General features: G+C 35.7%; 113 protein-coding genes and 5 tRNA genes (2 of these 118 cut by a window edge). 37 read left to right on the plus strand and 81 right to left on the minus strand.

Translation table 11 applies throughout. From position 1 onward, the window contains the following. The 5 genes from alaS to PHV22_RS05650 form a co-directional block, all read right to left on the minus strand. A protein-coding gene (gene alaS, locus PHV22_RS05630; RefSeq protein ID WP_299946300.1) for an alanine--tRNA ligase crosses the window boundary here: on the minus strand, positions 1 to 1,315 show its 5' portion. Its footprint begins 1,238 nt before the window's first position; the window shows 1,315 of its 2,553 coding nt (coding positions 1–1,315); its start codon is at positions 1,313 to 1,315; its stop codon lies beyond the left edge, outside the window. A 216-nt stretch (positions 1,316 to 1,531) separates the two neighbouring features. Continuing rightward, positions 1,532 to 2,227 (minus strand): phosphatase PAP2 family protein, encoded by a 696-nt coding sequence (locus PHV22_RS05635; protein ID WP_299946303.1) that lies wholly within the window; start codon positions 2,225 to 2,227, stop codon positions 1,532 to 1,534. After that, a complete protein-coding gene (locus tag PHV22_RS05640) occupies positions 2,214 to 3,815 on the minus strand; it encodes a phosphoethanolamine transferase (protein WP_299946306.1) in 1,602 nt (533 codons plus the stop codon). Before PHV22_RS05640 ends, PHV22_RS05635 begins: the two co-directional genes overlap by 14 nt. Before the next feature lie 104 nt (positions 3,816 to 3,919). Continuing rightward, positions 3,920 to 6,850, minus strand: coding sequence for an EAL domain-containing protein (locus tag PHV22_RS05645; protein ID WP_299946309.1), 2,931 nt, complete (start codon positions 6,848 to 6,850; stop codon positions 3,920 to 3,922). A 76-nt stretch (positions 6,851 to 6,926) separates the two neighbouring features. After that, positions 6,927 to 8,342, minus strand: a complete 1,416-nt coding sequence (locus tag PHV22_RS05650; protein WP_299946311.1) for an aldehyde dehydrogenase family protein — start codon at positions 8,340 to 8,342, stop codon at positions 6,927 to 6,929. A 105-nt stretch (positions 8,343 to 8,447) separates the two neighbouring features. Here PHV22_RS05650 and PHV22_RS05655 point away from each other — a divergent pair, with 105 nt between their 5' ends. The 3 genes from PHV22_RS05655 to PHV22_RS05665 are packed head-to-tail and all read left to right on the plus strand — an operon-like array spanning position 8,448 to position 13,126. Beyond that, positions 8,448 to 8,837, plus strand: coding sequence for a thioredoxin family protein (locus PHV22_RS05655; protein WP_295021817.1), 390 nt, complete (start codon positions 8,448 to 8,450; stop codon positions 8,835 to 8,837). 54 nt (positions 8,838 to 8,891) lie between these two features. Beyond that, positions 8,892 to 10,016, plus strand: a complete 1,125-nt coding sequence (locus PHV22_RS05660; RefSeq protein ID WP_299946315.1) for an efflux RND transporter periplasmic adaptor subunit — start codon at positions 8,892 to 8,894, stop codon at positions 10,014 to 10,016. After that, on the plus strand, positions 10,016 to 13,126 hold the full coding sequence (locus tag PHV22_RS05665) for an efflux RND transporter permease subunit (RefSeq protein WP_299946318.1): 3,111 nt from the start codon (positions 10,016 to 10,018) through the stop codon (positions 13,124 to 13,126). The genes PHV22_RS05660 and PHV22_RS05665 overlap by 1 nt, the downstream gene beginning before the upstream one ends. 54 nt (positions 13,127 to 13,180) lie before the next feature. Here PHV22_RS05665 and PHV22_RS05670 read toward each other — a convergent pair whose 3' ends face one another. Beyond that, positions 13,181 to 13,885: a lytic transglycosylase domain-containing protein gene (locus PHV22_RS05670; RefSeq protein ID WP_299946321.1), complete on the minus strand. Its 705-nt coding sequence runs from the start codon at positions 13,883 to 13,885 to the stop codon at positions 13,181 to 13,183. A gap of 132 nt (positions 13,886 to 14,017) precedes the next feature. On the opposite strand from PHV22_RS05670, the gene PHV22_RS05675 reads away from it, so the two are divergent. Then, positions 14,018 to 15,394 carry an efflux transporter outer membrane subunit gene (locus PHV22_RS05675; RefSeq protein ID WP_299946325.1) on the plus strand — a complete coding sequence of 459 codons (1,377 nt, stop codon included), beginning with the start codon at positions 14,018 to 14,020 and terminating at the stop codon, positions 15,392 to 15,394. Positions 15,395 to 15,426: 32 nt separating this feature from the next. Here the strand turns inward: PHV22_RS05675 and prfB are convergent, their stop codons facing one another. Then, positions 15,427 to 16,524: a peptide chain release factor 2 gene (gene prfB / locus PHV22_RS05680; protein WP_295021808.1), complete on the minus strand. Its 1,098-nt coding sequence runs from the start codon at positions 16,522 to 16,524 to the stop codon at positions 15,427 to 15,429. Between the two features lie 53 nt (positions 16,525 to 16,577). Between prfB and panC the strand changes: the two genes are divergently transcribed. Continuing rightward, a complete protein-coding gene (gene panC, locus PHV22_RS05685) occupies positions 16,578 to 17,399 on the plus strand; it encodes a pantoate--beta-alanine ligase (protein ID WP_299946328.1) in 822 nt (273 codons plus the stop codon). Here the strand turns inward: panC and PHV22_RS05690 are convergent. The 5 genes from PHV22_RS05690 to PHV22_RS05710 all read right to left on the minus strand — a co-directional run bounded on the left by PHV22_RS05690 (position 17,346) and on the right by PHV22_RS05710 (position 21,006). After that, entirely contained in the window at positions 17,346 to 19,136 is a 1,791-nt protein-coding gene (locus PHV22_RS05690; RefSeq protein WP_295021806.1) for a penicillin-binding protein 2, read from the minus strand. The two genes, panC and PHV22_RS05690, sit on opposite strands and share 54 nt — an antisense overlap. A gap of 60 nt (positions 19,137 to 19,196) precedes the next feature. Beyond that, the gene (fliE, locus tag PHV22_RS05695; RefSeq protein WP_295021805.1) at positions 19,197 to 19,511 is read right to left on the minus strand and encodes a flagellar hook-basal body complex protein FliE; all 315 of its coding nucleotides are present in this window, start codon (positions 19,509 to 19,511) and stop codon (positions 19,197 to 19,199) included. 16 nt (positions 19,512 to 19,527) lie between these two features. Then, complete coding sequence (gene flgC / locus PHV22_RS05700; protein WP_295021804.1) at positions 19,528 to 20,022, minus strand: flagellar basal body rod protein FlgC; 495 nt, start codon at positions 20,020 to 20,022, stop codon at positions 19,528 to 19,530. Positions 20,023 to 20,031: 9 nt separating this feature from the next. Continuing rightward, positions 20,032 to 20,463: a flagellar basal body rod protein FlgB gene (gene flgB, locus PHV22_RS05705; protein ID WP_295021802.1), complete on the minus strand. Its 432-nt coding sequence runs from the start codon at positions 20,461 to 20,463 to the stop codon at positions 20,032 to 20,034. Positions 20,464 to 20,541: 78 nt separating this feature from the next. Next, positions 20,542 to 21,006 (minus strand): RDD family protein, encoded by a 465-nt coding sequence (locus PHV22_RS05710; protein WP_299946333.1) that lies wholly within the window; start codon positions 21,004 to 21,006, stop codon positions 20,542 to 20,544. Between the two features lie 286 nt (positions 21,007 to 21,292). Here PHV22_RS05710 and PHV22_RS05715 point away from each other — a divergent pair, with 286 nt between their 5' ends. The 4 genes from PHV22_RS05715 (at position 21,293) to PHV22_RS05730 (ending at position 25,079) form a co-directional block, all read left to right on the plus strand. Further along, positions 21,293 to 22,618 (plus strand): OprD family outer membrane porin, encoded by a 1,326-nt coding sequence (locus tag PHV22_RS05715; protein ID WP_299946336.1) that lies wholly within the window; start codon positions 21,293 to 21,295, stop codon positions 22,616 to 22,618. Positions 22,619 to 22,769: 151 nt separating this feature from the next. After that, positions 22,770 to 23,735 (plus strand): GTP 3',8-cyclase MoaA, encoded by a 966-nt coding sequence (gene moaA, locus PHV22_RS05720; RefSeq protein ID WP_295021796.1) that lies wholly within the window; start codon positions 22,770 to 22,772, stop codon positions 23,733 to 23,735. Positions 23,736 to 23,738: 3 nt separating this feature from the next. Then, on the plus strand, positions 23,739 to 24,497 hold the full coding sequence (locus tag PHV22_RS05725; RefSeq protein WP_295021794.1) for a 7-carboxy-7-deazaguanine synthase QueE: 759 nt from the start codon (positions 23,739 to 23,741) through the stop codon (positions 24,495 to 24,497). Then, positions 24,498 to 25,079: a 6-carboxytetrahydropterin synthase gene (locus tag PHV22_RS05730; RefSeq protein ID WP_299946340.1), complete on the plus strand. Its 582-nt coding sequence runs from the start codon at positions 24,498 to 24,500 to the stop codon at positions 25,077 to 25,079. 2 nt (positions 25,080 to 25,081) lie between these two features. Here the strand turns inward: PHV22_RS05730 and PHV22_RS05735 are convergent, their stop codons facing one another. Then, positions 25,082 to 25,786 carry a hypothetical protein gene (locus PHV22_RS05735; protein ID WP_299946343.1) on the minus strand — a complete coding sequence of 235 codons (705 nt, stop codon included), beginning with the start codon at positions 25,784 to 25,786 and terminating at the stop codon, positions 25,082 to 25,084. A 52-nt stretch (positions 25,787 to 25,838) separates the two neighbouring features. On the opposite strand from PHV22_RS05735, the gene PHV22_RS05740 reads away from it, so the two are divergent. Beyond that, positions 25,839 to 26,075 carry a hypothetical protein gene (locus PHV22_RS05740; protein WP_295021790.1) on the plus strand — a complete coding sequence of 79 codons (237 nt, stop codon included), beginning with the start codon at positions 25,839 to 25,841 and terminating at the stop codon, positions 26,073 to 26,075. A gap of 76 nt (positions 26,076 to 26,151) precedes the next feature. Here PHV22_RS05740 and fusA read toward each other — a convergent pair whose 3' ends face one another. The 21 genes from fusA to PHV22_RS05845 form a co-directional block, all read right to left on the minus strand. Further along, entirely contained in the window at positions 26,152 to 28,242 is a 2,091-nt protein-coding gene (fusA, locus tag PHV22_RS05745) for an elongation factor G (RefSeq protein WP_295021789.1), read from the minus strand. Between the two features lie 11 nt (positions 28,243 to 28,253). Continuing rightward, positions 28,254 to 28,721 (minus strand): 30S ribosomal protein S7, encoded by a 468-nt coding sequence (gene rpsG / locus PHV22_RS05750; RefSeq protein WP_295021788.1) that lies wholly within the window; start codon positions 28,719 to 28,721, stop codon positions 28,254 to 28,256. A gap of 125 nt (positions 28,722 to 28,846) precedes the next feature. After that, positions 28,847 to 29,227, minus strand: coding sequence for a 30S ribosomal protein S12 (gene rpsL / locus PHV22_RS05755; protein ID WP_295021786.1), 381 nt, complete (start codon positions 29,225 to 29,227; stop codon positions 28,847 to 28,849). 199 nt (positions 29,228 to 29,426) lie between these two features. After that, positions 29,427 to 33,944 (minus strand): DNA-directed RNA polymerase subunit beta', encoded by a 4,518-nt coding sequence (gene rpoC, locus PHV22_RS05760; protein ID WP_299946348.1) that lies wholly within the window; start codon positions 33,942 to 33,944, stop codon positions 29,427 to 29,429. Beyond that, positions 33,937 to 38,082: a DNA-directed RNA polymerase subunit beta gene (gene rpoB / locus PHV22_RS05765; protein ID WP_295021783.1), complete on the minus strand. Its 4,146-nt coding sequence runs from the start codon at positions 38,080 to 38,082 to the stop codon at positions 33,937 to 33,939. Before rpoB ends, rpoC begins: the two co-directional genes overlap by 8 nt. Before the next feature lie 215 nt (positions 38,083 to 38,297). Further along, a complete protein-coding gene (rplL, locus tag PHV22_RS05770) occupies positions 38,298 to 38,666 on the minus strand; it encodes a 50S ribosomal protein L7/L12 (RefSeq protein WP_295021782.1) in 369 nt (122 codons plus the stop codon). Positions 38,667 to 38,725: 59 nt separating this feature from the next. Then, positions 38,726 to 39,202 carry a 50S ribosomal protein L10 gene (rplJ, locus tag PHV22_RS05775; protein ID WP_295021780.1) on the minus strand — a complete coding sequence of 159 codons (477 nt, stop codon included), beginning with the start codon at positions 39,200 to 39,202 and terminating at the stop codon, positions 38,726 to 38,728. 138 nt (positions 39,203 to 39,340) lie between these two features. Then, positions 39,341 to 40,033 (minus strand): 50S ribosomal protein L1, encoded by a 693-nt coding sequence (gene rplA / locus PHV22_RS05780; protein WP_295021778.1) that lies wholly within the window; start codon positions 40,031 to 40,033, stop codon positions 39,341 to 39,343. 87 nt (positions 40,034 to 40,120) lie between these two features. After that, positions 40,121 to 40,546, minus strand: a complete 426-nt coding sequence (rplK, locus tag PHV22_RS05785) for a 50S ribosomal protein L11 (protein WP_295021776.1) — start codon at positions 40,544 to 40,546, stop codon at positions 40,121 to 40,123. Positions 40,547 to 40,565: 19 nt separating this feature from the next. Continuing rightward, positions 40,566 to 41,093 carry a transcription termination/antitermination protein NusG gene (gene nusG, locus PHV22_RS05790; RefSeq protein WP_295021774.1) on the minus strand — a complete coding sequence of 176 codons (528 nt, stop codon included), beginning with the start codon at positions 41,091 to 41,093 and terminating at the stop codon, positions 40,566 to 40,568. Between the two features lie 10 nt (positions 41,094 to 41,103). Continuing rightward, positions 41,104 to 41,283: a preprotein translocase subunit SecE gene (gene secE, locus PHV22_RS05795; RefSeq protein WP_295021772.1), complete on the minus strand. Its 180-nt coding sequence runs from the start codon at positions 41,281 to 41,283 to the stop codon at positions 41,104 to 41,106. A gap of 63 nt (positions 41,284 to 41,346) precedes the next feature. Further along, positions 41,347 to 41,423, minus strand: a tRNA-Trp gene (locus PHV22_RS05800). Between the two features lie 80 nt (positions 41,424 to 41,503). Next, a complete protein-coding gene (gene rpmG / locus PHV22_RS05805; RefSeq protein WP_295021770.1) occupies positions 41,504 to 41,656 on the minus strand; it encodes a 50S ribosomal protein L33 in 153 nt (50 codons plus the stop codon). A 46-nt stretch (positions 41,657 to 41,702) separates the two neighbouring features. Further along, positions 41,703 to 42,902: an elongation factor Tu gene (tuf, locus tag PHV22_RS05810; RefSeq protein WP_295021768.1), complete on the minus strand. Its 1,200-nt coding sequence runs from the start codon at positions 42,900 to 42,902 to the stop codon at positions 41,703 to 41,705. Positions 42,903 to 42,995: 93 nt separating this feature from the next. Next, positions 42,996 to 43,070: transfer RNA gene (locus PHV22_RS05815), tRNA-Thr, on the minus strand. Between the two features lie 154 nt (positions 43,071 to 43,224). Then, positions 43,225 to 43,301 (minus strand) — tRNA-Gly (locus PHV22_RS05820). 12 nt (positions 43,302 to 43,313) lie between these two features. Next, positions 43,314 to 43,398, minus strand: a tRNA-Tyr gene (locus PHV22_RS05825). Positions 43,399 to 43,462: 64 nt separating this feature from the next. Continuing rightward, a tRNA-Thr gene (locus tag PHV22_RS05830) sits at positions 43,463 to 43,539 on the minus strand. A gap of 56 nt (positions 43,540 to 43,595) precedes the next feature. Next, positions 43,596 to 45,518 (minus strand): HD domain-containing phosphohydrolase, encoded by a 1,923-nt coding sequence (locus tag PHV22_RS05835; RefSeq protein ID WP_295021766.1) that lies wholly within the window; start codon positions 45,516 to 45,518, stop codon positions 43,596 to 43,598. A gap of 8 nt (positions 45,519 to 45,526) precedes the next feature. Then, positions 45,527 to 47,572 (minus strand): adenylate/guanylate cyclase domain-containing protein, encoded by a 2,046-nt coding sequence (locus PHV22_RS05840; protein WP_295021764.1) that lies wholly within the window; start codon positions 47,570 to 47,572, stop codon positions 45,527 to 45,529. A 33-nt stretch (positions 47,573 to 47,605) separates the two neighbouring features. Beyond that, on the minus strand, positions 47,606 to 48,307 hold the full coding sequence (locus tag PHV22_RS05845; protein WP_295021763.1) for a FecR family protein: 702 nt from the start codon (positions 48,305 to 48,307) through the stop codon (positions 47,606 to 47,608). 76 nt (positions 48,308 to 48,383) lie between these two features. On the opposite strand from PHV22_RS05845, the gene PHV22_RS05850 reads away from it, so the two are divergent. The 3 genes from PHV22_RS05850 to PHV22_RS05860 all read left to right on the plus strand — a co-directional run bounded on the left by PHV22_RS05850 (position 48,384) and on the right by PHV22_RS05860 (position 50,458). Then, complete coding sequence (locus PHV22_RS05850) at positions 48,384 to 49,109, plus strand: YaaA family protein (RefSeq protein WP_295021762.1); 726 nt, start codon at positions 48,384 to 48,386, stop codon at positions 49,107 to 49,109. A 49-nt stretch (positions 49,110 to 49,158) separates the two neighbouring features. Beyond that, on the plus strand, positions 49,159 to 49,911 hold the full coding sequence (locus tag PHV22_RS05855) for an RNA methyltransferase (protein WP_295021760.1): 753 nt from the start codon (positions 49,159 to 49,161) through the stop codon (positions 49,909 to 49,911). Between the two features lie 172 nt (positions 49,912 to 50,083). Beyond that, a complete protein-coding gene (locus tag PHV22_RS05860; protein ID WP_295021759.1) occupies positions 50,084 to 50,458 on the plus strand; it encodes a chemotaxis protein CheB in 375 nt (124 codons plus the stop codon). Positions 50,459 to 50,636: 178 nt separating this feature from the next. Here PHV22_RS05860 and PHV22_RS05865 read toward each other — a convergent pair whose 3' ends face one another. The 24 genes from PHV22_RS05865 to PHV22_RS05980 all read right to left on the minus strand — a co-directional run bounded on the left by PHV22_RS05865 (position 50,637) and on the right by PHV22_RS05980 (position 73,619). Next, positions 50,637 to 51,593 carry a thiamine pyrophosphate-dependent enzyme gene (locus PHV22_RS05865; RefSeq protein WP_295021758.1) on the minus strand — a complete coding sequence of 319 codons (957 nt, stop codon included), beginning with the start codon at positions 51,591 to 51,593 and terminating at the stop codon, positions 50,637 to 50,639. Positions 51,594 to 51,602: 9 nt separating this feature from the next. After that, on the minus strand, positions 51,603 to 52,826 hold the full coding sequence (locus PHV22_RS05870) for a 2-oxoacid:ferredoxin oxidoreductase subunit alpha (protein WP_295021756.1): 1,224 nt from the start codon (positions 52,824 to 52,826) through the stop codon (positions 51,603 to 51,605). Beyond that, positions 52,826 to 53,221: a 4Fe-4S dicluster-binding protein gene (locus tag PHV22_RS05875; protein ID WP_295021754.1), complete on the minus strand. Its 396-nt coding sequence runs from the start codon at positions 53,219 to 53,221 to the stop codon at positions 52,826 to 52,828. Before PHV22_RS05875 ends, PHV22_RS05870 begins: the two co-directional genes overlap by 1 nt. Before the next feature lie 10 nt (positions 53,222 to 53,231). After that, complete coding sequence (locus PHV22_RS05880) at positions 53,232 to 53,789, minus strand: pyruvate flavodoxin oxidoreductase subunit gamma (protein WP_295021752.1); 558 nt, start codon at positions 53,787 to 53,789, stop codon at positions 53,232 to 53,234. Positions 53,790 to 53,910: 121 nt separating this feature from the next. Further along, positions 53,911 to 54,549, minus strand: coding sequence for an HAD family hydrolase (locus PHV22_RS05885; protein ID WP_295021751.1), 639 nt, complete (start codon positions 54,547 to 54,549; stop codon positions 53,911 to 53,913). Position 54,550: 1 nt separating this feature from the next. Continuing rightward, a complete protein-coding gene (locus PHV22_RS05890) occupies positions 54,551 to 56,047 on the minus strand; it encodes a peptide-binding protein (protein ID WP_295021750.1) in 1,497 nt (498 codons plus the stop codon). A gap of 177 nt (positions 56,048 to 56,224) precedes the next feature. After that, positions 56,225 to 56,614 (minus strand): 30S ribosomal protein S9, encoded by a 390-nt coding sequence (gene rpsI, locus PHV22_RS05895; protein WP_295021748.1) that lies wholly within the window; start codon positions 56,612 to 56,614, stop codon positions 56,225 to 56,227. 10 nt (positions 56,615 to 56,624) lie between these two features. After that, entirely contained in the window at positions 56,625 to 57,047 is a 423-nt protein-coding gene (rplM, locus tag PHV22_RS05900; protein WP_295021745.1) for a 50S ribosomal protein L13, read from the minus strand. Positions 57,048 to 57,171: 124 nt separating this feature from the next. Next, positions 57,172 to 59,898: a RecB-like helicase gene (locus PHV22_RS05905; RefSeq protein WP_295021743.1), complete on the minus strand. Its 2,727-nt coding sequence runs from the start codon at positions 59,896 to 59,898 to the stop codon at positions 57,172 to 57,174. Continuing rightward, a complete protein-coding gene (locus PHV22_RS05910) occupies positions 59,898 to 62,243 on the minus strand; it encodes a PD-(D/E)XK nuclease family protein (protein ID WP_295021741.1) in 2,346 nt (781 codons plus the stop codon). The genes PHV22_RS05905 and PHV22_RS05910 overlap by 1 nt, the downstream gene beginning before the upstream one ends. Positions 62,244 to 62,288: 45 nt before the next feature. Further along, a complete protein-coding gene (locus PHV22_RS05915; RefSeq protein WP_295021740.1) occupies positions 62,289 to 62,795 on the minus strand; it encodes a FixH family protein in 507 nt (168 codons plus the stop codon). Then, a complete protein-coding gene (locus PHV22_RS05920) occupies positions 62,782 to 63,486 on the minus strand; it encodes a 3-dehydroquinate dehydratase (protein WP_295021739.1) in 705 nt (234 codons plus the stop codon). The genes PHV22_RS05915 and PHV22_RS05920 overlap by 14 nt, the downstream gene beginning before the upstream one ends. Positions 63,487 to 63,584: 98 nt before the next feature. Continuing rightward, positions 63,585 to 63,806, minus strand: a complete 222-nt coding sequence (locus PHV22_RS05925) for a DUF4006 family protein (RefSeq protein WP_295021738.1) — start codon at positions 63,804 to 63,806, stop codon at positions 63,585 to 63,587. A gap of 10 nt (positions 63,807 to 63,816) precedes the next feature. Beyond that, positions 63,817 to 64,743, minus strand: a complete 927-nt coding sequence (locus tag PHV22_RS05930; protein WP_295021736.1) for a c-type cytochrome — start codon at positions 64,741 to 64,743, stop codon at positions 63,817 to 63,819. A 9-nt stretch (positions 64,744 to 64,752) separates the two neighbouring features. Next, positions 64,753 to 64,977 carry a cytochrome c oxidase, cbb3-type, CcoQ subunit gene (locus PHV22_RS05935; protein WP_295021735.1) on the minus strand — a complete coding sequence of 75 codons (225 nt, stop codon included), beginning with the start codon at positions 64,975 to 64,977 and terminating at the stop codon, positions 64,753 to 64,755. A 9-nt stretch (positions 64,978 to 64,986) separates the two neighbouring features. Then, positions 64,987 to 65,679: a cytochrome-c oxidase, cbb3-type subunit II gene (ccoO, locus tag PHV22_RS05940; RefSeq protein WP_295021734.1), complete on the minus strand. Its 693-nt coding sequence runs from the start codon at positions 65,677 to 65,679 to the stop codon at positions 64,987 to 64,989. Between the two features lie 15 nt (positions 65,680 to 65,694). Beyond that, positions 65,695 to 67,188, minus strand: coding sequence for a cytochrome-c oxidase, cbb3-type subunit I (gene ccoN / locus PHV22_RS05945; protein ID WP_295021732.1), 1,494 nt, complete (start codon positions 67,186 to 67,188; stop codon positions 65,695 to 65,697). A 397-nt stretch (positions 67,189 to 67,585) separates the two neighbouring features. Further along, positions 67,586 to 68,725, minus strand: a complete 1,140-nt coding sequence (gene carA / locus PHV22_RS05950) for a glutamine-hydrolyzing carbamoyl-phosphate synthase small subunit (RefSeq protein ID WP_295021731.1) — start codon at positions 68,723 to 68,725, stop codon at positions 67,586 to 67,588. Between the two features lie 3 nt (positions 68,726 to 68,728). Further along, positions 68,729 to 69,280, minus strand: a complete 552-nt coding sequence (locus tag PHV22_RS05955; RefSeq protein WP_295021729.1) for a DUF507 family protein — start codon at positions 69,278 to 69,280, stop codon at positions 68,729 to 68,731. Positions 69,281 to 69,429: 149 nt separating this feature from the next. After that, positions 69,430 to 69,954: a PDP protein gene (locus PHV22_RS05960; RefSeq protein WP_295021727.1), complete on the minus strand. Its 525-nt coding sequence runs from the start codon at positions 69,952 to 69,954 to the stop codon at positions 69,430 to 69,432. Further along, positions 69,954 to 70,373, minus strand: coding sequence for a flagellar export protein FliJ (locus PHV22_RS05965; RefSeq protein WP_295021725.1), 420 nt, complete (start codon positions 70,371 to 70,373; stop codon positions 69,954 to 69,956). Before PHV22_RS05965 ends, PHV22_RS05960 begins: the two co-directional genes overlap by 1 nt. 20 nt (positions 70,374 to 70,393) lie before the next feature. Further along, positions 70,394 to 71,647, minus strand: a complete 1,254-nt coding sequence (locus PHV22_RS05970) for an adenylosuccinate synthase (protein ID WP_295022339.1) — start codon at positions 71,645 to 71,647, stop codon at positions 70,394 to 70,396. Positions 71,648 to 71,657: 10 nt separating this feature from the next. Next, positions 71,658 to 72,506 carry an ATP phosphoribosyltransferase regulatory subunit gene (locus PHV22_RS05975; protein ID WP_295021723.1) on the minus strand — a complete coding sequence of 283 codons (849 nt, stop codon included), beginning with the start codon at positions 72,504 to 72,506 and terminating at the stop codon, positions 71,658 to 71,660. Further along, positions 72,507 to 73,619: an alanine--glyoxylate aminotransferase family protein gene (locus PHV22_RS05980; RefSeq protein ID WP_295021722.1), complete on the minus strand. Its 1,113-nt coding sequence runs from the start codon at positions 73,617 to 73,619 to the stop codon at positions 72,507 to 72,509. It abuts the gene before it with no gap. Positions 73,620 to 73,764: 145 nt separating this feature from the next. Between PHV22_RS05980 and PHV22_RS05985 the strand changes: the two genes are divergently transcribed. Beyond that, positions 73,765 to 74,424 (plus strand): MqnA/MqnD/SBP family protein, encoded by a 660-nt coding sequence (locus PHV22_RS05985; protein ID WP_295021721.1) that lies wholly within the window; start codon positions 73,765 to 73,767, stop codon positions 74,422 to 74,424. 2 nt (positions 74,425 to 74,426) lie between these two features. Here PHV22_RS05985 and PHV22_RS05990 read toward each other — a convergent pair whose 3' ends face one another. Further along, a complete protein-coding gene (locus PHV22_RS05990; RefSeq protein WP_295021720.1) occupies positions 74,427 to 76,334 on the minus strand; it encodes a GGDEF domain-containing protein in 1,908 nt (635 codons plus the stop codon). Positions 76,335 to 76,555: 221 nt separating this feature from the next. On the opposite strand from PHV22_RS05990, the gene PHV22_RS05995 reads away from it, so the two are divergent. Beyond that, complete coding sequence (locus tag PHV22_RS05995) at positions 76,556 to 77,002, plus strand: hypothetical protein (RefSeq protein WP_295021718.1); 447 nt, start codon at positions 76,556 to 76,558, stop codon at positions 77,000 to 77,002. Here the strand turns inward: PHV22_RS05995 and PHV22_RS06000 are convergent. Continuing rightward, positions 76,994 to 78,502, minus strand: a complete 1,509-nt coding sequence (locus tag PHV22_RS06000) for a class II aldolase/adducin family protein (protein ID WP_295021716.1) — start codon at positions 78,500 to 78,502, stop codon at positions 76,994 to 76,996. The two genes, PHV22_RS05995 and PHV22_RS06000, sit on opposite strands and share 9 nt — an antisense overlap. A gap of 87 nt (positions 78,503 to 78,589) precedes the next feature. On the opposite strand from PHV22_RS06000, the gene PHV22_RS06005 reads away from it, so the two are divergent. Then, positions 78,590 to 78,805: a hypothetical protein gene (locus tag PHV22_RS06005; protein ID WP_295021714.1), complete on the plus strand. Its 216-nt coding sequence runs from the start codon at positions 78,590 to 78,592 to the stop codon at positions 78,803 to 78,805. 12 nt (positions 78,806 to 78,817) lie between these two features. Here PHV22_RS06005 and PHV22_RS06010 read toward each other — a convergent pair whose 3' ends face one another. Genes PHV22_RS06010 through PHV22_RS06030 form a run of 5 tightly spaced genes read right to left on the minus strand, consistent with a single transcriptional unit; the run spans position 78,818 to position 81,513 of the window. After that, positions 78,818 to 79,510 carry a hypothetical protein gene (locus PHV22_RS06010; protein WP_295021712.1) on the minus strand — a complete coding sequence of 231 codons (693 nt, stop codon included), beginning with the start codon at positions 79,508 to 79,510 and terminating at the stop codon, positions 78,818 to 78,820. Beyond that, positions 79,511 to 79,804: a hypothetical protein gene (locus PHV22_RS06015; protein ID WP_295021710.1), complete on the minus strand. Its 294-nt coding sequence runs from the start codon at positions 79,802 to 79,804 to the stop codon at positions 79,511 to 79,513. Then, complete coding sequence (locus tag PHV22_RS06020; RefSeq protein ID WP_295021708.1) at positions 79,801 to 79,977, minus strand: hypothetical protein; 177 nt, start codon at positions 79,975 to 79,977, stop codon at positions 79,801 to 79,803. The genes PHV22_RS06015 and PHV22_RS06020 overlap by 4 nt, the downstream gene beginning before the upstream one ends. A 29-nt stretch (positions 79,978 to 80,006) precedes the next feature. Next, positions 80,007 to 80,438, minus strand: a complete 432-nt coding sequence (locus PHV22_RS06025; RefSeq protein WP_295021706.1) for a hypothetical protein — start codon at positions 80,436 to 80,438, stop codon at positions 80,007 to 80,009. A gap of 55 nt (positions 80,439 to 80,493) precedes the next feature. Then, positions 80,494 to 81,513: an Lrp/AsnC family transcriptional regulator gene (locus tag PHV22_RS06030; RefSeq protein ID WP_295021704.1), complete on the minus strand. Its 1,020-nt coding sequence runs from the start codon at positions 81,511 to 81,513 to the stop codon at positions 80,494 to 80,496. 117 nt (positions 81,514 to 81,630) lie between these two features. Here PHV22_RS06030 and PHV22_RS06035 point away from each other — a divergent pair, with 117 nt between their 5' ends. Together PHV22_RS06035 and PHV22_RS06040 are read left to right on the plus strand one after the other, a co-directional pair. Next, positions 81,631 to 82,200: a bifunctional precorrin-2 dehydrogenase/sirohydrochlorin ferrochelatase gene (locus PHV22_RS06035; protein WP_295021702.1), complete on the plus strand. Its 570-nt coding sequence runs from the start codon at positions 81,631 to 81,633 to the stop codon at positions 82,198 to 82,200. Beyond that, positions 82,197 to 82,574, plus strand: a complete 378-nt coding sequence (locus tag PHV22_RS06040) for a hypothetical protein (protein WP_295021700.1) — start codon at positions 82,197 to 82,199, stop codon at positions 82,572 to 82,574. Before PHV22_RS06035 ends, PHV22_RS06040 begins: the two co-directional genes overlap by 4 nt. A gap of 49 nt (positions 82,575 to 82,623) precedes the next feature. Here PHV22_RS06040 and PHV22_RS06045 read toward each other — a convergent pair whose 3' ends face one another. Together PHV22_RS06045 and PHV22_RS06050 are read right to left on the minus strand one after the other, a co-directional pair. Further along, the gene (locus tag PHV22_RS06045) at positions 82,624 to 83,853 is read right to left on the minus strand and encodes an MFS transporter (protein WP_295021698.1); all 1,230 of its coding nucleotides are present in this window, start codon (positions 83,851 to 83,853) and stop codon (positions 82,624 to 82,626) included. Further along, positions 83,846 to 84,742, minus strand: coding sequence for a glycosyl transferase (locus tag PHV22_RS06050; protein ID WP_299946384.1), 897 nt, complete (start codon positions 84,740 to 84,742; stop codon positions 83,846 to 83,848). Before PHV22_RS06050 ends, PHV22_RS06045 begins: the two co-directional genes overlap by 8 nt. Before the next feature lie 127 nt (positions 84,743 to 84,869). Here PHV22_RS06050 and PHV22_RS06055 point away from each other — a divergent pair, with 127 nt between their 5' ends. The 13 genes from PHV22_RS06055 to PHV22_RS06115 all read left to right on the plus strand — a co-directional run bounded on the left by PHV22_RS06055 (position 84,870) and on the right by PHV22_RS06115 (position 96,236). Beyond that, positions 84,870 to 85,682: an SDR family oxidoreductase gene (locus tag PHV22_RS06055; RefSeq protein WP_295021694.1), complete on the plus strand. Its 813-nt coding sequence runs from the start codon at positions 84,870 to 84,872 to the stop codon at positions 85,680 to 85,682. Positions 85,683 to 85,852: 170 nt separating this feature from the next. Continuing rightward, positions 85,853 to 86,044 carry a hypothetical protein gene (locus PHV22_RS06060; protein ID WP_295021692.1) on the plus strand — a complete coding sequence of 64 codons (192 nt, stop codon included), beginning with the start codon at positions 85,853 to 85,855 and terminating at the stop codon, positions 86,042 to 86,044. Between the two features lie 174 nt (positions 86,045 to 86,218). After that, positions 86,219 to 86,545, plus strand: coding sequence for a hypothetical protein (locus tag PHV22_RS06065; RefSeq protein ID WP_295021690.1), 327 nt, complete (start codon positions 86,219 to 86,221; stop codon positions 86,543 to 86,545). Positions 86,546 to 86,708: 163 nt separating this feature from the next. Continuing rightward, positions 86,709 to 87,275, plus strand: coding sequence for a c-type cytochrome (locus PHV22_RS06070; protein ID WP_295021688.1), 567 nt, complete (start codon positions 86,709 to 86,711; stop codon positions 87,273 to 87,275). Then, positions 87,265 to 88,689, plus strand: a complete 1,425-nt coding sequence (locus PHV22_RS06075) for a cbb3-type cytochrome c oxidase subunit I (RefSeq protein WP_295021686.1) — start codon at positions 87,265 to 87,267, stop codon at positions 88,687 to 88,689. Before PHV22_RS06070 ends, PHV22_RS06075 begins: the two co-directional genes overlap by 11 nt. Before the next feature lie 10 nt (positions 88,690 to 88,699). Continuing rightward, positions 88,700 to 88,855: a hypothetical protein gene (locus PHV22_RS06080; RefSeq protein ID WP_295021684.1), complete on the plus strand. Its 156-nt coding sequence runs from the start codon at positions 88,700 to 88,702 to the stop codon at positions 88,853 to 88,855. 66 nt (positions 88,856 to 88,921) lie between these two features. Then, on the plus strand, positions 88,922 to 90,562 hold the full coding sequence (locus PHV22_RS06085; RefSeq protein ID WP_295021682.1) for a nitrite reductase: 1,641 nt from the start codon (positions 88,922 to 88,924) through the stop codon (positions 90,560 to 90,562). A 177-nt stretch (positions 90,563 to 90,739) separates the two neighbouring features. Then, on the plus strand, positions 90,740 to 91,045 hold the full coding sequence (locus PHV22_RS06090) for a cytochrome c (protein WP_295021680.1): 306 nt from the start codon (positions 90,740 to 90,742) through the stop codon (positions 91,043 to 91,045). After that, positions 91,045 to 92,172: a radical SAM protein gene (locus tag PHV22_RS06095; protein ID WP_295021678.1), complete on the plus strand. Its 1,128-nt coding sequence runs from the start codon at positions 91,045 to 91,047 to the stop codon at positions 92,170 to 92,172. The genes PHV22_RS06090 and PHV22_RS06095 overlap by 1 nt, the downstream gene beginning before the upstream one ends. Next, the gene (locus PHV22_RS06100; protein WP_295021677.1) at positions 92,165 to 93,316 is read left to right on the plus strand and encodes a cytochrome D1 domain-containing protein; all 1,152 of its coding nucleotides are present in this window, start codon (positions 92,165 to 92,167) and stop codon (positions 93,314 to 93,316) included. Before PHV22_RS06095 ends, PHV22_RS06100 begins: the two co-directional genes overlap by 8 nt. Next, entirely contained in the window at positions 93,316 to 94,047 is a 732-nt protein-coding gene (cobA, locus tag PHV22_RS06105; protein ID WP_295021675.1) for a uroporphyrinogen-III C-methyltransferase, read from the plus strand. Before PHV22_RS06100 ends, cobA begins: the two co-directional genes overlap by 1 nt. 1 nt (position 94,048) lies before the next feature. Beyond that, on the plus strand, positions 94,049 to 95,560 hold the full coding sequence (locus PHV22_RS06110; RefSeq protein WP_295022337.1) for an MBL fold metallo-hydrolase: 1,512 nt from the start codon (positions 94,049 to 94,051) through the stop codon (positions 95,558 to 95,560). After that, positions 95,547 to 96,236, plus strand: coding sequence for a response regulator transcription factor (locus tag PHV22_RS06115; protein ID WP_295021674.1), 690 nt, complete (start codon positions 95,547 to 95,549; stop codon positions 96,234 to 96,236). Before PHV22_RS06110 ends, PHV22_RS06115 begins: the two co-directional genes overlap by 14 nt. Before the next feature lie 23 nt (positions 96,237 to 96,259). Here PHV22_RS06115 and PHV22_RS06120 read toward each other — a convergent pair whose 3' ends face one another. From PHV22_RS06120 to PHV22_RS06150, 7 genes are all read right to left on the minus strand, one after another. Continuing rightward, positions 96,260 to 96,961 carry a tetratricopeptide repeat protein gene (locus PHV22_RS06120; RefSeq protein ID WP_295021672.1) on the minus strand — a complete coding sequence of 234 codons (702 nt, stop codon included), beginning with the start codon at positions 96,959 to 96,961 and terminating at the stop codon, positions 96,260 to 96,262. 37 nt (positions 96,962 to 96,998) lie between these two features. Beyond that, positions 96,999 to 97,952 carry a magnesium/cobalt transporter CorA gene (corA, locus tag PHV22_RS06125; RefSeq protein WP_295021670.1) on the minus strand — a complete coding sequence of 318 codons (954 nt, stop codon included), beginning with the start codon at positions 97,950 to 97,952 and terminating at the stop codon, positions 96,999 to 97,001. Between the two features lie 138 nt (positions 97,953 to 98,090). After that, positions 98,091 to 98,582 carry a C40 family peptidase gene (locus PHV22_RS06130; RefSeq protein WP_295021669.1) on the minus strand — a complete coding sequence of 164 codons (492 nt, stop codon included), beginning with the start codon at positions 98,580 to 98,582 and terminating at the stop codon, positions 98,091 to 98,093. 63 nt (positions 98,583 to 98,645) lie between these two features. Continuing rightward, positions 98,646 to 101,693 carry an efflux RND transporter permease subunit gene (locus tag PHV22_RS06135; RefSeq protein ID WP_295021667.1) on the minus strand — a complete coding sequence of 1,016 codons (3,048 nt, stop codon included), beginning with the start codon at positions 101,691 to 101,693 and terminating at the stop codon, positions 98,646 to 98,648. A 6-nt stretch (positions 101,694 to 101,699) separates the two neighbouring features. Then, positions 101,700 to 102,452 carry an efflux RND transporter periplasmic adaptor subunit gene (locus PHV22_RS06140; RefSeq protein WP_295021665.1) on the minus strand — a complete coding sequence of 251 codons (753 nt, stop codon included), beginning with the start codon at positions 102,450 to 102,452 and terminating at the stop codon, positions 101,700 to 101,702. After that, entirely contained in the window at positions 102,449 to 103,678 is a 1,230-nt protein-coding gene (locus PHV22_RS06145; protein ID WP_295021663.1) for a TolC family protein, read from the minus strand. Before PHV22_RS06145 ends, PHV22_RS06140 begins: the two co-directional genes overlap by 4 nt. After that, the gene (locus tag PHV22_RS06150; RefSeq protein WP_295021661.1) at positions 103,675 to 104,271 is read right to left on the minus strand and encodes a TetR/AcrR family transcriptional regulator; all 597 of its coding nucleotides are present in this window, start codon (positions 104,269 to 104,271) and stop codon (positions 103,675 to 103,677) included. The genes PHV22_RS06145 and PHV22_RS06150 overlap by 4 nt, the downstream gene beginning before the upstream one ends. 143 nt (positions 104,272 to 104,414) lie before the next feature. Here PHV22_RS06150 and PHV22_RS06155 point away from each other — a divergent pair, with 143 nt between their 5' ends. The 3 genes from PHV22_RS06155 (at position 104,415) to PHV22_RS06165 (ending at position 107,423) form a co-directional block, all read left to right on the plus strand. Continuing rightward, a complete protein-coding gene (locus tag PHV22_RS06155) occupies positions 104,415 to 104,999 on the plus strand; it encodes a hypothetical protein (protein ID WP_295021659.1) in 585 nt (194 codons plus the stop codon). 76 nt (positions 105,000 to 105,075) lie between these two features. Next, a complete protein-coding gene (locus PHV22_RS06160; RefSeq protein WP_295021656.1) occupies positions 105,076 to 105,522 on the plus strand; it encodes a DUF3015 family protein in 447 nt (148 codons plus the stop codon). 386 nt (positions 105,523 to 105,908) lie between these two features. Beyond that, a complete protein-coding gene (locus PHV22_RS06165; protein WP_295021654.1) occupies positions 105,909 to 107,423 on the plus strand; it encodes a DUF4105 domain-containing protein in 1,515 nt (504 codons plus the stop codon). Between the two features lie 52 nt (positions 107,424 to 107,475). Here PHV22_RS06165 and PHV22_RS06170 read toward each other — a convergent pair whose 3' ends face one another. The 5 genes from PHV22_RS06170 to recA form a co-directional block, all read right to left on the minus strand. Beyond that, complete coding sequence (locus tag PHV22_RS06170; protein ID WP_295021652.1) at positions 107,476 to 107,790, minus strand: TRL domain-containing protein; 315 nt, start codon at positions 107,788 to 107,790, stop codon at positions 107,476 to 107,478. A gap of 57 nt (positions 107,791 to 107,847) precedes the next feature. After that, positions 107,848 to 108,564, minus strand: a complete 717-nt coding sequence (locus tag PHV22_RS06175) for an AMIN domain-containing protein (RefSeq protein WP_295021650.1) — start codon at positions 108,562 to 108,564, stop codon at positions 107,848 to 107,850. Positions 108,565 to 108,699: 135 nt separating this feature from the next. Beyond that, complete coding sequence (locus PHV22_RS06180) at positions 108,700 to 108,978, minus strand: hypothetical protein (RefSeq protein WP_295021648.1); 279 nt, start codon at positions 108,976 to 108,978, stop codon at positions 108,700 to 108,702. A gap of 8 nt (positions 108,979 to 108,986) precedes the next feature. Further along, on the minus strand, positions 108,987 to 110,255 hold the full coding sequence (gene eno / locus PHV22_RS06185; RefSeq protein WP_295021646.1) for a phosphopyruvate hydratase: 1,269 nt from the start codon (positions 110,253 to 110,255) through the stop codon (positions 108,987 to 108,989). A 22-nt stretch (positions 110,256 to 110,277) separates the two neighbouring features. After that, complete coding sequence (gene recA, locus PHV22_RS06190) at positions 110,278 to 111,318, minus strand: recombinase RecA (protein ID WP_295021644.1); 1,041 nt, start codon at positions 111,316 to 111,318, stop codon at positions 110,278 to 110,280. Between the two features lie 165 nt (positions 111,319 to 111,483). Between recA and PHV22_RS06195 the strand changes: the two genes are divergently transcribed. Genes PHV22_RS06195 through PHV22_RS06205 form a run of 3 tightly spaced genes read left to right on the plus strand, consistent with a single transcriptional unit; the run spans position 111,484 to position 113,455 of the window. Continuing rightward, entirely contained in the window at positions 111,484 to 112,356 is an 873-nt protein-coding gene (locus PHV22_RS06195) for an MqnA/MqnD/SBP family protein (RefSeq protein ID WP_295021642.1), read from the plus strand. Beyond that, positions 112,356 to 112,622, plus strand: a complete 267-nt coding sequence (gene fliQ, locus PHV22_RS06200; RefSeq protein WP_295021641.1) for a flagellar biosynthesis protein FliQ — start codon at positions 112,356 to 112,358, stop codon at positions 112,620 to 112,622. Before PHV22_RS06195 ends, fliQ begins: the two co-directional genes overlap by 1 nt. Beyond that, positions 112,622 to 113,455 carry a UDP-N-acetylmuramate dehydrogenase gene (locus tag PHV22_RS06205; protein WP_295021639.1) on the plus strand — a complete coding sequence of 278 codons (834 nt, stop codon included), beginning with the start codon at positions 112,622 to 112,624 and terminating at the stop codon, positions 113,453 to 113,455. Before fliQ ends, PHV22_RS06205 begins: the two co-directional genes overlap by 1 nt. On the opposite strand, the gene PHV22_RS06210 is transcribed toward PHV22_RS06205, so the two are convergent. Both PHV22_RS06210 and PHV22_RS06215 read right to left on the minus strand, forming a co-directional pair. Beyond that, a complete protein-coding gene (locus PHV22_RS06210) occupies positions 113,452 to 114,426 on the minus strand; it encodes an iron-sulfur cluster assembly scaffold protein (RefSeq protein ID WP_295021637.1) in 975 nt (324 codons plus the stop codon). The genes PHV22_RS06205 and PHV22_RS06210 overlap by 4 nt on opposite strands. Positions 114,427 to 114,574: 148 nt before the next feature. Further along, positions 114,575 to 115,343: the 3' portion of a NifS family cysteine desulfurase gene (locus PHV22_RS06215; RefSeq protein WP_295021635.1), read on the minus strand. The gene runs 446 nt beyond the window's last position; 769 of the gene's 1,215 nt are visible here — the last part of the coding sequence; its start codon lies beyond the right edge, outside the window — the gene reads right to left on this strand; the stop codon is at positions 114,575 to 114,577.

The raw sequence follows: 115,343 nt of genomic DNA on the forward strand, positions 1-115,343 counted from the left end.
CTTTAAAGTCTCCATGAACAGCGTCATCTCCACTACCTTTCCAAGCAGCTTTTGCGCGAGTTCTCTGCTCTAACATCAGCTCCTCAAACTTTGCAGTATCAAGCGCTAAGTTTTTCTCTCTGAGCATATCTTCGGTTAAATCAAGTGGAAAACCAAAAGTATCATAAAGTTTAAACGCTACTTCGCCACTAAAAATATCTTTTGTATCTTTTAGCTCTTCGTTAAAAAGCTCAATCCCAGACGCGATAGTTTTGAAAAATCTAGCCTCTTCAAGTTCAATCTGCTCTTTTACTACATTTGATTTTTGCGCCAAATACTCATATTCACTCCCCATAATAGAGATAACCGTATCTACAAGTTTATACATAAACGGCGCACTAAATCCTAACAAATAGCCATGTCTTACTGCACGGCGAAGAATACGGCGAAGGACATAACCCCGCCCCTCGTTTGAGAAGTTTGTACCTTGTGCAAGAAGAAAAAGAACAGTTCTTATATGGTCAGCTATAACGCGATAAGATGCGCCAGTCGTGTAAACATACTCTTTACCGATAAGCTCCTCTACTTTGTTGATGATTGGCATAAAAAGAGATGAACTGTAGTTACTTGTTGCACCCTCACTGATGGCTACTACTCTTTCTAGTCCCATACCTGTGTCGATTGAAGGCTTTGGAAGCGGAGTTAGCGTACCATCTGCACTTCTCTCAAACTGCATAAACACCAAGTTCCAAATCTCTAAAAATCTATCTCCGTCGCCACCCATATAATCCTCAGGGCCAGAAAAATTCTCCGCACCTTGGTCATAAAAAATTTCGCTACAAGGGCCACATGGTCCCGTGTCGCCCATTTGCCAAAAATTATCTTTATCGCCGAGTCTCATGATTTTCTCTAAAGGCATATATTTTTGCCAAAGAAGTTCAGCTTCATCATCACTTTCATGAACCGTTACCCAAAGTTTCTCTTTTGGAAGTTTTATGACCTCTGTTATAAACTCCCACGCATAATCGATTGCATCTTCTTTAAAGTAGTTGCCAAAACTAAAATTTCCAAGCATCTCAAAAAATGTGTGGTGTCTTGCCGTATAGCCGACATTTTCAAGGTCGTTATGTTTTCCACCTGCACGAATACATGTTTGGCATGAAGTCGCGCGAGGATTTGATGGAATTGGGATTTCGCCTGTAAAAATTGACTTAAACGGCACCATACCCGCATTATTAAAAAGCAGTGTTGCATCATCTGGAACAAGTGGCGCAGAAGCCACTCTGTTGTGGTTCTTTGACTCAAAAAATCTTAAAAATTCTTCTCTAATATCCATTGTTACTTCTCTTATTTTATAAAATTGTGCGATTATATCTAAAATAGTTTATGCGATAGTTTAACCACCGTGCCAATAAACTATTTTCATACTCTATATGGAATGACCCCAATTTTGTAGACACTTGTTAATATCCTTGAGAATACTTTTTTAATAAAACAAAGTATTCCATCTAAAAGGGATGAAAATAAAAAAATAGTCAAAGTAGTGGCTTAGCTACCGCGCTAAAAAACCTTTTTTACTATCTATATAATCAACCAAGCGAACAATACACAAAATTATCAACCATGCCATAATCATAGTGATAATTGTATGACTTAAGAAATGATCTCCTATTAGCATTTTGTAGATTCCCATGCTCCATCCGATGCTCATGGCAACTGTTGCTGCTATGGCTCTTCTTTTAAAAGAACCAAAGAGAAAAACTAGAGATAAAAGAGCAAATCCGCCGCTTGCGTGTCCTGCTGGCCAGCATTTTATTTTATTTTTTTTACAAAGCTCAATGCTGTATCTCTTCCACACGCAGGTATCTGGATGGTCTCCGCCGAATCTTACTAGATTTTTAGGGCATGGCATATTTGTAACATCTTTTAGACTTCCAACTAAAAGCGGAACAAAGATTACTGATGCTACAATGATTATAAGCGCTCTACGATACTGCTTTATAAGTGGCTTTTTGTAGCCAAAAATAAGCACAAAAAGCAGTAGCACATTGAAGATAATGATGGCAAATTTTATCCCATCATAAAAGAGAAACTTTAAAACAGTCTCATCTTTAGTTACTATCCATAAGTTAGTGCTTGGGTTGTAGAAATGGCTCTGCACCCAGACATCAATACCGCTTAATCCAAAAAATATAATAGCTCCAGTTAAAAAAAGGAGCGTAATAAATATAGATTTAATGGATACCATTTAAGATACTTAACTCCGGTTTATATACTGTTGTGTTTACATCCAAAAGATTCAGTGCTGTATGAAAATATGCGTCGTGACTCAAAGACTCTTTGGCTTTTTTTGCTAACTTATCTTTGTTAACTTTAAACTGTTTTCCAAACCACATAACAGCGGGTACATGCTTTTGTGTGTCTGGCGCAATAGCGTATGGGAAGCCGTGCAAGTAAAGCCCATTTTCTCCCAGAGATTCACCATGATCACTCACATAAAACATCGCTGTACCAAAAGAGTTATCATTTTGTTTCAATAGTCCAATAACTTTAGATAGAAAGTAGTCCGTATAAAGTATGACATTGTCATAAGCGTTAGTGATTTCGGCTTGTGTACACTGCTCAAGCTGGTTGGTTTTACAAACTGGGGTGAACTTTTCAAACTCTTTAGGATAACGCTTATAGTAAGCCGGTCCATGATTTCCCATCTGATGAAGAACTATAACAATATCTCCTTTTGGATGAGCGTCTATATATTTTTGAAGTCCTACAAGCATTCCCTCGTCACGGCACTCTCCATCACTGCACATTGTATTATTTTTTGGTAATTTAAAATCCTCATATGGAACTCTAAGTGCCACTCCTTTTGAGTCGGAGTTGTTATCACGCCATAAAACATTTGCTCCAGCGTGGGTAAAAACATCTAAAACATTCTCAGTATATAGAGCTTTTTTTCCTTCATACTCTTTTCGTCCAAATGAAGAGAACATACATGGCACAGATACCGCCGTTTCAGTTCCACATGAGGTAAAGTCAGAAAAATTTATAATATCCTCTTTTTTTAGAAGTGGATTTGTCTCTCGCGAATAGCCATTTAGTGAAAAATGGTCAGCTCTAGCCGACTCTCCGACAACTAAAATAATCAATTTTCTATTTTTATCATTTGAAGAAATCTTGGCATCTTGTCCGATTAGTTTTAGCTCCTTGCTCTCATAAGAACAAGCATCAGAGACCGATTTTCCGACTGAGTAGAGACAAAAAGATGGGTTTGCATAGTAACGAAGTGGTTTATGTTCTCTAAAAAATGAGGTGTAAAACTTGCTAAAAGTAAGTATTGTTGCAGCCACAATTACCACAATCAGAGCAACTGTCTTGATGTCAGAGATTATCTGTTTTTTATATGGAAGATGTGTGATTTGTAGTTTATATACAATCCAAGATGGCAGAACTCCAAGAAATAAAATATAAGCAACCATCTTCAAGCTAAACAAATCAGCCGATTCGTTAAAGTTCGTCTGCATAATATTTGTTATCATATGAGTGTCTACGACGATGTCATAACTATCCATAAAATAGGCAACAGAGGCTGTAACCATCAACAAGATAATCATAAATGGTTTAAAAATCCATCGATTAACGATTAGCGTTAAAATTAAAATAGTTGTGGATAAAAGTACAATTGTTAATGAAAAAATCGAGATACTATTTAACAATGATGGTGGATAGATTTTTAAAACATGGTTGAAAAATGTAAAGTTAGTGAAAAAAATCCAAAAAAATGAGACAGCAATAATTACAGTTCTACTACTGTGTGTGCGGTTGAAAAGGTTTAACATATACTCTCCGTATAGAAATAAAAAAGCTATGCAATAATATCACCTAATTAAAAACGATTAAGCCGACATAGCTGTTAGTTAAATCTATAAAGGCAAAAATATATTTAGATTATAAAGTCTATTTCACAATTCTTTTGTGTATTTAGAAGTATTTCAAACTCTTTTGCTGGGATTGGTTCGCTTTTGAAATACCCTTGATACATCGTACACCTTTTTTCTTTTAAAAACTCAAGTTGTTCAGCATACTCAACACCCTCGGCAAGAACTTGGAAATTTAACGCTTTCCCCATAGCAATAATTGCCGTTACAATTGCCATATCATCGCTCTCATAAGGGATATCATCTATAAAACTTTTGTCTATTTTAAGAACATCAATTGGGAATCGTTTTAGATAACTCAAAGATGAGTAGCCAGTGCCAAAATCATCAATCGCAAGCCTAATACCCTTTGCTCTAAGGGTATGGAGCATCTGTACTGTCTCCTCTTCTCTTTGCATCAAAGCGCTCTCTGTTAGTTCAAGCTCTAGCTTATCTGCATGATAGCCACTCTTTTTAAGTGCTTTTTCCACAATCAGAGGAACATTTGTATAGCGCACTTGATGTGCCGAGAGATTAACTGCTAAAACAAGACGATAACCAAGGTCAAGCCAAATCTTCCCCTGTCTGCATGTCTCATTTAATATCCACTCACCAATCTCGTTAATTAAACCAGTATCTTCAGCAATTGGGATAAATTCCGCCGGAGACACCATGCCTTGTTCTGGATGGTTCCATCTTATAAGTGCTTCTGCGCCTAAAATTCGCCCCGATTTAATGTGCACTTGAGGCTGATAATAGACCTCAAATTCACTATTGACTACTGCCTTGCGAAGATGCTCCTCACACTTGAGCCTTTTTTTCGCAAGGTCCGTAAGCTCATCTGTGTAGTAACAATATATTCCACGCCCCTCTGCTTTGGCTTTATAAAGAGCAGCATCGGCATATTGCAGAAGAGTAAAGGCATCTTTTGCATTATCTGGAAACAGAACAATCCCAACGCTTGAACCTATATGCCCCGAAATACCTCCTGAGAGTTTATACTCCGCCGACAAACTCTCTATCATCTCCTGTGCAATTCGCCCAGCATCTTCGGTGTTGGTAATATCTTTAAGTATAATAGCAAACTCATCACCACCCAAACGGCTGACAATATCTCCTCCTCTAAGACGCATGGAAAATCTATCCGCTACCTGTTTTAAAAGCTCATCCCCAGCGTTGTGTCCATAACTGTCATTGATATCTTTAAAGCGATCCAAGTCAAAAATAAGAAGTGCTATTTGTTTGTTCGTGCGATCTGCCTGCTTAATGCTTTTTTGAAGATGTGAGACCAAATATGAACGATTAACCAAACCAGTTAGTGTGTCGTAATTTGCCAGTGTTTCAAGGCGATTTTCATACAATTTTCTTTGTGTTATCTCTTGGGTTGTTCCAATTACATTAGTAACATTTCCATGTTTATCTGCTTCAAATTTTGCAAACTCTCGTACCCATCTTATCTCTCCATCAACAATAATTCTATGTTCCATATCATAGTATCTTGTTGACATCGCCTCTTCCCACGCTCTTATAGCCATTTCAAGATCTTCATGATATATATGTTCAAAAAGTATTTTATAAGAGATTGGCAAACCTATCTCTATTCCAAATATTCTATATGTCTCATCAGAAAATTCTAAAACTTCTGTTCGTATATTAAACTTCCAACTACCTACATGCGCCAGAGCTTGTGCAGTGTTAAAATCATTATCTTTTTGATAGAGCTCTTTCTCTTTTGCTTTTTGCTCACTAATATCACGATAAATGGCCATCATGTAATTCGTACCAGAGATATTTATAACTGAAACAACAATGAATGTATCTATAAGTCTTCCATCTTTTGCATGATGAACCGTTTCAAAACTATCCGACCCACTCTGTTTGATTTTATCAATATGGCTATTAATTTCTTCAGGTGACTCATTTTTTTGATAATCTGAAATAGTAAGATTAGCGAACTCCTCTGCTGTATAACCAAGACAATGATGTGCCGCATAATTAAACTCCACCGCTTTTAGCGTTACTGTATCAATAAGTAAAATACCGTCATGAATTGACTCAAACAACTTTTGGTATTTCAGTTTGCTTGTATTGATAATCTCTTTTTCATTCTTTAACTCTTTTTTATTTTTCTCAAGCTTTGAAATAACACTATTTTTATTATCAATAAGCCAAATTAAAAAATCAAAATAGTTTCCATGTACAGCGCGTAAAATATCATGACGGCTCAAGGAGCCAACAAGTTCATGATTTTCATCTAAAACAATGAGCTGATGTACACCGTGTCTAGTCATTAACGCCGTGGCTTCATAGAGAGACAAATCTTTTGTAATGGTTTCAAGCTTAGAATTTGCCAGATTTAAAATAGATTTATTATAGGGCTTTTTTGCATGACCACAATAGTGTAAAATATCCCGTTCAGAAACTATGCCGACAGGTTTTGCACCACTCATCAAAACAACATAATCAGACTTTTGATTTTTCATCAACAGTACTATTTCTTCAACGGACGCATTATCGGATACTGTAAATGGTGTTTTGCTCATAACATCTGCAACAACATTGATTTTATTGAGCTCTTCAAAACCGATATGACGAAGAAAATCACCCTCCGTGATGATTCCGACAAATATTCCATTTTTATCAACAACAACCAAGTGACGATAACCTTTCTCTTCCATAATCATATAAGCATCATGAAGATGAGTAGATTGATCTATACAAAAAGGGCTTGGAGTCATCACATCACCCAAGCTTTTATCTGTGTCTATGTTTTCTGAAACTATACGAAGAGTGTCATGCTCTGTGAAAATTCCAACAGGTTTGCTATGCTCATCAACCACAACAACAGAGCTTATCTTATGCTCTTGCATTGCTTTTAACGCTTCATAAAGGGGTTCAGTTACATAAAAACTTATACTTAGAGAAGATAAAATAGACTCAAGAATTATAAATTCCATTATGAAACCTTAATATTTTTTATTAAATGGTAATTATTGTAGCAAATTTTTCTAAAAACAGTCCGCCATAGCTAGATTAGCAAATCACAACACTCTTTATCTCGCTCATCTCTTCAATGGCAAATCGTGGACCTTCTCGCCCAACTCCGCTTAGTTTTACTCCGCCGTATGGTTGGATGTCAAAGCGCAATGTTGGCATATCGTTTATAATAATTCCGCCAGCATCTAGCTCGTCAATAGCTCTTTTTGTCAGAGTTAAATCATCTGTAAAGATGGAAAATTGCAGACCGTATGGCGAGTTATTTATCCGAGGAAGTGCGTCATCAAAATCATCTACTTTTATGAGTGAGACTATCGGTGCGAACACCTCTTCACAGACGATTTTCATATCATCTTGTACATTTATCATAACGCATGGATGAAAAATTCTGCCGTCTCTATAGAGCGGAAGTAGTGAGGACGCTCCTTCACTTGTGGCACTCTCAATCCAGTTCATGGCACGAACTGCGGCATCATCATCAATAAGTGGTCCCATAAAAGTATCATCTTCATAAGGCGAGCCAACTTTTAGTTTTTTTGTCTCTTGTGCCATCAAAGAGGCGAACTCATCATAAATCTTGCTATGCACATAAATGCGCTGAAGTGAGATACAGACCTGTCCTGAGTTTACAAAAGCACCAAGTGCACATCTTGCGGCAGCATGGCCTAAATCGGCACTTTTGTCAATGAAAGTCGCCGCATTTCCACCAAGTTCTAATGAGACTTTTTTTATCCCTGCACTCTTTGCAATAATCTCTCCAACCGGCACACTTCCCGTAAAGCTTATCACTCGCGGAATATCACTGGCAACCAAAGCACTTCCAACCTCAGCATCGCCGTAAACAACACTTAGAGCATCTTTTATGGCGTACTTGCTCTGGATGAAAAGTTTTACGAACTTATACGCAGTTAGTGGAGCCTCTGGGGTCGGCTTTAACACAACTGCATTGCCAGCTACAAGAGCAGGAGCCAGTTTATGAGCCACAAGATTTAACGGAAAATTAAACGGCGTGATTGCCACAACAACGCCTGCAGGTTCTCGTCTAAAAAAAGCAAGAGTTTTTTTACCGCTGTTTGTCGCGTCCGTATTTATAGTCTCGCCGTGCATCGTTCGCATCGTCTCAGCACTTAGAGTTATGGTCTCGATACATCTCTCAACTTCAATTCGAGAAAACGAGATAGGCTTACCAACCTCATCAGTTATAGTTTTTGCCATATCCTCTTTCTGCTCTCTTAACATCTGGACTACATCCAAAAGCCAATCACATCGTTGCGAGAGTGTAGTTTTTTTCGCCTCTTTAGATGCAGCTTTAGCGATTAAAAGAGCTTTTTTTGCATCCTCCACATGACAGATTGGAGCACGAGAAACAACCTCTCCGCTATATGGACTTCTCCTCTGGCTAAAACTCTCTCCGACTGTTTCGTTTGAACCAAAAAATATCTTTGCATCCATAAAAACTCTCCAAATTAAACTTTTTTATCAAAGATTATATCATTATTGTTAAAATCAACTATTGACAATGTAAAATACTGATTTAAAAAACAAAACGGAAAATCCATGAAACTTCTTATCTTCATCACTCTTCTTTTATCAACGCTTTATAGTTCAGATTTAAATTGGCTACATAATTATGATGCCGCGCTCAAACAAGCGAAAAAAGAGAAAAAGGGCGTTTACCTTTTTATTGGTGCGGATGTTTGTGTTTGGTGTGACAAGTTTAAAGATATGACACTCTCCGACAAGTCTGTTATGAAGAGACTAAAAGAGGAGTATGTTCTTCTATATATGTCAAGAGATAGACATAAAATACCTGCTAATTTCACGGTAAAAGGCGTACCAAGGCACTACTTTTTAACAAGCAGTGGTAAAATCATCCATGAAGATAGAGGAAGTCGTGAAGTTGATGGCTTTTTTGCTCTTCTTGATGAAGTTAGTCTAAAAAAGTAGAAATAAGCACCTTAGCAGTATCATATCAAAAAAATTTAATACGAAAAAGAAACCATGATTAAAACAATAATCACGCTCTCATTAATCTTATCCATGCAGTTGTTTTTAGGATGTTCTCACGACGATGATTCAAAAGACAAAAATAAGCCTCCAGCAAAAGTTAGTTTGATGAGTGTTAAAAAAGAGATTGTTGAAGCACCGTTTGAGTTTACTGCCACGACGGTTGCGAGCAAAAGTGTTCAGATTCATGCTCGAGTGAATGGTTATCTGCAGAATATAAATTACCGTGATGGTAGCTTTGTAAAAGTTGGGCAGACTCTCTTTAAACTTGATCAAAAACCTTTTAATATTGCCGTTTTATCAGCCAAAGCATCACTTGAAGCAGAGAGTGCAAAAAAAGAGTACACCACACAAAACCTAAAGCGTATTGAGATACTTTTTGAGAGAAAAATTTCTGGGAAACAGGAGCTTGACGCAGCATTGGCGGCAGATAAAACACAAACCGCTCTAGTAAATGGAGCCAAAGCAGCTCTTGAGAAAGCAAAGCTTGACCTTAGCTACACAAACATAACCGCACCGATGTCGGGATGGGTCGATAAAGCACTGCAGTATGAGGGTAGCTATATCTCTGAATCACAAAATGGACTCCTTACAACAACCCATCAAACTTCTCCAATTTTTGTGGATTTTTCAATTCCAAAAGAGGCGATGGCTAGAATCAACAGCTTAATGAACAGCGAGCAAAAAAATGAACTTTTTGTAGAGTTGATTCTCGCAGATGGAACCACATTTAAAAACAGAGGGAAGATACTGTTTTTTAGTCCTACTGTAGATGTTTCCATGGGGTCTCGCCAAGCTAGAGCTGAGTTTTCAAACCCAAAAGGAGAAATTCTTCCAGGGGAGTTTGTAAAAGTACGACTTAAAGGGCTGAAATACAGCTCAATCACCATTCCACATAAAGCCCTGATGCAGGGAGCTAAAGGCTCTTTTGTTTTTATGGTTGATGAAAATCAAACCGCACAAATTCGAGTTGTTAAAGTTGGAGAGTGGATTGGTGAGAATATCGTTATCCAAGATGGCATAAAAGAGGGTGAGAAAATTATCGCTCAAGGCAATGCCAGAGTCGATGTTGGAAAAGTTGTAAAAGTCGTCCCACCAAAACAGATAAAAGAGCATTAATGTTCTCTCGTTTTTTTATAGATAGACCCATATTTTCCGGCGTTATAGCCATCTTGATTGTGGTATTTGGAACCATTTCACTACTAAATCTTCCAGTATCACAGTTTCCAAAAGTTACTCCTCCAACGGTGAGCATAAGCATCAGCTACCCAGGAGCCGAAGCAAAAACCATAGCAGATACAGTACTCGCACCCATAGAAGAGCAGATAGCTGGAACCGATCATCTCATGTATATGACCTCTTCAGCATCTGGTATGTCTGGTAGCGGAAGTATAAACTGTACATTTGAAGTTGGAACCGACATAGACAAAGCCCTTGTGGATATCCAAAACCGAGCAAATCTAGCCCTTCCGCAACTCCCAAGCGTTGTAAGAATGTTTGGAATCAATGTTAAAAAAGGTACTCAAGATATCTTGATGATTACGGCATTTTACTCGCCAGATAATTCAATGAGCGATATTGACATAAGCAACTATGTCGATACGCATATAGTCAATGAAATAAAGAGAATCCCTGGTGCTGGCGATGCTTCTATCTCGGGTCGAAGAGATTATGCGATGCGTATCTGGCTAAACCCTGACAAGATGGCTTCTATGGGGATTACATCTTCTGATGTTGACAGTGCAATAAACGAACAAAATCTTCAAACATATCCAGGGCGATTAGGGCAAAGTCCCATAAAAACACAAGAGATGACTGTGATGCTCACCTCAAAAGGAAGATTATCAACCGTTGAGGAATTTGAGCAGATTATTGTTCGTGCAAAGAGTGACGGAACAATTGTTCATCTGCGCGACATAGCTAGAGTTGAGTTAGGTACTAGTAACTACGAGTATTACGGAAGATTCAAAGGTAAACCTGCGGCACTTTTAGCTGTTTTTTCCAGATCAGATGCCAACGCTATCCAAACTTGTGATGCCGTAAGTAAAGAGATAGAGCGACTCTCCAAAACATTTCCAAGTGGTCTAAAATACGAAGTTGCTCACAACTCAACCAATTTTATAAAAATCTCCATCAAAGAGGTAATTAAAACACTAGCTGAAGCACTTCTACTGGTTATCGTGGTTATCTATCTATTTTTACAGAGCGCTAGAGCTAGTCTTATAGCACTTATTGCCGTTCCTGTCTCTCTTATGGGAGCGTTTATTGGGATGTATCTTTTAGGTTACTCAATCAACACTTTAACACTCTTTGGAGTGGTTTTAGCGATTGGAATTGTTGTTGATGACGCAATTGTGGTCGTGGAAAATATGGAGAGGATTATGCAGAGCGAGCATATAACTCCAAAAGAGGCAGCCATCAAAGCGATGGAGCAAGTCACTAGCCCAATCATTGCTATCGTTTTGGTTTTGTGTGCAGTTTTTATACCAGCGACTTTTGTCGGCGGAATGACTGGAGAGTTATACAAACAGTTCGCTATGACAATCGCTGTATCGGTAATCTTCTCAGGTTTTGTAGCACTTACTCTATCACCATCTTTAGGAGCACTACTTTTACGCCAACACGAAAATGCTCCTCCTGCCCTATTCGTGCGCTTTAACACGATGTTCTCAAACATGACAGAACGATATATCCATCTCTCTGTATCAATGATTAAGCGAAGTTTTATAACGCTATTTTTATATCTTGGTGTCTTTGGAATTATCTATCATCTCTCAACAACAACACCAAAATCATTTCTGCCAACAGAAGACCAAGGCTACTTTTTTACAGTTCTCTCACTTCCAGAGGGTGCAACAATAGAGCGAACTCAGGCTGCGGTTGAAAAAGCGGAAAAAGTGGTAAAAGATATAGATGGCGTAAAAGGTATGATTGCCATCGTCGGAAGCAACTTCCTAGGAGGCGGACAAGAGCCAAACTCGGCCACACTTATTGCTAGACTTATACCGTGGGATCAGAGAGAAACTGTAGAGTTAAGCGTCAAAGAGATTATCAAAACATTTAAAAAAGCAATCCAACCAATAAGTGAAGCAAGTTTCAATATATTCTCCCCACCGCCAATCAGAGGGCTAAGTAAAACTGGCGGTGTTCAGCTATGGCTTCAAAGCCCTGATGGAGATATGAAAGCCCTTGCACAAAATGCACAAAAGTTTATAAGCAGAGCCAAAGAGCTTCCACAATTTGCAAATATCACAAGCACAATGCGTCCATCATCTCCAACACTTTTTGTGGATGTAAATAGAGAAAGAGCTAAAACCCTTGGTGTTTCACTAAATGATCTGTTTTCAACAATTCAGCATACAGTTGGTGTCTCAAATATAACTCAATTTGAAAAAGATGGGCACAACTACTGGGTGAAAGTTCAAGCTGATGCGGCTTTTAGACAGACACCAACCGACATAAGCAGAGGGTTTGTAAAGTCATCATCTGGCACTATGATACCGCTAAGTGCCATTGTATCAGTGCGTCAAGAGTCTGCTGCTGTTAGGATTGAGCATTTTAACACTGTACTCTCAGTTCCAGTCACCGCTTCGCTTAAACCAGGAGTTAGCACAGGAGAGGCGATTGACATTATTGAAGCTCTAGCAAAAGAGACGCTCTCACCAGGGATTGTGACTAGTTGGGATGGTGTTGCTTATCAACAAATCCTTATACAAAATCAAGCAAAATATATCTTAATCTTTGCTCTAATAATCGTTTTCCTAATTCTATCAGCCCAATATGAAGCGTGGATTTTACCACTAGCCGTTATGCTCTCAGTACCATTTGGAATAGCTGGCGCATACATAGCATTATGGGCAACAGGGCAAAGCAACGACATCTATTTCCAGATTGGTTTGCTCACGCTAGTTGCACTCGCCGCAAAAAATTCTATCCTAGTTGTTCAGTTTGCAGAACAAGAGCGAAAAAGTGGTAAAAGCATCTACGAAGCAACCATATCAGCCGCAAGACTCCGTTATCGTCCGATGATGATGACATCGTTAGCTTTTGTATTTGGAGTATTGCCACTAGCACTAAGTACAGGGGCAGGAGCAGAGAGCCGCCACTCTATTGGAATTGGGATACTAGGAGGAATGATTGCAGCAACATTCGTGGAACGATATTTTATCCCATACTTGTACTATCAAGTCTCTACACTACAAGAGAAAATGAAGAGAAAGTTTAGGTAACAAAGAGTAACAGGTTTATACAACCCTGCTACTAAAAAATCAAATCTTTAAAATTTACTCTGCTTTCTCATCTTTTATCTGCTCTTCATCCTTGACAACAACAACCTCTTCCTCCACCTCATCGGCTTTATAGTAGTTAATTCTTGCATCCAAAAGAACTGTTTTTGCAAAATGAGCCTTTGTTCCTTTTGGAAATTCTGGGTCTTTTAGTAGAACTGATATCTCATCACTTGAGTTCTTTTTAATTATCTTCTTAAGTTTACCCTCACCCATAGCATAGGCAAAATCAGCCAGATACCAACTTCCAAACTCTCTTTTTAAGTATTTTATATACCGAATTGCCGCGTCAGTTGAACGACTTGCGTTTAGTCTCTCATCCTTTTTCTTTTTTACAATTAGTCCAAAATTGCAAGCGGTTTGCTTTCCAAACTGCCATAGTCCAGCGGAACCACATCCTCTTGAAGATGCGTTAAATTTAGATTCGGCGTATGGAACAAGAGAAAAGTAAGGAGGTATTCCAGCTTTTTCAAACTTAGCTTCTATTGGTGCCAAAGCCACTCTAGTTGCTTGGTGGCGTTTGTAAAGCACAGAGATGGTTCCCTTGTAGTGATTGAGAGTTTTTTCAATTATTGGGTCATCAGCGAGCGTTTCGTTGCTCTCCAAGGAAGTCAAAGATGCGTTGATGGAGCGAGTGTTGTCCGCCGCAAATAAGGAGAGTCCAGCAAAGAAAAATAGGGTTATAAGCAGATATTTAAGCATTAACTTCCTTGATTTTTATTAGTTTTCTAACTTCTATCGTAGCGTAAAAGGCTTAATAGGTCAAATTTCATGTCTGTTTGATTGGCTCTTTTTTGGTACAATTTGCCTTCCAAATAGGGGAAAACAGAGAAAATGAAAAAAATAGCATTTTTGATAATCACACTTTTTTTAGTAAGCGGATGCACTGTGGTAGGTCCTGACTTTTCCCCTCCTCACACAGATACACCGATTGATTGGCAAACAGATGAAGATATTTTTGTTGAAAATATGGATAGATGGTGGGAAAAATTAGGCGATAAAAATTTAAATCTTCTAGTAGAAAAAGCGATTAAACAGAACAAAAACATCATGATTGCCGCTGCACAAAACGAGGGCTTTATGGCAAAACTTGGAGTTGCGAATGCAAGTTTTTTCCCTCAGATAAACGCAGAAGGCACTACAACAAAAGAAAAATCATCAAACGCAATTAGTACGACTTATGGTGTTGGTCTTGGAATGAGTCAGTTTGAGATTGACTTCTGGGGAAAATACAAAAGAGCAAGTGAGTCAGCAAAAGCAATGCTTCTTGCAAGCAGATATAACAGAGAGTTAGTTCGCTCCTCGACCATCACAAATATAGTAAGCACTTACAACACGATTCTAACAGCGCAAAAGCTCCTAAAAAATGCCAAAGATAATTACCTGCTTTTAGAAGAGATAACTTCCATATTTAAAACAAAACTCGAGCAAGGAGTAGGTTCAAATAGCGATGTTTTACAATCAGAAGCACTATTAGAGCAGACATACAGCGATATTCCAGCGAGAGAAGCAAAAATATCAACGCTGGAAAATGCTCTAGCTTTTCTAGTTGGAGAGGCTCCAGGTAGCGTTAAAGTAACCGAATCAACTCAGTGGAGCAAAGATATTGAAGTTCCAGCAGGAATTCCATCTGAACTTCTAGAGCGTCGCCCAGATATTTTATCAGCAGAAGCATCTTGGCGCGCAACAAATGCAACCATAGGCATAGCGGAGAGTGGCTATTTCCCATCTTTTTCACTAACAGGATTATTAGGATTTCAAAGCACAGAGCTCTCTTCACTACTAAATGGTTCTTCACAGATATGGCAAGTAACCCCTGCTGTCTCACTTCCAATTTTTACAGCAGGAAGAACAAAAAGCGAGATTAATCTAGCAAAAGCGCAAACAAAAGAGGCAAAAACACAATATGAGCAGACGCTACTAAGAGCTTTTGGAGAAGTTGACAATGCCTTAAGAGATCGCAAAAGTATAAAAATGAGCCGAAAGTATCTTGAGAATGCACAAGAAAAATATAAACTAGCAGAAAAAATGAGCTTATTCGAATATGATAATGGAAAAACAGGGTATCTCTCAGTGCTTCTTGTCAGACAATCACTAGTTTCAAACGAGAGTCACATGATAGTAAACGACGATTCAAAATACCTAAACTTTATAGCGCTATGCAAGGCTCTTGGTGGAGGATGGGAGAGATTTAAAACAGATTCAAAGTAGATTCAAGTGAAGTAAAAATCTACTTTTTGAACTTAAGCTCTACTTTGAGAGATTAAAACATCTTCCAACATTTTTCCTATATCTCCATCCAATATAGTAGCAACATTAGAGTAAGCAATATTGCTTCTTGTATCTTTTATCTGCTGATACGGCTGCATGACATAAGAGCGAATCTGGTGTCCCCAACCAATCTCGCTCTTTGCAATACCAGCAACTTCCGCCTTTTGCGCTTCAAGCTCTAACTCATATAGTCTTGATTTTAGCATTTTCATAGCAGTAGCTTTGTTTTTGTGCTGGCTTCTGTCGTTTTGACATTGAACCACTACATTTGTTTTTATATGAGTGATTCTTATGGCGGACTCAGTTTTATTTACATGCTGTCCGCCAGCGCCACTAGAGCGGTAAGTGTCTATGCGAATATCTCTATCTTCTATCACAATATTTATATCATCATCAACCTCAGGAGATACCATAACCGAACTAAATGATGTATGTCTTTTTGCATTTGAGTCAAAAGGCGAGATGCGAACAAGTCTATGAATCCCATTTTCTACCTTTAAATAGCCATAGGCATTTTCACCTTTTATAAGAATAGAAACATCTTTTATCCCGGCTTCATCACCTGCTTGATAATCAAGCACCTCAATCGTATATCCGTTTCTCTCAGCAAATCTTTTGTACATCCTAAGAAGCATCGATGCCCAATCTTGTGACTCTGTTCCGCCAGCTCCAGGATGAATGGACAAAATTGCATTGTTTGCGTCCATCTCTTCGCTTAACAGAACCTCAACTTCCATATTTAGTATAAGATTCTCTAAGTTCTGGGCATCATCAAAACATTCAGCAATCGCTTCATCATCATTTTCATCTTTTGCCATCTCATAAAGTTCAACTGCATCATCAACCTTGTCTTTGGCAATGAAATATTTTTTAAGTTTTCTCTCAAGCTGTGTCTTCTCTTTTTGAATCACTGCAGCACTATCAGCGTCACTCCAAAAGTCTTGCTCGTTTTCCATCTCTTCTATTGCATCCAGTCTATCTTGCAATTTTTGAGGCTCCACAACACCAGTTATGTTGCTCATTTTGATTGTAATATTTTTTAAAAGTTCACTGTATTCGTAGTTATCCATAAATAAATTCCATTGTTGTATAATTGCGATTATAACACACTAAGGCGCAATTTATGAAGATATTCTCCAACCCACAAGAGTTAAAAATTTATTTAAAAGAGATAGATAAAACCGTTGGTTTTGTGCCAACAATGGGAGCTCTGCACGAGGGACATATCTCGCTTGTAAAAAAAGCAAAAGAGCAAAATGAGGTTGTTGTTGTCTCTATTTTCGTAAATCCAACACAATTTTTAAAGGGCGAAGATTTTGAGAAGTATCCGAGAAAAGATGAGGCAGATAAGCAGATTTGTAAACTGAGCGGTGTTGATGTTCTCTTTTTTCCACAAGCAGAAGATATTTACACAGATGACGAAGTTAGCTTAAATGCCCCTAGAATAAGGGGTTTTGTTCTTGAAGGAAACAGTAGACCGTCACATTTTGATGGAGTATTAACGGTTGTCATGAAACTCTTAAATATAGTAAATCCGACAAGGGCGTATTTTGGCAAAAAAGATGCACAGCAACTAAATCTTATCTCTTTGATGGTAAAACAACTCTTCATGAGCGTTGAGATTGTTCCAGTTGATACAGTAAGAGAAAAAGATGGTTTAGCGCTTAGTAGTCGAAATGTTTATCTCTCATCTCCACAGAGAAAAGAGGCTCTAAAAATAGTATCCTCGCTCCATAGTGCCGGCATAATGGTTAGTAAAAATATTTTAAATTCAGAGCTTATTACAAATGAGATGCGTAAAATTCTAGCTCCACTAGAGATTTCTTATGTTGAAATTTTAAATCGTGATTTTCAAAAGATAGAAATACTAGAGATTGGAAATAGCGTTATTTTAGTGGAGGCTAAGGTTGGCGTCACTAGGTTGCTTGATAATATCTGGCTTTAAGTAACTATCTTCAACCAAAATGTCTACCGCCTTCTTAAAGATTGGCACGGAAGTTTGAGCAGCAAATTGACTCTTCTTCGGTTGCATTACAACTACGCCAATCATATACTTGTTATTTTTATCATTTGCAAAACCGGCAAATGTAGTGTTGTATTTACTAACATAAACACTTTTTTCAACCATATGAGCGGTTCCAGTTTTTCCACCAATCTCTAAACCTTCTGTTTTGGCAAGTACACCAGTTCCCTCATTTACAGTTTTTATAAGAATTCCCTTTATCTTCTCAGCGGTAGTGTTTTTTATAACCTGAACTTGTGGCTCCACCTCGATAGGTATCTCTCGATTATAGGCGTCCACAAAGCAGTTTACGATTCTTGATTTAACTATTTTACCGCCATTATTAAAAGCGCTGTATGCCTGAATAATCTGCATCAAATTTGCTCTCATTCCATATCCATAGGCACATGTTGCTTTATATATCTCATTGTTTAGTCTTTGGGCGTCTGGGATTGAGCCAGCTTTTTCGTATATAAGGTCATTTGTTGAATCTTGCGCAAATCCAAATTTCATCAATCCATCATGAAACTCCGCTCCTGAAAGCTTTTGGGCAATCTGAGCTATACCGATGTTTGATGAATGTATGATTATATCCTCAACACTGAGCCAGTCAAATGTGTGTTCATCAGTTATTACTTTTGAACCAATTGCATAACGACCATTATGACCATTTACCATATCATATGGATTTACGGCTCCTTTGTCTAAAAGAAGCGACAAAATAACACTTTTTATAACACTTCCAGGCTCAAAACTATACTCAATCATACCGCTGTTTAAAGATGAGTAATCACTTCTTTGGATAGCCTTTGGTATAAATCTATTTGAGCTAGCCATTGCAATTACTTTGCCATCCTTAGCGCTCATAATAACACACATTGCCTCTTCTGCCATCAAATCTATCTTCATCTTATCGAGCATTCTCTCGACTTTTACCTGAAGCGATATAGGAATATTGAGCTTAACATCAAGACCATTGATTGCCTGTTTTGTAAAGCTATCTTTATTTAAGATGATGTAACTATTTACATCTCTATAGCCCTTAGTTGATGCGTCTTGCTTTGCAGTAAGCTCCGTCTCAAACATCTTTTCTAGACCTTTGACGCCATTAATGTTCGTATAACCATCATCCTCTGATTTATGTGTATAGCCTAAAATTGGTGTTAAGATGTTTCCGTAACTATACTCTCTGCTCTCTCCACTCTCAATAACACTAAGCCCCTGAAGTGAAGTTTTACCAGTTCTTGGATTTTTTAACTCCATAAAAACATTGTATTTTCGAAGCTCGTATGTCAAACTCTTCAAATTCTGAGCAATTTTTTCAGGTATATCATAGCTGAGGACAACTACACCATTTTTACCTTGAATTTTTTTAATAATTTCATTTTTGGGAATTTCTGAATATATGCTAAATAGCTCAACGAAAAGCTCTTTTTTCTGAGGATCTATATAGTTTGTATTTACGACAGCTTTGTAGAGTTTTTTTGTTGTGGCAATATGAAAGCCATCAGCGCTGATAATGCTTCCTCTTTTGGCTTTTGAGCCATCATCCGAGTAAAGAGATGGTAAGTCACGAGATTTTACTACAGTTAGAAGCATTACCGCCAAAAATATAATAAAACCAAACGAAATTAGTGAAAAAAGAAGAAATATTTTTTTGCTTTTGTTTTGATTTATCATACTTGTACCAAATTCCATTAACCATGCAGACTTAAGAGCAAAAAAGAGTCTCTTATTAGATTACAGTTGTGTTCTTCCTAACTCTTTATAGGCATTGAGCGCTTTATTTCTTATCTCAAGCATTAGCTTCATGCTTGTCTCTGCTTTAGAAATTGCGAGTGCTGCTTGATGAAGGTCTTTTACCTGTCCAGTTGCCATATCTCCAAGAGCTTTTTCATTATCTACTTGAAGTTCATTTACTTCATTTAGAGCAGATTTTAGATGTTTTGAAAATGAGTCACCACCATCTTCAAGCCCATCAACCCCACTTATCTTACTCTTTTGCTTTAGCAGTTCAGCAGTAGATGAACCAGCAACGCCACTTATATTATTCATAATCTAACCTTTTTTATTACTGTAGTAGCGAAATAGCACTATTTGCTATATTTTTTGCGCTCTCAAATGCAGCCACATTTGCCTGATAAGAACGAGTTGCTTCAACCAAATCGGCCATTTCTATAACAGGATTAATATTTGGATATGCAACATAACCTTTTGCGTCTGCATCTGGATGCGATGGATCATATTTCATCTTTGGCTCTCTGTCATCTCTTGAAATCTTATCAACAACCACACTCATAATTGCGGGATTTACTTTTCTGCCAAATTGACCTTCGTTTAGTGGGTCTTGATAGCTGGCACTCTGTGTCATTGAGTCTAACGCCTTATTAAACTGCTGGTTAAAGTCAATAGCTTTAAAAACAACCTCTTTTCTTCTATAGGGTCCGCCCTCTGTCGTTCTTGTCGTTTGAGCATTTGCAATATTTTCAGAAATAACATTTACACGAACTCTCTGCGCGGAAAGGCCATAGCCACTTATATCAAAACTGTTCAAAAAGTTACTCATCCTCTACTCCTAGTTCGCTTTACTTGATGTATCTATTACATTTCTAAAGTTCGCCTGATCTTTCTTCATAGCGCTTATTAATGCAGTAAACATTATTGAGTTTTTACTCATCTCTGTTGTCTCAACATCCAAGTCAACGCTATTTCCGTCATTTCTAGCCATGTGTCCATCTCTAAAGAAAGTTTTTGGCTTTAGTGAACTACTCTCTTCGCTCAAAGGCAGATGAGCTGGATTTGTTTGAGCCATCTGCAGTTTTGTGTTGTTTTGGTTGTATATCTTCGCCTTCTCATCAGCCAAAACACCCTCAAAACTAACATCCCTTGGTCTATAAAAAGGAGTATCAACATTTGCAATATTTGAAGCAATCATATCCTGACGAGCAGCTCTATAATCAAGCGCTTTTGCCATTAAATCATTTGTTGCTGATATTTTTATACTCATATTAACTCCTTTAGTAAATCTCAAGGGAACGAAAGAACACCAATTTTAGAACAACAAGCAAATTCGGTTCCAAAACCGTTATTTTTTCTCAACCACAACTATAGTTCTACAAACCAAATCATGCAGAGCTTTTTTATCTTTTCTATAAAAGGGAACGATTAATCCCAAGAGCGTGGTTGCAGTAAATAAAAATGCAACAAATCTAAACAAAGCCCTTGCAAAGCTTATATTTTTACCACTCTTATCATCCACAACCTTCATATCATAAGCTTTTTTCCCCGGAGTTTGACCAAATCTGCTTAAAAGTAGTGCATACACAAATGCGTAAGTCGTTACTCCTGCAAGAGGTGCAAGCTGTGATGACTGAAAATCATCTTTGCCGTTCATAATCACATAAGTTATAGTATAGAGGATAGGAGCATATATCATAAACAAATCGACAATAAAAGACTTTACCCTAAAGCTATATGGAGCATAAATATATTTTGGAAGAACGGTCTCTTTTTTGGTTTTACTCTTTTTTTTAAGTTCTCTAAATTTCATAATGCTATTATAACAAAGAAAGCTATTCAATCTATTGTATACATTCTAAAATTTAAATCATGGAGTAGCAAACTTTATCAATTAAAAAAACTTCTTATTAATATAAGCTTAAAATATACAATCAGCTACAGCATATTATTAAATAACAAGCAAATCAAATGGTTTAAACTAAATTTAAAAATTGGATGAGTAGAATATGTGATGTCGTTATAAATCAAATAACATAAAGTGATATTTATATCACATCTTTGTTATTATGACAAAAGACAAAAACAGGAGAAATTAAATGAGAAAAATGTTAAAAATGTCTATAGCATGTGCTGTAATGATGGGTGCTGGTGCAGTTTCTGCTCAAGCTGATAATGTTGATATTCTTTCAAATGTAAAAGTAAATGGTCAAATCAGAGCTCGTTACGAGATGGTAGATGCTTCTGATGCTGCAAACAAACCAAACGCAAATGCTCTTACAAACCGTTTAGTTCTTGGTGTTGGTGCTGATATGTTTGGAACTGATTGGCTATCTGCTTATGCCGAGATGACAGATGTTCGTGCACTAAACAACAACTATGATGATAAATTTGCTGGAAATGGTACAGAAACTAATGATGTAGTTGCTGATTCTGAGCAAACTCGTCTTACTCAATCATACATCGATTTAAAATATGGGAAAACAAAGTTAAGAGTTGGTCGTCAAATCATCAACCTTGATAACCAAAGATTTGTTGGTGCAGTTGACTGGAGACAAATGCCTCAAACTTTTGACGCATATACACTTACAGACAACACAATAGAAAACCTTAATTTAACTGCCTCTTATATAACTCAAGTAAATAGAGTTTTCAATCAGGACAACACAGTATCTGCTAATGCTGCTACTGCTGGAAAGTATGATACAAGATCTATTCTTTTAAATGCTTCATATAAAGTTATGGATGAGCTTAAAGTTACTGCCTATGACTATATGATAGGTCAAGGAACAGCTACAACTAACGGGACAGGTGGAAGTGATACTTACGGTATAGCACTTACTGGTGATGTTGCAGTTGCTAATGGCATAAAAGTAAATTATCGTGCAGAGTATGCAAAGCAAACTGATCCAACAATGGAAAACAAAAGCGCTACTGGAAATGTTAATGTTGATGCAAGCTACTATGATCTTGAACTTGGTGCAAATATTTCAGGTATCTTAGTTGGTGCTCAGTATGAAGTATTAAGTGGTGATGGTGACGCAGCTGGTAAAGAAACAGCATTCGCAACTCCTTTAGCTACACTACATGCACACAACGGTTGGGCTGATATGTTCTTAGCTACACCAACAGCAGGTCTTGTGGATATGAACTTAATGGTTGGTTATACTTCAAAAGAGATAGGTACTGCTAAAGTTATCTATCATGACTATACAAGTGATGTAGGAAGTAAAGATTGGGGAACTGAACTTGATGTAGTTTATACAAGAGCTATCCCAGGTGTTAACAACCTTACTGGCATGCTAAAGTATGCTAATTACAGTGCAGATTCATCAACAAAAAATACAGCGTTCGTAGGTACCAATATGAATATTGACACTTCAAAATTCATAGCGATGCTAGATTATAAATTTGCTACAAAATAGTTAGTTCTTCTTCGTCTCTCTAGGCCTTCGACCAAAGGTATCTCCTTTGGTCTCGCCTAGAACTACCTATACTTAACCTACAATTTAACTCCAAAAGATATAATACAATCATAATTAAACCAAATCATAAAAATAAGAAACAGGATATACAATGCTAATAGATAGCTACGATAGAGTAGTTGACTATCTTCGCATCTCTGTAACAGAGAGATGTAACTTTAGATGTCAATACTGTATGCCAGAGAAGCCTTTTTCATGGGTTCCAAAAGAGAACCTGCTTACATTTGAAGAGCTATTTTTATTTGTAAAAGTAGCGATTGATGAGGGTGTAAAAAAGATTCGTATTACTGGTGGGGAACCACTTTTACGGGAAGATCTGGATAAATTTATAAAGATGATTTATGATTATGCACCAGATATTGACTTAGCAATGACAACAAATGCCTTTTTACTAAAATCAACAGCTCAAAAATTAAAAGATGCAGGGCTAAAGCGCCTAAATGTTAGCATCGACACTCTAAAACCAGAAGTTGCACAAAAAATAGCACAAAAAGATGTTTTAGCGAATGTTTTAGAGGGCGTTGAAGAAGCCATATCGGTAGGCCTTAAAGTAAAAGCAAACATGGTCCCTATGAAAAACATGAATGCAGACGAGATAGTAGATGTGCTTGAGTACTGTAAAAAACGAGATATGTCCATAAGATTTATAGAGTATATGGAAAACAGCTTTGCAGCAAAAGAGATAAGTGGATTAAAATCATCAGAACTTCTTGAGATCTTAAGAGAACAGTATGAGTTTGAAGATGAGGGATTTGACGGCTCTTCCCCTTCTCACTACTACCGCATGAGCGATGGTTATAGATTTGGCATCATCGAACCATATGCCGATGATTTTTGTAAACAGTGTAACCGTATCCGACTAACTGCTGAGGGGCAACTAATCCCATGTCTCTATTTTGATGAAGCCCTCAGTATCGCAAAATCCATAAAAGCTGGGGATGTGGCGGCTGCCGCGGAAGTCTTACGGGAAGTTGTAAAAAACAAACCTGAAAAAAACCGTTGGGGCGGCGAAGATGGTGAAATCTCATCTCGAGCTTTTTATGAAACAGGTGGTTGAAAATTGCTATATTTAGTTGAACACTTCTACTCAATTCAAGGCGAAGGTCGCTACACTGGAACACCTTCTCTATTTTTTCGCTTTGGTGGATGCAATATGAAGTGTGAAGGATTTGCGTGCGAAGAGATAGCTAGCGATGGCACAAAAGTTATTGGTTGCGATACAGTCTATGCAGTAAATAGGGAACATTTTTTACAAAACTGGACAGAGATAAATAGCGCGAACGAACTACTTAAGATTTTAAATAATTATAATCTACCACACAAAGTTGATATTGTTTTAACCGGTGGAGAGCCCCTTATTTACGCAAATGAGCCAGTTTTTATAGAATTTCTAGAAGCTCTTCATGCAAATGGACATAAAATTACATTTGAAACAAATGGTTCTCTTTTTGTGGATTTTTTAAAATATCCAATTTATAAAGAGTTCATTTTCGCCCTCTCCATAAAGCTATCAAATTCAAAAGAGTTATTTAGCAAAAGAGTAAGAGGCGATGTAATAAACTCAATTACCACAAATGCGAAAGAGGCTTTTTTTAAATTTTCCATAGATTCCAAATCAATTACGCCAGAACTTCAAAACGAGATTTCTGAGATAACAAAATTTGCACCAAACACTCTAGTTTACTGCATGCCACTTGGAGCAACCAAAAAAGAAGTTGAAGAGAACAGCGAGCCACTTATTGAGTTTTGTAAAGAAAAAGGATATTGTTTTAGTGATAGACTTCATATAAGAGTATGGAATCAAAACAAAGGCGTATAGATGATAATTAGAAAACTTTTTAAATTTGAAAATGCTCATGTTGTCAGGGGCTGCTCAACTGTTAAATGTAGAAGCTCGATTCATGGTCACTCCTACAAAGTAGAGCTTCTCTTTGAGTCAAACTTTTTAGACAATGGTCAAATGGTATATGATTTTGGACTTATGAAGCAGAATATGAAGGATTTGATAGATAGCTTTGACCACTCAATCACTCTCTGGAGTCAAGATGACAAAGAGTATATAAAAGATATGAAAAAACACTCACAAAGATGGATAGAGTTGCCAGTCTCACCATCAGCAGAGCAGTTTAGCAGAGTTTTTTTTATAATGATTGACAAACTATTATCTCTAACAAGTTCGGTTAATGGAGAGAGGGAAGTTAAGCTTCACAGCGTAATTGTCCATGAGACAGAATCTGGATATGCACAAACATTCGTAGATGATGCCTACTCAAAAGATATGGGCATAATTTATTTTTCCGACATTATTTTCAGCGATGCCATTACGGATGACTATAAAGATAAAAAACTTTTAGAAAAAATTAATAACAACGAGAGTTTTATTAACCTAGATAGTGTTTAGAATTATGGATTTTGATTAAGTTCATTTTTTTGAACTTGACGAATTGCCTCTTTTTTTTGCTTAACATCATCATTTAGTAGTTTTTCCATTCTCTGCTCTTTTCTTTTGTCATCTTCTCTTATCTGCCTTATTCTATCTTGTTTATAGTCATGTTTAGAAGTTGATCTCCTATCTTTCGTTTGACCTTTTCTCTCTATCTCAACCCTCTCTTGCTCCCCTTTGGCAACCTCTTCTTTATCTAGATACTCTTTTATCACTCCAGTTGGGTCAATTTCATCCATGTGCTGCTTATAATAAGCCAAAATTTCACTTTTATATATTTCGTTGTTTATAACACCCGAATTTACTACAGCTATAAAAAGTTTACTGTTTTTATCCTCTATAGACTTCTCAAAACTACCCTCTATTTTATTTTTTACATTAAATGAACTATATATTTTTGATAGCTCCCTTAATTTGGCAAGATAAAGCACCTTATTGACGCTTTTATCCCCAGCCTCAACAGCAAAACCTATGTTTTTACTTTTTTTTACTTCATCGACATAATTATCAACAATGTCTTGATTGTTTGAAAATTCAATATTTTCTTTTAACTTTTCTATCATTTCTACACTATCATAAAGCTCATCACCAAGTGATGCATAAACAGCTGGATTTTTAGCAAAAAGAGCAACTATGCAGATTAATAGCAGTAAAATAAATTTCATTTTGTCACCTTTTAGTTTTTATTTTTATAATTATTACTGATATAATCATCAAATGATTAAAAAAATAAAAAAAGAACTTATATATTTTGTATTGGTGTTAGTTATGCTAGCTTTGTTGCAACACTCAGACCTGCTAATCAATCCACTAAGTAGATTTAGTCTAATGATAGAAAAGGGCAGCTACTGCCATCCAGTAATCTGGGCATTTGGGGTGTATCTTATCATTGTTATACTGAGATTAGCTATTAAATTTGTGTTGTTTTTAAAAAATCGTAGAGTTAATCAGTAAAGACAGCTAGTTGGTTCTTTACTTTTTTTGAAGCGAAAAGCTTTAATGCCCCCAAAGGAAAGCATTAAAATTTTGTCTAGCCGTTTCTCTTTTTAATAATCTCTTCAGATACATTTTTAGGAACTTCTTCATAATGATCGAATTCCATAGAGTAAGTTGCTCTACCTTGAGTTGCTGAACGAAGGTCAGTTGAGTAACCAAACATCTCTGCAAGTGGAACAAATGCGTCAACGATTTTGTTTCCACTTCTATCTCCCATATTTGTAACTTGTCCACGACGACGGTTAAGGTCACCGATAACATCACCCATATAGTTTTCAGGAACTTCAACTTCAACTTTCATAAGTGGCTCTAAGATTGCAGGTTTTGCTTTTCTACAAGCCTCTTTAAAGCCCATTGAAGCAGCAAGTTTAAATGCCATCTCATTTGAGTCCACCTCATGGTATGAACCATCGTAAAGTGTTACTTCAATATCTTCCATTGGATAACCAGCAAGAACACCGGCATTCATAGTTTCAGCGCAACCTTTTTCAACAGCAGGAATATACTCTTTTGGAATAACTCCACCTTTGATTTCATTATGGAATACAAAACCAGCACCAGCTTCACCTGGCTTAACTCTTAAGTAAACATGACCGAACGCACCACGACCACCAGATTGTTTAGCGTATTTGTACTCTTGAGAAACTTCATTTCTAATTGTCTCACGGTATGAAACTTGTGGAGCACCAACTTCTGCTTCTACCTTAAACTCTCTTTTCATACGATCAACAAGGATTTCAAGGTGTAATTCACCCATTCCTGAGATGATTGTTTGTCCAGTCTCTTCATCAGTTTTCACTCTAAAAGATGGATCTTCAGCTGCAAGTTTTCCTAAAGCAAGACCCATTTTTTCTTGATCAGCTTTAGTTTTTGGCTCAACTGCAACAGAGATAACAGGCTCTGGGAAAACCATTCTCTCTAAAACAACAGTATCATCTGGATCACATAAAGTATCACCAGTAGTTGTGTACTTAAGACCAACAACTGCACCAATTTCACCAGCATAAATCTCTTTTACTTCTTCGCGTTTGATTGCATGCATTTTCACTATACGACCAATACGCTCTCTTTTGTCTTTAGTAGAGTTGTGTACAAATGAACCCGCTTCTAGTGAACCACGATAAACACGAATAAAAGTTAATGTTCCAACAAATGGATCGGTCATAATCTTAAATGCCAAAGAAGCAAATTTACCATCATCTGTTGAAGGAACGATAACTTCTACCTCTTCATCATCCATCATAGTACCTCTAATAGGAGCACACTCCATTGGTGATGGAAGATAAGCAACAACAGCATCTAAAAGAGTTTGAACACCCTTGTTTTTAAATGCTGTACCAGCAGTCATTGGAACGATATGCATACCAATAGTTGCTGCTTTGATACCTGCAATAATTTCATCTTCATTTAAAGCTACACCATCTAGGTATTTTTCTGCAAGCTCTTCGTTACCATCTACTTCAGAGATAGATTCAATCATTTTTTCGCGATACTCTTTAGATTTTTCTACCATATCAGCAGGAATCTCTTCCACATGATAGTTAGAACCCATCTCAGCATCTTTATCCCAAATAATTGCTTTCATTTTTACTAAATCTACGATTCCAGCAAAACTATCTTCTTGTCCGATTGGCAACTGAATAGGAACCGGATTACCTTTTAAACGATCACGGATTTGAGTCTCAACTTGATAAAAATCAGCACCCGTTCTATCCATTTTATTTACAAAAACGATAGATGGTACACCATAACGATTTCTTTGTCTCCATACTGTCTCTGATTGTGGTTGAACACCGCCAACAGCACAAAATACAGAAACTGCACCATCAAGAACACGCATAGATCTCTCAACTTCAATAGTGAAGTCAACGTGACCTGGAGTATCGATAATATTTATCTGTTTTCCAGCCCATTCACAAGTTGTAGCAGCAGAAGTAATAGTAATACCTCTCTCTTGCTCTTGCTCCATCCAGTCCATAGTAGCAGCACCGTCATGAACCTCGCCGATCTTGTGTTCACGACCTGTGTAGAATAAAATTCTTTCAGTTGTTGTTGTTTTTCCTGCATCAATATGAGCAGCAATACCTATGTTTCTTACATCATTTAAAATATGTGATCTTGCCATAATTTATCCGATTACCAACGATAGTGAGCAAATGCTTTATTTGCTTCAGCCATACGGTAAGTATCCTCTTTTTTCTTGAACGCATTACCTTTATCAGATGAAGCATCCATTAATTCATTTGCTAATCTCTCAGCCATAGTTCTCTCATTTCTCTTGCGAGATGAGTCAATTAACCATCTAATCGCTAATGATAGTTGGCGTACAGGGCGCACTTCTACTGGAACTTGATAAGTAGCACCACCAACACGGCGACTTCTAACTTCTATAATAGGCATAACATTTTCAATAGCTCTATTAAATGTATCTATGCCTGTTTTTTCACCGCGAGAACCTATAATGTCTAATGCACTATAAATAATTTTTTCAGCTGTACTTTTTTTACCATCGTACATTACTTTATTAATAAACTTCGTTAAAATCTTGCTTCCATAAACTGGATCTGGCATAACTTCACGAACGGGAGCTTTTCTTCTTCTCATTTGTAATTTTCCTTATCTTCAATTTTTTCAAATTTACTCAAAACTTTTCCGTAAGTTTCTTTAAAAACTCTCAAGATCAAAGTCCTGTGTTAGCTTGAATATTAATATTTAGCTATTATCTAAAATTATTTTTTAATTTTAGGTTTTTTTGTTCCGTATTTAGAACGAGCAACTTTACGATCTTTAACACCAGCTGTATCCAAAGCACCACGAACGATATGATACTTAACACCAGGTAAATCTTTGATACGACCACCACGAACAAGAACGATTGAGTGCTCTTGAAGGTTATGACCCTCACCACCGATATATGAAATAACTTCAAAACCAGAAGTTAATCTAACTTTTGCAACTTTTCTTAAAGCTGAGTTAGGTTTTTTTGGTGTTGTTGTGTAAACACGAGTACAAACACCACGACGCTGTGGGCACGATTCAAGAGCAGGTGATTTAGATTTCTTAACCACTTTTTGACGCTCTTTACGAATCAATTGATTGATTGTTGGCATACAATTCCTTTACTTTTTTTTCCAGTAGAATTTAACCCGCTATTTTTATGGGGTTATAGACGCGTAATAATATAAAAAAAGTGATTAAAGTTAGCTTATTTTAAGTTATATTTAATAATTAAAGTTTTGTATGGGTAATTTTAACTGTTATGAGGATTTGAAATAGAAATTAAATCTCTATTTCAAATAATAATTGTTGTTACTCTTCGTTACTAGATAATATAATTTCTCTATTTTTGTATATACCTGTTCCAACTGGAATAGTGCGACCAATAATAACATTCTCTTTAAGATCATTTAGATAATCAATTTTTGCACTAACCGCAGCTTCAGTTAATACTTTTGTTGTATCTTGGAATGATGCAGCAGAGATAATACTATCAGCAGAAACTGCTGCACGAGTAATACCTACCAAATAAGGCTCTGCGATTGCAGGACGACCGCCAAGACGAGTGATTTTATTGTTCTCTTGTTCAAATTTAGCTTTAGAAACTAAATCCCCTTCAATAAACTTAGTATCACCTGATTTAACGATTTTAATCTGTCTTAACATTTGTGTAAAGATAACCTCAATATGCTTATCTGCAATATTTACCCCTTGAGAGCGATAAACTTGTTGAACTTCACTTACTAAATAGTTATAAAGTGTTTTAACACCCATAATTCTTAACAACTCATGCGAAGATATAATACCAGTTGTTAATCTCTCGCCAGCATGTACAAAATCACCATTATTTACAACTGCAGAGTGTGATTTATCAACAAAATATTCTTTAACGATACCATTGTCAGAACTTACGATGATTCTTGTTTTCCCTCTTAAAGCTTTACCAAATGTAACAACGCCATCTATTTCAGAAATAAGCGCTGTTGCTTTTGGGCGACGACCCTCAAAAAGCTCACTTACGCGAGGAAGACCTCCGGTAATATCGCTTGATTTTTGAAGTGCTTTTGGTGTTTTAGCAATGATATCTGCAATTTTTACAGTTGCACCATCTTGAACATAAATAGATGATTTTGCTGCAATTTGATATCTTATAGGCTCACCGCTATCGCCAACCAAAACAATTGTTGGTTTATAGTCACTTGATATATGATCATTAATCATTAAACGAGTTTTACCAGTCAATTCATCATACTGCTCTATTGCAGTTGTTCCAATAATAATATCCTCATACTTTACGATACCACTAGTTTCTGAAATAACTGGATTTGAGTATGGATCCCACTCGGCTATTATAGTTGACTCATCAATTTTAGGCTTAGCAATAACTGTTTTAGCATCTACACTAATATCATCATCTGCAACAATTACTGAGCCTCTAGCTATATAGTGTCTTACTGCTTCACGATTATTTGAATCAACAACAGTTGCAAAAAGACCTTTTTCTACAACTTCATAGCCAGCTTTTAGTCCTTCAAATCTCTCTAAGTAATCACCTTTTAAAAGGAAATACTTAACAACACCCTCTTCTTTAGCAAATATTTTTTGCGTAACAGGAGCACCATCTTTTACTAAAAGCTCAGACGCATAAGGGATACGACTTGGTACATTCCAACCATCTTTAATGGTTTCAACAATTGACTCAGCTTCATTTACTAAAGAGCCATTTTCGTATGGGAAGTAGTATTTACCCTCAATTTGTCCACCAACACCTGCTAATTCATTTGGTTTTGCTATCTCATTTTTACGAAGAGAATATCTTATTGTCTCTTTATCGGAAACAATACTGATAATAACTTCATCATGAACTGTATTTACTTCAAATCTACCACTAAATGGAGCTTTAATTTTTGGCTCAACCAAAAGCACTGCTGCATTTCTACGATTTGCAACAATATTTTTATTCTCTTTAGAAGCATATGTTTTAAGGTTATAGTAACGGATAAAGCCCTCTTTTTCTGCTACAACCTGTCTCTCTTGTGCGGTTGAACTAGCAGTTCCACCGACATGGAAAGTTCTAAGAGTAAGCTGAGTTCCTGGCTCACCGATTGATTGCGCAGCAATAATGCCAACCGCTTCACCTTTACGAACAATATGACCAGTCGCAAGGTTTACACCATAACACAGTGCACAAATACCTTCTTCACTTTTACATGTAGTAGGAGTTCTGATATATGCTGTTTTTATTCCGGCTTCTGCTATTACTTTAGCACTTACTTCATCAAGAAGAGTTCCTTCGGTAAATAGAATCTCGTTACTGATTGGATCAATAACATCATCAGCTAAAACTCTACCATTTAATCTATCTTCTAAAGACTCAATAAGAGTATTTTGGTCAGAAATATCTGAAATTTCGATGCCCTCATGAGTATGACAATCATGCTCTACGATTTTAACATTTTGCGCAACATCAACAAGCTTACGAGTTAAATATCCAGCATTTGCTGTTTTAAGTGCTGTATCGGCAAGACCTTTTCTAGCTCCGTGAGTAGAAATAAAGTACTCAATAACATTTAGCCCCTCTTTAAAGTTAGAGATAATTGGTGTTTCGATAATCTCACCACTTGGCTTAGCCATAAGTCCCCTCATACCAGCTAACTGACGGATTTGAGCAGCCGAACCCCTAGCACCTGAGTCTGCCATCATATGGATTGAGTTAAATCCGCTCTTGTCTGTTTGAACAAGATCCATCATCTGAGTAGCTAGAGTGTTGTTTGTATCTGTCCAAACATCAATAATCTTATTGTATCTCTCTTGCTCTGTTAAAAGTCCTGCTTCAAACTGCTTTTGAATCTCAATTACTCTATTTTTAGAGTCAGCAATTTTGGCTTTTTTTGTCTCAGGAACGATAACATCTGCAATAGAGATAGAGATACCTGATTCCGTAGCATGTTTAAATCCTAGATTTTTAAGTCTATCTAAGAATCCAGCAGTAATGCCGATACCACCATGTTTTTGAACATAATCAACCATCTCATTAATAGCTTTTTTCTTCATAGTTTTATTCCAAAGTTCTGCTGGAACAAAATCAGGAAGGATTGCTTTAAGTAGCATACGGCCCGCTGTTGTATGAATGATTCTACCATCATCACGAGTTCTTACTTTTGCGTGAATATCAAGTGCATCATGCTCAATCGCAATTCTTACTTCATCAACATTCGCAAAAAGTTTGTTCGAACCTTTAACTCCATTTTTTTCCAATGAAAGATAGTAAAGTCCTAAAACCATATCTTGTGATGGTGTCGCAATCGCTTTTCCAGATGCAGGAAGCAAGATATTCATAGATGCAAGCATAAGTACTTTAGCTTCTGCAATTGCAGCAGAACTTAAAGGTACATGCACTGCCATCTGATCCCCATCAAAGTCGGCATTAAATGCAGCACAAACTAATGGATGAAGCTGAATCGCTTTTCCATCAATTAGCTTTGGATGAAACGCTTGGATAGATAGCTTGTGAAGTGTTGGTGCACGATTAAGAAGCACTGGATACCCATCAACAATTTCAGCTAAACATTCCCAAACTTCATTAGTTTTTGCTTCAATCATATTTTTTGCAGCTTTAACTGTTGTTGCATAACCTTTATCTTCAAGCTTTGCAATCAAGTGTGGTTTAAATAACTCTAGCGCCATTTTTTTAGGTAATCCGCACTCATCCATCGCTAAAGATGGTCCAACAACAATTACAGAACGCCCAGAGAAGTCAACGCGTTTTCCAAGTAGATTTTGACGGAAACGACCCTGCTTACCTTTAATAATTTCGCTTAAAGATTTTAGTGGTCGCTTGTTTGCACCTTTAACTGCATTTGCACGACGACCGTTGTCAAACAATGCATCTACTGACTCTTGAAGCATTCTTTTTTCATTTCTTACGATGATTTCAGGTGCTTCTAGCTCAACCAAACGCTTAAGTCTTTGGTTACGGTTAATTACACGACGATATAGGTCATTTACATCAGAAACTGCAAACTTTCCACCATCTAAAGAAACAAGCGGTCTTAAATCTGGTGGTAAAACTGGAAGAATTGTTAACATCATCCATGCAGGATTATTTCCTGAATTTAAGAATGACTCAATAACTTTAAGTCTTTTTGCAATAATTTTTCTTCTTGCATCACTCTTTGTAAGTTCAATATCCTCTTTAAGCTGAGTAAATGACTCAACTAAATCAATTGAATCAAGTAGATCACGAATAACCTCTCCACCCATACGAGCTTTGAAGCCAAGTTCACCAAATCTTTGGATTAAAACTCGATACTGCTCCTCATTTAAAACATCATATTTTAAAACTGGGGTTTTTGCTTCAGCATCATAATATGCCTCTCCACCACTCTCAACAATATATGCTTCATAGTAAAGCACGCGCTCTAAATCTTTCATCTTGATACCAAGAAGAGTGCCTATTCTTGAAGGAAGAGAACTAACATACCAGATATGAGCAACTGGAGTTACAAGCTCTATATGCCCCATGCGGATACGGCGAACTTTTGTACTTGTTACTTCAACACCACACTTCTCGCAGACAACGCCTTTGTAGCGCATTTTTTTGTATTTTCCACAAAGACACTCATAGTCGCGCACAGGACCAAAAATCTTTGCACAAAAAAGACCATCTCGCTCAGGCTTAAGTGTACGATAGTTGATTGTTTCGGGCTTCTTAACCTCACCATGACTCCATGAGAGAACTTTCTCAGGAGATGCAAGACGAAATTGCAGCTGTTTTATATCTTTTGGTCTGTTATCTTCAGTAACTTCAATGCCTACTAGTTTACTCATTGTCTTCTACCTCGTCAAATATTTCTACATCAAGAGCTAACGCTTGAAGCTCTTTTGTTAATACAAATAGTGTCTCTGGGATACCAGATGCTGGTATCAATTCACCTTTAGTAATTGCTTTATATGCTCTAACGCGTCCTTCGACATCATCAGACTTGATAGTTAACATCTCTTTTAAAACAGCAGATGCACCATAAGCCTCTAGTGCCCAAACTTCCATCTCTCCAAATCTCTGTCCACCAAATAGTGCTTTACCACCAACTGGCTGTTGTGTAACTAAAGAGTATGGTCCAGTTGAACGAGCATGAATTTTCTCATCAACCAAGTGATGAAGTTTTAGGATATACATATAACCAACATTCACACGCTCTTTTATCTTTTCGCCTGTCTTACCGTTGTAAACAACAGTTTTGCCGTCACTATCCATTTTTGCAAGTTCAAAAAGTTTATCAAACTCCGTACTGTTTACACCCTCAAAAATTGGAGTTGCAAACTTAACGCCATTTGACCAATCACGAGCATAGCCCAAGAAGATATCATCACTCATTGCGCCAATTACTTTTTTTGCATTCATTAAGCCTGCGACATCGGCAATTGTTATCATTTTTTCTCTTAGATTTTTAATAAAATCTTTTTGTTTTGTATCAAACTGCTCTAGTATCTGGTTGCCAAGCTCACGACCTGCCATACCTAAGTGCATCTCTAAAATCTGACCAATATTCATACGGGATGGAACACCTAGAGGATTCAGACATATGTCAACACTTCTTCCATCTTCCATATATGGCATATCAACTTCAGGAACAATTATAGAAACGATACCCTTGTTTCCGTGTCTTCCTGCCATTTTATCACCGACTTTTAATTGGCGTTTTGTTGCAATATAGATTTTTACATATTTAACAACACCGTTTGGAAGGATGTCATCTTTTTCTAAAATTGTAAGTTTCTCTTCATGTTCATCACGGAAAAGTCTTTTCTCTTTTTGGAAATAATTTTTAGTTTTGTTGTACTCATTTTGTATCTCTTCACTAAATGATTTAATAATCGCATTCATAGCAAAACGATTCACTTCAAGCAAATCTTTTCCATTGATTAAATCACCAGCTTTGTAGCTAGTCTCACCAATTTTAATATCAGCTATTAAAGGATCTCTTGTTAAAAGTTTAGTAACTCTCAACATCTCCTCTTTGTCAATCATTAAAAGTCTGTCGTAGTGCTCTCTCTCAAGATAATCTCTCTCCTCTTTTTCAAGCTCTAACGCACTATGATCTTTGTCGTAGCCTTTTTTAGTAAAGATTTTTATATCTACAACGACACCCTCCATGCTTGGTGGGCAATAGAGTGATTTGTTTACAACATGTCCAGCTTTTTCACCAAAAATAGCGCGAAGAAGTCTCTCTTCTGGAGTTGGCTTTACTTCGCCTTTTGGAGAAACCTTACCAACTAAAATCATTCCACCTTTAACATTGGTACCGATTTTAACAATACCGCCATCATCAAGGTGAGCCAACTCATCATCCCTAACATTAGGAATGTCACGGGTAATCTCTTCAACACCATGCTTTAACTCTCTAGCCTCTATCTCTTTCTCGTATATATGAACAGATGTAAATGCATCTTTACGAATCATTCTCTCGGAAATAACGATAGCATCCTCGAAGTTGTAACCATACCACGGCATAAACGCAACCATTGCATTAACTCCAAGAGCAAGTTCGCCCTGATCCATATTTGGACCATCGGCGATAACCTGACCTTTAATAACTTGTTGTCCAATATTAACAATCGGTTTTTGAACAAAAGATGTGTTTTGATTTGTACGAAGATTTTTTTGTAATGGATAGTAATCTATATAAATCTCTCCATCTTCTTCGCCCATAACATATATATGTTTTGCATCAACTTTTTCTACAATTCCAGCTCTCTTAGCTTTAACACACTCCCAAGAATCTCTTGCAACAAGTTTTTCAACACCTGTTCCAACTATTGGAGCATAAGACTTTATAAGCGGTACTGCTTGTCGTTGCATGTTTGAGCCCATAAGTGCACGGTTAGCATCATCATGCTCTAAAAATGGAATAAGCGAAGCAGCAACACCAACAACCATATGTGAAGATAAATCAGCATATTCACATTCGCTTGATGAACGAAGAAGTATTTCGCCATCCATCCTTGTAATTACCAAATTATCTACAAACTGACCACTCTCATCAAGGGCATTAGATGCAGCAGCAATTTTTTTGCCCTCTTCCTGAGTTGCAGTAAGATAAACAATCTCGTTAAGAATTTTTCCATCTTTCATTACTTTATATGGGGCTTCAATAAATCCATGCTCATTAACTTTTGAGTAGGTAGCTAAAGTGTTGATAAGACCAATATTTTGACCCTCTGGAGTCTCAACTGGACATATTCTACCATAGTGAGTAGGATGAACGTCACGAACTTCAAATCCAGCTCTCTCTTTTACTAAACCACCCTCTCCAAGGGCCGATAAACGACGCTTGTGAGTAACTTCCGATAGTGGATTTGTCTGATCCATAAATTGTGAAAGTTGTCCACCTGAAAAGAACTCCATAATTGTTGAAGTTATCATCTTAGAGTTAATCAAATCATGAGGCATAAGCTCACTCATTGGTCCACTCATAGTTGATAGTTTATCACGGATTGCTTTTTGCATTTTTACAAGACCATTATGCAGCTCATTTCCTAAAAGCTCACCAATTGAGCGAATACGACGATTGCCTAAGTGATCTCTATCGTCGATATGACCTTGACCATTTTTAACTTTAATAACATATTTTACAGATTCAATAATATCTTCTTTAGTCAAAACAGTTACATATTCAGGAATATCAAGACCCAATTTATGATTCATTTTCATACGACCAACTCTCGTTAAGTCATATCTCTCAGGGTCAAAAAATAGTTGATTTACGAAAATTTTTGCAGCCTCTTTTGTTACTGGCTCACCTGGTCTCATTACTTTATAGATACGAATTGCAGATAAATCATTCTCATCTTCAATATCTTCAATTTGTTTAAGAAGTTTAAGCGAATCAGCGTCAGCAATAAATGCATTAATGATAGAACTATCAACACCCTCAGCTAAATCGTTTGCAATTTTAAAATTTGTAATACCAATTTCAGACAGTTTTTTTAGTTTTGTCTCATCAATACGACTCATTGCATCAAAAAGAATTTCGCCTGTTTGAGGATCAACAATAGCTTGTGCAAGATAGCGATCAAGTAAAATCTCTAATGGATATTCAACTTCAGTTAGTCCATCTTCAAGGAACTTTTGCGCTTTTTTTAGTGAAAGTCTTTTTCCTGCCGCTAGCAACACCGTTCCATCAATGCTAGAAAGGTCATAGTTTAGTCTTGAAGCATAATTAGCTGGGACAAATTTCATAGAGTATTTATTGTCTTTGATATTTATTGTCTCAATTGGATAGAATAGTTTTAAAACATCTTGTTTAGAGTAACCAAGTGCACGAAACATAATAGTTACTGGAACTTTACGACGCTTATTGATTCTCATATATAAAATATCTTTAGGATCATATTCAAAGTATAACCATGAACCACGATCTGGAATAATTTGACCAGTAAAGATTAACTTATTTCCAGAAGTAGTTGACTCTTCTTCTTTGAAGATAACACCTGGTGAGCGGTGAAGCTGGTTAACAACAACTCTCTCAACACCATTAATAATAAAAGAAGTTCTCTCTGTCATTAGTGGGATATCACGAACAAAAATACTTTGTTCTTTTATATCTTTTACACCTAACTTCTCTTTTGTATTCTCATCTCTATCCCAAAGTATAAGGCGAGTTTTCATTCTTAGAGATACAGCATAGGTTAAACCACGCTCCATACACTCTCTTACAGTATATTTTGGTCTGCCTACTTCGCTACCGATATACTCAATTGTGAGTCTATTTTGTGTGTCATGAATTGGGAAAACAGATTGAAATACTTTTTCAATACCACTATTTGTTCTATCTTTATCGTCCAACATTAAAAAACCATTATATGAACTTTGTTGGAGTTGTAGTAGATTTGGCACTTCAATTTGTTGGGGAGTTTTAGAGAAGTCAACACGAAGACGATTTCCGGAATATAAAGTATTTAACATAGGCTACCTCGGTGAGTTGTATTGGTACTTAATTATAAAAATTAAGTTTATCGTATCTTGGCGTCCCAAAGATATGATTTTTGCTCTTTAAAGAGCTCTATTAGTAGTGCGTATAACGACATAAGGGCACTTTTACCAAGGGATTAAATCTCTTCGTAAAAGCACCCAAAATTGTACTTCAGGAGATAATTCTCCTGAAGTACAGAAAGTAAAAATTATTTAACTGTTACTTTTGCGCCAGCTTCTTCAAGCTCTTTTTTAGCATTCATTGCAGTCTCTTTATCAACACCCTCTTTGATTGTTGAAGGTAAGTTTTCTGATGCATCTTTAGCTTCTTTTAATCCTAAGCCAGTTAAAGCACGAATTGCTTTAATAACATTAATTTTCTTATCACCAGAGTCAGTAATAATAACTGTAAATTCAGTTTGTTCTTCTTCAGCAGCAGCAGCAACAGCACCACCAGCAACAGCAACAGGCTGAGCTGAAACTCCGAATTTTTCTTCAAATTCTTTTACAAGAACAGACAGTTCAAGAACAGAAAGTCCTGAAATAAACTCTAATACATCTTCTTTAGTTATAGCCATAATATTTCTCCATTACGAAATTTTATAATGATTGTCATCATCTTTATTGTTAAAAGCTATTAAGCTTCTTTTTTTTGTCTTAGTGCATCCAAACCGATAGTAAAGTTTGCAACTGGCGCCATCCAAGTAGCAGCAAGCATACCAAGAAGCTCATTACGACCAGGAAGTTTAGCAAATGCTTCAACTTTAGCAGCATCAGAAGGTTCACGGTCAATATACGCGCTTTTGATTACAAATTTATCATTGCTTTTTGCAAAATCTGCTACTATTTTAGAAGTAGTGATTGAATCAGCACCCCATACTAAAATGTTAGTATCTTTTACTACTATACCGTTTAATTCGGCATTAGCAAGAGCAATAGTTGCCAAAGTATTTTTAACAACTTGAACTTTCGTATCTTTTAAACGAGCAACATTTCTTAAGCTCTCAAGTGAAGAAACAGTCAGCCCTTTGTAATCACATAAGATTACAGATTGCGCCACTTTAAATTCATTTGAAAGTACTTCAATAATTTCAGCTTTTTGTGTTTTTGTCATAGAATATCTCCTTTCCAGACAACACCTCAAATAGGAAATATTAAGCTTTCGCTCCTATTATCTTAAGTCCATAAAATGCAGTTACCGAAGAAGTAACTTAATAGTGCCTTACGAATAAGACACTAAAAATCACTAACTTTATTTCAATTCTAAAAGTTCCATATTGTCTAGCTTGATTGCTGGACTCATTGTTAAAGAGAGTGCCGCATGCTTAATATAGCGACCTTTTGCTGATGATGGTTTATGCTTATTGATAGCTCTTACAAAAGAGATTAAGTTTTCAGCAATTTTTTTAGTATCAAAACTAGCTTTACCTATACCTGCGTGAATATTTCCTTTTTTATCAACACGGAAACTCACTTGACCACCCTTAACATTCTTAACAGCAGTTGCAACATCTGGAGTCACAGTTCCTGTTTTAGGGTTAGGCATCATACCTTTTGGTCCTAAAATACGACCAATTTGTCCAACAAGACCCATACAATCTGGTGCAGCAACAACTACATCAAAATTAAATATACCATCTTTAATCTGTTGAACTAAATCATCAGTGCCAACGATATCAGCACCAGCTGCTTTAGCTTCATCAGCTTTAGCACCTTTAGCAAAAACCGCAACACGAACAGTTTTGCCTGTTCCGTGAGGAAGAACTATTGCACCACGAATCATCTGATCGGCATGTCTTGGATCTACATTTAAGTTAAGTGCTATTTCAACAGTTTCGTCAAACTTTGCACTAATTAAATCTTTCAACAATAGAGATGCTTCTTCAACTTTATATGCTTTGTTTGCATCAATTTTTTCTACTAATTGTTTATATCTTTTACTCATTTTCAAATTCTCCTATCAAATTCTGCCACAAAATTTTATATCAGTGTGGTCGATGATATTTAGTAACTGTAGAAATTATGCAGTTACTTAGTCTACTATTTGAATGCCGATTGAACGAGCTGAACCAGATATTGTATTTACAGCCATCTCAACATTTGTTGTATTTAAATCTTCCATTTTTTGCTTAACAACTTCCATTAATTGATCACGAGTGATTTTTCCAATAATGTTTTTCAAAGGATTATCTGTACCCTTCTTAAGACCTGCTGCTCTCATTAAAAGTGCAGAAGCTGGTGGTTGTTTAGTTATAAAAGTAAAACTTTTATCAGTGTAAACAGTGATAACAACAGGAACTTTGAATCCCATTTTATCTTTTGTTTTTTCATTAAACGCTTTAGTAAACTCCATTATATTAACGCCTCTTTGTCCAAGCGCCGGTCCTACTGGTGGTGCTGGTGTTGCTTTTCCAGCTTCAATGTGTAACTTGATGTAAGTTAAAATCTTTTTTGCCATTTTTATTCCTTTTTTTGATTTAAATTATTTTTTCAACTTGAGTATAAGAGATATCAACCGGAGTCGCTCTTCCAAAAATTGAAACATTTAGTTTTAGAGTACCATGCTCTAAATCATACTCATCTACAGTTGCAGTAAAGTTTGCGAATGGTCCTTCAACAATGCGAACAGTCTCACCATTATCAAAAAATACTTTTGGTTTTGGAGCCGCACGATTGTTTATGCGATCAAGTATTACATTAATATCATGATTACTTAATGGTGTTGGAATATTTGCTTCACCAATAAATCCAGAAACCTTAGGAATACTTTGAATTAAGTGTTGAATTTGTGTTGTTAAGTCAATTCTTGCAAAGACATATCCAGAATATAGTGAACGCTCAGAGATTTTTTTCTTGCCATCTTTAACTTCTATAACATCTTCAGTAGGCACTATTACATCTGTAATTTTATCTTGAAGTCTCATCTCTTCTATCATATTTAGTATTGCTAAACGAACAGTTCTTTCATTTCCATAGGTTTGAATAGAGTACCATTGATGTGCCATGACTTTTTCCTTAACCTAAAATTGCTGATACAATAGATGACATAGCTAAATCAACTAAAGCTAGAAATATTGCTATTGCTGTTACTACTATTAAAACTGAAATATACGCCTGTTTAACCTGACCTCTTGTCGGAAAGATTACTTTAGTTAGTTCTAATTTCGCATTTTTAAAATGTGTGCCTAAATTCATTAAACTTTCCTACAATTACATTAATTACAGATAAAGCTCTAAAGCTTTACATATAATTAATGGTGGCAGGCGTGGAGAGACTCGAACTCCCATCACCCGGATTTGGAATCCGGTGCTCTAACCATTGGAGCTACACGCCTATTTATTATGATCTATTATAATCATAAAAACTATCTATTAAAAAAAATTAAATTGCCACTAATTTTTAGTGGCAAAAATATTATAGTTTCATCTCTTTATGAACAGTGTGTTCACGGCAAAATTTACAATATTTTTTTGCTGAAAATTTTTCAGTATGTGTTTTTTTATTTCTAGTCGTGTGATAGTTACGACGAGTACACTTCTCACATCCTAAATGTATTGCTTCTCTCATGTTATTAACCTTATTAAAGCATTAATGCAAAATTCGCGAAAGCGAATTAAGCAAGAATCTCAGCTACAACACCAGCACCAACAGTTCTTCCACCCTCACGAATAGCGAACTTAGTACCTTTTTCCATAGCAATTGGATGAATTAAATCAACAACAATACTTACATTGTCACCAGGCATAACCATCTCAACACCTTCTGGTAGTGAAATTGCACCTGTAACATCTGTTGTACGAACATAGAATTGTGGTCTATAGTTAGAGAAGAATGGAGTATGACGACCACCCTCTTCTTTACTTAGTACATAAATCTCAGCTGTAAATTTAGTGTGAGGTTTAATACTTTTCGGCTTACAAAGAACTTGTCCACGCTCAACAGCTTCTTTTGAGATACCGCGTAATAGAAGACCACAATTATCACCAGCAACACCCTCAGTCATCTCTTTACGGAACATTTCGATTCCAGTTACAGTAGATACTTGAGTGTCACGAATTCCAACGATTTCAATAGACTCACCGATTTTAACTGTACCACGCTCAATACGACCTGTTACAACAGTTCCACGACCAGAGATTGAGAAAACATCCTCAACTGGCATTAGGAAATCTTTATCTGTTTCACGAATAGGTTGAGGAATATATCTATCAACTTCAGCCATTAATTTTTGTACTTTAGCAGACCATGGCCCAAGAGTACCACTTTTTGCTTCTTCAAGTGCTTTTGTTGCAGAACCAGCAACGATAGGAGTATCATCGCCTGGGAATTCATACATATCCAAAAGTTCACGAATTTCCATCTCTACTAACTCTAATAACTCTTCATCATCAACCATATCTTCTTTATTCATGAAAACAACGATATATGGAACACCTACTTGCTTTGAAAGAAGAATATGCTCACGAGTTTGTGGCATCGGACCATCAGCTGCAGAAACAACTAAAATAGCACCATCCATTTGAGCAGCACCAGTAATCATGTTCTTAACATAATCCGCGTGACCTGGACAGTCAACATGCGCATAATGGCGATTATCAGTTTCATACTCAACATGTGAAGTAGATATAGTGATACCGCGCTCTCTCTCTTCTGGAGCATTATCAATAGCATCATAATCCATCATTTTAGCACCGTTAGTTACTGCTAAAACTGCTGTAATTGCTGCAGTTAGTGTTGTTTTACCATGGTCAACGTGACCAATCGTACCGATGTTACAATGAGGCTTATTGCGCTCAAACTTTTCTTTTGCCATTGTGTCCTCCGACTTTATTTGTGAATAGAAATGGAATTGTACCAAAAAATTATTCAATTATTGCTTAAACTTTTTGCTTTTATTTCACTTTAATGGAGCTCACGAGCGGATTTGAACCGCCGACCTCTTCCTTACCAAGGAAGTGCTCTACCCCTGAGCCACGAGAGCATAGTTTAATAGCAATATGACAAGCAATAATTGTATAATTTTTATATTAGTTATTATGTGTAGATTAGTAGATATACAGTATTTATTTAAAAATAAAATATATTTTATGAAGTAGGTTGAAATTGTACTTCAGCTTCCAGAATGTATGTTTCAATGGAGCGGGTGAAGGGACTCGAACCCTCGACCCTCAGCTTGGAAGGCTGACGCTCTAGCCAACTGAGCTACGCCCGCATGTGCCATTGATGGTGGTGAGAAGAGGAGTCGAACCTCTGAACCCATAGGGAACGGATTTACAGTCCATCGTCGTTGGCCACTTGACTATCTCACCATATAATACATTTAAATCTTTTTTTGTTTCTGGTCTAACACTGTTTCTAATATTCGAAATTCAATGGTGCCGACACGAGGATTTGAACCCCGGGCCTGCTGATTACAAATCAGCTGCTCTAGCCAACTGAGCTATGTCGGCATCGAATTTGAGCCAGAATTATAGTGCAATAAATATTCAATGTCAAGCTTTTGTCACTAGAATTCTATAATATCTGAATCTTTAAGGATAATTGGTTCTGTTTTACCCTTATACAGTTGGATTTCATCAATAATTGTCTTAAGATACATTGGCTTTATGTGATTTATGTAGAGTTTTATACCGCTTTTTTTTAATTTTTTTAATGATGAAAATAGTAATTTTGGAGTGAGGTGCTTACTCTCTTTTGCTAAAGCGTCTAGATATGATGGAAATGAACACTCTATTACCATGGCAGTTATATTGTCTCTACTATCTATAATTTCAATTAAGTTATCTAGGGAATATGTGTCTGCAGTTATTATAACTGCATCACTATTTTTTTTATAAATATAGCCGGAACTTGGGACTGTATGATCTGTCTTAAAAGGCTCTATGCTCTCATTTTCTCCAATATCATACTCCTTATTAAGCTCTATCTCACTATATTTTATGGCCATTTCGTCAGAATTTATTAACTTTATTTTTGAGAAGTCTGGCCATATCAGATCATTAAAGAAGTGCTTTTTGAGTATTTTGATAGTTTCAGGGAGAGCATTTATCGTAAGTGATTGCTTTCTAATAGCAAAATAATTATCTAGTATATATGCTATGTCACTTATGTGGTCCAAATGTGAGTGTGTTAGCCAAATATTTTCGATGATAGCGCACTTCTCTTCAAGTGGCGAGATAAGATTTCCTGCATCTATAACATTTGTTTCATTTAGTAAAAACGAGGTAGTTCCAAAACCTTTCAATCTTGTTCCGTATGCACCAAGAATTTTTATATGATTTTTTAGTGATTTTTCTCGGCTTTTACCATCTTTGTATACATCCTTGAATTTTTCCCTAACGCTAAGCATCTCATCTAGGTTATCAAAAAATATATCAATTAAATTTGGGTCAAAATGCTTACCTCTCTCCTCTTTAAAGTGATTAAAAATTTTCTCATCATCCCAAGCTTTTTTATAAACTCTATCACTTCCAAGAGCGTCAAAAACATCGGCAATCGCGGTTATACGCCCATAAATATGAATATCTTCACCGCTTAAACCTCTTGGATATCCACTCCCGTTCCACTTTTCATGATGCTCATGAGCAACAATAGAAGCGGCCTTTAAAAGTGGTCTATCTGAATTTTTTATCATTGAGTGTCCAAGCTCTGCGTGCTTCTTCATTATTTCAAATTCACTTGAAGTAAATATTCCTGGTTTGTTTAAGATAGAATCAGCTATAGCGATTTTTCCTATATCGTGCATTGGGCTAGCTTGCTTTAGCAGCTCCGCTTCTTTTTCATTCATACCACTAGCTAGTGCCAATATTTTTGAATACTCAGCAACTCTTTTTACATGGTTTCCTGTCTCTTTGCTTCTGCTCTCGGCGACTGCGCCCATAGTAAAAACGACTTCTTTTTGAGTATCTTCTACCTCTTTGGCAAGCATAGCAGATATAATGCTCTCAGCAGCGTATGTGCTTGCTAGCATTAGCCGCTCCATATCTCTTTGATCAAAAGTGCCTTTCTCTCCTCTATTATTTATAACCTGAAAAGCGCCAATAATCTCATCATTATTGTCAAACATTGGAATAACCATCATACTCTTTGTGTTATAGCCGGTTATCTTATCTACATCTGGGTTAAATCTCTCATCCGTATAAGCATCATCAACTATAATTTTTTTACCACTCGCGATAGAGTAGCCAACCAATCCAGAGCCCATTGGCAACTCTATTGGATTCATTCCATGCGCTACCTTAGTCCAGATTCTCTGCTTCTCATAATCTGCAATCCAGACACTACATCTATCCGAACTCGTAAGAGCTCTTCCCATATTTGCTAAAATAACAATAACATCATCATGATCTCTAAGAGAGGATATCTCCGTAAGATAGATAAAAACGAGCTCTAAAATCTCATTTGCATTCAGACTTCTTGCGTGTTTCATATAATTTCCTATTTGGTTGTCATCTTGTTGACACCCCATGGATGCTTTTCTTGCACTAATTGTAAAAAATATTTTGATGGATTATCACTGTAGCTATCTATTAGTTGGTTGAAAAGTCTCTCTGCTTTTTCAAAATCACCACTCTTATAGACACGAAGTGCCTCATCATGAAGTTTTTTTATCTCTTTTGATTTCTCTGTCGTTGGCATAAGCTCATAAAGAAGAACCGCCCTGTCTTTGCCTTTTACTTTAACTGGCTCAATTTCTCTATAGATAAAATTATCATTGATTTTTTGTGCTGTAAACTCTGTTATTAAAATATTTACTCCATAGTTTTTTGTGATGCCTTCTACTCTCGAGGCTAAATTAACACCATCTCCAATTACAGTATAGTTAAATCTTGTATCAGAGCCCATATTCCCAACAACTACTTCAGCCGTATTTATACCGATTCCAATATGAATTGCAGGTATGTTCTGAAGGACAAGCTCTTTGTTTAGTTTTTCCAACTCTTCTATCATTTCTAGTGCTGTTTTACAAGATGCATCTGCATGATCTTTAACATCAACAGGCGCGTTAAAAAATGCCATAACTGCATCGCCGATGTATTTATCTAACATTCCACCATTATTAAGCACAACATTCGTCATTGGTGTAAAATACCTATTTAATAGCTTAATTAGGCTAACCGGGTCCATTGACTCAGAGATAGTTGTAAATCCTCGAATATCACTAAAGAGTATACTAAGCTCTTTAGCTTCTCCACCAAGAGCAAGAGCTTCTGGGTTGGCTATTAACTTATCAAGGAGATCTGCTGAGAGGTAGCTAGAAAAAGCTCCACGCAAAAATTTACCACTTTTTTCTTGAATATTAAACGCTATTGCCTCTGCGGCAATTAAGCTTAAAATCAAAGAAACAAGAGGATAAAAAAGGTCAATGTAAATCATATCCGCCACAAAAAGATATCTCACATAAGCATATAAAAGTAGATAAAGAGTTACATTTGCAACTACTCTATAAACAATTTTTTTAGAGATAAAAATAAGCAAAAATGGCAAAATACTCATAAACACAATCAGTATCTGTGGAATATTTTTTGGCTCAACTATCAGATGATTCTCTAAAAAATTGGATAAAAATGTATAGTGAAGTAGTGGTCCCGGTATGGAGCCAATTGGCGTACTTGCGACATCGCCAGCTCCTACTTCAGTAATTCCAACTATTACAATTTTACCTTTAAAATAATCTGGTTTAATTTTTCCAGTTGCCACATCCAAAAAAGAGATTATATTGTACTGCTCTTGCTTGTAAAAATTCAGCCTTATAAATCCATTTTTATTTAGCTCTATAACTCTATTGCTTAGCACAACATGACTATCGTCCGCCCTGCTTATATCTTTATTATATTTTAATCTCAACCCCTGTATCGCAAGAGATGGATAGAGTATATCTTGAAAATATACAGCGACTGGATAAGAACGAAGAAGATGATCACTCTCACTAATTGTGGAAAAACTCCCACTAAGCGTGCAGGCTTGAAGTATTGGCAAGATATTCATCTCAGCAAAAGGTGCATATAAAAATTTAGGTTTTTTTGACTCAGAAATTTGAGTCTGTAGAAGGTCTAGTGATGAGCTACTTAGTGCCTCAAGTTCTTGATTATCAATATTTTGCGTTGCTTTTTCTCTAAGAAAAAAGCCACAAACGCTGTTGTTTAAGCTAGAAATAGAATCTGCTAAAGCGGTATCTTTCTTGGGAGATGTAGATTCCGAGAAAATCATATCCAACAAAACTACATCAGCTTCAGATAGCTTTTCTACTCCTTTTGCCAATATCTCTCTATCCCATGGCCATCTTCCGTAGAGATTTACGCTTGGCTCATCAACCGCAACAAAAACAATATCTCTGTTTATCTTTTTGTCTTGAAGTTCAAAATTTATGTCATTGTAACGAAGAGAAAAGCTCTCAAATGGCTCTATTTTATTTATCTGCAAAAACAGAACAGTTGTTAAAATAAATATTAATGCACCAAGATAAATTAATTTCTCTCTCATGGCAGTATGATTATCCCTAAAATCAGATTTACTCTATTTTTTAATAGAGTTGATTATTTGCTCAAAATATGCGAGTTCCTCATCATTCTCTTTGCTTATAGCTTTCTCGTTTACTACATTTTTAGAAAATGAGATACTGTTTCCAGCCTGAAGGTCGAACTCTTTTGTAATCTCTGCAACACCCTTTGTCTGCTCATCTTTAAACTTTTTAAAATCAGCCTCTTTTTGATTAACAAAGTCATCAAATTGCTTTTGAACCCCCTTTCTGTACAGCTCAAACTCCTCTTTTATACTCGTAACTCCAATTAGTCCCTCTTTTAAAACGACCGAAGCATTTTCAGTAGCATCAACCATAAAGGTTGTTCCTTTGATTCCTATAATTGCAAATGGTGTTTTAACTTTAATTGAATTTCCAGCATCTCTTGATGTGATTTTATAATATATTTTTCCAGATTTTTGCTCTACACTTGAGTCTGTTGCAAATAAAATAGCAGAATTCACGCCCAAGACCAACATAGAGCCATCAACAAGCTTAAGAACAGCATTGGAGCTTTTAAAGCTCGTTAAAAGATCACCTTTTTTGATTTCCGCGCCCAACTTTATATTACCACTCTTAATGGAATTCTCACCCTTTACTTTTACCACTCCCTCTACTTTTACAACCGTGCCAACCACGGATGAGGCGCTTAGCGTAGTAAAAACAACCATTAAAACAGAGATAAAAAATCGTCTCATATCAAACTCCTGTATAAAATATAAATTATTATATCATTAAACCTGATAAAATTTTACAAAAAAGGCTCCCTACGATATGCTTAAAATACTATTTTCTCCATCCGAAAACAAAAGAGCTGAAGGCAAATATGACAAAAAAGAGATTTTTGGTTCAAACAGTGCCAGAGAAGAGATACTAAAGAGTTATAACGAAATAGTTTGTAGTGGCAATGAAGAGAAAATAAAAAATCTTTTTGGTTTAAAAAAAATTAGTGATGCTGCACCATATATAAGTGATATATTTAACTCAAAACAGATGTGTGCTATTGAGAGATACTGTGGTGTTGCTTATAAATATCTTGATTTTAATTCTTTAGAAGATAGTCAAAAAGAGTTTGTAAAAGCAAACACTGTGATTTTCTCAAATCTATATGGTCCGATTTTAGGTGGCGACCTAATTGCGAACTATAAAGTAAAGCAGGGAAGCAGTATCGGAGAAATTGCTCCAGAGAAATTTTATAGCGATAGATTTTCCTACCAACTGGATTTATACCTTGCAAATTGTGATATTTTGGATCTTCGCGCAGGCTATTATGATAAGTTTTACAAAATCAAAAAACCGTGCATAACTCTTAAATTTTTAAAAGATAGTAAGGTTGTAAGTCACTGGGCAAAAGCTTACAGAGGCTTAGTTTTAAGAGCTATTGCACAAAATAATATAACCTCAACAGCTGACTTTATGAGGCTAGAGATAGAAAATCTTGCGATTAAAGAGATTGTTAAAAAAACAAATATCACAGAGATAGTGTATGATATAAGATAATTAATTAGATTTTGTATAAAATTCCATTCACACAAACAAAAGGCTTACTTTGCAGGATTCACAAGAGTATAAAAATAAAAAAGCTCACTTTGAAAAAGTCATCACTCTTTATGGAAGAAATGTTGCTATAGAAGTTTTACAAGATAACACTATTGAGATTGAAAAAGTTCATCTTGCAAGCAGCAACAAGATAGATGGTGCAGTTGATACTATCTTAAAACTTGCTAAAAAAAGAGGTACTGAAATAGTGTATCATGATAAAAGTGCACTGAGTCGCATAAGTAAAAACGCTAAACAAGACCAAGGCGTAGCGATTGACATTATTGCAAACTCTTACCAAAATGCAAACGAGATAAAAAATCTTAAAAGTTTTAGACTTCTTGCTCTTGATGGCATCCAAAATCCGCAAAATCTTGGAATGATTGTCCGCTCATGCGCCGCTGGAAACATTGATGGAGTCATACTTCCTAAAAAAAATAGCGCAAAAATCTCTCCACTTGTTATAAAAGCAAGTGCTGGAACACTGTTTAAGCTTCCAATATTTTATTGCAATACACTCGATGAAATCTTAAAAGATTTAACCGATAGCAAGATTTACCTACTCTCTTCTCATGCTAAACACAACATTTATGATTTAGTTCTTGAATCAAAAACTATTTTTGTTTTAGGCAATGAGAGCGATGGGGTAAGTAAAGAGGTTGAAAAACTCTGTAATGATTCTATCTCTATTCCAATGCAAAGAGGCGTTGAATCTCTGAATGTTGCTGTTACTGCGTCAATCATTGCTTTTATTAAGCAATAGATAAAATCGCGTGAATATAACTAAAAAGCACATATGTGTTAGATAAGATTATTCTAATTGGTGCCTCTTGGTGGACCAGGTCAGATACAAAAAATTATCTCAGCTCTGCCTCTTCTTAAAAATAGCACTATTATTATTGCTCAACATATGGCAGTAGAATTTCTACTAAGTTTTGCAAAAACGACTTCAAGAACTCAACAAAAATAGCCTATCGATTGCCAGTGATAATGAAATTATTAAAAGTTGGCATATATTTTTTTGTGATGTAGATACCAGAGTTGAGAAAAGAGATTTATATCTATATTTTATCTGCAAACCTTCCTCATTATTAAATAGCTACAACCCCAATATAAACACTATTTTCAAATCTCTTATTCCATATACAAAGAATTTTAAAATTTTAGCTCTTACCCTAACTGGCATCGGCGATGATGGTGTTGATGGCTGCTGTGAGCTTAATCTAAATGGTGCTAGAACTATAACAGAAAGCAAAGTGTTGATAACATGCCCTTTCATTCACGAGAACGCATTAGAGACACAGAAATAAAAGCATGAGTGATATTATATATAATGTAAAGGAATTTTGTTTATAGAGTTGGTTTTGGCTATAAAAGAAAGAGATTTATTTTAATCATGCAGATTTTTTGTAAAAATATTTGAGCCTGAAGTCAATTTTAACTTATTGCTCTTCCAAAAAAAGCAATAAGATTATCAAGGAAAAAAGTTTAAACTTTTGCTTCTTCACGGCGTTGTAGATATGCCCATTGTGCATCTACTCTCTCTTGCCACTCTTTAATAAGGTACTTATATTCATCTTTAAATAGATGTTTAAAACGACCCTGAGCAGCTAAATACTCTTCAACTGGAACAACATTCTTAGGTCTGTAAGTTATGTTAAACTCTCTACCATCTATTACTTCATAAAGAGGAAAAACTAATGAATCAGTTGCCAAGTCTGTAATCATCATAGTATCTTTAGGATCAAATTTCCACTCAGTTGTACATGGAGATACTGCATTTATAAAAACAGCGCCCTCAGTTGCAAAACCTCTTTGAATCTTTTTAACCATGTCTTTCCACTTGTTTGGAGCAACTTGCGCTGCGTATGGAATATGATGAGCAGCCATAATTCCCATCATATCTTTTTTATTTTGTTTCTCGCCATACGAGATGGAACCAGCAGGCGATGTTGTAGCAGATGAGCCAATAGGAGTTGAACTTGAACGCTGTCCCCCAGTATTTGCATAAACTTCATTATCTAAAACAACATACATCATATCGTGATTTCTCTCCATACAGCCAGAGATCCACTGAAAACCGATATCATAAGATGCACCATCTCCGCCAAAAGCAACGAATTTAGGGTTTCTATCTGGTTGTTTTAGACGACCCTTTGTTTTAAGTGCCTTATACATAGTCTCTGCTCCTGCTATTGCAGTAGAGCTATTTTCAAAACCAATATGAATCCATGAAGCATCCCACGAAGTATATGGATATACTGCTGTACAAACCTCTAAACATCCAGTTGAAGCGGCTAAAACTAAATCATTATTAGTAGCGTTTAACACCTCTCTAACAATGATTGAATGGGCACAACCAGGGCACAAGAGATTTGCACCCTCAAAACGGTCGGCAGATGTCGAAAAATCTTTTAAGTTTTTAATTTGTTTAATTTCACTCATTATAACTTCCTATAAATATGATAGTTTCGGTCCGCGAACACCGATAAACTGTTGTAATTGAGTAGTAATTTTACCTGCATTCACATTTGCTTGAAGCTCATTGAAAAGTGCTACTAGATGTGCTTTTGTTAAGTCGCGTCCACCTAAACCATAGATATAACCAGAAAGCAGTGTTCTTATGCCTGTGTTATAAAGTGCACCGGCGACTTCATTAAACATAGCTCCTGCTGCTCCATTTGGAGATGATCTATCAAGAATGGCAACAGCTTTAGTGTTTTTAAGTGCTTCTGCTACTTGCACAAAAGGGAATGGACGAACAACGCGGAGTCCAACAACCCCAGCTTTAATGCCCTTTTCTCTCATTTCACTAGCTACCTCTCTTGCTGTCTCAACTGAAGTTCCCATACAAAAAACACAAACTTCTGCATCTTCCATATCATAAGATTCCACTTGATTGTATTTTCGTCCAGTTAATTTTTCAAATGCTGTAAAAACTTCTTCAATTTTTGGAGGAGCTTTTAGCATCAAATCATTATGTTGACGAGCTTTATGTTCAAAGTGCCAATCTTCTTCTGTTTGAACGCCGTGAGTTACTGGATGCTCAAAATCCAACATATCGTTCATCGGCTTATATTCACCAACAAAATTGTAAGCCGCATCATCACTTAGAGTATGAACACCTTGTGCAGTATGAGATGTCATAAAGCCATCTTGATGAACCATAACAGGAAGTCTAATATCATGATCTTCAGAAATTCTAAATGCCATAAGATTTAAGTCATACGCCTCTTGTGGGGAGTAAGCATCTACTTGAATCCAACCACTATCACGACCAAGATACATATCCGAGTGATCACCATTTACATTGAGTGGAGCAGCCAATGCACGGTTTACTACATTTAGAACAACTGGTAAACGCATACCTGATGCTTGATAAAGTGTTTCAACCATAAGGGCAAAACCCTGAGAAGATGTTGCAGTAGCAACGCGTCCGCCAGCGGCAGCAGCACCAATACAGCCACTCATTGCAGCATGCTCAGATTCAACCATAACGAACTCACCCTCAACATAGTTGTTTGCTTTAAACTTAGCATAACCCTCAACTATCGGGGTTGATGGAGTAATCGGATATGCTGCAACAACATCAACTTGAGCTTGTCTTAAAGCTTGCGCGGCAGCATGATTTCCATCCCATACTTCAATATCTTTTAAATTCATTTTGTTAAATGCCATTATGCTTCCTTCTCATCTTTTTTAGGCCAAGAAGCAATCTCAACCTCTTCATCTGCTTGTTCTGGGAACATTAAAAGTGACTTTGGATTCGTTGGGCATACTTCAACACATATTCCGCATCCCTTGCAGTGATCCATATCTATACCAATTAATTTTTTATCTCTTGAAATAATTGAAACATCTGGACAATATATCCAACAAAATTGACAATCTATACAATAGTCTTTATTGAATATTGGTTTAATCAATCTCCAATCGGCAACACTAGCAGTATAAGAGCTGTTTTCCGTGTAAGAGCGATCTTCTTGTCTCGTTCCTGCAATATTTTCTATCTCTCCGTTAAAAGTCCGAAGCATTGCCCCGATTTCAAATTCATCCCAGCCTTTTTTTGCCATCACAAACCCCCTATTTCACTTCATCATAAGCGCGTTGAATCGCACTCATATTTGCATCAATAATCTTTTGAGGCAATTTACCAAGAACTCTTTTCATACTCTCTTTAAAAAACTCTATATCATACATACCAGAAATTTTCATGAATGCACCAAGCATTGGAGTGTTTGGAATAGGTTTGCCAATAGTCTCTCTGGAGATTTTAATACAATCAACAGTATAAACCTCTTTGCCATCGAGTTTTGGCTGAGCTTTAGCTAGTTCTTCTTTTGTTAAGTGAGTTGTAATTATATACTTTGTTGTAGCTTTACCATTTATAGTTACATCACTTGTAAAAACAAGTGCTGGATCTATAACAAATACAAAATCTGGCTCCATATATTTTTCATGGTTCATAACCACTTTATCATCCACACGATTGTAAGCCGTCATCGCAGCTCCGCGTTTAGCAGAGCCATAAAATGCGAATGCTTGTACATGCTTACCAGTTGTAGAAATAACATCTGCCAAACCTTTAGCACCAGTAACAGCACCTTGTCCAGCACGACTATGCCATCTAATTTCCAGCATAACTCCCCCTTTTTTTTATCTTATATAAGAATATCTATTGTTTTTAAGCGCTTATTCTAGACAAGTCGCTCTTAAAAGTAGCTTGATATTCGAGTATTTTTAAATAAGTGAAAAAAGTGTGTTATTTTTTCCTATTTTCTAGATAGATAACCGCCTCCAATGCGTTATCAAATATGTGTCTAGTAAACTCTTTTAGCGTCTCAAAAGTGTCATAGCCACTCAATACTCCTATTGAATTAACTTTTGCATTTTCTGCTGAAATCATATCTAGTTTTGTATCACCAATCATCCAAATTTCTCTATTTTTTACATCTAAATTTTGCAGTGCTTTTAAGATTGGCTCGGCATCTGGTTTGGGATTTTGAACATCCTCCCTACCTATAAGAACATCAAAATATCTCATCAAATCAAAGTGTTCCATTAAAATCTTCGAGTACTCTCCTGTTTTGGTTGTGACAATTCCAAGTGTAGCAAATCTGCTAGCAATCTCTATAGCCTCTCTTGCATTCGATAAAAGTTCAGTTTTTTCTCTTGAAATTTCACGATAGTGTGCTTTATATGTTGCAATCAAATCAACTATTTTCTCATCTTTAACACCCAAATTTGCATACATAATATCCAAAGGATAGCCAATCAATGCCTTTATCTCATCATCTTTGGAGTGTGGAATATCATGTATATCAAAGGAGTGCTTAAAGCTCTCCAAAATAGCTTCCGTGGAGTCTATAAGAGTTCCATCTAAATCAAAAAGTATAATCACTTTATTTCTCCCATTTTATATAATTATGCCAAATCCCACTTGGTGATGGTTCAATATTTTTTATCTCTTTGCTTACAACTGTTAAAGAGTCTGGAATATATAAAAAAAGATATGGATTGTCTTCGACTATAATCTTAAACATTGCTCTCCACATAGAAGCTAGTTTTTGTTCGTCAATAACACTTTGAGACTCTTCAATCATCTTATTTATTTTTTCATTTTTGTATCCGACAAGGTTAAACCCACCTTTTGTATCACTATCTGTATGCCAGAACATGTATGGGTCTGGTGTTGGCGAAAGTCCCCATCCAAGCAAAACTGTATCAAACTTGTGAGGCATTACAATTGTATTCAAAAAAGCTTGCCACTCCATAACCCTCAGATTTACAATCACCCCAGCATTTTTAAGTTGATGCTGTAAAATCTGAGCGGCATATGGACGAATTGAGTTTGAATTTGATGTAGCTATCTCAAATGTAAACGGATTTTTCTCATCATAACCTGCCTCTCTTAAAAGCTCTTTCGCTCTTTTTATATTTTGTTTTGGAGCTTTTACATCTTTATTGAAAGCTTTTGTTCCTGGAAGAAACGGTCCTGTACAAACTTTAGCATGATTAAAAAAGAGGATAGAGACTATCTCGTCTCTGTTAATTGCCAAAGATATGGCTTCTCTTACCTTTGGATTTTTAAACTTCTCGGATTTTAGATTAAAACCTAAATATGTATATGAGTGTGAAATCTCCTCATGAACATCAAATTTCTTAAAAAACTCGGTATCTAGCTGCCTTTCAAACTGCATAGGCTCAATGCTGCCGACATCAACAACAGATGATTTTAACATCAAAAAACGCGTCATTGTGTCTGGAACAACATGAAAAGATATTGAATCAATTTTGGCACGACCTTCAAAATAATCATCAAATGCGCTCAAGACTATATTTTTAGAGTGTTCAAGCTGCTGAAGTTTGTAAGCTCCCGTTCCTATGGGATTTTTGTTAAAAGATGAGCTCATTAAATTTTTTTCATCTCTTAGAATATGTTCTGGTAAAATCCCCATCATCCAAGTCTCCAAAGCCTTAAAGTATGGCTTTTTATATTTCACTTTTATAATGTAATCTCCACTAGCCTCAACGCTCTCTACAAACCTAAATTCCGTGCTGTATGGTGAACTTATATTTGGCGATATTAGCGTCTTGTATGTAAATACGACATCTTTTGCGCTGAACTTTTTACCATCATGCCATTTTACATTTTCACGAAGTTTAAAGACAAGGGTTTTGTTGTCTTCAAAGTAGAATCTCTCGGCCAAATCACCGATGATTTTTGATAAATTTTTATCATACTTAACAAGTCCATTAAATAAAAAGCCTGTTATCTCAGATGAACTAGAATCTGTTGCTAAAATTGGATTAAGTCTTGATGGATTTGATGATGTCACCAGATGAAGCGTTGAAGAAAAAAGATTTATAGATAAAAGCAGGAACAAAATATAGCGCAAAGTTACTCTTTTTTGAAGAATTATATCTAAGTAGTTGTTAGATTTTATGGATTTTAGAGAAAGAATTGTTTTGATGATTTAACGAAATTAATTTTTTAAATTGATTGAAAAGATTTAAAAAGGAGAATTTTCCAAAGAAGCCAATAGCTTCTAAAGAAACGATAATTTTATAAAAAATTATCGTTTTGAGAACTGGCGAGAACGACGAGCTTTACGCTTGCCTGGTTTCTTTCTCTCAACTGTACGAGAGTCACGAGTCATCATACCTTCTGGTTTTAGTATAGCTTTTAACTCTGGGTTAAATCTTACTAAAGCACGAGAAATACCATGACGAAGAGCATCAGCTTGACCACCGAAACCACCACCTGTAGTGTTAGCAACGATATCAACTGATGTATCTTGTTTTGTTAAAGCAAGAGGTTGCTTAACACGAAGTTTTTTAGCCTCTAATCCGCCTAACCAAGCATCTAATGAAAGATTGTTGATTGTGATTGTACCTGTACCTGGAGTTAACCATACTTTTGCTATTGAAGCTTTACGACGACCTGTTGCGTATATTTTTGCCATATGTCAATCCTTACTTAGCAAATTGTGCAGAGTGAGGATGCTCAGCAGCTGCATATATTTTTAATTTTTTAAGCATTTTAGCGCCAAGCTTAGTTTTTGGAAGCATGCCGCGAGTTGCTAATTTGTATAATTTTTCTGGATTTTTTTCTAATAATTCAGTCATTTTAACACTTTTTGTGCTACCGAAGTAACCTGAGTGAGAAAAATACTCTTTACCAGCAATCTTTCCAAGACCATTGAACTTTGCTTTAGAAGCATTAACGATAACAACAAAGTCACCGCAGTCGATATTTGGAGTAAAACATGGTTTGTTTTTACCACGAAGTATAGTTGCTACTTCTGTAATAATACGACCAAAAGTTTTATCTTCAGCATCAATCAAAACCCATTTTTGATCGATTTGTTCAGGAGTTGCAATTTGTGTAAATTTCATTCTTGAACCTTTCATTTGATTTTCTAAAGAAGCGCTTAGCAAAAGCGAAACGATTCTCTTGTTTTGTGGTGGAAGTATAACCGAACTAACTTATAAGACGCTTAAATTATGGTTATTTTAAGGTTTAAACTTTTACTATTTTTATCTCGTCTTGCAACAGATAGCAGACATAGCCACTTACCTCAGCACTTGTAATCTCTTTAATGGCATCTACATAATATGCCACTTGTTTTAGATGTTCATCTGCAAAAAGCATGGAACTTTTATAGTCAATTACACTCCAGCTCTCAAAAAGTGAACTACTGTTCTTTACCAAAAGGTCAATATAACGAAGGCTTTTTTTGTATCTAAGTGCCTTTTCTCTAAAACACTCTCCCCTAACTAGATTGCAAAACTCACTATTTTTTAAAAGCTTTTTCACTCTCTTTGTTATCTCGTTCACCTCGCTATCTTCTAGCATAAATCCATATTTGTTTATCATCATATCTTTAGCGTTTTGTATATTTTGCTCTTTAAAATCACCGAGCATCTCTAACATATAGTGCATCGCCAACCCAAAGTTTATTGACTTTAAATCTTCTTCTTTCTCTTTCTCAACCGCCAAAATATCACTCTGTGTTCCATAGTAGATATTTTTATACTCAAATGAGTTAATTAAATCGTCATTATTATGTAAGTCTGGCTTTTTCTTGCAACTAAACACTCCGCTTTTTCCAACTTTTAACTCAAGTGCCTCAAACATAGAATTTTTTGATTTCGAGATAACAAAGAGGCTCTCTTTAGCTCTTGTAAATGCAACATACATGGCATTTAAATTATCCTCTGCAACAAGTTTTCTCTCTTTAGCAATAGCATTTGCGTATGCTTCATCTATTGCTTCTCGTCCTTTAATCCTTAAGTATAAGTTTTTAAGAATTACTCCATCGTACTCATAAATAATCGAATTTTTTGCCAACGGTGGTTTGCCTAGCCTATCCACTACTATCACATGCTCGAACTCTAGCCCTTTTGATTTATGAACTGTTAGAATTCTCACACCATTCAACTCTGATGCAAAGGCACTAACATCAAGTCTTTCATACTCAAACAACAGCGCTTCAATGTCACTATATTTAGATATTACACTTAAAAATCTAATAAGATTAAAATCATCAGAGAAAAGCCCATACTCCTCAATTGCATTTTTTACTATATCTAAGATTTTTTGTTCGTTAAAATCAACTTTCTTTATTGGTCTAGTCTCTTGCAATATTAGAGCAAAAAAATTGTATGCGTAGATATTTTCACTAAAATATTGATATTTTAAATACTCTAAAAGAGCTTTGATGCTTTTTTGGTTAATGAGTTTTGTTGTTGTTTCAGTTATGGTCTCTATTTTATTTGCATTTAAAATCTCTTTTATTGCCTCGCCATCGCCGTTTGTGGCACACAATATAGCTATGTCATTTACATCTGCCCCAGCTTCTAAGAGTTTTTCTACTCTCTCTAACATCTCCTTAAGAAGCTCATCGCTCTCTATGACTTCAACAAAACCGCCACTCTTTTCATCTTTTACCAGTTGAGCAGAATAATTTTCTATCTTGTTTTCAAAAATAGAATTTACAAACTCAACTATCTCTTTTTGCGAGCGATAGTTCGTTAGCAACTTCTCTAAATGAGTGCCATTTTCCTCTTTTACGGTTGCAAAAAGCGCACTGACTCCGCCTCTAAATCGGTATATTGACTGCTTTACATCCCCAACAAAAAAGAAACTCCCGTTTTCAAAAATCCCATCGCCTGATGTTATCTCACCAATAAGAGGCTTTATGATTTTGTACTGCAAAATGCTCGTGTCTTGAAACTCATCCAAAAGCAGGTGTTCTATCTGCGAATCCAACCTAAAATATAAAAATTCACTATCGTCAATTAGATTTAAAATATGGTAAACAAGATGTGTAACATCACTAAAACTAAGCTCGCTATCGTCCATGTATAGGGCTTTTTTGGATTTGATATATATGTTAAGCAACTCCACTATCGCAAAAAAGAAATTTTGCTCTCTGGCACGATAATGATTTGTTATATTTTCTTGAATTTTAAAAAGATACTCATCCATTTGCGGAGTAAAACATTTTTTAAATGTAGAGTAGTTTAGAGTATCTCTCTCAAGCCAAGCTTTACTGCATAAATCACCAAAACTCTTAAACGCTACACCATTTAAAGCCGTTGCTGATGCACTTTCGCAAGCTTCTACAACCTCTTTTAGCTTGTTTGCATACACCAAAGCCTCTTGCTCAAAGTGCCAATACTCCACTTTTTTAAACTCAATATCTCCAAGCTCTCCAAATTTATCATAAAGCTCATCCAATAACTCAAAAATATCATTAAGTCGTTTTTTTGACTCAAGCCACAAAGAGATTAGGGTCTCTTTTTTTCCAGCTGCACTAACCTCTTTTAAAAAACGAGAGAGAAGTTTTAGCTCATGCTGAGAGCTTGAAGTTGAGAAATCTGGCATCAGAGATGCATAGAGAGAAAATTTTCTAAGTATCGATGCAAAGAAACTATCTATCGTTAAAATTTTCGTATGTGAGTTTAAAAACTCTTCTAAAATTCTATGTTGATTCTCTAGCAGATACTCTCTTGAAAGCCCAGTAACTTTTACTATCTCATCAAGTTCACTTCTATTTTGCAGCTCCTCCAGCGTGGCTACAATCCTCTCCTGCATCTCAAAAGCAGCTTTGTTTGTAAAAGTCAGCGCCAAGATTTTAGAAGCGGAAGCGCCCTGAAACAGCAGACTCAAATAACGAACAACAAGCATAAAAGTCTTCCCACTTCCAGCGCTTGCCTCATAAGCTAGGTTTTTTATAAACATCACTTTCGCCTACACATTATGGCGTATTCACAAAAAATACAATTTTTCACATCTTCACACTTGCTAAAATTGACATCTTCAATGTTTAACAAATCACTCACATGAGACTTTAATAGTTCAAGTTTCTCTCTCAAAAAAACTTCATTTACAATCTTTGACTCTTTTAGGTCGTAGTATCCGCATCCTGTAACATCACCAAATCCGTTGGCTAAAAGGTAGTAAAATTCCAGCTGAAAATCAGTTGCTTCTGTGAAGTTTTTTTCATTGTAGAGCGGATACGAGCCAGTTTTGTAATCTAATACAAATATCTCATTGCCTCTTGTATCTATTCTATCGATTTGTCCTTCCAGTGTGATGCCCATGAAGTCACACTCCACTCTTTTTTCGCAAAACTCCACTTGCCAACCTTCGGCAAATCTTCTTATCTCTGCCTCACAAAAACTCTCCAACACTCTTTTTTGTAGTGCTATCTGATACGACTCAAGTTCACTCTCGCCACAAACAGCGTCAAGCTCCCTGTAAAGGTCTCGCTTTAGTTCATCAGCGCTCTCATAGCTACTCTTTTGAAGATAGAGTCTCTTTAGTGCATCATGAACACTTAAGCCAATCTCATACTCTTGCGGCATATCTTTTGGTATGTTGTGCGAGGCTACCTGCTTCACATATTTGTAGTAAAATTTTCTTTTGCATGTTAGATAAGTTTTTAGCTTGGTGGCTGAGAGTTTTTTATCTTTGAAACTATACTCCATCACAATATCTTGCTCTTCATAAACAAGTGGTTCTTTTTGCGAAAAAAGCATCTTCGCATACTCACTCTCATTTTTTGAGCTTTGCTCTTTGATTCCTAGCTGTTTTAAAAATCTAGAGCCGCTACTTTGTGTGGATTTTACAAAAGATATGGCTACTTCTTTGCTTCTGTTTATGAGCATCTCATAGTAATGTTTTTGGAGGTTTTCTCTATCGCTCATAGTTGGCAGAGATGCTCTCTCTCTTAGGGCTGTATTTAAAAACATATCCCTATCGCTTCTTTTTGGAACATTTGAATCGCTAAAATCAACTATAACAACAGCGTCAAACAAAACTAAACGAGTCTCTAAAACTCCCATTACCGTTATTTTTCCACCTCTTACATCATCTAGCGTTCTACCTGAGAGCCTCTGCAAAAAGAGTGATAAAACTGACTTAATGTTCATATCTTTCATATATGGTAAGATATTTTTAAATCTAAAAAGCTCCTCTTCAACTATTGCCATACTTACCTTATCCGCAAAGCTCTCTTTATATCTTTTCAAAAATTCTAAAATATCAATTTTTCTACAACTCTCATAATAGATGCTTTGAAGTTCTGTGTAAAACTCATCACCGACTCTTCTTAATCTTGCTTCATTTTCTTTAGATTTTTGCTCTATAAACTTGGTTGTTGCACTTATTTTTTCATAAATTTTAGTTCTGCTAAATTGCTCGCCCATTGCAAAATTAAAATTTGATTTTTGATCAAAACTCTCTATTAGCTCTATAATTTTCTCATCTGGCACAATAACAGCTATGTTTTCTGGTAAATATCCCTTTTGGACAAACTCCTGCACTTTTTTTTGAATATAAGCTATTTGCAAAATTGGCTCACTAAATGATTCGCAAACAACATTTCTGTTTTTTATAATCTTTTTAAAACTTAGGACTTTTTTTTCATTTAGAGAAATTTTATATTCAAAATATGGTTCTAGTTCTATGCCTAATTCCAAAAATTTACTCTGCATTTTTTTGTTAAATTTTGTAGCAGAAAAGATAATAGTAACCGAGCTAAATTCGCAACACTTCTCAAGCAGTTCAAACTCAAAATTTGTTAGATGTCCATCTAGATGCAGTTCAATCTCTTTATGCTGTTTTATATACTCTTGGTTAAATTTATATAAAGATGGTAGAAATATTTTATCGAGCAGTTTTTTATCTTCACATAACTGCTTGTATCTTTTGTAAAGCTCTATAAGTATGGCTATATGCTCTTCGTACTCACCGTAAATATCGGTTGTGATTAGCTTTTTTATATCATAAAGTTCAGCACTTAGCTCTTCAAAAAAGTTAAAGATATATGATGAGTTTTTGGTAAATGTAAAAAAATTTCGCTCTATTTGAAGGTTTGAGAAGGCTTTAAAATCGGAGGCCTCAAGAAGCAGTAAAACTCTGCTATCACTATCAAGTGCCCTAAATCCTTCGACTACGCAGAGCCTAGATATAAAGTCGCCCATCATAATAAAGTCTGGTAAAAAAATTGTTTTACCGCTTATTTCTAGTTGTTTATGTCTGATTGCACGAGCCGATGGAAGTACTACTATGGTTTTATTCATATGGGAGTTTAGTGTAGAGTTGCTTAAAAGCCAAGTAGAGTATTTTTAGTACTCCACCACTTCACTATTTCTAGTATCTGCTTTTAAGTTATAAAATTTTTGTATGCCATCTATATTTATTTTTGCCATGATATCCCATCTTCCGGCTTCTTCAAGTGAAATTGGTTTAAAAGTATAAACTCCATTTTCAACTGTTGGCTCTGCCATCTTATGGTCTTGCTTAGTTGTTGTCGGCCTTGTTATAATTACTTTAAATTTTGCGTTATTAACTGGATTTGAATCCATATCAACCACTCTATATTTTATAACCGCCGAATCTTTTTTCAGCCCATCGCTAATATACTCTACTCTATATTTTTTGTTAAAAGTGATGGTGTCTTCTATGATTTCATTTGCTTTGTCGTCAGCTTCATGATAATCCATCATATAGATGTCACTCTTTTCAACTGGTGCTTCAACTGCTATGACTACTGTTGCAATACCAGCGCAAACTATTAGCGCAATTGAAGCGCTGATTGCATATGGCCATATTTTACCGCTACTTAGATTCATTTTTTTGCCTTCTTCTGTAAAGCTGTCTTTTGATATACATAAAAATTGCATAAAATACAAAACCATAAAATATAACTTTTATAACAAATATACTGTTTTTATTTGCATCACCAACAGCACTATCTAAAACTATATTTTTATTTTTTGCTATCTGCTCTGCAATATCTGCATAACCATTGAACATGGCACCAGAGTATTTACCTAAGACTTCTTCTGGCTTTGATTTTTGAGCAAGAAGAGGGATGATTGTTCCACCATAATTTGTTACAATCTCTTTAAATGATGATAATCCACTACTGTAAAACAGCGCAACAATAAAAGCCTGAAGTGGTGAAGCAACTGGACTTAAAACCTGTTTTTTGTCAAAATATTGATATAAAGAATCACTGCTTGCAAGGATATCTACCTTAGAGTCTAACTCACTAAACAGAAGTAAAATAGTTGGCTCATTGAAGCTTTTGATAGACTCTTTTTCATAATCAACTATATTTGTGCCTTTTGGTAGCTCTTTAAGCATTACAAGTTTTAATGAGATTCCTGTTTTTTGGTGTAGTTCTGAACCTATTTTGTCAATGCTGGCATTAAAATCTGGATTAAAAATTAGCTCATCTTTATATAAATATTCTGCTTGAAGTGTTGAGTGCAGAAATAGTGTGAGGGTGAGGGCGAAAAGCCCCCTTAAAAAATTCAATTGGATTCCCTAGCCGACAAATAAGTGATTTGGCGTTACAACTGCATAAATCGTATAAATTGCCATAAGAATCAATCCCCATGTAATTATCTTTTCCATTATTTAGCTCCTTGTGGCGCGTCTACTATATGACTACCATTATCTTTGCTAAACATTTTAATTGATTGCTCATCTTTGACATCATAGTAATTTGTAGCATTTGTTTTTTGCACACCCATATTCCAAACCGTAAGTACAGTCAAGATAGTGAGTAGTAAAAGTGTTGCAATCAACATACCAGTTATACCATCAAGAGCAAATATACTTCTATTTTCATTCATATCTAACTCCTTATTTACTTAAGCTAGTGATATATGCACTAACAGCTTCTTTTTGTTTAGCATTAAGTCTATCAAACTTAGGCATTGTACCAATGCTACCTTTTTTACCATGACTAAGGATATTTGTTACAAGCGTAGTATTAAACTCTTTAAGGTTTGGCCCCATACTATCTACGCCTTTGCCATCAGCACCATGACACATAACACAAGTTGCAGCGAACACATCAGCACCCACAGTGCCAGTTAATCCTTTTGAAACATATGTAGCAAGAGCTTCTATTTCTGCATCTGTGATTGGCATACTAGTAGTAGCGTTAATCAAGCCATTACGATCAGGCATCGGCATCTCCATACCAAGGAGCTGGTTATTTGAGCCATTTTGAAGAACATGCTTAACAGAAGCTGCTGCGATTCTATGGTTTAAGTCAGCTGCTCTACCACCAATTCCATCGGCTTTTAGACCATGGCATACTTTACACTCAGCAATAAATACCGACTCGCCCATATCAACTAATTTTTTGCCAGTTATATCTTTATACTGTGCTTCAAATTTCTCATTATGAACTTTTGTATCTTCGTTGTACTCACCAATTTGTGAATATGAATTTACTGGATAACCAACAGTAAGATACCACATACCCCAAGTCATCGTAAGTAAAAACATAACAGCCCAACCAGTAGGTAAACTGTTTTTAAACTCGCCTATGCCATCCCAATTCTCATCTGCAAGGTCACCGCTTGCTTTGTCTGTTTGCATTTGACGAACATACTTAATTACAACAAATGCTGAAATCATAACAAGAGCAATAGCGCCTGTAACTGCAAGCATATTGACTATATCGCCATTAAAACCGCCATGTGAACTCGAAACAGACAGATATGTAAAAAGTAACATAAACGCTGCAAAAATGACTCCCCCAAGATAAAGCTTATTCATATATCTCTCCTATTTTTTCTTTGTACCCTCAAGAGGTACATTTTCGTCAGGTATAGCAGATACTAGAGCATCTTCTATATCATCTTTTAGTGCCATATTGCTATAACTCTCATAATCAACCCCGTCAGCATCTTTCCTTTTGCTATATAGATGATATATATATCCATAAAGCACTAGAACAAGTAGCGTTATCAGTACAAAATACCCGTAAGCTTGAAGTTGAGCAATATCCACTTTCGACCTCTACTTTAGACTATTTAAGTATGCTATAAGGGCTACTATCTCAGGGATTTGACCATTTGCAACAGCATCTTTAACATCTTGGTCTCTCATATCAGCTGCAATTACTTTTGCTTCTTCTAAAGCAATTGACTTTGCCTCTGCAACACTCGCACCCATTTTAACAGTCTTACTAGAACCATCTTTCATAGAAACTGGCTTGTTATAAGGAACACCAAAGTTTTTTGCTACTGTTAGTTGCTCAGCATAGGCAGTCTCTATATCACTTTTGTTTGTAAATAACCAGCGATATGCAGGCATTATAGAGCTAGGAACAACAGCCGATGGCTCCTTCATGTGATTTTCATGCCAGTCAGTAGTTCTATAGTTACCAACGCGCATCAAATCTGGACCAGTTCTTTTTGAACCCCACAGGAATGGGCGGTCATATGCATACTCACCACTTAAAGAGTAGTGACCATAACGATCAGTCTCTGATTTAAATGGGCGAACTAATTGTGAATGACAAGCATTACAACTATTTTTAATATAAATATGACGACCTGTCAACTCTAAAGTAGAGTATGGAGCAGTACCAATCACAGGACGAGAAGCTTGAGCAAAGTTCGGAAGAATCTCTATCAGACCAGCAAACGCAATTACCAAAAACACACCTACCGCAAAAAAGAACGGATGTTTTTCTAACCAATGAAACATATTTTATCCTTTCTATTAAGCGCCCATAGGCGTAGCATTTTGAAGTTCTCTCTCTTCAACAGGGCGAGAAGACATTGTTTTGTAAATATTATAAGCAAACATTAAAAAACCTATCAAGTATAATAGACCACCAACACCACGAATAACATAGTATGGATGTAAAACGGTTACAGTATCAATAAACGAATAAGCTAAATTCCCAAACTCATCATGTGCACGCCACATCATACCTTGAGTAATTCCTGAAATCCACATAGATGTAAAGTAGAGAATAACACCCAAAGTCTGTATCCAGAACTGTGTAGCCATTAATGATTTAGAGTATAACTCTCTCTTGAAAACTCTAGGAGCCATATGAAATAGCGCAGACATAATCATAAAGCCAACCCATCCAAGAACACCATCATGAACATGTCCAACAATCCAATCCGTAAAGTGTGCTATTGCATTAACTGACTTAATAGCCTGAATAGGGCCCTCTAATGTAGAGAACATGTAGAAAGTTGAAGCAAGCACCATAAACTTAATTAGTGGAGATGCAGCAACTTGTTGCCATTGACCTTTCATTGTAAGAAGCATATTTATAGCTGAACCCCAAGATGGCAAAATCAATATAACAGAAAACACGGAAGCCATTGTCTGCATCCAATCAGGAACAGTTGAATAGAGCAAGTGGTGCCCACCAGCCCATAAATAAACAAACATTAGACCCCAGAAAGATAAAAGTGAGAGTTTATATGAGTAGATTGCTTGACCTGACTCTTTTGGTAAAAAGTAGTAAATCATAGCAACAATAGGAACAGTAAAACCAAATGCAACTGCATTATGCCCATACCACCACTGAACCAGTGCATCATTTGTACCTGAATACATAGAAACCGAATGATACCAACTACCTATACCCGTCTCTCCAGCTGGAGATGTTGCTAACATTGTCGGAATTTCCATATTATTAAAGAGATAAAGCATCGCTATACCCAAGAATGTAGCTATATAGTACCAAACAGAGATGTATAATGATTTCTCACGGCGAATACCGATAAGACCAAACATACTTACTCCAAATAGCACCCAAACAACAACGACACCAATGTCAATTGGCCACTCAAATTCAGCATACTCTTTTGAAGTTGTAACACCAGCAAAGAGTGAAAAAACTGCTGCTGCAACAACTACTATATAGAGCCAGAAGTGTAATTTACCTACAGACATTAATAATTTTGATTCAGCCATTGATACTTTTAGCACCCTTTGACCGACATAATACCAAGTAGCAAAAACACCACTCAGCGTAAAACCAAATATAACTGCGTCAGTATGAAGCGGACGAAGACGGCTGAAATTCGTGTATTCTGCTAATTTATCGCCTAGGATTAAATTAATTCCAGGAAAAGCTAACTCAAATGCTAGGATTACACCAATGAGCATACCGACAATACCTAAAACAACAGTTGTAAGCATAAACATCTTTGCAACTGTATAGTCGTACTCTAATGGACGATTAACCATATATAGACTCCTTAAAAATTTAAAACGATTTTGTTTAATTTAGTAGATTTCTTTCATAAACTCAAGCTATGCAACTACCACTATAAGCCAATATGCAAAAATGCTAAAGTTTTGAAATAGCACCATCTAAGCCTTGTGGAAATGAAACGTGGGGCTACAAAAGAACTCTATAAACCAATCAACAATAATATATTAACAGTATAAATATTTAACGATTCTTAATTAATGACATTTTTATGACAAAATTAAGAAAATATATGGGTTTGTTAATTTTATTAACAATAAATTAACAATTTTTTGCTTTATGTTAAATACTATATTTGTGATTTATTGATGCTCTAGGTAAAGTAAACTTTGAAAGGATAAGATTAATAGATAGTTAAAAAGGTGGTGGTTTTTATCTTTTTATTAAAGATAAAAACTCATTGAAGATATATCTACTCTCTTTTGGTCCAGGACTAGCTTCTGGATGGTGTTGAACCGAGAATATTGGAGAATTATTATATTTTAATCCTTCTATTGTGTTATCAAAGAGGTTCACATGTGTGACTTCTGCAACCTCGATAATATTTTGAGGAACATTGTAGTTATGATTTTGAGCAGTAATCTCAACTAATCCAGTTTTAACATTTTTAACAGGATGGTTTCCGCCGTGATGACCAAACTTCAGCTTATATGTATCATATCCATGAGAGATAGAAAGAAGTTGGTGCCCTAAACATATACCAAACATAGGAATTTTAGCAGCTATCAATTTTTTTATCTGCTCTTGCTCTTTTTTTAACACCAATGGGTCACCAGGTCCGTTTGATAAAAATACTCCATCTATCTCTTTTTTATTATACCTCTCTATCAAAGCATCTGCACTAAAACTATTTGGAACAACCTCAACACCCATCTTTGCACTAACGAGCTCATTTAAGATATTAGCTTTTACTCCAAAATCAAGCACTACAACATTTGCTTCTGGTGTTGGCGCACTCTCGTAAGCAAATTCACGATCACTATATGTTGATTGAGTATGCTTATATGCGACTTTCGTACTAACTTCTTCTATATAGTTTACATCTTCTATTCTAGGTGAGTTCTCTAAAATCTTCTTTAGCTCATTTTTATCACTAATCTTAGTTGAAGCTATCATCATCATAGCTCCCTCTTTTCTTATTATCTTAGTTAAAAATCTTGTGTCAATATCACATATTCCCATGATATTTTGCTCTTTTAGAAAATTACTAAGCGAGCCTTCTGCTCTAAAATTAGAGTATCTGTCTTGATATTTTCTAACAAGCATTCCCTTAGCATGAGCAGATCTACTCTCCATATCTTGAGAGTTTACACCAACATTTCCTATCTCTGGAGCTGTAAAAGTTACAAATTGACCGGCATAAGATGGATCAGACATAACTTCTTGATATCCGCTCATTGAAGTGTTAAAAACTATCTCTCCAACAACAGTACTATCTGCACCAAAGCTCTTCGCCTCTAAAAAAGTTCCATTTTCAAGATATATCCATGCTTTTGTTGTAGCTAAACTCATCCTTTACTCCAATCCTCTTTTTGTTAACTCTTCTTTATATAGTTTTTCATATAAAATTTCGAACTCATCCGTTCCAGGAACATATCTTTTTTTGTATGTTTTGATTTTGTCCATAATAAAGCCATCTAGCTCCGAAGCTTCTTTTATAAATGATGTTATTGAGTTATAGATAATATTTTTTATGCGATTTTCTGTTACATCAAAGTGAATCAAATCCTCTTCATAAAGCTCATCTAATATTTTATGAGACAAATCTGAATATCGCTCTTCGTAGTTCAATATAATGCCAAACTCTGGAGCAAGTTTTTTCTTGATCATAAAGAACAGTTGTCTCTCATCAACAAGATTAAACTCTATCGCCTCTTCATTTTCATCACAAATTTGGTTTACTTTCTCTTCTAATGCCATCTCTTGGATTATATTTGCGGTTAAGACTTTTTCTGCTTCATACGCCACTGGCTCAAGACCTTTTGTCATTGTAACAACACCACTTTTATTTAAGTCAATTGCAATTTTGTTTGATATATGAGGTATAGTTTTTGGTGATATTTTCATTATTGACCTTGATTATACTAAGTTACACTAACTGTTGTTAGTTTGGCTTAGTACTAAAATAAATTTTGTGATTTTACAATAACTAAGGTTAGTTTATGATTAGAACAGAATGCTTTTATAGTAAAAATTACTCTAAATTCTTCTGCGTATTAGTTATTTTGAGGTATTCTTGATAATATCAGCGTAAGACTAGAAGCTTTTTTCGGATCCATTTTAGTTAAAATTTTTCCAACTGCTTTAGGATTAAGTAGCGCCATTATCTCTGCTGCGTCCTGTGGCTCCATATTTTCAAGAACTCTAGCGGCTGATGCTTCTTTCATTTTTGAGAATGTCTGAGTGATATTGTTCATTTTTTTACTCTTAATCTCTTTTAAAATCTCTTCGTTTCTCTTTAGCATACTTCTTGTTGACTCTTCTCTTGATTTTACCTCTGCTAATTTTCTTGATACAACTTCATCTTCTTGAGATATTTTTGTCTCTTTTTTTCTAAGTAGATCTTCTGTTGCGCTCTTTAGTGAGCTTATTGCTTGCTTCTGCTCATCCAATCTCTCAAGCTCTACAAGAAGTTCACTCTTTCTGGCTTTAAAAATTTCAGTACACTCAAACAGTTTGTCTTTTGCCCAAAGCGAGCTCATTGTGCCCATGATAAAAATTGTTAATAATAGTAATTTCACTATCTGTTTCCGCCTTTATATGTCATGAGTGCAACCTCATCTAAATCTTTTGCTTCAGCTATTTTTCTTCTTGTGAGCTCTTTTTTTATCTCCTCAAGTTCAAGATAGTTAAATTTTTCATACTCAATCATATCAAGCTTTAGTCTCTCTTTTGCTTTATACATCTGCTCTTTTGCAAACTCTAGCCAATTTTTGTTATGTAAAATCGTCTCTCTTTGTGAACCAAAAAGTACTCTTGAAGCCAAGATATCGCCTATTTTTCCGCTTTGTGGGGTTTGTATCTCATCAAGAGATTTATATGACGCCTTAAGTGCCGAAGTAGCACTGTTTAGATTTGTATTTGCTTGTTGCATAGCCTGCTCGCTCTTTTGCATACTACTTTTTTTGAGTTTAACCAATGAAGTAAAGCGAGTTTTCAAAAAGCTATCCTTTTAAAAATTTAAAGCACTATTGTATCTGCTCTCTCTGGGGAAGTAGAAATTATACCAACTTTCGTTTTTGTAATCTCTTCAAGGTGCTTAATGTACTCTCTTGCCTCAAGTGGTAAATCCTCAAATCTCCTAACGCCAACAGACTTATCCCAACCCTTAAATGTTTTATATACAGGTTTTACATCATCTAAGTTTTCTGGTAGATAATCTATCTCTTTGCCGTCAACTTCATAGGCAACACAAACTTTTATCTCTTTAAAGCCATCCAAAACATCAAGTTTCATAAGCGCTAGTTCATCACAACCATTTAAGCGACTTGCATATCTACAAGCAACGGCATCAAACCAACCGCATCTTCTAGCTCTTCCCGTTGTAGTTCCAAACTCATGACCTTTTTTACGAATCTCTTCACCATCTTCACCTAAATCCTCGCTAGGAAAAGGTCCATTTCCAACACGAGTACAGTAAGCTTTTACGATTCCCGTAACTTTTCCTATATCTTTTGGATTTATACCAAGACCAGTACATGCACCCGCACTAACTGTAGAGCTTGATGTCACAAACGGGTATGTTCCGTGGTCAATATCAAGCATTGTCCCTTGCGCGCCTTCTAGTAGAACTTTTTTGTTCTCTTCATCTAACGCTTTCCAGACCATATTTGTTGTGTTTGTTATAAATGGAGCAAGCTTGTTTTTATAGCCCTCTAGCTCAACCAACAAAGCCTCTTTTTCTGGAGTTTTTATCTCAAAAACATCAAAAATTGCTCTGTTTTGCTCAAAATACTCTAAGATAGAATCACAAAGTTTTTTTGGATTTAACAGTTCGCCAACTCTAACTCCGATGCGGTTTATCTTGTCAGAGTACGCTGGTCCGATTCCCTTTCCAGTTGTGCCAATAGCTTTGTCGCCTTTTAGTTTTTCGCGAGCTTGGTCTATCATAGAGTGGTAAGATAAGTTCAGATGCGCTTTATCTGAGATAAAAAGTCTACCCTCAAGGTTCTCGAACTGCTCCATCTCTTTTATGATTGAAGAGGGAGATAAAACAACGCCATTTCCAATGATGTTTATGGCTTTTGGATTTAATACACCTGATGGAACAAGATGAAGTGCGTATCTTGTGCCATCAACCCAGATAGTATGTCCTGCATTGTGTCCACCTTGACTTCTGCAAACCATATCATACTTTTGAGCAAGCATATCAACTATCTTACCTTTCCCCTCATCGCCCCACTGGATGCCTACTATTAAATCTGCCTTCATTATTTCCCTTTTTTTACTTTGCTTTTGTCTCTATCAATATATCTGTATAAATCGCAAAACCCACAGAACTAAGCTCTGAATTTTTATATCTTCCGCCCTGCGCATAAACCTGATTTTTATCTATAACTCTAAAAAATAGCTCGTCATAATAGAGCATGTCTGCATAGTACATTGGTGCTAAAACGCTTTTTTTAGAGCCAATCTCAGAGCTTAATTCTTTCATCTTGAGAAGTTCAACTTTTATAGCCTCAGGAGCAATCATGAGAAGCTCATTAATCTGCTCAACATGTTGAAGATAGACAAGTTTTTCTAACCACTCAACTTTTAAAGATAAAAATTTCTCTATATTTACATGCTGAAAATCCTCAATGCTTAACTCTTCAAAAAGTGAAGTTATAATTTTAGGAATCTTAACATTTGAGATTTGAACCAACGGATAGACTTCTAATTTGTCAAAAATCTCTATCGCTATATTTAAAACCGACGAGAGTTTTCTCTCGTCCATAAACTCGGCACCAATCTGATTTTGCTCATCAGTTGGATAGCGAAAAACACTCTGGATATAGAACCATTTTTTGTGTTCCGTATTTCGTCCCAGTCTCTTTTCTATAATGCGAACAACATCTATTGTCGAGTCTGCTCTTAAAGATATTGAGTTGTTTTTCTCATCATTTACTCGTATAAGTTCTCTCTCATCTGCGATACTTTTATGCTGATGATATGAAAAAACAGGAGTTACAATCTCTTCAAAACCACTATCATACAAAATTGAGCTAGCAAGATTTTCTATCTCTCTTTTTATCTTAGCGCTTTTGCCGAAATAGAGTTTTGAACCCTCTGGAATCTCATGTTCTAAAATCATCTACTTAGCCACTTTGAAGTAAGAGTCATTGAAAACTCTGTTTGCTGCGCCATCGTACTTTCTGCGACCCAGCTTATCAAGTGCTAATTCTATAGAGTTTACAACCCACGAGATCTCATACGGAGCAATAAGTCCCATCTGATTTATACGGAAAATCTTTCCATCAAGATGGTCTTGTCCACCTGCAACATTTACTCCAAAATCATTTTTAAGTATTTTTCTGATTTGTGAAGCATTTTCATCATCAACCGTTGTCATTGATAGGGCTGGAGTTTTTGGGTAGATGTGTAAATCAAGCGCCTTAAGTGCCAAGCTTACTGCGTTTGCTCTTAATGCTGTATCTTCATAAAGCTTCTCCATCCCGCCATCTCGCTCAATAGTCTCTAAAATCTCCAAAAGTCCGATGATCAAAGTTGTAGCAGCTGTCCATGCAGTTGTATTTTTTCTTTGTGATTTTATCTCTGTTGCTAGATTAAAATAGTAGCCTTTTCCGCTTCCAATCTTATCAATTGCTGGAGCGCTTAGCCCTAAAATCGCCAATCCTGGAGGAAGCATAAGAGCTTTTTGACTTCCTGCAATTAAGCAGTCAATGTTGGTTATATCAATCTTCTCAACACCAACAGCAGTTATACCATCTGCTATAATCATAATATCTGGATTTAGTGCCTTTGCCGCTTCTGCTATCTCTTCTACAGGATGACGAAGTCCACCTGCTGATTCGCTTATCTGGATGGCAATTGCATCAATGCTAGGATTATTTTTCAGTGCCGTAATAACTTCATCAACACCAGCTGGCGTGTTCCACTCATTTTTAATCTCTATATTTCCAAGTCCATGAGCGGTTGCGATTTTTCCAAATCTCTCACCGAATTTTCCAGAGTTTATGTTTAAAAGTGTGTTATGGCACAAGTTGATAACGGCCGCTTCCATAGCACCTGTTCCACTCGATGCGAGCATAACAACTTCATCACTCTGCAATAAATCAAATAGATATTTTCTTGTTTTTTCAAAAATAGCTTCAAATTCTGGGGTACGATGATGCATGGTTTCATCACTCATGGCGTTACGAACATTTTGAGGTACTGGAGTTGGTCCGGGAGTAAAAAGTAACATAAAAGAGTTCCTAAATGGTTAAATTTTAAAGACGCAATTATATCAAAATAACTTAAAGTCTCTCTTTTTGCAAATGGAAGTGACCTCTTAGGGAAAAAATGATATTATTTTTCAAAAAATTTTATTGTTTTATGGTGGTTTTTTCGTGGTTTTTGGCAAAATAGAGTATCTAAATCTTCTACCTTTTCATATCTTTATGAAACGATTTACAAGAAGTTCTCAGGCAAGCATGAGTATGCACTACAAAAGAGGCGTGCCTTCAAAAATAAACAGAGATTTTCACTCTCGTAGAGTTGATGCTGCCTTCATCTCAAGCATAACTGCAAAAAAACATCAACATGTTGATTTAGGCATTATCGCAAAAAAAGAGGTTTTGAGCGTTTTAGTTGCCCCTTGTGAGAATGAGATAAAAGATGGGGATTCAGCCACTTCAAATGTTTTAGCAAGAGTGCTTAAAGTAAAAGGGGAAGTTCTTATAGGCGATAAAGCACTTAGATACTATCTTAAAAACAAGCCTCATATTGACCTCGCCAAAGAGTGGCAAAAAAAGCATAATCTTCCATTTGTTTTTGCCCTTCTATGTTTTCACAAAGATAAAAAAATATACCAAAAAATCCAAAAAGAGTTTTTAAAACAAAAAGTTAAAATCCCCCAGTATATCCTAAAAGAGGCATCTAGCAGAACAAAAATATCTGGCAAAGATATAGTCAAATACCTTGAGCATATATCTTATAAGCTAGATTTTAAAGCAAAAAGAGGGCTTTTGAAATTTTATAATGAGGCAAATAAGATTAAAAAAGGGTAATTTTATACCTTTGAGACAACTCTGTTTCTTCCACTCTCTTTTGCCTCATAAAGTGCATCGTCAGCTCTTTTTATGCTATTTGAAATATCTTCATTATCCATATGGAGCGTGACTCCAAAGCTGCATGTTATCTGCTTAACTTCCTTAAAATCTTCTCCCTCTATTGTCTCTCTTATTTTTTGAGTAATTAAGATTAGCTCCTCTATTGATTTTGTTTGAATGATAAGCAAAAACTCCTCCCCTCCCCATCTTATAAGCAAATCTTCACTGCGAATAACATTTCCAACACTCCAAACCAGATACTTAAGCACAAAATCACCAACGCTGTGTCCATAAGTGTCATTGACATTTTTAAAGTAATCTATATCAAACATAACCACTCCAACATGTAGCTCTTTTTTACAACTCTCTTCTATAATGAAATTTATATTTTCTTGAAAGTATTCCCTATTATAGGCATTCGTTAAGCTATCATGCATGGCTTTTTGCTCTAGTGAAAAGTGTTCACGCATAGTCTCACTTATATCAGAAAAAGAGACTATGTAACTATTATCGATGCTATTTATAAAAATTGCGAATGAATGAAATTTATTGTTTTTATCTTTCATGGAAACTATATGCTCTCTATCACTTAGTTCAGAGAGCGCATCTATCCAAAAACCATCGTTTTTTACTTTGCCTATATGAAAAAACTTATCATTTTGTTCAAATCTTTCACAAATACATCTATTTTTCGCCTTAAAATCGCTTAAGCTACTACACCCAAAAAAATTAAGAAACTTTCTATTTACACTGATAACTCCAGCTCTATCAAGTATTACAACTATTGCCTCTTGTGCATCAAGAATTTTTTGTGTTTTTTTAGAAATATTCTGAAATTTGACCCTAGAGTTTACCTCTCGATAAATATAAAGTATCGCCATTAAAATAACTCCATAACCACTAAATAAAAATAGAAAAAACTGGTTGTCTAATTCTTTGATTTCATCACTGTTCTCTTGTAGAATTATTGCGGAGACTACTTTTTTAGAAACTGAATTTTTTATAGGTATAAAAGTAAAAACTGAAAAAGAATCTCCTGATGGAATTGAAAAAACATCTCCCTTAAAAATATCTCTACTTGCTCTGCTGCTATCACTTTTTGTTATTTTTTCTATCTCTATCTTTTTTATATTATTGTTTAGCTCTTTTTTTATGCTTTTTTCATACATAAAGCCATCAAAAGGACTCTCTGTGTATCTTAGTTCTGTAGGCGTAACAATATTTTTTTTAGTATCATCATTAGAACTTACTATAAATTCAGCTTTTATATCTTGATAGTTTATGAGGTCATTAATAAAGGCGTAAGGGCTAAAAGTAAATTCAACACTTCCAAGATGCTCTTTTTTTGTGCCATCAATTTTTATAAGCGGAAAAATATAACGAAATCCATTATAAAAAACTCCCTCTTCAAAACCCTCTGTCTTAGTCTGATTTGCATTTGTCCACTCAACACTTTTGCGAGTATAAGTTAAGTTATCCCCATATTTTTCAGGGTTTTCAAAACGCAAAAAAGATTCACTATTTCTCAGCTGGAAATGTAGCTGTACTATACCAAGCCCTCTCAGATAAGTATATTCATCAAAGAGCTCCTCATATAGCTCACTTCTTGCACTATTCTTTTCATCTTGAGTGCCATATGCTTTTATCATCTTCTCTAAAACATACGGCTTATTTATAGCTGTATTAAATATACTCTCTGATAGTCTACTGAAATTACTTCCAACTATCTCAAAACTTTTTATAGCACTCTTGTTATGTAGTTGTAAAAAGTCATTTTTTTTACTTTGAATATACATACTAAGCACAAGAAAATGAGCCCCAAGCGCCATAATAAAAAGAGACACAAATAAAACTATATATTTTCTCATTAACTTCTTCTTTTTTAATTAAGACTGAAGATAGCTACTACACCAAAGAGAGATGCTAAATTTCACTTTCCTTCTGTTTATATTATACACATAATGCCTGTTTTTATTGTTGACAGTAGACAACAAAAATAAATTTACCCTTTCTTATAAATTATAATTACACCCTTAAAGATAAGAGTGTGTTATAATTTTATCCCAAAAAAACAGATAAAGGAGATTTTATGGTCGAAGCCTATTTTAAACAGATACAACCAGATATAGCTAAATACAGAGAAAAACTCTGCAGAGAAAATGTAATAATTGATAAAACTAACATGTTGTTTCTTAATCTTATTCTTAACATCCTAGATTATATGGCGACAGAAGATGCCCAGAAATTAGATATAGAGTGCGAATACAATATCTTAACTATGAAAAAAGAGTTTGAATCAGTCATATATGGTAGTTCTATAAATGAAAAAACTCAACTTATTTTACTAACTTTTTTTCTAAGAATCGCCAAAGAGATGGATGTAAAATATGGAAAAATAGAAAATGAATATCTGCAAGAACTCTATACAATTATGACATCAAAAGGGTACAAATACCCAAGTTACATAGGAAGTCAAAAAGAGTTTGCTCTGGATAAAATGCCAGAAAATATAAAGAGAATGGAGCGATTAAGATAGCTCCAAAAATGGTGTGCACTCTTCAGCAAGCTTCTTGTATTGCAGCTTGTCTGCAATAAGCATATCGATTCCACCAAAACTTTTTACAACAAAAGAGATGAGTGATTTTATATCCTCATCACTATCAGTATCGCATTTCACGCCAATAATATCTCCAGTAGAAAATATTTTCTCAACTTCACAATTTGTATCAATTGCAATAACAACTGCTCCTTTTTTGCTCAACTCAAAAGCCTTCTCCCGAGCTTTTTCATCTACGGCGTCGACTATGATTACTATTTTTCCACCATATTCTAGTTCATCACTACTCTTTTTCAGTTTTGCCTGCTCTAACGACCAATACTCAACTTCAAAAATCTCTTTTTGCCCAAGCGCCTTGTATCCACCAAGCTTCTCTGCCTTTAAAATCGCCTCGAATGAGTGGTTGTTTATATCTTTTATGATATTTGCCTCTTTTGCATTTTTACCAAAAGAGAGGCTTCCTTTGCCCTTTAGTATTGCAAAATTTGGGGCAGGATTTAAAAGTATCTCATCTTTTTTGTTCTCTAAAAAATATTGCTTGTAATCTTCTACAAAGTTTTGTAACTCCTTCTCAAACTCATCCGTAAGTATTACTGGGACTCTCTTTGTTCTTATAACATGATCTGGCGTGAGAGGACCTTTTATAGCAATCTTTTCAATGTTTTGTTTTGAAAAATATATCGCCTCTTTGCTATCATTTAACACAGAGATAATACTGCTTTCTTTTATGAGCGAGACCTCTTTTCTGATTTTTGCAAGCTCCAAAAGATCTGCGGTTGTGCTTTGGTTTTGAATATCTAAAACCGCGCCTCTCTTAAACAGATAATTCTCCGCCATATCAACTAGTTCTATAGTTTTCTCGTAAGATATTTTTGCATCATCACTAAAGGTAAATAGTCCATGGTTCATAAGAACGATACCCTCTAAACTGTTCCAATCCACATCTCTTGTCATCTCATAAACAAGTTTTGCAAGAACAAATCCAGGCATAATATATGGAATAATCAAAACTTTTTCCCCAAAAAGCTCTTTAATCTTCTCTTCACCATTTTGTGTGTTTGTGATAGTTACAACTGCATCAGCATGAGTGTGATCCACAAATTTAAAAGGGATAATAGCGTGTAAAATAGCCTCAACAGATGGATTTGGAGCACTCTGATCAATCATGGCTGCTCTTTGCCCCTTAACCATATCCTTATCGCTTAGCTCCTTTAACTCCGCCATTTTTAAAAGTGCATCCATTCTAACGCTAGCAAAACCCTCAGCCTTAATAGTCTCCAAATCCCAACCACTGCCCTTCACCAAAAGAACATCAACTACATCACCGCAAGAGTCCGTAGCTGTCGATTTTACAGAAGTATTCCCACCGCCATGCAAAACCAACGATGTATCTGCACCTAACAACCTCGATGTATAAACTCTTAAATCTAAGTCTATTTTATATTTTTTTGCTTCTGCGTCGTTATATAAACTTTTCATTTTTTAGTAACCTTTTTTTGCTAATCTTTTGGATGAAATAATATTTATTATAGCTTGTTATAATTTTAGAAAAGATAAGGAGCTAAGATGGGTTGGAGTTGTCAGCATGATTATAAAGGTTACTGCAAACTTCTCAGCAAAGAGTGCCTACCAGGGATGAAAGGTTGTACTTTAAAAGGAAGTGGATATACATTTAGTACAGGAAACTATGAAGATGATAAAAAAGCTGTTGATAAGGCGAACGACAAAGTCTCTAGCATAAAAGAAGAGATAGATTTTATAACTTTAGCAAAAAACAACTAAGCCAAAATAGAATTATTTACTCCAAAACTCCAATGGGTTTGGATACAAGAAGTTATAGTCCAGCTCTTTTATTAGTTTTTGCGAAGAGACCACGCGATTTGTCATACCACTAAAACTCCCAAACTCAAATCCAAAATCTTTACTATTTTTTTCATGTACCTTTGAGCGAAGCGGATGGATTGGTGCGACAAGATTATAAATACCCTTTATAATGTTTTTCTCTATCATGATTTTCGTGATATTTATGACATCGTCTTTATGAATATAGTTTACTTTTCCATCCTCAAAAGCAGAGATACTTTTCCATTTTCCAGCAACTCTGTCGTCCCCCATTAGGCCGCCAAGTCTAAGTATCAACAAATTATCCCTTAAACTGCTCATCAAATCTTCTGCTTCTTTTTGAAGGCTTAGCCCTTTTATCTCAACACTCTCATTAATCTCATTATTAAACTCCTTATAAACCGAAGTGGAACTCATAAGTATTATATTTGAGGCTGGATTTGTAAGTTTTGCAATATTACGAAGTGCTACAAGATAGTTGTCTTTTGTGTTTATTGCAACTATTATGATGTCGTTTTGCCAAAAAGAGGAGTTTTCTTCTATTTTATTGCGAACAAAACACTCAACTGCAAAATCCTGCGAGAGCAGAGTGGCAAGCGGTTGACCTAACCAGCCACATCCAACTATCCCAATCTTCTTTAGCATCTATTTTTGAGGATTGTTAGTTTGATAGCTCTTCTTAATCACTATCATCTCATAAAGTGAAACTTTAGGCATCGCTTCTTCTATAAGCTTATCGGTGTCACTAAACTTACCCTTCATTTTCTTAATATCATCATATCCAGCTGGTTTAATTTCGTTCATTGCTGTGCCAATTGCTACCGACCATAAAAAAACAAGCATTATCCAAACAGTTTTTTTTGATCCTGTATATACTCCAAGAAAGTGAAAACCTATACTAAGCAGTGCTGCTACACTCAGTAAAATTGCTAAACTCATTTAGTTGCCTCCCTTTTTGGTATAAGACCTTCTTTTGCATCTGTGCCTTTTGCCATAGTGTCAATATCCTCTTTTATATTTGCATTTTTAACTATCTTATCGCTGAAACTTTTAACACCAATTGTACTAAGCACCATCAAAGCTGAAACAGCTATCAATAAAAATAGCGCCATTGCATATCGCTTTAGTACCTTTCTCATTTTTATTTTGCATCTGGCTTGAGCTTAAATCTGTCGGTTTTTTCTATCTCCATCTGCGGTTCACTACCAAGCCAGCCAACACATCTTGCAGTATGAAAATCTCTCTCATACTCAGGATTCTTAAAAAGATGATTTTCTACTCTCCACCCCTGCTCTTTTGATAGTAAAACAGATTTTGAAATTGTACGGCGCATTTTATTTTCACAAATAATAGTTTTACCAGAGTTGAAAAGTCCTTCAACCTCTGTCATTCTTGAAGTTGTTGTGCTGTAATGAAGGCCTATCATAATGGCAACAAAAGCACCAACAAATGACATTCCTTTCTTGAAAGCCCCTCTTGGTACAAAATCTCTTGATGTAACAAAAGCTGTTACGCTCAATATAAAAATACCTATTACTATATACGCTGCCTCTAATTCTAAAAAAAGTTCCATTTTGTCTCCTGTTATTATCTTATTTTATTAAAACTATGTCTCTTAGCAAGAAAAATTAATTGCTATATTTATCTTCCCAAATATCAAACTCTGGAGAGAAGTAATCAATACGAACTTTTTTAAATTCGCGTGAACTGTAAAGTGGCATATAGCTTTTTGCTTCTATCTCTTTAGCCATATCTGCGATGATGGCACTTGTCTCATCCGTGCTTTTTCCATGAACCATTGTAAAAAGATTATATTGCCAGTTTGGATATTTTGGACGAAGATAGCAGTGGCTTACAGCACTAAATGCAGCTGCCTTCTCACCAATCTCTTCACCTCTTGTCTCGTCTATATCCCATACAACCATTGCATTTGCGCTAAATCCTGCTTTTCTATGGTTTAAGATTGAAGCAAATCTTCTCATAACGCCAGCCTCTTGAAGCTCTTGAAGTGTAAGAAAAAATTTATCATAATCAATTCCAAGCTCATCAATAATCTTTTTAAATGGCTCTTCTACTATGTCTATGTCATATTGAACACTTCTAATGATTGCGTGATGAAGAGGTGTCATCTCTATTTCAGTATGCTGAACTCTTTTTACTTCCTCTTTTTTCTCATCTTTTCCGGTTGTATTTAACTTCACACTTATTTTAAATAACTTTAGCGTAGGAAGCATTATATAGTCATCTGCTCCTGTTGCTTTAGCTAATATCTCTAGAGTTTTTTCTAGTCCAAATTTAGAGTTTGGCGCAACTGCCAAAGTAAACCAGATATTAAAATCATGATTTCTCTCATAGTTATGAGAGATTCCAGGGTGAGAGTTGATAATTTTTACAGCATCACTTATCTTGTCCGCTGCAACTTTAAAAGCAACCAATGATGAGATATAGCCTAATCTTTTTGTATCAAAAATTGCTGAAGTTTGACGAATAATATTTGCTTTTTTTTGCTCTTGTAAAATAGAGAGAACTTCTCCTTCTCTCATATTTAGCTCATCTGCTATCTCTTTAAATGGCCTTGCCACAAGTGGGAATTTTTTCTGGATTCTGGATAAAATTTCATCTTTCATACTGCTTATATTTCCGTTCATACTTTTATTTTGTCGATTCTATTATAGTTTTAATTAATAGTAGTTGATTTTTATCAATTTAAAATATTTAAAATTATGTGATACTATGTCAAATAAACAGAGTAATAAGTGAGAGAAATGAGTTATTTTCCGGCCTTTTTAAAACTTGATAATAAAAAAATCCTAATCGTTGGTGGAGGCTATATAGCTTATGAAAAGTTAGAACATCTGCTTGATTTTACTACTGATATTTCGATTATTTCGATGGAACTATCCGAAGAGATGACAAAAACCATCAAAGAAAAATCTCTCTGTTTTGAAAAAAGAGCTTATGAGGTAGGTGATATAAAAGATTTTGCTGTCGTTATTGTCGCGGTTGACGACATTTCGCTGCAAGCTAAAATTTTTGCAGAATCAAAACTCTACAACTGCCTATGTAACTCTGTTGACTCTGTGGATTATTGTGATTTTATATTTCCATCTTATATAAAAAAAGATGACCTAACTATCGCTGTATCAACTTCTGGGGCCTCTCCAGCCATGGCAAAACAGTTAAGAGCATATATAGAAAATTTAATTCCCACAACAATTGGTGAATTTCTAAGAGAGATGAGAGAACTAAGAACAACATTGCCAAAAGGCAAAGAGAGAATGAAGATGCTTGAAGAAAAAGCAAGCAAATATATAAAAACATGGAGCAACAGATGACACAAAAAAAAGTTTTAATTTTCGTATTTTTTACAGCATTTCTTATTTTAGGAATAGTTTCAATGCAACGAGCAATGCCTCCAGCAAAAGAGGCTCGAATCTACAAAGCCCTACATGTTTATAGTCCATACGAGATGGAAAAAAGAGTTGGCGGACTAGAAATTTTAGATAAGCGAGACAACACAAAAGAGAAACCAAGTTCAAAAGAGGTTCTTTTTAGATTTGATGAAGTAGAGGGACAATGGGGTAAGGAGCATTTTAAAATAGATGGAAATGAAATTTCAATCTCTGATGAGAAAAATCAAACCGTTGGTAAAGTTTTAATTGAAACAGAAAAAGAGAGAGCTTTTGTTAAAAGGTTTTACGGAATTTAAGATATCTTCAAATCCAACTAACTTAAAATTTTTCAAGAACTAACTAGCTTTAGTCTGAAGATTGATTTAGAAGATTTTCTTTTAGTTTAAGAGAGAAATAGAGCGCCCCAAGCAGAGTTAAAATTGCACTGTTATATAAAATCGTATAATTAAAATAGTGCAAAATCACCCCGCCGATTATAGAAAAAAACATTCCTAAAGAGACAATATTCATCTGAAGCGCTATGTAAATTGGTCTTTTTTGTGGTGGTGCAATTTTTAGTATAAGATTACTTGAGGCAATGCGACTTCCATCCATTGATGCACCAATTATAAAAAAGATAAGTGAATACTCAAATAGCGAAGATGCGTTTAGTGCTATAGCTATTGCTCCAAGCTGGAAAAGTATTGAGATTTGCGCCGTTAGTCTGTTTTTATCACTTCCACTAAGCTTCCCCCACAAAAAATTACTAACCATTGCGCCAACCATTTGAGTAGTAATCAAGCTACCAATAGCAACTCCATCAAGATCTATCTTCGTTTTTGCATCTAAGATGATAAATGGCAAAGCAATCAGGTATCCATATGCCAAAAGAAAGGTTGTTATCTGGATTTGAAGATTCTTATCAGCCTTTAAAAGCACCCAAGAATTATGCAAAAATTCCTTAAATGAACTCTCTTTTTTAGATGTCTCCTTTTTAATTGGCTCATCAACCAAAGAAAATGCCAAATAACCAAAGCCCATGATAAATGAGCTGATGATAAAAAGATAGCCATAGCTATATGGCGGAGTGAAAGATTCTAAAATCCAAGCCGCCAACGCGCCACTGAGAAGTCCTCCTGCACCACTAAAAAATTGACGATATGCCATAGTTTTTCCACGAAATTTATGGCTAAATATCTTAGCCATAATCTCCCTAAAATATATTGCAGCAAATCCAGCACTAAATGAGAATAAAAATAACCCTAATCCCATAAAAAAAAGTGTTAGATTTGGGTAATCTTTACCAAAAATAACAATAGCAATACCAATAAAAAACCATGATAAAAATCTAATAAAGAAAATACGACGAAGATATGGCAACATAAGTTGGTAACTTTGCGCATGAAAGGCAGCAAAAAGCTGAACTACAATAGCTCCACCACGAAGAAGAGATGCAAAAAAACCAACAAGCATAGAACTTCCACCAAAGTAATTCACAATCAAAGGTAAGATAGTTGATGGCTCAGCTATTGTTGTACCAATAGCCAAAAAGAAGCCATGTAAAATATTTTTTACATGGTTAGAGAATTTATCCATTTAATTTTTCAAAGCCCTCATCAATACTTTTTACCTTATCGCAAACAAAAAGTGAAATCGCTGCGTTTAATTTTGCAAGTTTTAAAAATTCTGATGATGGGTTATTTATCTGCTCCAACGACTCATCAAGGGTGATTGCATCCCAAGATTTTGTGTAATTTATCCCGTATCTCTCAGTCTCTATGATAATCTCTTCAACTTCTGCACCTTTTACTATCCACAAGCGACCCTTACTAAAAAGCTCTGGAGTTCCTTCGTTACCTTGAAGCAGAGCAAATCTTTTATATCTATCTGAAAAAGTTTCAACATATTTTTTTACATAAGGTTTATGAAACACGCCAGTCATTGCATATTCGCTATTTGCAACTCTTGGGAGCTTTTCAATAGTATTTAATCCCGAACGAAGACCAAGCCTCATACGAAGATTGGTTAATTCGTGCATCTCTTTAAAAAAATCTGCTCTATCAAAATAGTGAATATTGCTGCTAAGCTCTATGTTTGTAGCTATATTTTTTAATGTTATCCCTTTTTTCGCAGGTGTTAAATCATCACCAATCACAACAATATTGAGCTCAGAATCTTTTAGCAGTTTTGCCACCAACGGAAACATATAGGGATTGTTCTCTTTGCCATCAAATGGATATCCTAGTTCAAGTGAGTTTTCAACCGTTGTCTTTCTTATAAACCCATCGCAGGCTTCAACGGCGCCTCTAAACTCCTCTGTCGTCTCTGGTTTTAGTCTCCACCCAAGTAAAAATGCTGCTATTTGTTCATTGTGAGCACTTCTCTTTAAAATCTGCTCCATCATATCTTTTGACTCTTCAAAAGTTAAATCTCTATTTCCTTTTACACCTGTTCCTACTGCATGTATATACTTAAAAAAATCCATATTTTTACTCACTTTTTACAATTTTTTTATTTTTTGTGTATGATATACTTATTTACTTAATATCAGATAACAAAACATTGTTTGATATTTTATATAATAAGCTACAAAATAATATAAGGATTCAAGAATGTCAAAAGTTGTTTTAATCACAGGTGCTTCTTCAGGGATGGGCGAAATAAGTGCAAAATTTTTATCTGATAACGGATACGTAGTTTATGCCGGAACAAGAGATAAAGTTGCAATATCAGATAATGCAAAACTAAAAAATATTTATGTTGATGTAACAAAAACAGAGAGTATAAAAAACGCGGTAAATTTAATCATTAAAAACGAGGGAAAAATTGATGTCCTTGTAAATAACGCAGGATATGGTCTTTTATCAACGCTTGAAGATGGAACTGATGAAGAAATTTTTAACCAATTTGATGTAAATGTATTTGGACTTATCAAAACAACAAGAGAAGTTCTTCCATATATGAGAGAGGCAAAAAGCGGAGTGATAATTAACATCAGTTCGTTTTTAGGAAAGATGGGCCTTCCTCTTTTATCTCATTATAATGCTTCAAAGTATGCTGTTGAGGGGATTGTAGACTCTTTAAGATTTGAGGTACTTCCATTTGGCATAAGAGTACACTCAATCCAGTCAGGCCTTTTTGGCACAAATTTTGTTAAAAAAGGATTAGTTGCAAATGCTAAAACAACAAGCGAAACTTCTCCATACAAAGAGTTAGTATCTCACTTTGTTCCAATAGTTGCAAAAGCCATAAACGAGGGCCCCTCTGCACAACCAATAGCTGACGCCATAAAGATGATTATTGAGGATGAAAATGCTGATATTTCAGTGCCGGTAGGCGCAGAAGCAGTAACTTTTGTGCCGTTAAGAAAAGAGCTAAGCGACAAAGATTTTGAGCAAAAAATCAGAGATACTTTTAGCCTCTAACTGATTTTTTTAAACATAAAAAATAATCATTCCATACCCATAATAAGTCCGCGTGCATCTGAGAAAGTGCGCGTTTTTACGAATTTCTAAAAGTTTTTAAAATTTAAGATATTTAAAGAGTTAGTCGCTGATATAATTCTACTTAAAAAAATTATTTAAAAGAGTTCAAAATGATTCAAGATATAGTTATGATTCTCGTAATGGGTGTTCCAATGCTACTTTTTTCCGTATATCCTGGAATTAAGATTGGCGAGTATCTTGAAGAAAAATATTGTATTAGTGAGAGAACAAAACGATTGGTGATGATTATATTTACAATACTGTTTACGCTAACTATGTCCACGCTACTACATTTTATCTAGCTATATTATTAAGTTTTCCTTATAATATGTTTCATATAGTTACAACAATTATAAAACAAATCTTAAAATTTAAATTAAGTTTGAAACTTGATATATATCAACAAAGTTTAATCTAAATCAAACTAAAATTCTATGTGATTCTGAAAAAGTATAACAATTGAAGGGGGTTTGAAGATGGTTCAAGAGACTATAATAATTCAAGATATTATTGCTAATGATTTTTTAACAATATTTATATCTTCTTCTCTTGTTTTAGTATTTGGAGGATTCTATGTTGGTATATATACGGCTGTAAAAGTTGGGCTGCTTAAAAAATGGGCCATGCTTTTTGCTTACATTTTTTGGATATTAACTGATTACTGTTTATATCTAATGGGAAGCTTAATGCATGTCAACGATTTTACGGGCAAGGCTTTAGTTATGGCCGCTATTGGATTGTTATTGCTTCCACATGCGGTTTATCACATGCAAAATCGAGTTCATGAAGAAAATGAACACTAGATTTAGTATATATGCAAACTTATAATTTATAGGAGGGTACACAGTGGCTAAAAAAACTGTATGGAGTGACAATCGTTTCTGGCAACGCTCAGCAGCTTGGATTACGGGCTTCGCATCAATCTTACTCATTTGGTTAACGTTTGATACGATACCACAAATAAAGATGGGTAATGATGCTGATTTACAAAATGGTGTAACTAAGAGGGTTCCAGGACCAACGGTTATTAACTACAAGATTACTTATGAAATGAACACTAAGCGTGGACATGAAATTCCAGTAATTGGCGGAATGAATGCAGAAGGAACTTCAGCTTTTCAAGAAAAAGAGAAATTCTTTGGTCGTGATGACTGGAGCCAAGATGAGGCTATGGAACTACTTGCTTTAGGTAAATTAGCTTCTCAATCAAAAAACTGTATGAATTGTCATACACTTCTTGGAAATGGAGCATATTATGCACCAGATTTAACTAAAGCTTGGTTAGATCCAGCGTGGGGACCAGAAGGTTCAATGCAATCAATGACAGGAAAAAGTACAAAAGAAGAAGCAATGGCTGAATTCTTACAACATCCATCGCAATACCCTACTCACGCTCGTATGATGCCAAATCTTGGTATTACAGCTGCAGAGGCTAAAGGTTTGGTAGCTTTCTTGAAACATATGACATCAATTGATACAAATGGTTTCCCGAGAAACTTCGCAAAAATTCAAGGAGCGGTTCATGGCAAATAATTATTTAACTACAGAATCAAAAAAACTAGCAACATGGTATTTTACTTTTGCTGCAATTATTTTTGGCGCGCAGTTGGTGTTTGGTCTAGTAGCTGCATTTCAATATGTAATGCCAGGTTTCTTATTTGAAATAGTTGACTTTTCTGTTGCTAGAATGATACATATTAATGCACTTGTTGTATGGATGGTATTTGCAATGATGGGTTCAGTTTATTGGTTATTACCTGATGAAACAGGTATTGAAACAGTAGGAATTGGACTTGGAAAATTACTTTTCTGGGTATTTGCAGCAGCAATCGTTATTGTTGTTCTTGTATATCTATTAGTTCAAGTTGGACCAGCAGATCAAACTACTATCTGGTTTATCAATGAAGGTCGTGAATACTTAGAAGCACCTCGTTGGGCTGATATTGGTATTGTTGTTGTTGTTCTTGGTTTTGTATATAACCTTTATGCAACAGGAATGAAAGGTAACCGTTCAGGTATCGTTACTGTACTTATGGCTGATATGCTAGCATTTGCTGGTATCTACTTAGCTGGTATGGGTTATACTGATAATATCTCTATTGATCAATACTGGTGGTGGTGGGTAATTCACTTGTGGGTTGAGGCTACTTGGGAAGTTTTCGTTGGTTCGATTGCTGCTTATGGTCTTATCACTATGATTGGAGCACATCGTAAAGTTGTAGAAATGTGGTTATGGATTGAAGTAGCTATGTTATTTGGTTCAGGTATCTTAGGTATCGGTCACCACTACTTCTGGATTGGAACACCTGAATACTGGTGGGAAATTGGAGCACTATTTAGTGCACTAGAGCCATTACCACTTGTTGCTATGTTCATCCATGTACTATATGACTGGGGTAAACAACAAGGTGCACAAGAAGCACAAGGAAAAGAGGTTTCTGTTATAGCTAACAAACCTGCATTTACTTGGTTCGTACTACAAGCTCTTGGTAACTTCTTGGGTGCTGGTGTATGGGGATTCTTTCATACATTCCCACAAGTTAACCTTTATACACACGGTACACAGTTTACATCGGCGCACGGTCACTTAGCGTTCTTTGGAGCTTATGCAACTATCTTGATAGGTATGTTTTATATAGCTGTTCAAGGTAAGCACGGTATTAAAGTTATGCATGCAACTAAAAAATCTATCTGGGCAACTAGTATGATATTTGGTGGTGTACTTGGTATGACTGCAGCGCTTACTATGTCTGGATATGTTCAAGTTCTTGTTGAGCGTGCTCAAATGGGTGCTAGTTGGTCAGGTTACTTTGATAGTCAAGCAAGTGTTTGGTTTGCGCAAGGTATGGATTGGAGACTTATAATGGGTATAGTTACATTCTTAGGTTTCGTAATTCTTGTAACAGATTTATTGAGTATCGGTAAAGCTACTCATCACGAACGTTAAGGAGACAGTTATGTTTGAACCATTTGTAGATATTGTTCCTAGTTTCTTTGGTTGGTTAAACCAAGGTCCTATGACTCTAACAATCTTTTTACACACTTTTATAGTACTTCCAATGTTTTGGATCTACAAACAAGAGAAAGCTCGTTTAGAAAAAGAAAATCACTAATTATTTTAGTGAAATAGTTCCTGGGCCTTTGGGCCCTAAATGTCTAATTTTAGAAGGAGAAATAAAATGAGATTAAATAAATTAGTTATGTCTGTTGCTACTTTAGCGGTTGTTAGTTCTGGTTTACTTGCTGATACATCTGCAATGGATGTTGAAAAAGTTTTTGAAAAAGAGTGTCAAGGCTGTCATGGTCCTAACCACGAAGGTGGTGTTGGTTCAGACCTTCGTCCTGCGGTTGTTGCTAAGAAAAATTCTTACGCACTTGCTGATACAATTTTAAATGGTAGAGCTGGTACAGCAATGCCACAATTTAAAGAGAAGTTCTCAAAAGCTGATGCTGATAAAATGGTTGATTATATTCAACACTTTAAAGGTAAAAAAATTGATACACTTACTTTAGATGCTGTAAAAAGTGGATGGAAAAAACTTAACGATAGAATGGCATTTTTCACAAAATATCCAAATCCAACGGATGTTGTCAGAAATACAGATATCTGTTTCGTAACAGAGAGAGATGCTGAGCGTGTTGCTTTCGTTGATGGTACTAACGGTAAAATCTTATCTAAGCACCCAGCTGGTTTTGCTGTGCATGTTACAGTAACTAACAAGCGCCAACCTCGTTATGCTTACTCAATCTCTCGTTCAGGTTTAGTAACAATGTTCGACTTAAATACTCCAGGTCAACAAAAAATTGCTGAAGTTCAAGTTGGTTCTGACTCTCGTGGTCTTGCAGTTTCTCCAGATGGAAAATTCCTAATGGCTGGAAACTATGTACCAGGCGGAGCTATCTTAATGGACGCTATGACTCTTGAGCCATTAAAAGTTTACCCAACATCAAGCGTAATAAAAGCAAATGGTGACATCGATTCATCTCGTGTAGCTGGTATTTTTGATACTCCGTACGGTCCTTATATTGCATTCGCACTTAAAGACGGTGGGCATGTTTATATCGTAGATTACTCTAAACCGAACTATCCAATTGTTGGAGATATTCCAAATATTGGTGAAATTCTTCATGATGGTTTCTTAAATGAAGGAAAAGAGATTGGTCGTTATCTATTCATTGCATCTCAAGGTTCTGATGTTGTTGGTGTTGTAGACTTTAAAACTAAATCTTTAGTTACAAAAATCTATACAGGTCCATCATCTAAGCCACATCCAGGTCAAGGTTCTTCTTGGTACAATGAAGGTTTAAGACAACAACTTGGTGCTACTGTTAACATGAACTTAGGTCAAGTAACTATCTGGGATAGCAATTTTGACGTAATTCGTCAAATCCCAACTGCTGGTGGTGGTCTATTTATTGGTACATCCGAGCATACTCCGTTCCTTTGGGCTGACAATGTTATCGGTGGAGAGTCTGCATGGAATCAAATTCACTTGATTAACAAGCAAACTCTTGAGCTAGACAGAATTCTTACTGTTGGCACCGAAAAAGGTACTATTACTCACCCTGTAACTCACAAAGTTATGCATGAGTGGAAAGTTCCTACGGTTAAAGACAAAGATGGAAAAGTTTTAACTCCTCGTATCCTTCACGCTGAGCCAGCAAACCATGGTCACTGGCAAATGGTTTCTGAGTGGAATGCAGGTCGTATCGGTATCTATGAAGCTGAGACAGGAAAATTTGTTAAATATATCGAAGGTTTAACAACTCCTACTTTCACTTACTCTATTGAGCACAGACAAACTATACCAGGCGCATAATTTGCACCTTCTCTCCTTTTTGGAGAGAAAATTTATAAAACGCTCTATATAATCCTCTATCCTTTTTTAAATACCAATAAAATCTTATATATCATTTAATTTAATAATTTAGCCTACTTATAGTGCATAATTCAAGTTTATTTTTGTTAGAATAATGAACAAAACGAAAGATTTATTATGAAAAAAATTATACTTATTTTATCGGTTGCCCTCTCTTGTTCCCTGTCAGCCGAGCCAGAAGGAAAAGCTGTTTTTGAAAAATATTGTTGGGGTTGTCACCATCAGACAGCCATGGCATTTGGTCCTCCATTTAACGAAATAGCAAAAAAGCGTTCGCTTGAAGAGATTCAGGCATACATAACAGATCCAGAATCAATGTATAAAGCATTTGGATATAAACGAACCGCTATGACAAAACTAACACTAACAGACAAAGAGAGAGAAGTTGTCGCAAAATATATTCTTACATACAAAGGTAAATAATGTTTAGACTATCAAACCTAATAGCTTCCGTAGTAGAAAATAAGCCGGAGAGGGTATTAAATGGCTCTATTGCGATATGGAATTTTACAAATAGATGTAATCTCTCATGCCTTCACTGCTACTCAAAATCAACTCTTGATGAAATCGATACGCTTACTACAGAGCAGATAAAAAAAACTATTTTAGAGATGAAAGAGAATGGTGTTAAGTTTATTATCTTCTCTGGTGGAGAGCCACTCACAAGAAAAGACCTGTTTGAGATTGCTGATTTTTGTAAAGAGAACAAGATAGTTACTTATCTTTCAAGCAATGGTCTATACTTTACAAAAAGCAATGTCCAAAGAATTGTTGACACTTTTGATTATGTTGGTATAAGTATTGATGGTGATGAGTCTACACACGACTACTTTCGTGGCTTAAAAGGTGCTTTTAGAGAGACGCTGAAAGCTGTGCAGTTGGCCAATGCAACTGGAGCCAAGGTTGGTATTCGTTTTACTGTAACGAAAGAAACCATAAACTCTCTGGAGTATATCTTTGACTTAGCAGAGAAAGAAAATATCCCAAAAATATATATATCACATCTTGTCTATTCTGGACGAGGACTTGATAATCTAAAAATGGATTTAACTAAAGAGCAAAGAAGAGGCTCTGTTGAGTTTATCTTAAAAAAAGCGTTTGAGTATTACGAAACAGGCAGGGATATAGAGATAGTAACTGGAAACATGGAGCAAGATGCAATTCTCTTTTTAAATGAATTTGCTCTTAAATATCCAGAGTTGAAAAGCATCATGAGAGAGAGATTGGTTAGTTGGGGCGGGAATAGTGCTGGAAGAAAATTGTTAAACATAAATAGTGAAGGCGATGTAAGACCAGACCCATTTTTTCCTTTTACAGCCGGCAATATTATAGAAAAAGATTTTGGCGATATTTGGAAGGGCGGCGAGCTACTTGATAAACTAAGAGTTCATCCACGCACATATATCAGCGGAATTTGTTCAGATTGCGAGCAGATAGATATATGTAATGGCGGCTCAAGAGCAAGAGCTTATGCAGTAACTGGCGATTTGTGGAGTGAAGATCCATCGTGCTACTTAACAGAGAAAGAGAGAAAGAGAGAAAATGACTAATATTATGAATAAAAAACTACCAATAATTTCTATTGCGCTAGCGCTTTTAATAGCCTTCTCTTCACTTTGTGCACAGTCACTAAACCCTATTCTTAGTGATTTAGATAAAGAAGAGAAGCTGTTTATAGTTGAGAGAGAGAAAAGTTCTCTTGCCATAGTTGAAACTGGATTAACCAAAGGTCATTTAGATGGCATGCATGATATGAGTCATGGCGTTGTTAAGTTTGATGGCAAAGATGGCTATGCTATCTCTAGAGATGGGTATGTTATTAAATTTAATCCGGAGACAGAAAAAGTTATAAAAGATTTTAAAACAAGTGATAGTGCAATTGGGTTTACGGTTGAGAAAAACTATATAGCAGTGGCAAACTATGCTAAAAAAAGTGTAGACATTTTAGATAGAAACTTAAACCCTATAAAATCATTTAGCACTAATTCAAAAAATGTTGGAATTAAAGCTTACAAAGATTACCTGATATTTGCTCAGATGGATAACGACAAAATTACTATATTAAAAGATAAAAACGATGGCAAAACACTTCCAAATTTTGAGATTTTTAAAGAGTTTGAAAATGTTGGAACAATGCCATTTGACGCAATGATAAAAAACAATAACTTTATTGTTGGATTTTTCAAAAGCGACTTTTTTGGTGTTGTAAATCTTGACACTATGGAGTACTCAAAAATTAAAATCCTACTTGAAGACAGAAAGCCTGTTTTAAAAGTTCCACATTTTGGCTTTTGGAGCATAAGCGAGGGGAATGTTTTCATCCCAGCTGTTGGCAATAACAAGGTTTTAGTTTATACATCTGACTTTAAATTTGTAAAAAGCATTGAAACAGAAGGTCTTCCGGTGTTTACCGCTCTTAGCCCTGATCAAAAATACATGGTGGTAACATTTAGTGGGGACAAATTTCCGGTGGTTCAAATCATTGATACACAAACACTAAAAATTATTAAAAGATTTGAGTTTGACGGAAAAGTTTTACATGCAAGATGGTCAAATCTAAGACCGAATTTATATCTATCTGTAAACGACACAAACAAAGTTGCAGTTATTAACACTAAAGAGTGGTATTTAGCTCGTGAACTATTTGGCATAAATAAGCCATCTGGTATTTTTATCTATGAAGGAACTAAATAATGGGTAGAGTTTATTTAACTGGCGCTGGTCCTGGGGACATAGAACTCTTAACCATAAAAGCACTAAGGGTCATCAAAGATGCTGATGTTATTATATATGACCGTCTAGCAAATCCAGAAATTCTTGAAGAAGCAAAAAGTGGATGTGAGTTTGTCTATGTAGGAAAAGAGGATGGCAAACACATTGTTCCTCAAGATGATATAAACGAAATTATTTATCAAAATGCACTAAAACATGAGAGTGTAGTACGCCTAAAAGGTGGTGACCCGTTTGTTTTTGGTCGTGGTGGCGAAGAGGCAATATATCTACTTGAAAGAGGTATAAAGTTTGATATTATTCCAGGAATAACCTCTGCAATAAGTGCTCCTGCATATGCTGGAATTCCCGTAACTCACCGCGGTGTTGCTGTTAGCTTTAGAGTCGTTACAGGGCATGAATCTCCACATAAAAAAGAGTCACAAATCCCTTGGGAGACATTTAAAACTGACGATACTATTATTTTCTTAATGGGACTTCATAATCTACCCAAAATAAGTAAAAAGCTCATAGGCATTGGGAAATCTAGCGATTGCCCGTGTGCTGTAATCTCAAAAGGAACAACAAAAGATCAGAGTGTTGTTGTTGGAACACTTGAAAATATCGTTGAAATAGCCAAAGATGTCCCTACTCCAGCGTTAATTGTTGTTGGAAAAGTAGTAGAACTAAGAGAGCAGCTAAAGTGGTTTGAGTGAGATGCTTAAGAGACCAGACACAAATGAGGCGGTGCAAATCGCACCAAATATATATTGGGTTGGTATGCAACTGCCGAATGACCCATTTCAGTGTCACTCATATCTTATAAAAAACGGCAATGATTCAATCCTTATTGACCCTGGCTCAATGCTTGAGTTTGATGAAACCGTTAGAAAAATAAAAAGCATTATTGATATAAAAGATATAAAATATATCATACTTCATCATCAAGATCCAGATTTAGCAGCAGCAGTTCCAGAGATAGAAAAATTAATAAACAGAGATGACCTGCTTATTGTAACACACTCTAGAATATCTCCGTTAATCAAACACTATAAGATAAGCTCCAAATATTATGAGATAGACAAAAGAAATAACGAATTAATAACAAGCAGTGGATTTAGACTTGAATTTTACACAACTCCATATTGTCACTCTCCTGGTGCCTTTGTTAGTTATGACCCACTAAGTAAAACACTTTTTTCAGGTGATATTTTTGGCGGGATAGAGGAGTCATGGGAATTTTATGCAGATGAGACATATTTTTTTAAGGCAAAACTATTTCATCAAGAGTATATGCCAAGCAAGGATATCTTTAATTATGCACTAAATAAAATAGAAAAACTAGATATAGAAATAATTGCCCCTCAGCACGGTTCCATAATAGAAAAGAAGTATATTTATAAACTAATTAAAGATATGAAAAATCTAGATTGTGGACTTTATATAGAGAGCGGATACAACCGAGAACTCATAGACACTATAAAAGAGCTCCAAAACAAGGAGCAAATATTAAAAGAGAGAGATTTACTACTTTTTGAGCAATCAAAAAGGGCAGAAATTGGAGAGATGATTGGTAATATTGCCCATCAATGGCGACAACCTTTGGCTATTATAAACGCCTCTGTTTCAATCTTAAAAGAGAAAAATGGTGCAAATATATTAACAAAAGAGGAAATTGCGCAAAAGCTCACTAGAATGGAAGAGAGGATAGTATATATGTCTGATACCATTGACGATTTTATGAACTATTATAAACCAAACAGAGGGTGTTCTCTATTTTTAATCTCAGATGCCATCAAAAAAGCGCTTGAAATAGTAAGTTTTTCTCATAAAAATACCAAAGTGAATGTAACTCTTGACCTTAATGATAACAATAAGCTATATGGACTTATTAATGAGTTTGTGCAGGTTATTGTATCTATACTATCAAATATAAACGATATTATTATAAGTGAAGCTCCAAAGGATGTTAACATTATAATCTCACAAAAAAGCAATGAATTCTTCTCGACAGTAACAATAGAAGACGACTGTGGCGGGATTAGTGATGGAAATGTATCTAAAATTTTTGATCCCTATTTTACAACAAAACACAAATCTATTGGGACAGGACTTGGGCTCTATATAGCAAAAATGATTATCCAAGATAAGATGAATGGTACTTTAAGCGCAAAAAATAGCGGTAATGGTGCTAAGTTTACAATAAAGATGAAAAATGACAATAGATAAAATCAATGACATATCTATACTGGTAGCTGAAGATGAAACAGAGTTGTGCGAATATATTGTAGAGTATTTAGAAATATTCTTTAGTAGAGTTTATAGAGCAGAGGATGGCATAAAGGCACTAGATATCTATACGCAGAAGCGTCCAAACATAATATTAACAGATATAAATATGCCGAATCTTGATGGACTATCACTTATTTCTAAAATCAGAGAAAAAGATAAAGAGACTAAAATCATCATAATGAGCGCCCATTCTGAGCAAGAAAAACTACTTGAAGCAATTAAACTTCAGCTAGAGGCATATCTCATAAAACCAATAAAAACCGATATGTTAAAAAAAACACTTATGGATAGTGTAGAGCTAATCAGAAAAACTCAAAGACAAATTCGCTTAAGTGAAAATACATACTGGAGCAAAAACGGCGATACGCTAATATTCAAGAACAAAGAGATTAAGCTAGTAAAAAAAGAGTATGAAATTATAAAACTACTTTTATCCCAACCGAATCATATTTTCTCTTCACAAGAAATTTTTAAACATCTTTGGCAAAAAAAGGGTGATAAAGAGTTTTCAAACAGCGCGATAACCTCTCTTATGAAAAGACTTCGCATAAAACTCTCAGAGGATGTGATTATTAATATTTATGGTGCTGGATACAAGATAGCCCAATTTTAGACTCTCTTGATACCCAAAAGTTTTCAGTACTTATTTAGTTTATACTTTTCATATAGCGCTGAAGCTTTTGGATTACCATCTTCCATAGATTTTTTTGCCCACTTTTTCGCCTGTTTAAATTTTGATTGCTCACAATATATTTCAGCAAGAAGATAATACGCCTCTTTATCTCCGTCTTTGGCGTTAATCTCTAGCCATTTTGATGCTTTATCAAATTTTAGTATCTGCATATATAAGCGGCCAACATTTTTTATAGCCTCTTTGTGTCCTTGTAGCGCGGCACTCTCTAGAAGTTCAGCTGTTTTTGTTGCATTTATATCAACTGCATCGCCCTTATAGTACATTAACGCTAAATTAAATTTGGCGTTTGGATTGTTTAATTTTGAAGATTTACTTAGGTAATTAAGTGCTTTTGTTTTATTTTGCTCAACATTATAGCCATCCAAGTACATCATACCAATATCATATTGTGCCGAAGCGTTAAATCCATCAGCTGCTTTTTCAAGCCAAAAGATTGATTTTTTGGTATCCTTTTCAACTCCCAGACCATTTGCATAAAGATAACTAAGTGCACTCTGTGACGCACTATCTCCATCTTGTGCACTCTTCTCATAAAGCTCAAAAGCTTTCGCATACTCTTTATTTTTAAAAGCTTTTAAAGCATCGCTATCAATTCCATAGAGATTAAAAAACAGTAAAAATCCAATAATAAAAACTCTAAACATATATACTCCCTAATATTTTTTTCAATAACTCTTGCATTTAAATCCACCCTTTTCGCTTAAAGATATAGACAGGTAAAATAGATGAGGCAATCATCATTGCGATTGATAAAAGATATCCATATTGCCAATGTAGCTCAGGCAACAAGTCAAAGTTCATCCCATAAATACTGGCTATCAATGTTGGTGGAAGAAACACCACATTTACAATGGTAAACATTTTTATAACTTTATTTTGCTCAATACTCAAAACTCCAACAAATATATTTTGAAGATAATCTAGTCTCTCAAAATTAAAATCCGTATAATCAATTAGAGATTTAATATCTTTAAGCATAACAGTCACATCATGTTTTAGATTATGTTTATATTTATTTGACTTTAAAAAAGAGCTAAGTATTCGTTGTTTATCGTTAAGATTTTCACGAAGCTGCATATTGAGGTCTTCAAGCGATGAAATTCTCTCTAGTATCTCTTCGTCATCATTTGTGTAGTCCGTTAAGACATGTTTACGCAAACGGGTGATGTCTCGTGAGAGTTTCTCTATTATGTCTGCATCAGCATCTATTCGTATATCTAAAATTTGGCAAAATATATCGTAACCTGTTTCAAACTGTTTTGGAGTAGCAAAAATCTTACGGTTAAACTCATCAAATGTATATAGCTTTGTATAGCGGATTGAGATTAGCAGGTCATGGTACAAGATAAAAGAGACTGTTTCATTATGGGAGCTATCTTTCGCGGTTATTAGAAAGTAGCTGTTAATCTCAATCTTATCGCTCTCTTCCCAGTAACGAGAACTTATCTCAATCTCTTCTGTCTCTTGTTTGGTTGGAAATTTGATGTTAAATGTATTTTCAATAAAAATAATCTCATCATATGTGGGCACCAACATATCTACCCAGACAACTTTATCTATTATTTCACCATCAAGCTCCGTCATTGTGTCAATAAGGGCTATTGCATTCTCGTTGCGAATATAACATTTAATCATGGCTACTACTTATAGGAAATTATTATGGGAATTTTATCTGAATTTATAACATTTAGATTATAAGAAAAAAAGTTTGCTTGTTTTAAAAATCTTTTACCATCAAAAAAGCGAAAGATTCACCAGCTAATTTATAAAAAATTAATCTAAAAACAATCTTTTTGCAGTTACAAATCTAGTGACATAGTAAGCCTTGTCTATGCTGTCAACAACAACTTTTTTTAATTTGTAAGAGGCGTGTATCATCTTTCCATCGCCTATATAGATACCTACATGACCGATTGCTACACCTCTTGTCTTGAAAAAGAGCAAATCTCCCGCCTGAATATTCTCTTTGTCAATTTTCGTTCCGAGCTGAGATTGCTCCTGTGCGCTTCTTGGCAATAAAAACCCAAGATTTTCATATGTTTTTCTTGTAAAATTTGAACAATCAGTTAAAACATTCGAACTTGCACCAAATCCATACTTGGCACCCTTCATATCAAAGGCATTTTCAAGAAGAGATTTGACTTGCGGGGATAGCTCTTTTGAGGATGTTTTTGGTTGATATACTAAAAACATAGACTCTTCGTCCACTGTTGTGTCGGAAAACAAGATGGTTATTCCAAAAAACAGAATAAATAAAAATTTCATAATTACCCTTTCATGGGGGTACTTTTACAAAAAAGCACCCTTTTTGCGAAGAATCTGTCTTTCTTACTTATTGATTATAGCGTCAATTTCATAAAACTTTCTTAAGTATCTATCTAGCGGGCTTATTATCTTGTAAATAGCAGGGACAACCAAGAGCGTTAAAACCATAGAACTTAACAATCCGCCGATGATTGAGATTGCCATAGGCGCTTTAGTTTCACTTCCTAATCCAGTTCCTAATGCCAGAGGAAGCATTGCGAAAACCATAGCGACTGTCGTCATTAAAATCGGACGAACTCTCTTCTCGCCTGCTTCTATAAGCGCTTTATCTACATTTTTCCCATTCTCTATGGAGTTGTTTGCAAAATCAACAAGTAGCACGGCATTCTTGCCAACCATTCCCATAAGGAGCATAAATCCTATCATAACAAACAGGCTAAATTGTAGTCCACTCACATATAAAGCTAGCATTACGCCGATGATACTCAAAGGTAGAGCAACCATAATGATAAGAGGCTGGATAAGAGATTCGTAAAGCACAGCTAAAATTATAAACATCAAAATAACTGAGATACCAATTGCCACGCCAAAAGCTTTCGCCGTTTTTTCCATCTCTTCGGCAAAACCTGTAAATCTATAAGTTACACCTTTTGGTAATATTTGATCTATTTCGGCTTTTGTATAAGCCACCGCTCCACCCAAATCCAAACCAAACAGATCCGCAAAAACAGTAACTTCTCTTTGTCTATCAAAGTGGTTTACGGTCGCTAAAGATTTGCTTTTAGTAAACTCAACCAAGCCATCAAGATAGACCAAATCTCCCTTTGAGGTTCTAAGTTGAAGTTTTTTAATATCTTCAATGCTCACTCTGTTTTTATCATCAAATCTAAGCGTTATGTTGTACTGTTTCGCTCTCTCCTCAAAGTACGAGATCTCCAAATCACTTGAAAAAGCTATGGATATTGCCTCTGCTATTTGTGATGCGGTGATACCAAGATTTGACGCATTTTGCCTTAGTATGTTTATATCTATTTGAGGCTTTGACTCATCCAAATCTGTATCTATATCAACAAATCCTTTTTTCTTGGTCAAATACTGCACAAGTTTGCTTTTTGCCTCGTTTAGCTCGCTAAATGAGTCTGATCTTAGAACTATCTGGTAAGGAACACTTGCACCGGCGCCTTTTATATCTGGGATTGCCGAAGCAGTTATAAACATATCTTTTTTGTATGGTTCGAGTTTTTCTCTAAATGCTTGAATAATCTTCTCTTGATTTAGTTTTCTATCGGTTTTTGCAATCAATTTTACATAAATACTCGCCTTGTTTTTCTCCTGCGAGGTATTGTAACCAACGCCTAAAGTAGTGTATTCTACATTTTTATCGACTTTAACAAGATCTTCTATTGTTTTTGATTTTCTTATCATCTCATCTAGCGATATGCCGGCATTTGCTTTGATTTTTATCTCAAACTCTCCCTTGTCCTCTTTTGGTATAAAATCCATCCCGATTTTTGGAAATAGACCAAGAGAGGCGAAAAAAAGTGCAAAAACAAGAATGATGGTTACATATTTAAACCTAAGAACAAGTTTTAAAATCTTCTCATAAAGGCTCTCAATACTCTTGAAAAATGGCTCTGTTACTGTGTAAAACTGGCTCTCTTTTTTATGTAGAACTCTCGAACCAAGTGCCGGGATAAAGCTAAGAGCTATGGTGTAAGAGATGATGATAGCAAAACCGACCGTCATAGCAAAACTCTCGAAAAACTTACCAACTATTCCACTCATAAAAGATACAGGAACAAAAACCGCCAAAAGCATCGCAGAGATTGCTAAAATAGTAAATGCCATCTCTTTTGTCCCCTCGTAGGATGCTTCGTACTTGCTCATACCTGCTTCCATTTTTTTATAAATATTTTCTATCACGACTATTGCATCATCAATGATTATCCCAATCGCAAGGGTTAACCCAATGAGTGTCATTTTGTTGAGATCATACTTCATGTAGTCCATCAAAGCAAAAGTTCCCATGATGGATGCAGGGATAGAGATTGCCGAAACAAGCGTGATTGTAAAGTTTCTTAAAAACAGAAAAACTATAAAAACCGCTAGTATAGAGCCGTAAATAAGGTCAAATTTAACATCTTCAAGCGAGTTGATTATAAAAGGGGATGTGTCATTTATGATTTTTACTTCAAATCTCTCGCCAGCCATCTTTTTCAACTCAGGGAATACTTTTTTCACACTACTAACAACATCAAGAGTGTTTGTTCCTGAAATCTTCTGAATCTCAAGCATAACACCCTGAACCCCATTGTACGAAGCGAAACTTTTTGGATCACTTAACAAATCTTCAACGGTTGCAATATCTCCTAGTCTTACATTATTTTTTATTTTTATATCTCTAAGTTCTTGCATACTAAGTGCATCAGCTTTTGTTTTTAGCGTAATTTCTTCTGTTTTAGTGATTAATTTACCGCCGCCGACTTTTATATTCTCTTGCGCTATAATCGAGTTTAACTCCGCAACTGTGATGCCATATTTGTTCAAAGATAGAGCATTTGGAAATATTTTTATCTCTCTGTCTTTATAGCCGATTATATTTATACCGCCAACACCATTTATCTTTTGAAGTGCAGGTTTCACCTTCTCGTCCGCAAAAAGCATAAGATTTTTTACACTATCATTTTTGGCTGTTAAAAAGACATTTATAACGGGTGCACCACCGATATCAAGCTTGCTAACAAGTGGAGTTTTTGCATCTTTTGGAAGCGATACAGCCGAGACTTTATCTCTTACATCATTTGTTGCCTCGTCAATGCTTCGCTCTAGTAAAAACTTCACAGTCACCACGCTAATGCCATCGCTACTTGACGATGCTACGCTATCAACGCCACCAATCCTAGAGATTGCTTCTTCTATTTTATCTGTAACTTGTGACTCTATGGTGCCTGATTCGGCACCAGGGTAGAGCGTTTGGATTGTAACGATTGGAAAATCTACATTTGGAAAAAGAGCCGATGGCATTGACTTAAAGCTGGCATATCCAAATATCATCAAGGTTATGACATACATCAAAGTGGCAATCGGTCTTCTTAGTGCTAATTTATACATTTTTATCTACTTTTTCTCACCAGTTATTATGTAGCCATCACCAAAAAGTCCAACCAACAAATCTTTTGCCGATACTTCAGCTTTTAACTTTTTGCTATCCAATGAAGCGCTTGGAAACAATTTTGTTATAACTCCGCTATGTATTTTTTCACTTCCATCCAGCTTATATTGAAAAATTTGTCCGACTTTAACACTTTTATAATATTTTTGGTCAAACTCTAATATTAACTTTCTATCTTGAGCGCTTTGAATTTTAAAAACAGTTCTAAGCATCATGCCACTTACAACATCACCGACCTCAACACTCTTCTCATATATTACCCCATCGAACGGCGCATAAAGAGTAGTCTTTCGTAAAAGTGCTTCTTTAAGATGTAGATTTGCTTTTATTTCAGACAAATTTGCCTTTGCTGTTTCGTACGCCTTCTCATAAGCATCAAATCTGCCCTCATCAATAAGATTTCTAACTTTTAGCTGTCTCTCATAATCTCGCTGCGCGAACTTCAAAGTAACTTCTGCAGACTCCAGAGCAGCTTTTGCGGACTCTATGGACGCTCTTGTGTCATCATCAACAAGCTGTGCCAATTTCGCACCCTTTTTTACTCTACTTGCCACATCAACAAAAACTTCCTTCACAACCCCACTAGCATCAAATGCCAAACTTGCATTTTTATTTGCTTCAACTGAAAAAGTTGCGTAAACATTGTCCGCGCTTAAACTAAAAACTATACAAATTAGCCCAATGAACACTCTTCTCATTTTATAAACTCCCCTAAATCTTTTCCACTATAATAGTAATAAGTTGCATAAGCTACTTCCAAATCATTTTTGGCACTCTCATGAAGTGCGTCTGCTGCTGTTTTTGCGCTTAGAGCATCAAGAAAAACTACATTATCAACGATTCTAGCATCAAACTTTTGCTTGATAATCTCATACGCACTCGATGCTGATTTAAGCGCACTTGCCGCACTTGCAATCTGCAACTTTGTAGTTTTTATCTTCTCACGCGCTAGTTCTTGAGATATTTTTTGCTCTTCATTTTTATAATTTATCTCTTGCTCTAGTGCTTTTGCACTTAAGATTGTAGCCTGCTTAGTCTCTCTTGCAGAACCATAGTCAAAAAGTCTCATGCTTACACTAAGTGATAAAACATTCTGTTTATCTGCTAGCATTCCCGTCGCAATAGGGTCCACATCATTATAATCATAGATGTTGTAGCTATCTTCAACTCTTACTTTTGGATAATATACACTATCTATGGACTCCGAGCCACTTATAATTGCCTTTTGCCCAGAGATAAGTGATTTTATAGAATCTCTTTGCTCATAAACAACATCCCCTACCTCTTTAAAGCCAGAATCATCCAACGAATCTATATTTTTTGAAACCTTCAGTTCTAGATATTTCTTTACGCTAAGTATTTTAAATCTTATTGATTCAATCTCATAAATATTTGTATCATAACTAGCTTGAAGTCTCTCCACATCATCTTTTACTGCGAGCTTTGCTTCGTAAAATTGCTTTACTCTGCTAAGTTGCTCTTCTAGCGACTTTTTAACATCCTCTTTCGATTTTAGAGTTGCTTGAAGAGTTTTAATGCTAAAAAAATCTTGAACTATTTGAAAGTTTAAGCTCTGTTTTGTATCTTGCAGACTGTATTGACTTGCTTTTAGTTCATCTTTTGACCTGTTTAAAATAGCACTTCTTCTACCACCATCATAGATATCAAATCCAACTTTTGCGAAACCATTATAAGTATCTCCGGCTTGAAAAGCACTTTTTTTATCAATATTTTGATATGTTCCACCTATATCCAAAGTTGGCATATATGCACCTCTGTTTGAATCCACCTCTTTTATTTTCGCATCTTTACTTAAACGACTTGACGCAACAATTTTGCTATTTTGGTTTGCATAATCCAAAAGTGACTTTAGGTTTTCGCCAAACAACAATATCGGCAACACTAAAAACAGAACTCTTTTCATTTCTTTACCTCCACTAATTTAAACAACGCATCAACAAAACTGTCAATCTCATCTTTAACATTGACAATAGCATTTGTAGCCAAACTCGATATAAACATCCCTTCTGCAAAGACAAAAAGACCTTTGCAGAACTGTTTTGACTCCGCTATTATCTCACCACTATTGATTGCATGTTCTATTGTTTTTTCAAACCATAAATAGTATAAATTAAAACACTCAGTCTGAAACTTTATCATCTCCTCATCAGGAGAACTTAGCGCAATAGATATAAATTCCTTATAGAGCCCTCTAAGCTGGGCATCTTCATCACTATAAAAGAAACTACCAAATAATTTTATTTTATCTTTTGTTGATTTTGTACCAGAAATTAAAGTCTCTAATGTTTTGTTTCTTTCTTGTATCATTATATTTACTATCTCAAAAACAATATCATCTTTATTTCTAAAATAGTCATAAATGGTTCCTTTTCCAATCCCTGCGGTTTTAGCTATCTGGGATATCGTTAAGTTTCTTATACCATTTTCAAAAAATATATCTCTACATGAAAGAGCAATATCTCTCTTTTTTTGTACTTTATCTACGATAATTGCCATTTTTACCTCATCTTTATAAATGACCGACCATCAGTCATTAAAAAATTGTACACTTTAACATCTTTGTTGAATATAAAACTAGCATAAATTTTTTCAATAAATTATGATATTATTTTTTAAAATAAATTAAAGGTTGCACCATCATGAAACATCTTAAAGTAATTATTGCTCTTGCTCTTGCTCTTGTATTTTTCTCTGGGTTTTGGGATGGGAAAACTAAAAAAGAGCTTTTTAAGGAGAAGATTGAAGCTAGAGTAGAGAGAATCAAAACAGGTAATGAGACACTTCAACTACTATTTAACTATGACCCAAAATCACAAGAAATTCTAAATCATGCTTATGGATATGCAACTTTTACAAACGTTGGGGTAAATCTTATACTCCTCTCTGCCGAGGGTGGCAAAGGGATGGCACATAACAACAGAACAGGAATAAACACATATATGAACATGGGCTCCGGAGGGCTTGGCATTGGGCTTGGCGTTAAGGATTTTAGAATTGTATTTTTATTTGAAAACAGAGCGGTATATGAGTCATTTATAAATGCAGGATGGGAAGCAAACGCACAAGCTGATTTAGCTGCAAAATATGGCGAAACTGGTGGAGAAATCAATGGTGCTATTACCATAGCTCCTGGAGTTAAACTCTACAAACTAACACAAAATGGTCTCGCAGCTCAGGCAACAATTCAGGGGACGAAATATTGGATAGATAGCGACTTGAATTAAGCAAGTTTTTTTTCTAAAGAACTTGTTTTAAGCTAACGAATCATAAAATACAACTATCTTATCTTTAGGAGTTTAAATGAAAAAAATTTTAGTAAGTATTGCAGCGATTATTGCTCTCTCGTCGTCTCTTGTGGCAAATGTAAACAACCAAACTGGTTGTGGACTTGGTTCTTTGATTATTAAAGATGATTCTACTGCAATCATGTTGGCACTTCAAGCTACAACAAATGGTATTTTTGGAAATCAAACTTTTGGTATCACTTCTGGAACGCTTGGATGTAAAAAAACTCAATTTGTTATGAACAAACAAGTTCAAGAGTTTGTTGCTTCAAATATGGATCAACTAGCAAAAGAGATAGCTATCGGGCATGGCGAGAGTATTGATACTTTGGCCGAACTTTTAAGTGTATCAGATAAAGTTGCTTTTTCTGCATCACTTCAAGAAAACTATAACAAAATCTACACAAGCCAAAATGTAAAAATGGCTGATGTTCTAGATAACATCTCTATAACTTCTATATAAAAATCTCACTCAAGCTAAAATTGCTTGAGTGTTAGAACTTAGCTCTCTTTTTTACATCAATTTAGGAATCTAATATTTTATTTAAAATCACTATTTTTATATTTTTTTGCGCAACCCTCCTCTTCTCTTCAACTAAAGATTACAAACAAAAAGCAGATGAGTTAAATCTCGCACAATCAAGATATTGGCAACTACTTCTTCATATAAAAAATGGCGTTAGCGAGATAGATGATAAAAGATTTTTTTTAGCACAAGACGGCAAGTACGATTCTGGTAGTGAGCTAAATGCCACAATAGACGCTCTGTTAAATGAGGTAAGCTTTGATGATAACTCAACTGCATGTAAATTCCCAGCAAGGAAAATCTGGCTTCAAGAGAGCCTAAATATGACTGATTTACCAAAAGTTGATTGTGCTGAGTATGATAAAATAGTGCAGACTCTAAACCCAAAATCTATAACTCTTGTTTTTCCAGCGGCACATGTAAATTCACCGGCATCAATGTTTGGTCACACATTTTTACGCGTAAACTCACAATATGACTCAAAACTCCTATCTTACGCAGTGAACTATGCAGCCGATGCAGATCCAGATAAGGAAAATGCGGCTCTTTTTGCCATAAAAGGTCTTTTTGGTGGATACTTTGGTAAATATTCGCTAATGCCTTACTATGAGAAGTTAAAAGAGTACAGAGATAGTGAACAAAGAGACATTTGGGAGTATGATTTAGACTTAAGTAAAGAGGAGACTATGGCTATGGTTAGGCATATCTGGGAGCTTAATGAAACCCGTTCATACTACTATTTCTTCACACAAAACTGCTCTTACAATATGCTTTGGTTTTTAGAAGTTGCACGACCGACTCTTCATCTAAGAGAAAAATTTAACTTTCAGGTAATTCCATTTGAGACTGTTCAAGTGGTTCAAGATGAAAATATAGTTACCAATAAATCTTATAGACCATCAAAAAGAACACTACTTCTAAAATACGAAGAACTTATTTTAGAGAGAGATATAAAACTACCGATGCTTCTATCTGATTTAAAGATTGAAGTAAATAGTGTAATTAATGATGAGACAATCGATGCGCAACAAAAAAAGTATATTTTAGAAGCCTCAATAGAGCTGCTCCAATACAAACGAAGTAAAAATAAAATAGATGAAAAAAGTTATATTAAGCGATTCCATGAACTCTCAAAAGCTAGAGCAACTCTTAAACAAGGCGATATTATTAGCGTGACTCCCCCAGAGAATCCAATCAATGGGCATAGAGCGATAAGAGCGATAGTTGGTGCTGGCTTAAGAGAAGGCAGAGGGATAGCCTACCTAGGTGTCCGTCCAGCATATCATGACTTAACAGATAGTAATGTTGGCTACTTTAGAGGCACGCAGATAGAATTTTTAGATTTTGAACTTTCCAAAACTGGGAACAAAACCGAGCTAGAAAAACTAACGCTTCTCTCAATTGCCTCCCTTGCCCAACAGAGCAAATTTTTTAGCAACTTCTCATGGAGGACAAAATTTGGATGGGACAAGGATTTAACAAACCACAAAACTAACTTTAGCGGAACTGTTGGTGCTGGAGCAAACTATGGAGGAAAATCAGCCTATACATATATGATGGTTGATCCACTTTTTTATTATGACAATGGCTTCAAAGCCGCAATTGGTGGAAGCATTGGTCTGATTGTTGACAAATATAACTTCTCAAATACAAAGCTTGAAGCCACAAAAAGATTTTATGACAGCGGATTTGAACAAAATATTTTCACAATCATACAAGGCTTCAGAAGCTCTAAAAACAGTCAAGTGCAGTTTGGATATGAATTTAAGGATAGGCTGTTAAACAATAAAAAGCGGAGTGATGATAGTTTTAGAGTAAATCTTAACTACTATTTCTAATAGTAACTGCCCCATAAAAGGCAGAGACTATTTGCGGAGAAGCCTAAATTAATTACTCTCCATAAACAGTTACACAGTTTTTGTGTCCACTACTCCAAAACAAGAAAGTGCTATACTCGTATGAGTTATCAACATGCTTTATTTTAGATATTCCTGCTGCTTTTGCGGCAGCAACAATCGTTGTATCTCCACTTGCGTCAGTAACATACTTGCAAACTTTTGAGACCTTCATCTGGTCAATCTTTGAGTAATCTACAGAACTTCCATCATAAGACATTACTGCTGGTGTATTTGCGATTCTATTAGAACATCCACTAAAAAACAAGATAGATGCAACAGTTACAATTAATAAAGATTTTTTTAACATTTTAAATTTCCTTTCATTTAAACTTTTAATTGTAACAAAATATTTATGCTAACAAAATTAATAAAGAGCAAACTCATAACCACTATTTGTTTTATATTGAGTGTATTTATAATTTCCATCAAGTTCTATTACTGTTCTATAAAAATCTCCGTGATTTCCAATTTTAACTGCTTTAAAAATGGGACCCGAAACTTTTCTTGTTTCATTTTTTACATCAAGAGTCGTACTAAAGTCAGCAACAATTCTGTTTGGATTTGTTAATATAAAATTTCTTATCATTGAGTCTTTTGTTATTATTTTTATCTTTTTATCATTTGTTACAAAATCTATATTTCCAGTAGAAATTTTATTTTTTTTAGATATTTTTTCTGCTTTATTACTCTCCTTTTTTGTATGTATTGCTGTGGTGTTTATTTCTTCTGAAAGTACTTTAGTGCTATTTTTTTTATTTTTTTGTTCAGTTGTTGAACTATTTAAAATTGAAGTACTGTAGCTTTGGGATATAAAAATAGGAAGATGCCAGTCAATGGAGTTATCAAGATTTATACTTTTTGTCTGGATAGATCCATCAAGATTTTTATACTCTATTGTAACTTTTTGGAGCACTCTAGCTTCAGCAGGTATAGAGATTGCCGCTCTTCTGAGTGGTTCTTTGTTCCTATTTTCATTTGATGTAAATGGTGTATCTGTTTCAACAGTTGATGGAAAAAATGGGTTTTCTCTGGCGTCTAAAGCAGACAAGAATAGCAGAGTCGCAAGTAAAGTTTTAATCAAAATAGAGCCTATTTAAAATATTATTGTAAATCAATAGATATTATGCCCAACTTAGCTAATAGAGTTCTTATATATTAAAAAAAGAGGGAATAAAAGCGAAAAAAATGTTGAAAATATCTTGCTATGCAAATTTAATTATTTAGCAGAGATCTCTTTTAGCTCAAAATACTCTCTTTGCAGTTCTGCATTTTCGTTTTTTAATCTATGTATTTCAGATTGGAGGTACTCTTGATAATCTTGTAATCCAAAAAGAATCTCTAGTGAGTTTGTTCCATAAAATATAATACCTAGGTATATACCAATTACTAAGACAGCAAAAGTAAGAACTAGAAATTTGTAAAGAGAGAGCCCAAGATATTTTTGTGTTATGCTTTGAGGCTCATCATACTTTTCTAGTAGTTCTTCAATTGCCATACTGTCTCTTATCTAAAAAGTGTTGAACCTAAGTATTCGCCATAAGCAATTTCATTTTCTATCTCTAAAAGACGGTTGTATTTTGCAGTCCTCTCGCCTCTTGCAGTTGAGCCTGTTTTAATCTCACCACAATTTAGCGCAACAGCAAAATCAGCTATAAAAGCATCTTCACTCTCTCCTGAACGATGGCTCATAACGCACTTATAGCCATTTCTTTGGGCAAGACGAACTGTCTGCATTGTCTCGCTAACTGAACCAATTTGGTTTGGTTTAATAAGGATAGAGTTTGCAATATTCTTTTGAATTCCTTCATTTAAAATAGTTGCATTTGTCACAAAGAGATCATCTCCAACAAGCTGAATTTTGTCTCCTAATTTTTCAGTTAAAAGCTTCCATCCATCCCAATCGTCTTCACTAAGTCCATCTTCTATAGATACAATTGGATATTTAGAACATAAATCAACATAATAATCTACTAGTTGTGCAGAAGTAACTGTACGATTTTCACTATCAAGTCTATATCCACCATCAGCTACAAGCTCACTAGCGGCTACATCAAGTGCTATTGCAATCTGCCCTCCAGCTCTATATCCTGCTTTTTCTATCGCTTCCATAATGATTTGGATTGGCTCTTCATTTGAACCTAAGTCTGGAGCAAAACCGCCCTCGTCACCAAGCGCAGTATTATGTTTTCTTGTCTTTAGTATTGCTTTTAGGTTGTGATAAACCTCGGCAGACGCTTGAAGTGCAGTTGCAAAATCTTCAAAACCAATAGGCATAATCATATACTCTTGAAAATCTACAGAGTTATCAGCGTGACTTCCACCATTTATGATATTTAGCATAGGGACAGGAACAACCATGGCATTAGCGCCCCCCAGATAGCGATAAAGTGGGATTCCTAGGCTTGTTGCTGCTGCACGAGCCACTGCCATAGATGCGCCAAGAACCGCGTTTGCCCCTAAGTTTTCATAGTTATCAGTTCCATCTAGCTCTTTCATAATCGCATCAATTATGGCTTGATTAAAAGGCGAGAGGCCAATAAGTGCATCAGAGATCTGAGAGTTTACATTTTCAACTGCCTTTAAAACGCCCTTCCCCATATATCTACTGCCACCATCACGAAGCTCTAGTGCTTCTCTTTTGCCAGTACTTGCCCCCGAGGGTACAATTGCACTCTCTCTTGTTCCATCACTCAACTCTACTGTTGTTTTAACTGTCGGATTTCCTCGAGAGTCCATAACTTCAATTGCACTTACGCTATCTATAAATATCATTTGTCCGCCTTTTATTTTCTATCTATTGTTCTTCTTCTTCTTCGATGTCAGCACTGCCCATAATCATAATATTATTCATGCCCATGGCAGTTTTTATCTTCTCTTCAATCTCTCGAGCTAAAGCTGGTTCTTCTTTGAACTTAGCCTTGACATTTTCACGCCCTTGACCTAATTTTATATCTTCATAAGAGAACCATGCGCCACTTTTATCTATGATATCAAGCTTGACGCCATAATCGACTAGTTCGCCCTCTTTTGAAATACCTTCGCCAAACATTATATCAAACTCTGCCTGACGAAATGGAGGTGCGACTTTATTTTTTATAACTTTTGCTTTAACACGATTGCCGATGTTATTCTCGCCCTGTTTAAGTGATGCTATTCGTCTTACATCAATTCTAACCGATGCGTAAAATTTAAGCGCGTTCCCACCAGTTGTTGTCTCCGGAGAACCATAGCCCATCATACCGATTTTCATACGGATCTGGTTAATAAATATAACAGTACAGTTCATCTTGTGTAAAATACCAGTCAATTTACGAAGTGCTTTTGACATAAGCCTAGCTTGAACTCCTACATTCTGATCAGACATTTCGCCCTCAATTTCAGATTTTGGTGTAAGCGCTGCAACCGAGTCAATTACTATTAGATCAACTGCTCCACTTCTTGCAATTGTCTCAACAATGTCAAGAGCCTGTTCTCCGTAATCCGGCTGAGAAACAAGAAGATTGTCTATATCGACACCAAGATTTCTGGCATAAATAACATCAAGAGCATGCTCTGCATCTATAAACGCACAAACCCCACCAGCTTTTTGACACTCTGCTGTTATCTGAAGAGCTAAAGTTGTTTTACCAGAACTCTCAGGTCCATAAATTTCAATCACTCTTCCCTGAGGAACGCCACCAATGCCAAGAGCTAAATCCAGCCCAAGTGAGCCAGTACTAATTGACTCAATAGGCACTATCTCTTTGTCGCCAAGTCTCATTAAAGCACCTTTTCCAAATGCTTTGTCTATCTGTTTCATTGCCAAGTCTAATGATTTTTGTTTATTTGCATCCATTTTGGACTCACTTATTTTAAATTTAGACTATTGTATGTTAATTTATGACATTGGTTAAAAAATATTGCAAATTGTCATATTTATCTTTTTTTATATAGAAATTCCTATATAAATTAGTGAGATTTTATCCTTATTTGGTTAAAATTTAGCTAATACTAATAATGGATGAAAAACTTGAAAAAAACCCTTATTGCACACTCTCCAGACGCTGATGATATCTTTATGTACTATGCCATTAAATTTGGATGGGTTGATATGGATGGTGTTACATTTGAGAATATTGCCGAAGATATTCAGACTTTAAATGAAAAAGCTCTCTCAAGTAGCTACGAAATTGTTGCCATAAGTTTTGCTCTATATCCGCACATAAGAGATAATTATGCTCTGCTTCGAACCGCTGTAAGCTTTGGCGAGGGCTATGGACCAAAAATTATTAAAAGAAAAGGCGTGACACTAAAGAGAAATTTCAAAGTTGCCCTTAGTGGAAAAGAGACCACGAACGCCATGCTTTTTCGCATAGCATACCCAGATGCAAGAGTTACTTATATGAACTTTTTAGAGATTGAACAGGCTGTTCTTGATGGGGTTGTCGATGCTGGTGTTTTGATTCATGAGAGCATTTTAACTTACGGCAATGAACTTGAAGTAGAGCGAGAGATGTGGGATATCTGGCAAGAACTAGCAGGAGATGAACTTCCTCTTCCTCTTGGTGGCATGGCAATTATCCGCTCTATCCCCTTAAATAAGGCTATTACCTATGAAGAAACTCTAACAAAAGCAGTTAGAGTCGCGAGAGAGCACAAAGAAAAATTATCTCAAATGCTATTAGAGAGAGATTTGGTTCGCATAGATGCAAAAACTTTGGAAAAATACTTAGAACTGTATGCAAACGATGACTCAATTTCGTTAAGTGAAATCCAGTACCGCGCTATAAACAAACTTTTTGAACTAGGCTACAAGCACGGTCTTTATGATGCACCTATAAAAGCTGAAGATTTTACAATACCGACAGACTACAAAGAACTGAGAAACTCATAATGGAAGCAAAATTAATAGCGCTTGGGATTGAGACATTTAAAGTCGCCATCATCCTAGCACTTCCAGGACTTTTAACTGGTATGCTTTTGGGTTTGGCGGTTAGTATATTTCAAGCCACCACACAGATAAACGAGATGACGCTAAGTTTTATCCCCAAAATACTTGGTGTTGTTGTTGTGATAATTTTAACTATGCCATGGATGATAAACACGATGGTCGATTTTTCGCTTCATGTATTTAATATGATTCCAACTTTTGTTGATTGATGAGTAAAAAAAGCATAGACTTCTCTAAATTTTCCTCCTTTAAAATTGGGGGCATTTTTGAGGTATCTCTTTTGAATGCGTGCGAAGAACTGCCTCAAAACTACTATCTTATCGGCTCATGCAACAATATTTTGGTTGGTAAAAAGCCACCACCACTCGTTAAACTAAGCAAAGTTTATGACTATATAAAAATCAAAAACAGCACTTTGATTATCGGCGGAGCAACTCCCTCTGGTAAAATTGCCTCATTTTGTAAAAAAAACAACATTGCAAATTTTGAATTTTTATCTCACCTCCCTGGCACACTCGGCGGCATTGTCTATATGAACGCCGGACTTAAAGAGTATGAGATTTTCAATTATCTTATCGCTATTGAAACTTGTAAAGGTACTATAGAAAAAAAAGATATTGATTTTGGATATAGATATGCGAAGATAGATAGCCCTATTTTAGAGGCTTCATTTGAGATTGACTATGGATTTGACAGTTTAAAAGTTGAAATGTTTAAAAAAATGCGCGCGAATCAACCAAGTACGCCGAGTGCTGGAAGTTGCTTTAAAAACCCAGCTGGAAATTATGCGGGCAGACTAATTGAAGAAGTCGGACTAAAAGGTTTCAGGGTTGGCGGAATGGAGTTTAGCACAGAACATGCGAACTTTTTAGTAAACGCTGGGAATGGGGTATTTGAAGATGCCGTTTTCTTGATTCAAGAGGCACAAAAAAGAGTTTATGAGAAGTTTAAAATTTGGCTTGAGTGTGAGATTGTAATTTTAGATATTAACTACATGGGAGAGCAATCACCATTTATGACTCCCCCTCAAAGAGAGAGTTAAATCGGAAGAACTCTGATTTTTTTAGATAATTTCTCTTTTAGTGTTGCTTCAATAGCGTAGAGTGTACCGGTTGCAGAACTGGCACAACCATTACACGCACCTAAATATCTGATATAGACATCTATGTATTCATCACTTGTTTTTACATCAATAACTTCCATATTTCCGCCATCCATAATTAAGAATTGACGAACATTCTCATCCACAACTGCATCTATTGCTTTGATTTTTTGAACCAAAGTCATAGCTTCAAAACTTCCGCCACTTCCTGCATCGGCTGCCGCTTTCATCTTCTCTTCATCCATCTCACGACGAGTATCCGCTAAAATATCCACTAAATAGTACTCCCTTTTTTCATGTCCACCTGGCTTGATACAACTCTTACAAAAACCACCAGCTTTTGTGTAGTCTGTTATCTGCTCGATTGTTGTTAAATCGTTCAATCTGATAACTTCTTGAAGTGTTCTTAAGCTAACGCGAGCACACTCACAGACGATAATCTCCTCTTCAAAACTCTCAGAATCAACTCCAAGATAAAGACTTGCCGCTTTTTTTATAACATCATATGCCATAACCGAGCAGTGCATTTTTTGAGGTGGAACAGCTGGGATTTCTGGGCTATCACGAAGAGCGAACTCAACATCAATATTTGTAATTTTTACAGCCTCTTGAACTTTTTTTCCAATACAAAGCTCGGTCATAATATCTGAACTAGCAATAGCTGTCCCACATCCAAAACTCTTAAATTTAGAGTTAACGATAATATCTGTTTTTGGATCAACTTCCCAGTAAAGACGCACCGCATCCCCACAGCTCTCAGCACCAAAATCGGCGACGATAAGTTTGTTTCCGTGAGTTTCAGCTTCAGCTTCAGTTATCTCACCCTGGTGATTCGGATTGTTCATAAGAGTTGTTACTTTATTTGAGTACGCATCCCATAAAGAAGCGCCAAGCAAGTCATTTTTTGCCATAATATTTTATTTCCTTTAATTTATTTTATAAATTCAAGGAAACTTTTTCCCTGATTTGTCCGTAAAAGGAACCCGTCCCTTTCACTACGCTAGCCACTATGACACTGAAGCTTGACACATTTGTGTCAGATTATTTTTAACTGTTTAATTAGTGAAAATGTAGTTCACACTCTTTTGCCTCTCCACCTAAAGTTGGCCCCACTTTAGCAAATGAGCTTGATATTGCCCTTAAGCGTGCGACTGACTTTTTAAAATGGGTTATAGTATAGTCAATTTCACCGTCAGTTGTAAAGCGACTAAGACTTAGTCTAATACCAGTATGAGCGAGCTCGTTATCTGCTCCAATAGCAAGCATTACAGTATTTGCCTGAAGGTCTTCACTAGCGCACGCGCTTCCTGTTGAAGCACCAATTTGTCCATTGTTCAAATCCCAAAGCATTCCCTCACCCTCAACACCTTTTATAGATATTAAAATTGTGTTAGGCGTTCTGTGCTCACGGTCTCCAACTACAAAAGTATCACTTAACTCCAAGAGCGCGTCCTCAAGACGATCCCTTTTTGCTTTGATTGATGCCATCTTCTCCTCTATATTTGTAGTAGCTAGCTCTATCGCCTTGCCCATTGCTACGATGTAAGGAACATTTAGCGTCCCTGAACGACGGCCACCCATATGCTCACCACCATTTAAAAGTGGAGAGAGTTTTTGTGAGTTTTTGATATACAGAGCTCCGATTCCTTTTGGACCATGAAACTTATGTGCACTCATCGAGAGGAAATCTACATGAACATCTTGCAAATCTACTGGAATTTTACCAACAGCTTGAACGGCATCAGTGTGAAATAAAACACCTTTTTCTTTACAGATTTCACCAATCTCTTTTATAGGATTTATCATTCCTGTTTCATTGGAAGCCCAC

It is taken from the genome of Sulfurimonas sp. (genome assembly GCF_028713515.1).
Taxonomy (GTDB): Bacteria; Campylobacterota; Campylobacteria; order Campylobacterales; family Sulfurimonadaceae; genus Sulfurimonas.

Bases quoted from the DNA above. Each gene is read 5' to 3' on its own strand.
- PHV22_RS05635 (WP_299946303.1), bottom strand. From the start codon at position 2,227: ATGGTATCCATTAAATCTATATTTATTACGCTCCTTTTTTTAACTGGA.
- PHV22_RS05640 (WP_299946306.1), bottom strand. From the start codon at position 3,815: ATGTTAAACCTTTTCAACCGCACACACAGTAGTAGAACTGTAATTATT.
- PHV22_RS05645 (WP_299946309.1), bottom strand. From the start codon at position 6,850: ATGGAATTTATAATTCTTGAGTCTATTTTATCTTCTCTAAGTATAAGT.
- PHV22_RS05650 (WP_299946311.1), bottom strand. From the start codon at position 8,342: ATGGATGCAAAGATATTTTTTGGTTCAAACGAAACAGTCGGAGAGAGT.
- PHV22_RS05655 (WP_295021817.1), top strand. From the start codon at position 8,448: ATGAAACTTCTTATCTTCATCACTCTTCTTTTATCAACGCTTTATAGT.
- PHV22_RS05660 (WP_299946315.1), top strand. From the start codon at position 8,892: ATGATTAAAACAATAATCACGCTCTCATTAATCTTATCCATGCAGTTG.
- PHV22_RS05665 (WP_299946318.1), top strand. From the start codon at position 10,016: ATGTTCTCTCGTTTTTTTATAGATAGACCCATATTTTCCGGCGTTATA.
- PHV22_RS05670 (WP_299946321.1), bottom strand. From the start codon at position 13,885: ATGCTTAAATATCTGCTTATAACCCTATTTTTCTTTGCTGGACTCTCC.
- PHV22_RS05675 (WP_299946325.1), top strand. From the start codon at position 14,018: ATGAAAAAAATAGCATTTTTGATAATCACACTTTTTTTAGTAAGCGGA.
- prfB (WP_295021808.1), bottom strand. From the start codon at position 16,524: ATGGATAACTACGAATACAGTGAACTTTTAAAAAATATTACAATCAAA.
- panC (WP_299946328.1), top strand. From the start codon at position 16,578: ATGAAGATATTCTCCAACCCACAAGAGTTAAAAATTTATTTAAAAGAG.
- PHV22_RS05690 (WP_295021806.1), bottom strand. From the start codon at position 19,136: ATGATAAATCAAAACAAAAGCAAAAAAATATTTCTTCTTTTTTCACTA.
- fliE (WP_295021805.1), bottom strand. From the start codon at position 19,511: ATGAATAATATAAGTGGCGTTGCTGGTTCATCTACTGCTGAACTGCTA.
- flgC (WP_295021804.1), bottom strand. From the start codon at position 20,022: ATGAGTAACTTTTTGAACAGTTTTGATATAAGTGGCTATGGCCTTTCC.
- flgB (WP_295021802.1), bottom strand. From the start codon at position 20,463: ATGAGTATAAAAATATCAGCAACAAATGATTTAATGGCAAAAGCGCTT.
- PHV22_RS05710 (WP_299946333.1), bottom strand. From the start codon at position 21,006: ATGAAATTTAGAGAACTTAAAAAAAAGAGTAAAACCAAAAAAGAGACC.
- PHV22_RS05715 (WP_299946336.1), top strand. From the start codon at position 21,293: ATGAGAAAAATGTTAAAAATGTCTATAGCATGTGCTGTAATGATGGGT.
- moaA (WP_295021796.1), top strand. From the start codon at position 22,770: ATGCTAATAGATAGCTACGATAGAGTAGTTGACTATCTTCGCATCTCT.
- PHV22_RS05730 (WP_299946340.1), top strand. From the start codon at position 24,498: ATGATAATTAGAAAACTTTTTAAATTTGAAAATGCTCATGTTGTCAGG.
- PHV22_RS05735 (WP_299946343.1), bottom strand. From the start codon at position 25,786: ATGAAATTTATTTTACTGCTATTAATCTGCATAGTTGCTCTTTTTGCT.
- PHV22_RS05740 (WP_295021790.1), top strand. From the start codon at position 25,839: ATGATTAAAAAAATAAAAAAAGAACTTATATATTTTGTATTGGTGTTA.
- fusA (WP_295021789.1), bottom strand. From the start codon at position 28,242: ATGGCAAGATCACATATTTTAAATGATGTAAGAAACATAGGTATTGCT.
- rpsG (WP_295021788.1), bottom strand. From the start codon at position 28,721: ATGAGAAGAAGAAAAGCTCCCGTTCGTGAAGTTATGCCAGATCCAGTT.
- rpsL (WP_295021786.1), bottom strand. From the start codon at position 29,227: ATGCCAACAATCAATCAATTGATTCGTAAAGAGCGTCAAAAAGTGGTT.
- rpoC (WP_299946348.1), bottom strand. From the start codon at position 33,944: ATGAGTAAACTAGTAGGCATTGAAGTTACTGAAGATAACAGACCAAAA.
- rpoB (WP_295021783.1), bottom strand. From the start codon at position 38,082: ATGTTAAATACTTTATATTCCGGAAATCGTCTTCGTGTTGACTTCTCT.
- rplL (WP_295021782.1), bottom strand. From the start codon at position 38,666: ATGGCTATAACTAAAGAAGATGTATTAGAGTTTATTTCAGGACTTTCT.
- rplJ (WP_295021780.1), bottom strand. From the start codon at position 39,202: ATGACAAAAACACAAAAAGCTGAAATTATTGAAGTACTTTCAAATGAA.
- rplA (WP_295021778.1), bottom strand. From the start codon at position 40,033: ATGAGTAAAAGATATAAACAATTAGTAGAAAAAATTGATGCAAACAAA.
- rplK (WP_295021776.1), bottom strand. From the start codon at position 40,546: ATGGCAAAAAAGATTTTAACTTACATCAAGTTACACATTGAAGCTGGA.
- nusG (WP_295021774.1), bottom strand. From the start codon at position 41,093: ATGGCACATCAATGGTACTCTATTCAAACCTATGGAAATGAAAGAACT.
- secE (WP_295021772.1), bottom strand. From the start codon at position 41,283: ATGAATTTAGGCACACATTTTAAAAATGCGAAATTAGAACTAACTAAA.
- rpmG (WP_295021770.1), bottom strand. From the start codon at position 41,656: ATGAGAGAAGCAATACATTTAGGATGTGAGAAGTGTACTCGTCGTAAC.
- tuf (WP_295021768.1), bottom strand. From the start codon at position 42,902: ATGGCAAAAGAAAAGTTTGAGCGCAATAAGCCTCATTGTAACATCGGT.
- PHV22_RS05835 (WP_295021766.1), bottom strand. From the start codon at position 45,518: ATGAAACACGCAAGAAGTCTGAATGCAAATGAGATTTTAGAGCTCGTT.
- PHV22_RS05840 (WP_295021764.1), bottom strand. From the start codon at position 47,572: ATGAGAGAGAAATTAATTTATCTTGGTGCATTAATATTTATTTTAACA.
- PHV22_RS05845 (WP_295021763.1), bottom strand. From the start codon at position 48,307: ATGAGACGATTTTTTATCTCTGTTTTAATGGTTGTTTTTACTACGCTA.
- PHV22_RS05850 (WP_295021762.1), top strand. From the start codon at position 48,384: ATGCTTAAAATACTATTTTCTCCATCCGAAAACAAAAGAGCTGAAGGC.
- PHV22_RS05865 (WP_295021758.1), bottom strand. From the start codon at position 51,593: ATGAGTGAAATTAAACAAATTAAAAACTTAAAAGATTTTTCGACATCT.
- PHV22_RS05870 (WP_295021756.1), bottom strand. From the start codon at position 52,826: ATGGCATTTAACAAAATGAATTTAAAAGATATTGAAGTATGGGATGGA.
- PHV22_RS05875 (WP_295021754.1), bottom strand. From the start codon at position 53,221: ATGGCAAAAAAAGGCTGGGATGAATTTGAAATCGGGGCAATGCTTCGG.
- PHV22_RS05880 (WP_295021752.1), bottom strand. From the start codon at position 53,789: ATGCTGGAAATTAGATGGCATAGTCGTGCTGGACAAGGTGCTGTTACT.
- rpsI (WP_295021748.1), bottom strand. From the start codon at position 56,614: ATGGCAAAAATATACGCAACAGGTCGTCGTAAAGCTTCAATAGCAAAA.
- rplM (WP_295021745.1), bottom strand. From the start codon at position 57,047: ATGAAATTTACACAAATTGCAACTCCTGAACAAATCGATCAAAAATGG.
- PHV22_RS05905 (WP_295021743.1), bottom strand. From the start codon at position 59,898: ATGTTTATAAAAAACCTAGCTTATGAGGCAAGCGCTGGAAGTGGGAAG.
- PHV22_RS05910 (WP_295021741.1), bottom strand. From the start codon at position 62,243: ATGAATAAAACCATAGTAGTACTTCCATCGGCTCGTGCAATCAGACAT.
- PHV22_RS05915 (WP_295021740.1), bottom strand. From the start codon at position 62,795: ATGAATCTAAGTAGCGGTAAAATATGGCCATATGCAATCAGCGCTTCA.
- PHV22_RS05925 (WP_295021738.1), bottom strand. From the start codon at position 63,806: ATGAATGAAAATAGAAGTATATTTGCTCTTGATGGTATAACTGGTATG.
- PHV22_RS05930 (WP_295021736.1), bottom strand. From the start codon at position 64,743: ATGAATAAGCTTTATCTTGGGGGAGTCATTTTTGCAGCGTTTATGTTA.
- ccoO (WP_295021734.1), bottom strand. From the start codon at position 65,679: ATGTTTCATTGGTTAGAAAAACATCCGTTCTTTTTTGCGGTAGGTGTG.
- ccoN (WP_295021732.1), bottom strand. From the start codon at position 67,188: ATGGTTAATCGTCCATTAGAGTACGACTATACAGTTGCAAAGATGTTT.
- carA (WP_295021731.1), bottom strand. From the start codon at position 68,725: ATGAGTTTAGCTACAACAAAAGCATGGATATATCTTGAAAATGGAACT.
- PHV22_RS05955 (WP_295021729.1), bottom strand. From the start codon at position 69,280: ATGAAAATATCACCAAAAACTATACCTCATATATCAAACAAAATTGCA.
- PHV22_RS05975 (WP_295021723.1), bottom strand. From the start codon at position 72,506: ATGATTTTAGAACATGAGATTCCAGAGGGTTCAAAACTCTATTTCGGC.
- PHV22_RS05980 (WP_295021722.1), bottom strand. From the start codon at position 73,619: ATGTTACTTTTTACTCCCGGACCAACTCCAGTACCTCAAAATGTTCGT.
- PHV22_RS05990 (WP_295021720.1), bottom strand. From the start codon at position 76,334: ATGAGAAAATATATAGTTTTATTTGTGTCTCTTTTTATTATGGCGCTT.
- PHV22_RS05995 (WP_295021718.1), top strand. From the start codon at position 76,556: ATGGTCGAAGCCTATTTTAAACAGATACAACCAGATATAGCTAAATAC.
- PHV22_RS06000 (WP_295021716.1), bottom strand. From the start codon at position 78,502: ATGAAAAGTTTATATAACGACGCAGAAGCAAAAAAATATAAAATAGAC.
- PHV22_RS06005 (WP_295021714.1), top strand. From the start codon at position 78,590: ATGGGTTGGAGTTGTCAGCATGATTATAAAGGTTACTGCAAACTTCTC.
- PHV22_RS06010 (WP_295021712.1), bottom strand. From the start codon at position 79,510: ATGCTAAAGAAGATTGGGATAGTTGGATGTGGCTGGTTAGGTCAACCG.
- PHV22_RS06015 (WP_295021710.1), bottom strand. From the start codon at position 79,804: ATGAGTTTAGCAATTTTACTGAGTGTAGCAGCACTGCTTAGTATAGGT.
- PHV22_RS06020 (WP_295021708.1), bottom strand. From the start codon at position 79,977: ATGGCGCTATTTTTATTGATAGCTGTTTCAGCTTTGATGGTGCTTAGT.
- PHV22_RS06025 (WP_295021706.1), bottom strand. From the start codon at position 80,438: ATGGAACTTTTTTTAGAATTAGAGGCAGCGTATATAGTAATAGGTATT.
- PHV22_RS06030 (WP_295021704.1), bottom strand. From the start codon at position 81,513: ATGAACGGAAATATAAGCAGTATGAAAGATGAAATTTTATCCAGAATC.
- PHV22_RS06035 (WP_295021702.1), top strand. From the start codon at position 81,631: ATGAGTTATTTTCCGGCCTTTTTAAAACTTGATAATAAAAAAATCCTA.
- PHV22_RS06040 (WP_295021700.1), top strand. From the start codon at position 82,197: ATGACACAAAAAAAAGTTTTAATTTTCGTATTTTTTACAGCATTTCTT.
- PHV22_RS06045 (WP_295021698.1), bottom strand. From the start codon at position 83,853: ATGGATAAATTCTCTAACCATGTAAAAAATATTTTACATGGCTTCTTT.
- PHV22_RS06050 (WP_299946384.1), bottom strand. From the start codon at position 84,742: ATGGATTTTTTTAAGTATATACATGCAGTAGGAACAGGTGTAAAAGGA.
- PHV22_RS06055 (WP_295021694.1), top strand. From the start codon at position 84,870: ATGTCAAAAGTTGTTTTAATCACAGGTGCTTCTTCAGGGATGGGCGAA.
- PHV22_RS06060 (WP_295021692.1), top strand. From the start codon at position 85,853: ATGATTCAAGATATAGTTATGATTCTCGTAATGGGTGTTCCAATGCTA.
- PHV22_RS06065 (WP_295021690.1), top strand. From the start codon at position 86,219: ATGGTTCAAGAGACTATAATAATTCAAGATATTATTGCTAATGATTTT.
- PHV22_RS06070 (WP_295021688.1), top strand. From the start codon at position 86,709: ATGGGTAATGATGCTGATTTACAAAATGGTGTAACTAAGAGGGTTCCA.
- PHV22_RS06075 (WP_295021686.1), top strand. From the start codon at position 87,265: ATGGCAAATAATTATTTAACTACAGAATCAAAAAAACTAGCAACATGG.
- PHV22_RS06080 (WP_295021684.1), top strand. From the start codon at position 88,700: ATGTTTGAACCATTTGTAGATATTGTTCCTAGTTTCTTTGGTTGGTTA.
- PHV22_RS06085 (WP_295021682.1), top strand. From the start codon at position 88,922: ATGAGATTAAATAAATTAGTTATGTCTGTTGCTACTTTAGCGGTTGTT.
- PHV22_RS06090 (WP_295021680.1), top strand. From the start codon at position 90,740: ATGAAAAAAATTATACTTATTTTATCGGTTGCCCTCTCTTGTTCCCTG.
- PHV22_RS06095 (WP_295021678.1), top strand. From the start codon at position 91,045: ATGTTTAGACTATCAAACCTAATAGCTTCCGTAGTAGAAAATAAGCCG.
- PHV22_RS06100 (WP_295021677.1), top strand. From the start codon at position 92,165: ATGACTAATATTATGAATAAAAAACTACCAATAATTTCTATTGCGCTA.
- cobA (WP_295021675.1), top strand. From the start codon at position 93,316: ATGGGTAGAGTTTATTTAACTGGCGCTGGTCCTGGGGACATAGAACTC.
- PHV22_RS06110 (WP_295022337.1), top strand. From the start codon at position 94,049: ATGCTTAAGAGACCAGACACAAATGAGGCGGTGCAAATCGCACCAAAT.
- PHV22_RS06115 (WP_295021674.1), top strand. From the start codon at position 95,547: ATGACAATAGATAAAATCAATGACATATCTATACTGGTAGCTGAAGAT.
- PHV22_RS06120 (WP_295021672.1), bottom strand. From the start codon at position 96,961: ATGTTTAGAGTTTTTATTATTGGATTTTTACTGTTTTTTAATCTCTAT.
- corA (WP_295021670.1), bottom strand. From the start codon at position 97,952: ATGATTAAATGTTATATTCGCAACGAGAATGCAATAGCCCTTATTGAC.
- PHV22_RS06130 (WP_295021669.1), bottom strand. From the start codon at position 98,582: ATGAAATTTTTATTTATTCTGTTTTTTGGAATAACCATCTTGTTTTCC.
- PHV22_RS06135 (WP_295021667.1), bottom strand. From the start codon at position 101,693: ATGTATAAATTAGCACTAAGAAGACCGATTGCCACTTTGATGTATGTC.
- PHV22_RS06140 (WP_295021665.1), bottom strand. From the start codon at position 102,452: ATGAGAAGAGTGTTCATTGGGCTAATTTGTATAGTTTTTAGTTTAAGC.
- PHV22_RS06145 (WP_295021663.1), bottom strand. From the start codon at position 103,678: ATGAAAAGAGTTCTGTTTTTAGTGTTGCCGATATTGTTGTTTGGCGAA.
- PHV22_RS06150 (WP_295021661.1), bottom strand. From the start codon at position 104,271: ATGGCAATTATCGTAGATAAAGTACAAAAAAAGAGAGATATTGCTCTT.
- PHV22_RS06155 (WP_295021659.1), top strand. From the start codon at position 104,415: ATGAAACATCTTAAAGTAATTATTGCTCTTGCTCTTGCTCTTGTATTT.
- PHV22_RS06160 (WP_295021656.1), top strand. From the start codon at position 105,076: ATGAAAAAAATTTTAGTAAGTATTGCAGCGATTATTGCTCTCTCGTCG.
- PHV22_RS06165 (WP_295021654.1), top strand. From the start codon at position 105,909: ATGACTGATTTACCAAAAGTTGATTGTGCTGAGTATGATAAAATAGTG.
- PHV22_RS06170 (WP_295021652.1), bottom strand. From the start codon at position 107,790: ATGTTAAAAAAATCTTTATTAATTGTAACTGTTGCATCTATCTTGTTT.
- PHV22_RS06180 (WP_295021648.1), bottom strand. From the start codon at position 108,978: ATGGCAATTGAAGAACTACTAGAAAAGTATGATGAGCCTCAAAGCATA.
- eno (WP_295021646.1), bottom strand. From the start codon at position 110,255: ATGATATTTATAGATAGCGTAAGTGCAATTGAAGTTATGGACTCTCGA.
- recA (WP_295021644.1), bottom strand. From the start codon at position 111,318: ATGGATGCAAATAAACAAAAATCATTAGACTTGGCAATGAAACAGATA.
- PHV22_RS06195 (WP_295021642.1), top strand. From the start codon at position 111,484: ATGAAAAACTTGAAAAAAACCCTTATTGCACACTCTCCAGACGCTGAT.
- fliQ (WP_295021641.1), top strand. From the start codon at position 112,356: ATGGAAGCAAAATTAATAGCGCTTGGGATTGAGACATTTAAAGTCGCC.
- PHV22_RS06205 (WP_295021639.1), top strand. From the start codon at position 112,622: ATGAGTAAAAAAAGCATAGACTTCTCTAAATTTTCCTCCTTTAAAATT.
- PHV22_RS06210 (WP_295021637.1), bottom strand. From the start codon at position 114,426: ATGGCAAAAAATGACTTGCTTGGCGCTTCTTTATGGGATGCGTACTCA.